At 69.0% G+C, this 111,131-nt stretch carries 116 protein-coding genes, 1 tRNA gene and 1 pseudogene (2 of these 118 cut by a window edge); 63 read left to right on the top strand and 55 right to left on the bottom strand.

Annotated elements, in window-relative coordinates; all coding sequences use genetic code 11:
- Together BM310_RS11285 and BM310_RS11280 are read left to right on the top strand one after the other, a co-directional pair.
- On the top strand, positions 1–643 hold the 3' portion of the coding sequence (locus BM310_RS11285) for a sensor histidine kinase (RefSeq protein ID WP_089807751.1). 1,172 nt of this gene lie to the left of the window's left edge; 643 of the gene's 1,815 nt are visible here — the last part of the coding sequence; its start codon lies beyond the left edge, outside the window; it ends in the stop codon at positions 641–643.
- A 60-nt stretch (positions 644–703) separates the two neighbouring features.
- Complete coding sequence (locus tag BM310_RS11280; RefSeq protein WP_089807749.1) at positions 704–2,089, top strand: NAD(P)/FAD-dependent oxidoreductase; 1,386 nt, start codon at positions 704–706, stop codon at positions 2,087–2,089.
- Between the two features lie 475 nt (positions 2,090–2,564).
- Here BM310_RS11280 and BM310_RS11275 read toward each other — a convergent pair whose 3' ends face one another.
- Positions 2,565–2,882: a nickel-binding protein gene (locus BM310_RS11275; RefSeq protein WP_089807747.1), complete on the bottom strand. Its 318-nt coding sequence runs from the start codon at positions 2,880–2,882 to the stop codon at positions 2,565–2,567.
- A gap of 266 nt (positions 2,883–3,148) precedes the next feature.
- Between BM310_RS11275 and BM310_RS11270 the strand changes: the two genes are divergently transcribed.
- On the top strand, positions 3,149–3,448 hold the full coding sequence (locus tag BM310_RS11270; RefSeq protein WP_089807745.1) for a DUF7526 family protein: 300 nt from the start codon (positions 3,149–3,151) through the stop codon (positions 3,446–3,448).
- Between the two features lie 19 nt (positions 3,449–3,467).
- Here BM310_RS11270 and BM310_RS11265 read toward each other — a convergent pair whose 3' ends face one another.
- The 7 genes from BM310_RS11265 to BM310_RS11235 all read right to left on the bottom strand — a co-directional run bounded on the left by BM310_RS11265 (position 3,468) and on the right by BM310_RS11235 (position 12,257).
- A complete protein-coding gene (locus BM310_RS11265; RefSeq protein ID WP_089807743.1) occupies positions 3,468–5,033 on the bottom strand; it encodes a lipopolysaccharide biosynthesis protein in 1,566 nt (521 codons plus the stop codon).
- A gap of 79 nt (positions 5,034–5,112) precedes the next feature.
- Positions 5,113–5,763, bottom strand: coding sequence for a type 1 glutamine amidotransferase (locus tag BM310_RS11260; protein WP_245778480.1), 651 nt, complete (start codon positions 5,761–5,763; stop codon positions 5,113–5,115).
- 105 nt (positions 5,764–5,868) lie between these two features.
- The gene (locus BM310_RS11255) at positions 5,869–6,276 is read right to left on the bottom strand and encodes a CBS domain-containing protein (protein WP_089807741.1); all 408 of its coding nucleotides are present in this window, start codon (positions 6,274–6,276) and stop codon (positions 5,869–5,871) included.
- 143 nt (positions 6,277–6,419) lie between these two features.
- The gene (locus BM310_RS11250; RefSeq protein WP_089807739.1) at positions 6,420–6,809 is read right to left on the bottom strand and encodes a hypothetical protein; all 390 of its coding nucleotides are present in this window, start codon (positions 6,807–6,809) and stop codon (positions 6,420–6,422) included.
- A gap of 52 nt (positions 6,810–6,861) precedes the next feature.
- Positions 6,862–7,974: a pyridoxal-phosphate-dependent aminotransferase family protein gene (locus BM310_RS11245; RefSeq protein ID WP_089809182.1), complete on the bottom strand. Its 1,113-nt coding sequence runs from the start codon at positions 7,972–7,974 to the stop codon at positions 6,862–6,864.
- A 115-nt stretch (positions 7,975–8,089) separates the two neighbouring features.
- Complete coding sequence (locus BM310_RS11240; protein ID WP_089807736.1) at positions 8,090–10,255, bottom strand: hybrid sensor histidine kinase/response regulator; 2,166 nt, start codon at positions 10,253–10,255, stop codon at positions 8,090–8,092.
- Positions 10,256–10,358: 103 nt separating this feature from the next.
- Positions 10,359–12,257, bottom strand: a complete 1,899-nt coding sequence (locus tag BM310_RS11235) for a bacterio-opsin activator domain-containing protein (protein ID WP_245778479.1) — start codon at positions 12,255–12,257, stop codon at positions 10,359–10,361.
- A gap of 342 nt (positions 12,258–12,599) precedes the next feature.
- Between BM310_RS11235 and BM310_RS11230 the strand changes: the two genes are divergently transcribed.
- The 5 genes from BM310_RS11230 (at position 12,600) to BM310_RS11210 (ending at position 20,167) form a co-directional block, all read left to right on the top strand.
- Entirely contained in the window at positions 12,600–13,616 is a 1,017-nt protein-coding gene (locus tag BM310_RS11230; protein WP_089807734.1) for a 4Fe-4S dicluster domain-containing protein, read from the top strand.
- Between the two features lie 4 nt (positions 13,617–13,620).
- Positions 13,621–14,949: an NrfD/PsrC family molybdoenzyme membrane anchor subunit gene (gene nrfD / locus BM310_RS11225; protein ID WP_089807731.1), complete on the top strand. Its 1,329-nt coding sequence runs from the start codon at positions 13,621–13,623 to the stop codon at positions 14,947–14,949.
- Complete coding sequence (locus BM310_RS11220) at positions 14,946–18,230, top strand: molybdopterin-dependent oxidoreductase (RefSeq protein WP_089807729.1); 3,285 nt, start codon at positions 14,946–14,948, stop codon at positions 18,228–18,230. The genes nrfD and BM310_RS11220 overlap by 4 nt, the downstream gene beginning before the upstream one ends.
- The gene (locus BM310_RS11215; protein WP_177232597.1) at positions 18,227–19,006 is read left to right on the top strand and encodes a TorD/DmsD family molecular chaperone; all 780 of its coding nucleotides are present in this window, start codon (positions 18,227–18,229) and stop codon (positions 19,004–19,006) included. Before BM310_RS11220 ends, BM310_RS11215 begins: the two co-directional genes overlap by 4 nt.
- 75 nt (positions 19,007–19,081) lie before the next feature.
- Positions 19,082–20,167: an Mrp/NBP35 family ATP-binding protein gene (locus BM310_RS11210; protein WP_089807728.1), complete on the top strand. Its 1,086-nt coding sequence runs from the start codon at positions 19,082–19,084 to the stop codon at positions 20,165–20,167.
- A 95-nt stretch (positions 20,168–20,262) separates the two neighbouring features.
- Here the strand turns inward: BM310_RS11210 and BM310_RS11205 are convergent, their stop codons facing one another.
- Positions 20,263–21,381, bottom strand: a complete 1,119-nt coding sequence (locus tag BM310_RS11205) for an FAD-dependent oxidoreductase (RefSeq protein ID WP_245778478.1) — start codon at positions 21,379–21,381, stop codon at positions 20,263–20,265.
- A 51-nt stretch (positions 21,382–21,432) separates the two neighbouring features.
- Complete coding sequence (locus BM310_RS11200; RefSeq protein WP_089807725.1) at positions 21,433–22,095, bottom strand: helix-turn-helix domain-containing protein; 663 nt, start codon at positions 22,093–22,095, stop codon at positions 21,433–21,435.
- Between the two features lie 82 nt (positions 22,096–22,177).
- On the opposite strand from BM310_RS11200, the gene BM310_RS11195 reads away from it, so the two are divergent.
- Positions 22,178–23,125: an alpha/beta fold hydrolase gene (locus BM310_RS11195; protein WP_089807723.1), complete on the top strand. Its 948-nt coding sequence runs from the start codon at positions 22,178–22,180 to the stop codon at positions 23,123–23,125.
- A gap of 94 nt (positions 23,126–23,219) precedes the next feature.
- Here the strand turns inward: BM310_RS11195 and BM310_RS11190 are convergent, their stop codons facing one another.
- Together BM310_RS11190 and BM310_RS11185 are read right to left on the bottom strand one after the other, a co-directional pair.
- Complete coding sequence (locus BM310_RS11190; RefSeq protein WP_089807721.1) at positions 23,220–23,924, bottom strand: YqjF family protein; 705 nt, start codon at positions 23,922–23,924, stop codon at positions 23,220–23,222.
- Between the two features lie 104 nt (positions 23,925–24,028).
- Positions 24,029–24,688: an HAD family hydrolase gene (locus tag BM310_RS11185; protein WP_218156432.1), complete on the bottom strand. Its 660-nt coding sequence runs from the start codon at positions 24,686–24,688 to the stop codon at positions 24,029–24,031.
- A gap of 132 nt (positions 24,689–24,820) precedes the next feature.
- On the opposite strand from BM310_RS11185, the gene BM310_RS11180 reads away from it, so the two are divergent.
- The 4 genes from BM310_RS11180 (at position 24,821) to BM310_RS11165 (ending at position 27,586) form a co-directional block, all read left to right on the top strand.
- Entirely contained in the window at positions 24,821–25,531 is a 711-nt protein-coding gene (locus BM310_RS11180) for a ferredoxin--NADP reductase (RefSeq protein WP_089807717.1), read from the top strand.
- Positions 25,532–25,769: 238 nt separating this feature from the next.
- Complete coding sequence (locus BM310_RS11175) at positions 25,770–25,964, top strand: cold-shock protein (RefSeq protein ID WP_089807715.1); 195 nt, start codon at positions 25,770–25,772, stop codon at positions 25,962–25,964.
- A gap of 106 nt (positions 25,965–26,070) precedes the next feature.
- Positions 26,071–26,499, top strand: coding sequence for a DUF6069 family protein (locus BM310_RS11170; protein ID WP_089807713.1), 429 nt, complete (start codon positions 26,071–26,073; stop codon positions 26,497–26,499).
- 127 nt (positions 26,500–26,626) lie between these two features.
- On the top strand, positions 26,627–27,586 hold the full coding sequence (locus BM310_RS11165) for a Gfo/Idh/MocA family protein (RefSeq protein WP_089807711.1): 960 nt from the start codon (positions 26,627–26,629) through the stop codon (positions 27,584–27,586).
- Positions 27,587–27,613: 27 nt separating this feature from the next.
- On the opposite strand, the gene BM310_RS11160 is transcribed toward BM310_RS11165, so the two are convergent.
- Positions 27,614–28,030, bottom strand: coding sequence for a hypothetical protein (locus tag BM310_RS11160; RefSeq protein WP_143105149.1), 417 nt, complete (start codon positions 28,028–28,030; stop codon positions 27,614–27,616).
- Between the two features lie 113 nt (positions 28,031–28,143).
- Here BM310_RS11160 and BM310_RS11155 point away from each other — a divergent pair, with 113 nt between their 5' ends.
- Positions 28,144–29,394 carry an NAD(P)/FAD-dependent oxidoreductase gene (locus BM310_RS11155; RefSeq protein WP_089807707.1) on the top strand — a complete coding sequence of 417 codons (1,251 nt, stop codon included), beginning with the start codon at positions 28,144–28,146 and terminating at the stop codon, positions 29,392–29,394.
- 388 nt (positions 29,395–29,782) lie between these two features.
- On the opposite strand, the gene BM310_RS11150 is transcribed toward BM310_RS11155, so the two are convergent.
- Positions 29,783–30,562: an endonuclease/exonuclease/phosphatase family protein gene (locus tag BM310_RS11150; protein ID WP_089807705.1), complete on the bottom strand. Its 780-nt coding sequence runs from the start codon at positions 30,560–30,562 to the stop codon at positions 29,783–29,785.
- Positions 30,563–30,759: 197 nt separating this feature from the next.
- Here BM310_RS11150 and hisD point away from each other — a divergent pair, with 197 nt between their 5' ends.
- The 3 genes from hisD (at position 30,760) to BM310_RS11135 (ending at position 33,282) form a co-directional block, all read left to right on the top strand.
- Positions 30,760–32,076, top strand: a complete 1,317-nt coding sequence (gene hisD / locus BM310_RS11145) for a histidinol dehydrogenase (protein WP_089807703.1) — start codon at positions 30,760–30,762, stop codon at positions 32,074–32,076.
- Positions 32,077–32,853, top strand: a complete 777-nt coding sequence (locus tag BM310_RS11140) for a class I SAM-dependent DNA methyltransferase (protein ID WP_089807701.1) — start codon at positions 32,077–32,079, stop codon at positions 32,851–32,853.
- A 63-nt stretch (positions 32,854–32,916) separates the two neighbouring features.
- Complete coding sequence (locus BM310_RS11135) at positions 32,917–33,282, top strand: HesB/IscA family protein (protein WP_089807699.1); 366 nt, start codon at positions 32,917–32,919, stop codon at positions 33,280–33,282.
- 53 nt (positions 33,283–33,335) lie between these two features.
- On the opposite strand, the gene BM310_RS11130 is transcribed toward BM310_RS11135, so the two are convergent.
- Positions 33,336–33,626, bottom strand: a complete 291-nt coding sequence (locus BM310_RS11130; RefSeq protein WP_143105148.1) for a hypothetical protein — start codon at positions 33,624–33,626, stop codon at positions 33,336–33,338.
- Between the two features lie 181 nt (positions 33,627–33,807).
- Here BM310_RS11130 and BM310_RS11125 point away from each other — a divergent pair, with 181 nt between their 5' ends.
- The 7 genes from BM310_RS11125 (at position 33,808) to BM310_RS11095 (ending at position 38,202) form a co-directional block, all read left to right on the top strand.
- On the top strand, positions 33,808–34,059 hold the full coding sequence (locus BM310_RS11125; RefSeq protein WP_089807695.1) for a DUF5816 domain-containing protein: 252 nt from the start codon (positions 33,808–33,810) through the stop codon (positions 34,057–34,059).
- Positions 34,060–34,191: 132 nt separating this feature from the next.
- The gene (locus BM310_RS11120; RefSeq protein ID WP_231751639.1) at positions 34,192–34,536 is read left to right on the top strand and encodes a DUF7116 family protein; all 345 of its coding nucleotides are present in this window, start codon (positions 34,192–34,194) and stop codon (positions 34,534–34,536) included.
- Positions 34,537–34,614: 78 nt separating this feature from the next.
- Positions 34,615–35,295, top strand: coding sequence for a hypothetical protein (locus tag BM310_RS11115; RefSeq protein WP_089807691.1), 681 nt, complete (start codon positions 34,615–34,617; stop codon positions 35,293–35,295).
- Positions 35,292–35,948 carry a hypothetical protein gene (locus BM310_RS11110; RefSeq protein ID WP_089807689.1) on the top strand — a complete coding sequence of 219 codons (657 nt, stop codon included), beginning with the start codon at positions 35,292–35,294 and terminating at the stop codon, positions 35,946–35,948. Before BM310_RS11115 ends, BM310_RS11110 begins: the two co-directional genes overlap by 4 nt.
- 64 nt (positions 35,949–36,012) lie before the next feature.
- Positions 36,013–36,225 carry a dodecin gene (locus BM310_RS11105; RefSeq protein ID WP_089807686.1) on the top strand — a complete coding sequence of 71 codons (213 nt, stop codon included), beginning with the start codon at positions 36,013–36,015 and terminating at the stop codon, positions 36,223–36,225.
- Positions 36,226–36,288: 63 nt separating this feature from the next.
- The gene (locus BM310_RS11100) at positions 36,289–37,677 is read left to right on the top strand and encodes a bifunctional metallophosphatase/5'-nucleotidase (RefSeq protein WP_089807683.1); all 1,389 of its coding nucleotides are present in this window, start codon (positions 36,289–36,291) and stop codon (positions 37,675–37,677) included.
- A 105-nt stretch (positions 37,678–37,782) separates the two neighbouring features.
- Positions 37,783–38,202 (top strand): universal stress protein, encoded by a 420-nt coding sequence (locus tag BM310_RS11095; RefSeq protein ID WP_089807681.1) that lies wholly within the window; start codon positions 37,783–37,785, stop codon positions 38,200–38,202.
- Positions 38,203–38,275: 73 nt separating this feature from the next.
- On the opposite strand, the gene BM310_RS11090 is transcribed toward BM310_RS11095, so the two are convergent.
- Positions 38,276–39,418: a mechanosensitive ion channel family protein gene (locus BM310_RS11090; RefSeq protein WP_089807679.1), complete on the bottom strand. Its 1,143-nt coding sequence runs from the start codon at positions 39,416–39,418 to the stop codon at positions 38,276–38,278.
- A 106-nt stretch (positions 39,419–39,524) separates the two neighbouring features.
- On the opposite strand from BM310_RS11090, the gene BM310_RS11085 reads away from it, so the two are divergent.
- Positions 39,525–40,265 (top strand): proteasome assembly chaperone family protein, encoded by a 741-nt coding sequence (locus tag BM310_RS11085; protein ID WP_089807677.1) that lies wholly within the window; start codon positions 39,525–39,527, stop codon positions 40,263–40,265.
- A 146-nt stretch (positions 40,266–40,411) separates the two neighbouring features.
- On the top strand, positions 40,412–41,473 hold the full coding sequence (gene trmB, locus BM310_RS11080; protein WP_089807675.1) for an HTH-type sugar sensing transcriptional regulator TrmB: 1,062 nt from the start codon (positions 40,412–40,414) through the stop codon (positions 41,471–41,473).
- A gap of 141 nt (positions 41,474–41,614) precedes the next feature.
- Here trmB and BM310_RS11075 read toward each other — a convergent pair whose 3' ends face one another.
- From BM310_RS11075 to BM310_RS11045, 7 genes are all read right to left on the bottom strand, one after another.
- Entirely contained in the window at positions 41,615–42,439 is an 825-nt protein-coding gene (locus BM310_RS11075; RefSeq protein WP_089807673.1) for a hypothetical protein, read from the bottom strand.
- A 65-nt stretch (positions 42,440–42,504) separates the two neighbouring features.
- Positions 42,505–43,608 carry a Gfo/Idh/MocA family protein gene (locus BM310_RS11070; RefSeq protein WP_089807671.1) on the bottom strand — a complete coding sequence of 368 codons (1,104 nt, stop codon included), beginning with the start codon at positions 43,606–43,608 and terminating at the stop codon, positions 42,505–42,507.
- A gap of 73 nt (positions 43,609–43,681) precedes the next feature.
- Positions 43,682–43,885 (bottom strand): hypothetical protein, encoded by a 204-nt coding sequence (locus BM310_RS11065; protein ID WP_089807669.1) that lies wholly within the window; start codon positions 43,883–43,885, stop codon positions 43,682–43,684.
- A gap of 56 nt (positions 43,886–43,941) precedes the next feature.
- Positions 43,942–45,132: an ABC transporter ATP-binding protein gene (locus BM310_RS11060; protein ID WP_089807667.1), complete on the bottom strand. Its 1,191-nt coding sequence runs from the start codon at positions 45,130–45,132 to the stop codon at positions 43,942–43,944.
- 4 nt (positions 45,133–45,136) lie between these two features.
- Entirely contained in the window at positions 45,137–46,093 is a 957-nt protein-coding gene (locus BM310_RS11055) for a carbohydrate ABC transporter permease (protein WP_089807665.1), read from the bottom strand.
- A gap of 1 nt (position 46,094) precedes the next feature.
- Entirely contained in the window at positions 46,095–47,045 is a 951-nt protein-coding gene (locus BM310_RS11050; RefSeq protein ID WP_177232650.1) for a carbohydrate ABC transporter permease, read from the bottom strand.
- A 124-nt stretch (positions 47,046–47,169) separates the two neighbouring features.
- Complete coding sequence (locus tag BM310_RS11045) at positions 47,170–48,717, bottom strand: substrate-binding domain-containing protein (protein WP_143105147.1); 1,548 nt, start codon at positions 48,715–48,717, stop codon at positions 47,170–47,172.
- 265 nt (positions 48,718–48,982) lie between these two features.
- Between BM310_RS11045 and priS the strand changes: the two genes are divergently transcribed.
- The 3 genes from priS (at position 48,983) to bcp (ending at position 51,628) form a co-directional block, all read left to right on the top strand.
- Positions 48,983–50,140: a DNA primase small subunit PriS gene (gene priS / locus BM310_RS11040; protein ID WP_089807661.1), complete on the top strand. Its 1,158-nt coding sequence runs from the start codon at positions 48,983–48,985 to the stop codon at positions 50,138–50,140.
- Positions 50,137–51,096 carry a DNA replication complex subunit Gins51 gene (locus tag BM310_RS11035; RefSeq protein WP_089807659.1) on the top strand — a complete coding sequence of 320 codons (960 nt, stop codon included), beginning with the start codon at positions 50,137–50,139 and terminating at the stop codon, positions 51,094–51,096. Before priS ends, BM310_RS11035 begins: the two co-directional genes overlap by 4 nt.
- A 64-nt stretch (positions 51,097–51,160) precedes the next feature.
- Positions 51,161–51,628, top strand: a complete 468-nt coding sequence (bcp, locus tag BM310_RS11030; protein WP_089807657.1) for a thioredoxin-dependent thiol peroxidase — start codon at positions 51,161–51,163, stop codon at positions 51,626–51,628.
- A 271-nt stretch (positions 51,629–51,899) separates the two neighbouring features.
- Here the strand turns inward: bcp and BM310_RS11025 are convergent, their stop codons facing one another.
- Both BM310_RS11025 and BM310_RS11020 read right to left on the bottom strand, forming a co-directional pair.
- A complete protein-coding gene (locus BM310_RS11025) occupies positions 51,900–54,164 on the bottom strand; it encodes a CDC48 family AAA ATPase (RefSeq protein WP_089807656.1) in 2,265 nt (754 codons plus the stop codon).
- The gene (locus BM310_RS11020; RefSeq protein WP_089807653.1) at positions 54,161–54,409 is read right to left on the bottom strand and encodes an Hsp20/alpha crystallin family protein; all 249 of its coding nucleotides are present in this window, start codon (positions 54,407–54,409) and stop codon (positions 54,161–54,163) included. Before BM310_RS11020 ends, BM310_RS11025 begins: the two co-directional genes overlap by 4 nt.
- A gap of 187 nt (positions 54,410–54,596) precedes the next feature.
- Between BM310_RS11020 and BM310_RS11015 the strand changes: the two genes are divergently transcribed.
- The gene (locus BM310_RS11015; RefSeq protein WP_089807651.1) at positions 54,597–55,376 is read left to right on the top strand and encodes an alpha/beta fold hydrolase; all 780 of its coding nucleotides are present in this window, start codon (positions 54,597–54,599) and stop codon (positions 55,374–55,376) included.
- 33 nt (positions 55,377–55,409) lie between these two features.
- Here BM310_RS11015 and panB read toward each other — a convergent pair whose 3' ends face one another.
- Positions 55,410–56,219 (bottom strand): 3-methyl-2-oxobutanoate hydroxymethyltransferase, encoded by an 810-nt coding sequence (gene panB, locus BM310_RS11010; protein WP_089809175.1) that lies wholly within the window; start codon positions 56,217–56,219, stop codon positions 55,410–55,412.
- Positions 56,220–56,437: 218 nt separating this feature from the next.
- Between panB and BM310_RS11005 the strand changes: the two genes are divergently transcribed.
- The 3 genes from BM310_RS11005 to BM310_RS10995 all read left to right on the top strand — a co-directional run bounded on the left by BM310_RS11005 (position 56,438) and on the right by BM310_RS10995 (position 58,423).
- On the top strand, positions 56,438–56,713 hold the full coding sequence (locus BM310_RS11005; protein WP_089807649.1) for a DUF5822 domain-containing protein: 276 nt from the start codon (positions 56,438–56,440) through the stop codon (positions 56,711–56,713).
- Positions 56,714–56,800: 87 nt separating this feature from the next.
- Positions 56,801–57,655 carry a translation initiation factor eIF-2B gene (locus BM310_RS11000; RefSeq protein ID WP_089807647.1) on the top strand — a complete coding sequence of 285 codons (855 nt, stop codon included), beginning with the start codon at positions 56,801–56,803 and terminating at the stop codon, positions 57,653–57,655.
- Positions 57,656–58,036: 381 nt separating this feature from the next.
- Entirely contained in the window at positions 58,037–58,423 is a 387-nt protein-coding gene (locus tag BM310_RS10995) for a hypothetical protein (protein WP_089807645.1), read from the top strand.
- Between the two features lie 40 nt (positions 58,424–58,463).
- Here BM310_RS10995 and BM310_RS10990 read toward each other — a convergent pair whose 3' ends face one another.
- The gene (locus tag BM310_RS10990) at positions 58,464–59,573 is read right to left on the bottom strand and encodes a Gfo/Idh/MocA family protein (protein ID WP_089807643.1); all 1,110 of its coding nucleotides are present in this window, start codon (positions 59,571–59,573) and stop codon (positions 58,464–58,466) included.
- Positions 59,574–59,630: 57 nt separating this feature from the next.
- A complete protein-coding gene (locus BM310_RS10985) occupies positions 59,631–60,599 on the bottom strand; it encodes a sugar phosphate isomerase/epimerase family protein (protein WP_089807641.1) in 969 nt (322 codons plus the stop codon).
- A gap of 122 nt (positions 60,600–60,721) precedes the next feature.
- Between BM310_RS10985 and BM310_RS10980 the strand changes: the two genes are divergently transcribed.
- The gene (locus tag BM310_RS10980; protein ID WP_089807639.1) at positions 60,722–61,009 is read left to right on the top strand and encodes a GYD domain-containing protein; all 288 of its coding nucleotides are present in this window, start codon (positions 60,722–60,724) and stop codon (positions 61,007–61,009) included.
- Positions 61,010–61,025: 16 nt separating this feature from the next.
- On the opposite strand, the gene BM310_RS10975 is transcribed toward BM310_RS10980, so the two are convergent.
- Positions 61,026–61,502: a GNAT family N-acetyltransferase gene (locus tag BM310_RS10975; protein ID WP_089807636.1), complete on the bottom strand. Its 477-nt coding sequence runs from the start codon at positions 61,500–61,502 to the stop codon at positions 61,026–61,028.
- A 230-nt stretch (positions 61,503–61,732) separates the two neighbouring features.
- On the opposite strand from BM310_RS10975, the gene BM310_RS10970 reads away from it, so the two are divergent.
- From BM310_RS10970 to BM310_RS10955, 4 genes are all read left to right on the top strand, one after another.
- Positions 61,733–62,146 carry an archease gene (locus BM310_RS10970; protein WP_089807634.1) on the top strand — a complete coding sequence of 138 codons (414 nt, stop codon included), beginning with the start codon at positions 61,733–61,735 and terminating at the stop codon, positions 62,144–62,146.
- A gap of 105 nt (positions 62,147–62,251) precedes the next feature.
- A complete protein-coding gene (locus BM310_RS10965) occupies positions 62,252–63,358 on the top strand; it encodes a DoxX family protein (RefSeq protein WP_089807632.1) in 1,107 nt (368 codons plus the stop codon).
- Between the two features lie 133 nt (positions 63,359–63,491).
- Positions 63,492–63,707, top strand: a complete 216-nt coding sequence (locus BM310_RS21990; protein ID WP_089807630.1) for a DUF7835 family putative zinc beta-ribbon protein — start codon at positions 63,492–63,494, stop codon at positions 63,705–63,707.
- 143 nt (positions 63,708–63,850) lie between these two features.
- Positions 63,851–65,320 carry an RtcB family protein gene (locus BM310_RS10955; protein ID WP_089807628.1) on the top strand — a complete coding sequence of 490 codons (1,470 nt, stop codon included), beginning with the start codon at positions 63,851–63,853 and terminating at the stop codon, positions 65,318–65,320.
- A 27-nt stretch (positions 65,321–65,347) separates the two neighbouring features.
- Here the strand turns inward: BM310_RS10955 and BM310_RS10950 are convergent, their stop codons facing one another.
- The 4 genes from BM310_RS10950 to BM310_RS10935 form a co-directional block, all read right to left on the bottom strand.
- Positions 65,348–65,704 carry a hypothetical protein gene (locus BM310_RS10950; RefSeq protein WP_177232649.1) on the bottom strand — a complete coding sequence of 119 codons (357 nt, stop codon included), beginning with the start codon at positions 65,702–65,704 and terminating at the stop codon, positions 65,348–65,350.
- Positions 65,705–65,790: 86 nt separating this feature from the next.
- Positions 65,791–66,138: a hypothetical protein gene (locus BM310_RS10945; protein WP_089807626.1), complete on the bottom strand. Its 348-nt coding sequence runs from the start codon at positions 66,136–66,138 to the stop codon at positions 65,791–65,793.
- A 10-nt stretch (positions 66,139–66,148) separates the two neighbouring features.
- Positions 66,149–67,129, bottom strand: a complete 981-nt coding sequence (locus tag BM310_RS10940; protein ID WP_089807624.1) for a M48 family metallopeptidase — start codon at positions 67,127–67,129, stop codon at positions 66,149–66,151.
- Positions 67,130–67,172: 43 nt separating this feature from the next.
- Positions 67,173–67,742, bottom strand: a complete 570-nt coding sequence (locus BM310_RS10935) for an HAD family hydrolase (protein WP_089807622.1) — start codon at positions 67,740–67,742, stop codon at positions 67,173–67,175.
- Between the two features lie 290 nt (positions 67,743–68,032).
- Between BM310_RS10935 and cysE the strand changes: the two are divergent.
- Positions 68,033–68,548 (top strand): annotated as a pseudogene (gene cysE, locus BM310_RS10925) (serine O-acetyltransferase); the annotation flags it as partial.
- A 243-nt stretch (positions 68,549–68,791) separates the two neighbouring features.
- Here cysE and BM310_RS10920 read toward each other — a convergent pair.
- Positions 68,792–69,937 carry an acyl-CoA dehydrogenase family protein gene (locus BM310_RS10920; protein ID WP_089807617.1) on the bottom strand — a complete coding sequence of 382 codons (1,146 nt, stop codon included), beginning with the start codon at positions 69,935–69,937 and terminating at the stop codon, positions 68,792–68,794.
- A 151-nt stretch (positions 69,938–70,088) separates the two neighbouring features.
- Between BM310_RS10920 and BM310_RS10915 the strand changes: the two genes are divergently transcribed.
- Entirely contained in the window at positions 70,089–71,327 is a 1,239-nt protein-coding gene (locus BM310_RS10915) for a carboxypeptidase-like regulatory domain-containing protein (RefSeq protein ID WP_089809169.1), read from the top strand.
- A 24-nt stretch (positions 71,328–71,351) separates the two neighbouring features.
- On the opposite strand, the gene BM310_RS10910 is transcribed toward BM310_RS10915, so the two are convergent.
- Positions 71,352–72,554 carry an alanyl-tRNA editing protein gene (locus tag BM310_RS10910; RefSeq protein ID WP_089807615.1) on the bottom strand — a complete coding sequence of 401 codons (1,203 nt, stop codon included), beginning with the start codon at positions 72,552–72,554 and terminating at the stop codon, positions 71,352–71,354.
- Positions 72,555–72,627: 73 nt separating this feature from the next.
- Positions 72,628–73,146 carry a helix-turn-helix domain-containing protein gene (locus tag BM310_RS10905; protein ID WP_089807613.1) on the bottom strand — a complete coding sequence of 173 codons (519 nt, stop codon included), beginning with the start codon at positions 73,144–73,146 and terminating at the stop codon, positions 72,628–72,630.
- Positions 73,147–73,312: 166 nt separating this feature from the next.
- On the opposite strand from BM310_RS10905, the gene BM310_RS10900 reads away from it, so the two are divergent.
- Positions 73,313–74,341, top strand: coding sequence for an LLM class flavin-dependent oxidoreductase (locus BM310_RS10900; protein WP_089807611.1), 1,029 nt, complete (start codon positions 73,313–73,315; stop codon positions 74,339–74,341).
- Between the two features lie 247 nt (positions 74,342–74,588).
- Here the strand turns inward: BM310_RS10900 and BM310_RS10895 are convergent.
- A tRNA-Leu gene (locus BM310_RS10895) sits at positions 74,589–74,673 on the bottom strand.
- 122 nt (positions 74,674–74,795) lie between these two features.
- On the opposite strand from BM310_RS10895, the gene BM310_RS10890 reads away from it, so the two are divergent.
- The gene (locus tag BM310_RS10890) at positions 74,796–75,356 is read left to right on the top strand and encodes a DUF420 domain-containing protein (RefSeq protein WP_089807610.1); all 561 of its coding nucleotides are present in this window, start codon (positions 74,796–74,798) and stop codon (positions 75,354–75,356) included.
- A 60-nt stretch (positions 75,357–75,416) separates the two neighbouring features.
- Here the strand turns inward: BM310_RS10890 and purF are convergent, their stop codons facing one another.
- The 4 genes from purF to BM310_RS10870 form a co-directional block, all read right to left on the bottom strand.
- Positions 75,417–76,970 (bottom strand): amidophosphoribosyltransferase, encoded by a 1,554-nt coding sequence (gene purF / locus BM310_RS10885; RefSeq protein WP_089807608.1) that lies wholly within the window; start codon positions 76,968–76,970, stop codon positions 75,417–75,419.
- A gap of 278 nt (positions 76,971–77,248) precedes the next feature.
- Positions 77,249–77,425: a 50S ribosomal protein L37e gene (locus tag BM310_RS10880; protein ID WP_089807606.1), complete on the bottom strand. Its 177-nt coding sequence runs from the start codon at positions 77,423–77,425 to the stop codon at positions 77,249–77,251.
- Positions 77,422–77,655: an LSM domain-containing protein gene (locus BM310_RS10875; protein ID WP_089807604.1), complete on the bottom strand. Its 234-nt coding sequence runs from the start codon at positions 77,653–77,655 to the stop codon at positions 77,422–77,424. Before BM310_RS10875 ends, BM310_RS10880 begins: the two co-directional genes overlap by 4 nt.
- Positions 77,656–77,712: 57 nt before the next feature.
- On the bottom strand, positions 77,713–78,762 hold the full coding sequence (locus BM310_RS10870; protein ID WP_089807602.1) for a sensor histidine kinase: 1,050 nt from the start codon (positions 78,760–78,762) through the stop codon (positions 77,713–77,715).
- 342 nt (positions 78,763–79,104) lie between these two features.
- Here BM310_RS10870 and BM310_RS10865 point away from each other — a divergent pair, with 342 nt between their 5' ends.
- From BM310_RS10865 to BM310_RS10845, 5 genes are all read left to right on the top strand, one after another.
- Positions 79,105–80,457, top strand: coding sequence for a ribonuclease J (locus BM310_RS10865; RefSeq protein ID WP_089807600.1), 1,353 nt, complete (start codon positions 79,105–79,107; stop codon positions 80,455–80,457).
- Between the two features lies 1 nt (position 80,458).
- A complete protein-coding gene (idsA3, locus tag BM310_RS10860) occupies positions 80,459–81,505 on the top strand; it encodes a geranylfarnesyl diphosphate synthase (RefSeq protein ID WP_089807598.1) in 1,047 nt (348 codons plus the stop codon).
- A gap of 214 nt (positions 81,506–81,719) precedes the next feature.
- Positions 81,720–83,504: a glutamate--tRNA ligase gene (locus BM310_RS10855; RefSeq protein ID WP_245778476.1), complete on the top strand. Its 1,785-nt coding sequence runs from the start codon at positions 81,720–81,722 to the stop codon at positions 83,502–83,504.
- Positions 83,505–83,579: 75 nt separating this feature from the next.
- The gene (locus BM310_RS10850) at positions 83,580–85,037 is read left to right on the top strand and encodes a CoA-acylating methylmalonate-semialdehyde dehydrogenase (RefSeq protein ID WP_089807596.1); all 1,458 of its coding nucleotides are present in this window, start codon (positions 83,580–83,582) and stop codon (positions 85,035–85,037) included.
- 20 nt (positions 85,038–85,057) lie between these two features.
- Positions 85,058–85,648, top strand: a complete 591-nt coding sequence (locus tag BM310_RS10845) for a cyclase family protein (protein WP_177232648.1) — start codon at positions 85,058–85,060, stop codon at positions 85,646–85,648.
- A gap of 64 nt (positions 85,649–85,712) precedes the next feature.
- Here the strand turns inward: BM310_RS10845 and BM310_RS10840 are convergent, their stop codons facing one another.
- Positions 85,713–86,117, bottom strand: coding sequence for a hypothetical protein (locus BM310_RS10840; protein WP_143105146.1), 405 nt, complete (start codon positions 86,115–86,117; stop codon positions 85,713–85,715).
- Positions 86,118–86,183: 66 nt separating this feature from the next.
- Complete coding sequence (locus BM310_RS10835; RefSeq protein ID WP_089807592.1) at positions 86,184–86,663, bottom strand: DUF456 domain-containing protein; 480 nt, start codon at positions 86,661–86,663, stop codon at positions 86,184–86,186.
- A gap of 127 nt (positions 86,664–86,790) precedes the next feature.
- Here BM310_RS10835 and BM310_RS10830 point away from each other — a divergent pair, with 127 nt between their 5' ends.
- The 7 genes from BM310_RS10830 to BM310_RS10800 all read left to right on the top strand — a co-directional run bounded on the left by BM310_RS10830 (position 86,791) and on the right by BM310_RS10800 (position 94,275).
- Positions 86,791–88,221, top strand: a complete 1,431-nt coding sequence (locus BM310_RS10830; protein WP_245778475.1) for a sensor histidine kinase — start codon at positions 86,791–86,793, stop codon at positions 88,219–88,221.
- A gap of 82 nt (positions 88,222–88,303) precedes the next feature.
- Positions 88,304–88,633 carry a 4Fe-4S dicluster domain-containing protein gene (locus tag BM310_RS10825; RefSeq protein ID WP_089807590.1) on the top strand — a complete coding sequence of 110 codons (330 nt, stop codon included), beginning with the start codon at positions 88,304–88,306 and terminating at the stop codon, positions 88,631–88,633.
- A 128-nt stretch (positions 88,634–88,761) separates the two neighbouring features.
- Positions 88,762–89,631: an electron transfer flavoprotein subunit beta/FixA family protein gene (locus BM310_RS10820; RefSeq protein ID WP_089807588.1), complete on the top strand. Its 870-nt coding sequence runs from the start codon at positions 88,762–88,764 to the stop codon at positions 89,629–89,631.
- Between the two features lie 2 nt (positions 89,632–89,633).
- The gene (locus tag BM310_RS10815) at positions 89,634–91,325 is read left to right on the top strand and encodes an electron transfer flavoprotein subunit alpha/FixB family protein (protein WP_089807585.1); all 1,692 of its coding nucleotides are present in this window, start codon (positions 89,634–89,636) and stop codon (positions 91,323–91,325) included.
- Positions 91,322–92,992, top strand: a complete 1,671-nt coding sequence (locus BM310_RS10810) for an FAD-dependent monooxygenase (protein ID WP_089807583.1) — start codon at positions 91,322–91,324, stop codon at positions 92,990–92,992. The genes BM310_RS10815 and BM310_RS10810 overlap by 4 nt, the downstream gene beginning before the upstream one ends.
- Entirely contained in the window at positions 92,989–93,453 is a 465-nt protein-coding gene (locus tag BM310_RS10805) for a hypothetical protein (protein ID WP_089807581.1), read from the top strand. Before BM310_RS10810 ends, BM310_RS10805 begins: the two co-directional genes overlap by 4 nt.
- A gap of 84 nt (positions 93,454–93,537) precedes the next feature.
- Entirely contained in the window at positions 93,538–94,275 is a 738-nt protein-coding gene (locus BM310_RS10800) for a GNAT family N-acetyltransferase (RefSeq protein WP_089807579.1), read from the top strand.
- A gap of 27 nt (positions 94,276–94,302) precedes the next feature.
- Here BM310_RS10800 and BM310_RS21395 read toward each other — a convergent pair whose 3' ends face one another.
- The gene (locus BM310_RS21395; protein ID WP_177232596.1) at positions 94,303–94,467 is read right to left on the bottom strand and encodes a hypothetical protein; all 165 of its coding nucleotides are present in this window, start codon (positions 94,465–94,467) and stop codon (positions 94,303–94,305) included.
- Positions 94,468–94,531: 64 nt separating this feature from the next.
- Positions 94,532–96,784 (bottom strand): tRNA(Met) cytidine acetyltransferase TmcA, encoded by a 2,253-nt coding sequence (tmcA, locus tag BM310_RS10795; protein WP_089807577.1) that lies wholly within the window; start codon positions 96,782–96,784, stop codon positions 94,532–94,534.
- Between the two features lie 263 nt (positions 96,785–97,047).
- Between tmcA and rpl7ae the strand changes: the two genes are divergently transcribed.
- The 6 genes from rpl7ae (at position 97,048) to BM310_RS10765 (ending at position 100,867) form a co-directional block, all read left to right on the top strand.
- Positions 97,048–97,410, top strand: a complete 363-nt coding sequence (rpl7ae, locus tag BM310_RS10790; RefSeq protein WP_089807575.1) for a 50S ribosomal protein L7Ae — start codon at positions 97,048–97,050, stop codon at positions 97,408–97,410.
- Between the two features lie 6 nt (positions 97,411–97,416).
- Positions 97,417–97,641, top strand: a complete 225-nt coding sequence (locus BM310_RS10785) for a 30S ribosomal protein S28e (RefSeq protein WP_006054022.1) — start codon at positions 97,417–97,419, stop codon at positions 97,639–97,641.
- 3 nt (positions 97,642–97,644) lie between these two features.
- A complete protein-coding gene (locus BM310_RS10780; protein WP_089807573.1) occupies positions 97,645–97,851 on the top strand; it encodes a 50S ribosomal protein L24e in 207 nt (68 codons plus the stop codon).
- The gene (gene ndk, locus BM310_RS10775; RefSeq protein WP_089807571.1) at positions 97,848–98,327 is read left to right on the top strand and encodes a nucleoside-diphosphate kinase; all 480 of its coding nucleotides are present in this window, start codon (positions 97,848–97,850) and stop codon (positions 98,325–98,327) included. Before BM310_RS10780 ends, ndk begins: the two co-directional genes overlap by 4 nt.
- Positions 98,328–98,444: 117 nt before the next feature.
- Positions 98,445–100,208: an alkaline phosphatase D family protein gene (locus tag BM310_RS10770; protein WP_089807569.1), complete on the top strand. Its 1,764-nt coding sequence runs from the start codon at positions 98,445–98,447 to the stop codon at positions 100,206–100,208.
- 95 nt (positions 100,209–100,303) lie between these two features.
- Complete coding sequence (locus BM310_RS10765; RefSeq protein WP_089807567.1) at positions 100,304–100,867, top strand: hypothetical protein; 564 nt, start codon at positions 100,304–100,306, stop codon at positions 100,865–100,867.
- Positions 100,868–100,954: 87 nt separating this feature from the next.
- On the opposite strand, the gene BM310_RS10760 is transcribed toward BM310_RS10765, so the two are convergent.
- Both BM310_RS10760 and BM310_RS10755 read right to left on the bottom strand, forming a co-directional pair.
- Entirely contained in the window at positions 100,955–101,995 is a 1,041-nt protein-coding gene (locus BM310_RS10760) for a cupredoxin domain-containing protein (protein ID WP_089807566.1), read from the bottom strand.
- Positions 101,996–102,168: 173 nt separating this feature from the next.
- The gene (locus BM310_RS10755) at positions 102,169–102,591 is read right to left on the bottom strand and encodes a dCTP deaminase/dUTPase family protein (RefSeq protein WP_089807564.1); all 423 of its coding nucleotides are present in this window, start codon (positions 102,589–102,591) and stop codon (positions 102,169–102,171) included.
- A gap of 79 nt (positions 102,592–102,670) precedes the next feature.
- On the opposite strand from BM310_RS10755, the gene BM310_RS10750 reads away from it, so the two are divergent.
- Positions 102,671–103,132, top strand: coding sequence for a hypothetical protein (locus BM310_RS10750; protein ID WP_089807562.1), 462 nt, complete (start codon positions 102,671–102,673; stop codon positions 103,130–103,132).
- An 18-nt stretch (positions 103,133–103,150) separates the two neighbouring features.
- On the opposite strand, the gene BM310_RS10745 is transcribed toward BM310_RS10750, so the two are convergent.
- The 8 genes from BM310_RS10745 to BM310_RS10710 are packed head-to-tail and all read right to left on the bottom strand — an operon-like array spanning position 103,151 to position 109,514.
- A complete protein-coding gene (locus BM310_RS10745) occupies positions 103,151–104,224 on the bottom strand; it encodes a methionine synthase (protein WP_089807560.1) in 1,074 nt (357 codons plus the stop codon).
- Positions 104,224–105,231, bottom strand: a complete 1,008-nt coding sequence (locus BM310_RS10740) for a 5-methyltetrahydropteroyltriglutamate--homocysteine methyltransferase (protein WP_089807559.1) — start codon at positions 105,229–105,231, stop codon at positions 104,224–104,226. Before BM310_RS10740 ends, BM310_RS10745 begins: the two co-directional genes overlap by 1 nt.
- A gap of 59 nt (positions 105,232–105,290) precedes the next feature.
- Positions 105,291–105,926 (bottom strand): HemK2/MTQ2 family protein methyltransferase, encoded by a 636-nt coding sequence (locus BM310_RS10735; protein ID WP_281246522.1) that lies wholly within the window; start codon positions 105,924–105,926, stop codon positions 105,291–105,293.
- Positions 105,923–107,254: a mechanosensitive ion channel family protein gene (locus tag BM310_RS10730; RefSeq protein WP_177232647.1), complete on the bottom strand. Its 1,332-nt coding sequence runs from the start codon at positions 107,252–107,254 to the stop codon at positions 105,923–105,925. Before BM310_RS10730 ends, BM310_RS10735 begins: the two co-directional genes overlap by 4 nt.
- 5 nt (positions 107,255–107,259) lie before the next feature.
- The gene (locus tag BM310_RS10725; RefSeq protein ID WP_089807557.1) at positions 107,260–108,129 is read right to left on the bottom strand and encodes a 16S ribosomal RNA methyltransferase A; all 870 of its coding nucleotides are present in this window, start codon (positions 108,127–108,129) and stop codon (positions 107,260–107,262) included.
- 51 nt (positions 108,130–108,180) lie between these two features.
- Positions 108,181–108,813 carry a DUF655 domain-containing protein gene (locus BM310_RS10720; RefSeq protein ID WP_089807555.1) on the bottom strand — a complete coding sequence of 211 codons (633 nt, stop codon included), beginning with the start codon at positions 108,811–108,813 and terminating at the stop codon, positions 108,181–108,183.
- Between the two features lie 41 nt (positions 108,814–108,854).
- Entirely contained in the window at positions 108,855–109,211 is a 357-nt protein-coding gene (locus tag BM310_RS10715; protein ID WP_089807553.1) for an RNA polymerase Rpb4 family protein, read from the bottom strand.
- 12 nt (positions 109,212–109,223) lie between these two features.
- A complete protein-coding gene (locus BM310_RS10710) occupies positions 109,224–109,514 on the bottom strand; it encodes a 50S ribosomal protein L21e (protein ID WP_089807551.1) in 291 nt (96 codons plus the stop codon).
- A gap of 125 nt (positions 109,515–109,639) precedes the next feature.
- Between BM310_RS10710 and BM310_RS10705 the strand changes: the two genes are divergently transcribed.
- Entirely contained in the window at positions 109,640–110,803 is a 1,164-nt protein-coding gene (locus tag BM310_RS10705; protein ID WP_089807549.1) for a cystathionine gamma-synthase, read from the top strand.
- A 63-nt stretch (positions 110,804–110,866) separates the two neighbouring features.
- Positions 110,867–111,131: the 5' portion of a hypothetical protein gene (locus tag BM310_RS10700; protein WP_089807547.1), read on the top strand. Its footprint extends 17 nt past the window's final position; the window shows 265 of its 282 coding nt (coding positions 1–265); its start codon is at positions 110,867–110,869; the stop codon falls past the right edge of the window.

Here is a 111,131-nt window from a genome sequence, read left to right as displayed (position 1 = left end):
CGAGACCGTCAGGGAGCGATTTCGGGCGGTCACGAACGCCCACGCTCGGATGCAGGAGATAGTCGAGGACCTCCAGATGCTCGCGCGGAAGGGCAAGTCGGTCGAGGAGACCGAGCGACTCCGGTTCGGCGAGGTGGCCGAGGCGGCGTGGGCCACCGTCCGGACCGACGACGCGACGCTCACGGTCGCTCGCGACGGGGACGTGGTCGCCGACCGGTCTCGCCTCCTCAGCATCTTCGAGAACCTGTTCGGCAACAGCGTCCTCCACGCCGGTCGGGGGGTGACCGTCGAGGTGGCGGTGGCCGACGGCGGGTTTCGCGTCGCCGACGACGGCCCCGGCATCCCGAGCAAGGAACGCGACGTGGTGTTCGAGTACGGCTACACGACCTCTCGCCGCGGGAACGGGCTGGGACTCTCCGTCGTCAGGACGATGGCCGAGTCGCACGGGTGGACGGTGTCCATCGCCGACGCCGACGCCGGCGCGCGGTTCGTCTTCGACGGCGCACTCACGGTACCCGACACGGTGGGCGACGGCGGACCCGGCGCGGCCGAGGGGGTCGGCAACGCCGAGTTCGTCGCGGGCGACGCGTCCGCGTCCGACGACGAATCCGACCCCGACGACGCCTCGGCCACGGGGCCGTGACAGTCCGGCCCCGATGCCAGTTCAGGGGGTTTAATAGCGAACCGGCGAACGAGTAGCGATATGGAGCGATTCGACGTTGCAGTCGTCGGCGGCGGCCCCGCCGGGTCGGCCGCCGCACACGCCGCCGCGGAGTCGGGCGCGTCGGCAGTGGTGTTGGAGAAGGGGGTTCCGCGGGCGGACCGCCCCGACCGCCTCGGTCCCGACTCGACGGACGCCGCGGGGATTCTCGACTACTGGGTGGACATCATGGGCATCCACCCCGACGAGATGCCGGACGACGTGGTCGTCTCGACGCTGGACCGCGCGGAGTTCATCGGCCCGAACGAGTCGCTGGTCCTCCACAAGACCGGGTTCGACACCTCCTACGACCACTTCGGGTTCTGCATGCACCGCGCGCGGTTCGACGACTTCCTCCGCGACCGCGCGGAGTCCGCTGGCGCGGAGTACCGCGTGAAGGCCTCCGTCCGCGACGTGGTGACGGACATCGAGGGGTCGCCGCGACACACCGTCCGCCTCGCGAACGGGGAGGACGTCGCCGCCGACTTCGTCGTCCTCGCCGACGGCCCCCAGCGACAGATTACGAACAAGGTGCTCGACCGGTTCCTCTCGTTCGACGTGACGGACCGACTGGCGACGACGAAGGTGAACCACATCGCCTACCAGGAACACCGTCGCCTCCCCGAGGACGTCGCCCGGGAGGTGGAGGGCGCCATCAAGTTCTGGTGGGGGTACATGCCCGGTCACACGGCCTACCCGTGGATATTCCCGAACGACGACAACGTGGCCCGCATCGGCCTGACGATGCCCATCGGGATGGACCTCTCCGCGGTGGAGGCCCGCGAGAAGTACAAACTCCTCCGCGACTCCGACGAGCGAATCCCGCAGGGCAGAGAGTACGTCCGGCGCTTGCTCGAACAGGAGTACGGCGACGAGTACGACGTCGAGACGGACTTCCCCGTCGTCGAGGACCGCGGGAAGTCGAAGGGGACGGAGACGTACGCCATCTCCTCGACCCGTCCCATCGACTCGCCGACTGCGGCGGGCATCGCCGTGGTCGGCGGCGCGATGGGCGCAACCTCGGCGTTCCACGAGGGCGGCGACCACACCGCCGTCCGCACGGGCGCCATCGCGGGCGAACTGGCGGGCGCGGGCGACCTCTCGGCGTACAACGACCGCTGGAAGGAGGCCATCGGCGACGAGGTGCGCCGCAACGTCGCGTTCGCGGACATCGTCTGCGACTACGGTCCCGACGACTGGGACCGGTCGTTCGCCGCCGCGCGGAAGATGATGGAGGCGAGTTCGTCGGACAAACTGTTCAATCTCGACGTCGGTACCGTCCGGGCGGGCCTGTCTGTGGGCCGACTGGCGACGCGGTTCAAGAAGGCGAAGTACAAGTTCCGCGGCGACCGGTACGTCCAGTTGTTCGCGGACGAGTACACGGTCTGACCGGCCGTCCGCCGCAGACGGTGCCGAGTCGGAACCCCCTTTATCGTCGGCCGTCTATCTTCGACCGCACACCACTAGTCCCCGCCCGAGTTGTCCCACTACGGGAGCGATGAACAGGCGGAGAACCCAGGTGTGCGACAGTACGGACGTCCGCGCCGAAAAGACGGACCGCCTGACACGAGGGTTTCCCGGCCGACGCGGCACGCCGCCTCGGGATGACGCCGGCCGTTAGTGTCTCGGGCGACACTTCCTTCCATCGCGGAGATGCGTCTGCGATCGTATCGATATCGCCAGCGATGCGTCCGAAGAAACGACGTTTCCGAACGGTGGTTCGGAACAGTTCCGAATACGGCGCACGCGGTCAGCATCCACCGACGCGCACACTCTCAACCAAGGAATCGTCGCGTACCGAACAGGGGTCTTTCGCCCTGTCTCTGTCAGAAAGTGCTCCGTTCTCTCTCGTGCGAACGGCGCTTCAGGCCGCCTTCGGCGCGACGCCGGTCTTCGGGGCGATCCCGTCGTGCGGGGGGCCGACCACGAAGATCTCGCTCACAGCAAGTCCAGCCCGCTCACTGTGCGTGCGAAGCGTCGCTTCGGAGTCTGCGTCGTACCGGCACATCGTTGCGCCGATCAATCCGTCCCCGTTGAGGAACGTCTGAGAGCCGAGATACGATATCGGGACGCCCTCGGTTCGCAGTTGCTCGATAGCGTCGCCCGAACTGTCAACCGCCTGCTCCAACTGCTCGCTCGTTATTCCCGCTTCGAACTCGCGCAACACGTCGTAGTTAGTCATAGTACGTTCTGAGAAGGTACGATCAGCGCTCGTGTTCTCGCATACTAATATGTCATCTAAGGTATTAAAGGTTGGTTATATTTATTCGGAGATTCATTATATTCATCCGAGTGTCGTACGGAGCACGACCGAGGAGATGCCGTTCGGAATCGCTCTGAGAGAGTGGTCCCTTGCGACGCGGAGCCCGTTCGTCACGACAGACCCGTTCGCTTCCACTGCTCGCCCGAGAGCGCACCATTCATCCTTTCGGCCCTCGTCTCGGCAGTGTGACCGAGACGATTCGAGGTGACGTGCTGCACGTCGTCCCCCCGGACGAACTGGACGACCAGGACTTGGAGCCGGGGCTCCGAGAGTTGGCCGAGTCCCGGTACGTGCTCGTGCTCCGGCGCGGCGGTCACCCCTCGATACTGGACCTCATCTGGGCGTTCCTCCGTCGCAACCCCATCGAGGCGGTGACCGTCGTGACCGACCAACGCGTCGAGGAGGGCGAGGAAGTCACGCTGGCCGTCGAGGAGACGGCGATGCCGGGCGTCTACGTCACCGCGGCCGCCGAGGGAGACGCGTAAGCGCGGCCGGCGTCGGCGCTTAGTCCCCGCGGGACCGCCGGGAGCGACGGGCGCGGACGGTCGCGGTTATCGCCCGCCGATACCGGGCGGCCAGCGTCCCCACCACGAGGCGGTCGCGGTCGTTGACGCCGAGCGACACGAGAGTACCGACGTACGTCGCGGCGCCCAGCAGGAGTCCGACGGCGACGCCGGCGTGTCCGGGCAGCGTCTCGCGGAGGAGGAGCATCACCGCTCCCGCCGCGACGCCGGCGCCGAGCGGTTTGAGGAACGTCGCGTCGAACGGCCACAGCCCCTCGAAGCGCCGCAGGAGGACGACCTGAACGCCGTTCTGGACGGCGATGGCGACGGCCGTGCCGAGCGCCGCCCCCGGCAGGCCGAACGCCTCGACGAACGCGAACGTGAGAAGCGTGTTCAGCACGGCCAACAGCCAGTCCAGCGCCATCCGGGCGTACTGGTGGTCGGTCATCATCAGCAGCCAGCCCGTCGCACCGACGGCGCTCCCGACCAGCACGCCGCCGAGGTAGACCACGAGCGGCACGTACCCGGCCGTGAAGTTCGGGCCGAACGCGGCCAGAACCGCCCGCCCGTAGACGACCAGCACGGCGAGAATCGGGACGACGCAGGTGACGATGAGGCGCGTCACCGCCGTGTACACCGCGTCGAGCGTGTCCATCTCGTCGTCGGCGTACAGCCTCGACGCGACCGGCGGCAGGAGCATGTTGAACGAGAGGAGCGGAATCCACGCCAGCGACACCAAGACGAGCACGACGTTGTAGACGCCCGCCGCGCTCGCGGTCAGCAGGAACCCCACCAGCATCACGTCCACGCGGTTCTGGAACACCTTGCCGAGGCTGCTCAGCGCGATGGGTCCCGAGTGGTTGTAGAACCGCCGCGCCTCCGCGCGCAGGCCGCCCAGCGCGGGTCGGATGCCGGTCGCCGAGACGACTATCGGGAACCCCGCGAGCGCGAGGGCGGCCATCCCGACGACGAACGCGCCGGCGACGCCGACGACCGAGTAGCCGACGACCACCGCGCCCGCGGCGCCCGCCAGTCTGACTGCCGGGCGGAGGACGCGGTTGAACAGCACCTCGCCGCGGGCCGACCGCACCGCCCTGAGGACGCCGGCGTGAACCCTGACCACCCCGACGAGGACCACCAGCACCGCGAACAGACCGACCGTCGGCGGGAAGTCCGGATGCGAGACCGTCGCGTCGTTGAGCCACCCGCTACCGAGAATCAACCCGCCGGCGAGTCCGACGCCGACGACGAGCGTCGTCAGATACGCCAGTCCGACCACCCGCCCTCGTCGGTCCGAATCCTCGCCGTCGGCCGAGAGGTACCGCTGGAGCGTCTGGACCGACCCGAAGTTCACGAGCCGAAACAGCAGTTGCGTGATTCGCCACGCGAACGCGTAGACGCCGTAGACGACCGGCCCGAACCCCTGCGCGAGCACGTACTCGGTCGCCGTCGTCACCGCTCGTTGGAGGGACTGGCCGCCGGAGGTGACGACCGCGCCGTGACCGATAGTCAGCAACGCCTCGCGTTCGTCGTCTGGGATTCCGTCCTCGGGTGTCTCGGTCGCCACTGTCGCGTCCGCGTGTGTTCGTGAGACCCCAGATAAGTCGTCTGATTCCGCTCGCCGGTCCCCTCGGCCGTCGCTCGACTCAGTCGCTCGCCGTCGCCGGTCGCCGACAGAACCGCGCGAAGTTCTCCAGCGTCCGCGTCGCCGTGGAGTCGTCGAACGAGTGCTCGGTCTCCGTCCAGTAGTCGCTGTACTCCGGGCGGATTTCGGGCGTGAACTCGGGGTGGTACTGGACGGTCCAGACGGGGCGCTCGCGGTGACGCGTCGCGAAGTACTCGTTGTAGTCGGCGGTCCCCACGACGTCCATCCCCTCGCCCGGTTCGGTCACGACGTCGGAGTGGAGGACCGGAACGACGGGCTCGACGCCCTCGAACAGGGGGACGTCCGCCAGCGACGCTTCGACGAGGCGGCCCCGGGACTCTCCGCTGTCGACGACGGTACCCCCGAGAACCTCGTTCACCAGTTGGTGGCCGAAGCAGATTCCGAGCAGGGGAATCCCCTCGTCGAGAGCGCGCTCGACGTACGCCTTCTGGCGCGTGATCCACGGCTGGTCGGGTTCGTCGTAGACGCCGGCCCCGCTTCCGCCGACGACCACGCCGTCGACGCCCTCGAACGACGGGTCGGCCTCGCCGTTCGGATAGTTGTACGTCTCCACGTCCTCTCCGGGCAACAGACGGGCGACTTCGCCGGCCATGTACCCGCCTTCGACCGCGTTGTCCAGTACCAGTATCACGTCGTCCCTCGTTCGAGGCCCGGCACCATCATTCGTCCGGTCCGGGCGAACGAGGGGACGCCGGCCGGTGGACGGCCGGCGGCGACCGACCCCCACGCGTCGGACTCAGACCATGTCGCTCCCGCCCGTGTACGAGAAGTGGGCGGTGAGGTCCATCGTCGACAGCATCCCGACGACGCCGTCGTCGTCGGTGACCGGGAGGTGGTGGATGCCGTTGCCGAGCATCCGGGCGGCGGCGTCCGACAGCGAGTCGCGAACGCTGATGGTGACGACCCGTTCGGTCATGTACTTCGAGACTGTCACGTCGTCGCCCGCCGCGGTGTCGGCCGCGAACTCGGCGAGGTCGGTGGTCGTGAACATCCCGACCGGTTGGTCGTCCCCGTCGACGACGACGAGCGAGCCGACGCCCTGCTCCAGCAGCCTCGTTGCGGCGTCCGCCACCGTCTCGTCGGCCGTGACGGTGTGGACGCCGGACGTCATCAGCCGCGCGACCGGAGTTCGTTTCTGTTCCATGTCAACACGGATGTCGGAGAGCCGCTAATAACTGTCGGGGGAGTGAGGGGACCTCCCGGCGTCGGTCGCCCGGCGACGCCGCGCGGGGGCGTCCGTATCCGGCCGACGCGACCGGAGGGCACCCGTCGCCGACGCCGACGGACTCAGTACCCCGCCGCGGTCGGGCTGAAGTCGAGGAGTTCGACCGCGCCCAGCGTCAGCGCGTCGGGGCGGTAGTCACCGCTCGGCGGGTGGTAGCCCGAGGCCTCCAGCACGGCGGCGACCACCGCCTGTCGCTCGGCGCGAACCGCCATCGCCGCCTCGACGGACTCGACGCCGTGGGCAGCGCAGTAGACGCCGGTTATCTCCCAGCTGTGGTCCTCGTAACACGACAGCCCCACGGTCACCCGGTCGCCCGACCGAAGCGTCGTCTCGGGACAGCGCCGGCAGTCGACGGTGGCGCTCGCGTAGTCCTGCTCGACGGCGAGGCTCTCGACGACGAGTCCGGTGAACCGCCGGCGGAGGTCCCCGCCCGCGTCGGCGTCCCCTGCCATGCGGGGTGGTAGGGGGGCCGGAGAGATATAGCGACGTGGTCGCGGGGCGGTGTTACAGTCCGGCGACGTCTTCGATGGCGTCGGTCAGCCGCCGTATCGACTCGACGTCGTGTTCGCCCATGTGACCGATGCGGAACGTCTTCTCGCCGAGCGTCGACCCGTAGCCGTTCGAGAACGCCATGTCGTACCGCTCGGAGACCTCTTCGATGGTCGCTGCGACGTCGATGCCCTGCGTATTCTCGATGCAGGCCACCGTCTGGGACTCGTACCCCTCCTCGGGGAACATGGCGAAGTGTTCGCGGGCCCACTCGCGGGTGTACTCGGCCATCTCGCGGTGCCGCCGGTCGCGCCCCTCGTGGCCCTCCTCCAGCATGTGCTTCATCTGCTTGCGGTAGGCGAGCATGATGGGGATGGCCGGCGTGGAGTGCGTCTGGCCCTTCCGGTCGTAGTAGTCGAGCGAGCGCTGGAAGCCGCCGTACCACGACGCGGACTCTTTCTCCAGTTCGCGGTCGTAGGCGTCGTCGCTGACGACGCAGACGGCGAGACCCGGCGGCATCGCGAACGCCTTCTGCGTCGACGCGAAGATGACGTCGATGCCGTGTTCGTCGATGTCGACGTAGTCGCCGCCGAGCGACGACACCGCGTCGACGACGAAGTAGGTGTCGGGGTACTCGGCGACGACGTCGCCGATCTCCTCTATGGGGTTCCGGACGCCGGTGGAACTCTCGTTCATCACGCAGGCGACGACGTCGTACTCCCCGTCGCTCCGTTCGAGGGCGTCGCGCACGTCCTCGGGCTTGACGGCCTGCCCCCAGTCGTACTCCAATCGGTCGACGTTTTTGCCCAACCGCTCGGCCACGTTGGCGTGTCGCTCGCTGAAGCTCCCGCAGGTCGCCACGAGGATGTTCTCGTCGACGAGGTTGAGCGTCGACGCCTCCCAGAACTCCGTTCCCGACGCCGTCAGGACGACGACGTCGTTGTCGGTGCCGAGGAACTCCTTGGTGTCCTCGACGATGGTCGTGTAGAGGTCCGTCATCCGGTCCATCCGGTGTCCGAACATCGGTTGGCACATCTCCTCGACGACGTCCTCGCGCACCTCAGTCGGACCCGGGATGTACAGCGTCTTGTCGGGGTAGTCGTCCGTGTATTCGCGTTTCTCGGTCACGTAGTCCACCTGATACGGGTCTCTGCGTCGCGTGGTTGCATGGTACTTTTGATTCGGGCCAGAACGGCGCTCTCGACGGGCGAACTCGCTGCGCGCTTTCGGGGGCGGCCGAACCTCACCGTGTCCCGGAGACGCCGGTGATCTCGAACCGCGCGCCCCCCTCGGCGCTCTCGGTCACGGCGATGCGCCACCCGTGCGCCTCGGCGACCTGTTGAACGATGCTCAGTCCGAAGCCCGTCCCCTCCCTGGAGGTGGAGAAGCCGGCGTCGAACACCGAGTCGCGGTCCTCGGGCGGGATGCCCGCCCCGTCGTCCTCGACGTAGAACCCGTCGTCGAGGTCGCCGACGGTGACGGTCACGTCGTCGCCGCCGTGTTCCACCGCGTTCCGGACGAGGTTCTCCACCAACTGCTGGAGGCGGCTCCGGTCGGCGCGAACCGTCCGCGCCGCTTCGACCGAGAGCGTCGCGCCTGCCGTGTCGACGTTCTGCCAGCAGCGGTCGGCGAGGTCCGCGAGGTCCACCGACGACAGGTCGCCGACGGCGTCGCCCTCGCGGGCGAGCGTCAGCAGGTCGTCGATGAGGGTGAGACTCCGGTCCAGCGCGTTCGCGGCCGGGTCGAGGTGCTCCGTGTCACACTCCTCGCGTGCCAGTTCGACGCGGCCCTGCACCACGTTGAGCGGATTCCGGAGGTCGTGTGAGACCACGCTCGCGAACTCGTTCAGCCGCTCGTTCTGTCGCTGTAGTTGTTCCTCCCGCTCCTTCTGCTCGGAGACGTCCCGGTACGTCCACAGGTGCCCCGTCCCGTCGGCGAGTTCGATGGGCTCGTAGCTCCGGGCGTACGTCCGCCCGTCCGCGAGCGTCAACTCCTCGTCGTGGACCGGTTCGCACGCCGCGATTATCTCGTCGATTCGCTCGGTGAACCGGGACGCGTCGGCGAACAGGTCGCTCACGTCTCCCGCGACCCGCGCGCAGTCTTCGCCGAGAACTTCGTCCGGCGAGCGGTCCATCTCGAACAACTCGAACAGGCGCTGGTTGGCCGCGAGGACGCGTCGGGAGGCGTCCTCCGCGATGACGCCGACGGGGAGGGTCTCGACGAGCGTCGACAGCAACGCGTTCGTCCGTTCGAGGTCCGACTCGCGCCGCTTCCGTTCGGAGATGTCTCGGCTGATGACCACGAACCGGACGGAACCGGACAGGTCGAGCCGTCTGACGTGTACCTCGACGGGGAACGTCGACCCGTCCTTCCGCCGGTAGACACCTTCCAACTTCCGGCGCTCGCCGCGTTCCATCTCCTCCCACAGCGAGTGCGCCTCCTCGGGGTCGATGGTCTGATCGAGGTCCCAGACTTTCATCCCGGAGAGTTCCGACTCGTCGTAGCCCGTCTCCGCGCACAGGTGGGGATTCGGGTCGGTGATGTTCCCCTCGGTGTCGTGGATGTTTATCATGTCGGGCGACTCCTCGAACAGGGCCTTGAGGCGGGCGGTGGTCTCTCGGAGCCGTTTCTCGCGCCGTTCGCGCTCGGTGATGTCCTGAAACAGCGAGAAGACGGCGACGACTGCGCCGTCCTCGTCGGTGACGACGCGGTTGTGGTACTCGCAGATTATCCGTTCGCCGTCCTTCCGGACGTTCTCGTCGACGCTGTGGTACCCGCCGCTGGCCGCCGCCAGTTCGTCGGTCACCGTGTCGACGTTCTCGTAGCTCTCTTCGGCCACTATCTCCTCCCAGGAGTGACCCCGCAACTCCTCCTCGGAGTAGCCCAGAATCTCCTCTGCCTTGGGATTCAGGCGGACGATTTCGAAGTGCTCGTCGTACTCGATGACGCCGAGCGGGGACTGTTCGATGAACAGCGAGAGACGGCGCTGGCTGGCTTCGAGCGCGGACCGGGAGCGGTACTGCTCGACGGCGTTCTCGATGCGGTTCGCGAGGACGGCGTACTGCCCGGTGCCGCCCTCCTTCTGCAGGTAGTCGGTGACGCCCGCGGAGATGGCCTCGCTGGCGACTTCCTCGCTTCCCTTCCCCGTGTAGAGGATGAAGGGGAGGTCGCTGTACTCCTCTCGGACCGCTTCGAGGAGTTCGATGCCGTTCTGACCCGGCATCTCGTAGTCGGAGACGACGCAGTCGAACGCCTCGGCCGCGAGTCGGTCCAACCCCTCGGTCGCGCTGGTCACCGCCTCGACGCTGAACCGGTCGTTCTCGCGTTCGAGGAAGGTCGCTGCCAGGTCCGCGAAGTTCGGTTCGTCGTCCACGTGGAGGACGCGGATCGTCTCGCCTGTCTCGTTCATCTTATCTGATATTGGTAGCGTCTCACGCGGCCCCGAGTTAAGCGTTGATGACGGCTCGCCGACGTTCGACGGCGTTCGACTACGGCTCGGGTCCACGCGTCTGTCAGCGTTTCGCCGCGAGGCGGCCGGCCGTCGCACGGGTCCCCGCGTCGCTCTCCTCGTCGAACAGCCGTTCGCCGAGTTTCCGCTCCGCGGCCCGGAGGTGCTGCAGGAACGTCGACTGGGAGATGTCCATCAGGGCCGCGGCGTCCTCGCCGCTGGTCTCGCGCGGCCAGTCGAAGTAGCCCGCGAAGTGGGCCGTCTGGAGCGCTTCCAGTTGCCGCTCCGTGAGTCGGTCCTCGAGGGCGGCGCGGAACTCGCCTCGGGTCTCGGTCGAGCGCTCGCGTTCGCGCTGTGCGATCAGGTCGGCGTCGGGGTGGCGGGCGCGCACCGCCTCGACGACGCTGCCGACGGACGCGCTCTGCGGCATCTCGGCGGTGACGCGGCCGCCGGCGGCGTCCGCCGAGAGCGAGTCGACCACGCAGTTGCGGTCGGCCAGCGTGGTCACGACCGACGCGTCGGAGACGGCGAATCGGACGACTGCGGCCTCGTCGCCGTCCGACAGGACCTGCGCGGACTCGAACCGCGGGTCCGCGGCGGCGGCGTCGCAGACGGCGTCTGCGTCCGCGCCCCGGACGGTGACGTACTCGACGGGAGCGCCGTCGGCGGCGACCGAGAGCCGGTCGAGTTCGAGTTCGCAGTCGAGGCCGGCCGCGAGTTCGAACAGCGGACCGGCGTCGGGCGGGAGTCTGAACGTGAGTTCGGTCACCCGGTCGGCGACCAGCGACTGCTTGCTCTCGGCCGCGTCGACGGCGTAGCCGATGGTCTCGCCGAGTTCGTCGAGGACGGACGGGTCGACGGCGTCGAGGGCGTCGGCGTCGGCCGCGTGGACGACGAGCGCGCCGTAGGAGACGTCCCGATAGGTGAGCGGGATGGCGAGCGTCGCCGCCGACCCCGCCGGGGCGAACCCGTCGTCGCCGTCGCCCGTTCGAGCGACGGCGGTCACGCCCTCGGTCAGCGCTCGGTCCACGGGCGTCTCCCCGTCGGCGTCGTTCAGGGCCGCGACGACGGCGTCGAGGCTCTCGGCGTCGATGCCGGCGTGCGTGCGCTCCCGGACGGCGTCGTTGACCATGTTCCGGGTCGCGACCCACGCGGCGTCGTAGGGGTCGGTCGCGGCGAACTGCTCGCAGGCCGCGCGCTCGACGTCGTCTCGGTCGTCCGCCTGAACGAGGCGGCGGTTGACCTCCCGGAGCACCTCGTTCGTGTCGTTGAGGTGTTCGAGTCGCTCTTTCTGCTCGCGGATGCGGAGTTCGCGCTCCTTGCGTTCGGTCACGTCGGTGTCGACGGCGACGAACCGGTCCACCTCGCCCGCGTCGTCGGTGATGGGGGCGACGGTCATGTCCACCCAGCAGAACTCCCCGTCGCGTCGCTCGTTGATTATCTCGCCGTCCCAGACCTCCCCGTCGGTTATCGTCGCCCAGAGGTCCTCGTAGAAGTCGTCGTCGTGTTCGCCCGACTTCCAGAGGCTGGGGTCCTCGCCGACGACGCCCTCGGGGGCGTAGCCGGTCACCGTCTCGACGGCGGGGTTGGCGTACTCGATGGTGCCGTCGGTGTCGGTGAGGAAGATGGCGTGGCCGGCGTGTTCGACCGCCTTCCGGAAGCTTCGAAGCTCCTCGTTGGTCTCTCGGAGTCGCGCCTTGATGCGGTCCTCCTCGGAGACGTACCGCGAGAGGTAGTGGACCGTCGCGACGGCGAGGACGCTGACCAGGAGTCCCGGCAGTTCCGCGAGTCCGGTGGCCGTCGTCGCCATCGCGGTCCAGACCTGCCGCGCCGCCATCAGCGCGAGCATGCACGTGAGGAACGCGAACCGGCGGTCACGGCTCCGAGAGAGGAGCGCGAGCGAGTAGCCGACGCCGCCGAGACGGAGTGCGATCGAGGCCGCCAGCAGCGGGTTCACGGCCATCGCGTCCACCTCCCCGTCGGCGTCGAGCGAGTGCGCTGCATACCGTAGCGTCGCGACGCCACCGGCTAAAACCCGATACGGGATTTTCACGCCGTTGGAATCGGGTTCCTGAACCCGTCTCGCCGCTCGCGACGCCCGATACGCTCTCTCGGGGAGGCCGTTCCCGCTGATTCGGGTCACCCCCGGCCCAAACAGTATGGGTACCCGAAGGTGGGGGGTCTCGCCCCGTCTCGACGCACCCAACAGTATCGGTAGTACGCTCAGCCCCCTGGGGCGTCTCCGTCTACACGTGATGAACTCGAACCAGACGCGGCGCGAACGCCCGCCGGGAGGTGGCGGCCGATGAGCGGAGTCGACGAGTCGGCCGAACCGACCCGCACGCCCTCGGTGCCGGACACGGCCACGCTCGACCGGATGGTCGACGCGGAGGCGGCCGACCCCGAGGCGGAACTCGCGAAGACCGAGTACAGCACCGACCTCGGCGTCGCGATGGCCGAGGACGCGAAACGCGTCGCCCGCGGGGAACTCTCGGGCGACGACTACTGGGAGAAGTACGACCGGGCCGCGGAAGCCGAATTCGGGGACGACTACCGCGAGACGCCGAACCCGGCCATCGACGGCGACGGCCAGACCGTCTCCCGGGAGACGGCCGAGGGACTGGGCTGTGCCGTCGGGTCGATGGACTCCGTCGCGGCGTCCGTCGAGAGCGAGGACGGCCCGGACGGCGACGAGAAGTGGGGCATGGTCATCGACCTGCAGAAGTGCGTCGGCTGCGACTCCTGTACGGTCGCGTGCAAGGCCGAGAACCGGACGCCGCCGGGCGTCTCCTACAACGTCGTGATGGAGGAGGAACACGGCGAGTTCCCGAACGTCACGCGGACGAACGTTCCGCGCCCGTGCATGCAGTGTGAGAACCCGCCGTGCGTGCAGGTTTGCCCGGTGTCGGCGACGTACAAGATGGACAACGGCGTCGTCAACGTGGACTACGACCGCTGTATCGGCTGTCGGTACTGCATGATCGCCTGCCCGTACGGCGCGCGCTACTTCGACTTCGGCGAGAACTACGACGACGAGGTGACGGGAAGCGGCGAGGTGACCAGTCCGGAGTACGGCGTGGACCGCGGCCCCCGCGAGGGCGGCGAGTCCCCGGTCGGCAACGTCCGGAAGTGCAGCATGTGCATGCACCGGTTGAACCGCGGCGAGGAACCAGCCTGCGTCGAGACGTGCGTGGGCGACGCCCGCAACGCGGGCGACCTGAACGACCCCGACAGCGACGTGTCGGAGATGGCCGACTCCACCCGGTCGTTCCAACTCAAGGAGTCCGAGGGGACCGACCCCAACGTCTACTACCTCAAATAGGACCATGGCGACGACCGAACTCGACTACGACTCCGGCTTCCGGAACGGACGGTTCCGCGTCGCGTGGTACGCCCTGCTGGCCGTCTTGCTGGCGGTGGGCGGGTGGGCCACGTGGCGTCGCATCAGCCTCGGGATGGCGAGTACCAACCTCACGAGCGTCGCGCCGTGGGGGGCGTGGGTCGCCTTCTACATCTACTTCGTCGGCCTCTCGGCGGGGGCGTTCCTCGTCAGCACGCTGGCGAACGTCTTCGAGGTGGAGGGCTTAGAGAAGATAGACCGCGACGCCCTGTTCGCGGCCATCGTCAGCATGGTCGTGGCGCTACTGTTCGTCTGGACCGACCTCGGCCGGATGGACCGGATGTACCACCCGTTCATCTGGCGACAGCTCACGTCGGCGCTGTCGTGGGAGGTCCACGCCTACGTCGCCTACATCGGCGTCCTCGTGACGGAGCTGTACTTCTCGATGCGCGTCGACCTCGCCCGCGTGGCCGCGCACGCCGAGGGCTGGCGGGCGAGGCTCTGCGGCCTGCTCACCCTCGGTCGGCGCGACACGTCCGCCGCCTCGGCGGAGACGGACGAGCGCTGGCTGAAGCGGGCCGGGCTGGTCGGCATCCCCCTTGCCATATTCATGGTCCACGGCGGTACCGGCGTACTGTTCGCCGTCGCGAAGGCCCGGCCGTACTGGAACAGCGGGCTGTTCCCGGTCATCTTCGTCGTCTCGGCGGTGGTGTCGGGGACGGCGCTCGTCGCCGCGCTGTACGTCCTGCGGTCGAAGCTCCTGACGGGCGAGACGCTGGACCGCGACCTGATGGACCGCCTCGGTCAGTTGCTCGCCGCGTTCGTCCTCGCGGACGCGGCGTTCACGACCATCGACGCGCTCATCGCGCTCAACAGCCTGCACCCCCACGAGGTGGAGACGTGGCTCGTCGTCCTGTTCGGCGAGATGTCGTGGTCGTTCTGGGTGTTCATGGTCGGCCTCGGCTGGGTCCTCCCGCTGGTCGTGCTGAGCAACCGCTCCTGGCGGCGCTCCGCGGTGCCGCTGACGCTGGCGGGCCTGAGCGTCGTCGTCGGCATCGTCGCGGTGCGGTTCAACATCGTCGTCCCGCCGCAGATACTGCCCGTGATGGAGGGCCTGCCGCACGGCGAGTACTTCCCGAGCGCGGTGGAGTGGCTGACCTCGGCGGGGATGATTGCCGTCGGACTGCTGCTCTACTCGCTCGGCGCCGAGGTGCTGCCGCTCCGACCGCTGGACGCGCGGGACGAATCGCACGCAGACCGACCGAGCGCCGCCACCGACGGCGGCGTCTCCGACCACGGAGGTGACGACCGATGAGTTCCACCGACGACCCGGACACAGACCCGAACAGCGACCCGGACGCATCGCTCTCGCGGCGCGACTTCGTGAAAGTCGCCGCCGGCATCGGCGCCGTCGCGGCCGGTTCGACGGCGTCGGTGAACCTCGACACGACCGACCTCTGGACCGACGACGAAGCGCACTACGTCGGCGACGACGACGGCGACTACGGCGCCGAGGACGTCCTCTACACGACCTGCGGGCAGTGCAACACGTTCTGCCCCATCAAGGTTCGGCTGGCCGACGGCAGCGACGCCGGCGAGTACAGTTCGCTCGTCCGCAAACTCGCGGGCAACCCGTACTCGTTCCTCAACACCCAGCCGTTCGCGCAGGTTCCCTACGACAGCGACCCCGAGTCGGTCGCCACCGGCGACCTGGCGGGCACCGGCGACGTGGACACCGACCGCTGGTCGGTGTCGGGCGGCCGGATGTGCCTGAAGGGGCAGGCGGGCATCCAGACGGCGTTCGACGCCTACCGCGTCCGCAAGCCGATGAAGCGCGTCGGCCCGCGAGGCTCCGGCGAGTGGAAGACCGTCTCGTGGGAGCAGGCCATCACGGAAATCGTCGAGGGCGACGACGAACTCGGCCACCCCGGCCTCCGGGAGATGTGGGCGCACGCGCCGAAAGACGAGGTGATGGCAGACTGGGAGGCCGTCCAGGACGGCGAGATGGCCAAGGCCGACTTCGACGAGAAGTGGGACGACGCGCTCATCGACACCGACCACCCGGACCTCGGCCCGAAGGCGAACCAGATAGTGGACGTCGGCGGCTTCAGGCGTAACTTCGTCCGCGCGCGCCTCTGGAAGCAGGGCCTCGGCTCGATAAACAGCGTCCACCACGCGGGGACCTGCGGGTTCTCCAGCGTGATGGGCAACGTCCGGTCGTTCGCGGGCAAGAAGAAGCGGCAGTACGCCGACGTGGAGAACTGCGAGTATCTGCTCGTCTGGGGCACCAACCCGATGGTGGCCAACAAGGGGCCGACGTGGCTGGCGCCGAAGCTGACGAACGCCATCCAGGACGGCATGCGGATGGACGTGGTTGACCCGCGCCTGTCGAAGACTGCCGAGAAGGCCGACACGTGGATTCCGGTCGAACCCGGTGCCGACGGCGCCCTCGCGATGGGCATGGCTCGGTGGATACTCGAACACGACCGGCACGACGTCGACTACCTCCGGAACCCGTCGAAGGCGGCGGCCGCCGGCGACGACGAACCGACGTGGAGCGACGCCACCCACCTCGTCCGCGTGGACGCCGACGCCGGGCCGAAGGCGCGCGCGGCCGACCTCGGACTGGTCGACGCCGACGCGGCCGACGAGTTCGTCGTCGTGGACGCGGAGACGGGCGAACCGGTCCCGGCGAGCGAGGCGGAGGCGGCCGTCCTCGACGTGGACCTCACCGTCGACGGCGAACGCGTCCGGAGCGCGTGGTCGCTGTACCGGGAGCGCGTGTTCGAGCACACCGTCGAGGAGTACGCCGAGATGGCGAGCGTCGACCCCGACACCGTCGCCGAGGTGGCCGACGAGTTCACCAGCCACGGCAAGCGGGCGGCCATCATGGCGTATCGCGGGCCCGCCAAGCACAGCAACGGCTTCCACAACCAGCGCGCCATCGCCACCCTCCAGCACCTCGTCGGCAACTACGACTGGAAGGGCGGCCAGATGACGCCGTACGCCGGCTACAGCACGATGAGCGGTCGTTACCAACTCGGGAACGTCCCCGACGGCCACAGCCCGTGGGGTATCCCGCTACTCCGCGGCGGCGTCAACTACGAGGACACGTCGCTGTTCGAACGCGACGACGGCTACCCGGCGAAGCGGCCGTGGTTCCCCGTCGCGCCGCCGTACGCCGCGCAGGAACTGTACGGCAGCGCGAAGGACGAGTACCCCTACGGCGTCGAGGCCCTGTTCATCCGGCCGTACTCGAACAACCACGTGATGTCCGTCGCCGGCGGCGACGAGATACCGCCGGTACTGAAGGACACCGACGCCATCCCGCTGGTGGTCGCGAGCGACACCGTCGTCGGCGAGACCAGCAAGTACGCCGACTACGTCCTGCCGGAGCCGACGTACCTCGAACGCTGGGAGAACTTCGGCACCTACCCGAACAAGCGCCTCGCCGACGAGAAGGTGAGCCAGCCGACGGTGAAGGTGGTGCCCGACGCCCGGCCGTTCGAGGACGTGCTCGTGGACCTCTGGAAGGAGATGGACCTGCCCGGCGTCGGCGAGGACGCCATCCCGGACGCCGACGGGAACCTGTGGCCCCTCCACCAGGCGGAGGACTTCTACCTCAAACTCGTCGCGAACATAGCCTACGACCGCGACCCGGTCGCCGACGCGACGGACGACGAACTGGAGACGTTCCGGCGGGCGCACGAGAAGGGACTCGGCGAACACTTCGACCTCGACCGCTGGAAGGCGGCCGTCGGGGACGAGGAGTGGCGCAAGGTCGTCACCGTCCTCAACCGCGGCGGTCGGTTCGAGGAACCCGTCGAGGACTACGCCGAGGCGTTCGCCGAACACGGCGTCGACTACGACTACGCCGGTCGCTACGGCGACCGCTCGAACGCCTACGACGGCGACCACATGCGGTACAAACTCGGCGCGCGGGCGAACTTCTACAGCGAAGTCGTCCCGAAGGGCAAGCACGCCTACACCGGCGAGCGGTTCGACCCCCTGCCCCGGGTCGAGGACGTGCGCCACTACGACGGCACCGTGCAGGCGGGCGTCGTCTCCGACGACGACCCCGAGCGACCGCTCCGACTCATCAACTGGAAGCCCCGGACGCAGGGGATGCACCGGACGCAGAACAGCCCGTGGCTCCGCGAGACCCGTCCGGAGAACCCGCTGTGGCTGAACCCCGCGGACGCCGAGGAGCGGGGCATCGAGAACGGCGACCGGGTCGAGATAGACGCCGGCCGCCGCACCGTCGAGGGCGTGGCGATGGTCACGGGCGGCATCCGCCCCGGCGTCGTCGGCGCGATGTGGGGCTGGGGCCGCGACGGCGACGGCGCGAGCGAGGAGACCGTCGACGGGGAGACGCGCACGCCGCCGGGACGGGACGGCACCACGCCGTACCGGTTCGACGAACCGATGCGCGAGGAGGCCGGCTACGCGAAGGGCCGCGACGCCGGGTTCGCCATCAACCACCTGCAACCGCTCGACGCGGAACTCGGCGACACGGGGCTGAGCGACCTCGTCGGGGGGAGCAACGCGCAGTACGACGCGTTCGTCGAGGTGACGAAGCGAGGTGGGGGCCGATGAGCGCCGCCGCCCCGAGCGACGACCTGCCGGCGACCGACCCGGCGGTGTGCCGGACGCGAGCGCGGGTCTACGACCTGCTCGCGGCCTGCCTCGACGGCGACGTCGACGCGTTCGTCGCGGCCGCGGAGCGCGGCGACTTCGCCCGCCTCTCGTCGTCGCTTCCGGTTGACCTCGACGCGGAGTTCGCCGACGACTACGACCGCGAGGCGCTCTCGGTCGGCTACGACAACCTGTTCGTCGTGCCCGGCGCGCACTATGTCCCGCCGTTCGCCTCCGCGCACGCGACGGAGCCGTCGACCGATTACGAGTCCGACTCGGCGTACCACGCGGCTGCGGCGGGCGGCGAGTTGCTCGGCGAACCCGCGGCGGCCGTCGCGCGGCTCTACGGCGTCGCCGGCTTCGAGCCGACCCGCGGCGACGGCATCCCCGACCACGTCGCGGCGACGTTCGAGTTCCTCGGTACACTCGCCGCCGCCGAGGCGGACCGCAGAGAGGCCGGCGCTCGCGAGGCGGCCGACGCCCTGCGCGAACTGCAGCGACGCGCGCTGGCGCGACTCGGGTGGCTCGACGCCTTCCACGAACGCGTCCGCGACGAGGACCGCGTCGAGGGGGCGTTCGCCGCACTCGTCGGCGTCGCGCGGACGTTCGCCGCGTGGGACGCCCGCGCGGGCGTCGGCCCGTCCGGGGCGGACGACGGCACGGCGGCGTCGAACGGTACCGAGGAGCCGCCGGAGACGGCGGACGGGCCGCCGGAGGTGACCGACGACGCGCCGTAGCGTCGCGACCCCGTCCTCGACCGACCAGCCGCCGCCCGCGACGGGCGCGAACTCACCGGAGACCGATTCACCACCATGACCCACTCCATCGACACCGCAGCCGACCTGCGCGACAGCCTCCGTCGCGTCGAGGACGCCGACCTCGGCGACGACGTCGTATCGACCGGCCTCGTCCGCGAGGTGACACTCGAGGGCGACACCGCCCGCGTGGACCTCGCGCTCGGGGCCGTCCACGCGCCGACCGACGAACGACTCGCGAGCGACGTCCGGGAGGTGGTTCGCGAGGCGGGCTTCGACCCCGAACTCACCGCGACGCCCGAGCGCACGCCCGGCGCGGAGTCGGTGCTACCGAACGTGGACGCCGTCGTCGCCGTCGCGTCCGGGAAGGGCGGCGTCGGGAAGTCGACCGTCGCCTCGAACGTCGCGGCCGGGCTGGCCGACCGCGGCGCGTCGGTCGGGCTGTTCGACGCCGACGTGTACGGGCCGAACGCGCCGCGGATGCTGGGGGCGAACGCGACCCCCGACGTCGAGACGGTCGACGGCGAGAAGCGGCTGGTCCCCCCGGAGAACCACGGCGTGACGGTGGCGAGCGTCGGGTCGCTCGTCGGCGACGACGACCCGGTCGTCTGGCGCGGCCCGATGGCCCACAGCGCCCTGACCGACCTGTTCGAGGACGTGGCGTGGGGGAGCCTCGACTACCTCGTCGTGGACCTCCCGCCGGGGACCGGCGACGCGCAACTGTCGGTCCTGCAGACCCTGCCGGTGACGGGCGCCGTCGTCGTGACGACGCCGCAGGCCGTCGCGACGGACGACACCCGCCGGAGCATGCGGGCGTTCGGCGAGTTCGACACGCCCGTCCTCGGCGTGGTCGAGAACATGCGCACGTTCGTCTGCCCGGACTGCGGGTCGGCCCACGACGTGTTCGGCGCGGGCGGCGGCGAGTCGCTGGCCGAGGAGACGGGCCTGCCGTACCTCGGGTCGCTCCCGCTGGACCCGCAGGTCCGCGCGGGCGGCGACGAGGGGCGGCCGGCCGTCCTCGGCGACGGGGAGACGGCCGAGACGCTCCGGACGCTGGCGGGCCGCGTCGCCGACCAGGTGGGCCTGCTCCGCCGCCACCGCCGCATGAAGAACGTCGCGCCGCCGACGGAGTCCGCGCCGTGACGCCGGTACGGCATCGTCCGTGACGGACGGCGGCAGGGACAGACTCGCTCCGAGATGCGCTACCGGGGGCGGTCCGAGGGGCGCGGACGAGAAGGTCAGTCGCGGGCCCGCCGCTTCACGAACGTCTCGAACAGCGGCGTGTGAGCGACCGCCCAGTCGCGCAGTCGCCGGAGGTGGGGGGACTCGACGAACGTCAGCGCCGCCTCGAAGCGCGCCTCGCGTCGCGCGCGGCGCGCGTCCTCGCGGCGACGGCGCTCGAACCGGGCCAGTGCGGACGACGGGTCGTCGGGGGGTGCGGTGGCGAGTTCCTGCGCGAGGACGCGCGCGTCCCGGAGGGCCAACGACGCCCCCATCCCGGAGATGGGGTGGACGGCGTGGGCGGCGTCGCCGACGAGGACGACGCGGTCGGTGTGCCACCGCGCGCAGGTGACCTCTCGGACGCGGTCGAAGAACGGGTCGTCGTCGGCCGCGTCGAGGAGGCCGGGCAGTCGCCAGCCGATTCGCTCCGCCTGCGTCCGCAGTCGCTCGCGCGCCGGCGGGTCCGGCGGCGCGTCCAGTCGGGCGGCGAGGTTGAACCCGACCCGGTCGCCGACGCGGGCGAGGAACCCCTCGCTTCCCGGACCCCAGAGGCTCACCATCTCGGCGTCGAGGCTCGGACGCCCGTCGGTCCACAGCGACCAGACGTAGGTGTCGAACGCCCGCTTCGTCCAGTCGTCGAAGCACTCGGCGCGAACGGTCGAGTGGACGCCGTCCGCGCCGACGACGAGGTCGAACGTCTCGGCGGTCCCGTCCTCGAAGGTGACGACCACGCCGTCGTCCCGTTCGTCGATGCGTTCGGGGGCGGTGCCCATCCGTATCCACTCGTCGGGGACCGTCTCGCGGAGGGCGGCGTGCAGGTCCGCCCGATGGACGACGAGCAAGAGCGTCTGCCCCGCGGGGAGGGACGCCCGGGAGAGGACCCGCCCTCCGGCGGCGCGAACCTCGAACGCGTCCGGGTCCGTCGCCGCGCGTCGCGTCGCCGCGAGGCGGTCGAGTTCGTCGAGGACCGAGATGCCGTCGTGCCAGAGACCGATGCCGTACCCCGTCTCGCGCCAGTCGGCGGCTCGTTCGACGACGGTCGGTTCGCGGCCCTGGCGTCGCAGGTAGTTCGCGACGGTTAGCCCGGCCAGTCCGCCGCCGACGACGAGGACGTCCGGCTGTCTGGACGTTCCCATGGTTCGGCTGACACGTTCGGCCGTGAAAACTGTCGGTGGACGGTCGGCGGGTCACCCGTCCGCGGCGGGCGACCCGTCCGCCACGAACGCGGAGACGACGGCGGACTCGGCTTTCCGCAGGAGTTCGCCCGCCGTGCTGGACGCGCAGTCGAGTTCGTCGGCCACGTCGGCAACCGTGCCGGTCCGCGGGACGTCGTAGTAGCCGACGCCCACCGCCGCCTCCAGCGCCGCCGCCTGCCTCGCCGTGAGGTTCCCCGCGGGCGGGCCGCGCCGGAAGTCGTGGACGCGCCGGATTCGCGTCTTCAGCAGGTCCCCCAGTCGGCGGTAGAACTCGCTCAGGGCCGCCGTCTCGCCGACGGCGTCGAACGTCGCGGTGCCGTCCGCGAAGAACGTCACCGGCGGGAGAAACACCACGCTCGCCGCCGCGAGGAGGTCGAGGAGGGCGTCGTCGAACTCGAACCCCGTCTGGTGGACGAAGGCGTACGTGCCCCCGTCGTCGGCGACCAGACTCGCCGACGACAGAGAGCCGACGGCGGTGAGCACCTTCCGTACGGTCGCCGGATCCGCGTCGAACCACGAGAGCGTCGTCACGTTCGTCGTCGGCCCCCACATCAGCAGTTCCATGCGCGAGACGCCCTCTTCCTCGGCGAGTCGCCGGTGAAGCGGGTGGACCAACGCCGCCGGGTAGGACACCTCGAACGTGACGCGTCGCATACCGGACGACTCTCGCGGGCATATAAAAAACCGCATCAGTCCGGCGATTTCCTCTCCCGCGGGGAGCGCCAACGACCGGTCGATGACAGCAGAACTCCGAGCGAGCGACGACGCCGACGCGCCCGAGGCCGGGGTCAGCACCGTCACCGTGGGCGACGGTCGGCACGTCGCGTACGCCGAGTACGGCGACCCCGAAGGCGTGCCGGTCGTGTTCCTCCACGGGACGCCGGGGTCGCGCCGCCTCGCGGCCCTGTTCGACGACGCGGCGCGGCGCGCGGGCGTCCGCGTTCTCGCCATCGACCGGCCGGGCTACGGGCGTTCGAGTCCGTGGCCGGGGCGGACGCTGCGGGACACCGGCGCGTTCGTCACGGCCGTGCTGGACGACGCGGGCGTCACGCGCGCCGGCGTCGTCGGCTTCTCCGGCGGCGGCCCGCACGCCCTCGCCGTCGCCGCCACGCACGGCGAACGCGTCCGGCGCGTGGACGTCGTCGCCGGCGCGGTACCCCCGTCGCTGGCGTCGTCGAAACCGGCCGCGCTCCGCGCCTTCGAGGTGCTGGCCGCGGCGACGCCGACGCTGGCGCGGGGACTGGCGCGCGTCCAGTCGTGGGTGGCCGCGCGGGCGTCGCCGTCGGCCGTCGTCTCGCAGTACACCGCGGACGGCGCGGACGTGCCCGACGACGTTGCCGAACTCGTCAGGCGCGACTTCGTAGAGGCGTTCGCGCGACACCGGAGCGGGTTCGTCGCCGAGACGCGACTGCTCTCGTCGGAGTGGGACGTCGCCGTCGAGTCGGTGACGGTGCCGGTCCGCTTCTGGCACGGCGACAGGGACACGAACGTGCCCGTCGCGGGCGCGCGGCGACTCGCGGACCGACTGCCGAACGCGACGCTGACTACGTTCGAAGACGCGGACCACCTGCGCACCCTGCTTCGCGCGCGAGAGGCGGTCTTCGACCGGGACGGCGCGACGGCCGACGAGTCGGCGGCCGACGCCGACGCCGTGGCGGCCGCCGATTCGTCGTCTCGGTCGTAACCGACGGCGCTCTCCGTCGGAATCGCGCGGGCTCTCCGGGCGTGGAAGTCGGTTCGCCACCGTTTGTCGGGCCGTACCGGTGCGGAGGGGGCCGTCACAGCGTCTCCGGCGGGTAGACGGCCACCTCCGAACCCTTCGCGAAGAGCGTGTGAACCGGCTCCGCGTCGTTCAGGAACGCCCACTCGTCGCCGTACAGGGCGGCGTAGTCCACGTCGATTCGAACCGAGTCGAGGTCGTACACGGCCCACGTCGGGTGTTCGACCCGGTAGCGAAGCGTCCGGCCGCGCCGGTTCGTACCGAAGCCCCACGTGTGCTCCTTGAAGAAGTGGGCGTCGGTGTCCTCGGCCGGGACGGACGGCGACCGGTTCGCCGTCGAGACGCGCACCGTGTGCCGACGCCCGCCGTAGGTGACCCCGAGCGAGTAGGTCAGACGGTCCGACTCGACCCGCCGGTCGCTGGCCATCGGCGCGCGTCGGTACGGTTCGTCGTACAGCGTCCGGGCCATCCACGCGACGAGTCGCTTCGGGACGAACTCCCGGACGAAGACGACGCCGCGTTCGCCCTCGTGCCGGACGTAAAACCGGAGGTTGAGTTCGGGGAACGCGCGATAGCCGGGCCACGGGACGCCCAGCACCCGGGTGTCGTCGAAGTCGAAGCCGACGAGGCTGACGTAGCTCTCGCCGTCGCGGACCTCCAAGTCGACGCCCGCCGGGCAGAGCGGTTCCAGTCGCTCCGGCGGGACGGCGTACGTGAGGTTGCAGAGGTTTCGCCAGTGAGCGGTGAGGAACGGACGTGACATGCGGACGTGGGACGTGCGCGGCGACGACGGATAACCGTTGTCGGGGCGAGCGACGGACGCCGACGGCGTTCTCGGTCGGCGGCCTGCTCAGGTCGGCGGCCTACTCAGACGACGATGTCCGGCAGGTCGGCGAGCGTGTCGACTTCGTACGTCGGCGTCACCGAGAGGGCCGCGTCGCGGGTGTGGTCGCGGCGGACGAACGCCGAGTCCGCGCCGGCGCGGTGGGCCGCCACCACGTCGCTCTCGCTGTCGCCGACGTACAGCGGGTTCTCGGCGTTCAGGTCGGCTATCGCCCGGTCGAGGTAGTGGGTGTTCGGCTTCTTCAGGGTGAGGCTCTCGACGGTCATCTCGCGGCCGTAGAACGTGTCGAACAGCGGTTCTAACTCGAAGAAGTCGAGTTTGAAGGCGACCGTCGAGTGGTGGTTGTTGCTCACGACGCCGCGGTTCGGCGGCAGGTCGGCGATGGCCGTCACGTCGTCGTAGCGCTGTCGGGACCCCGCTCTGAACGCCTCGAACTGCGACTGCTCGTCGCACCGTTCGCGCGCGGTCCAGAGCGTCGCGGCGTCGAGTCCGTGGTGGTCGGCTATCGCGTCGAGACGGTCGGGGCGCACGTCGTGCGAGAGGTCGCGGACGTGGTCCGCCGGCGGACTCTCGACGCCGAGTTCCCGAAACGCCGAGCGAATCGCTCCGAGTTGCGTCTCGCGGGCCGGCGGTTCGACGAGGACGCCGTCGCTGTCGAACACCACCGCGTCGTATCGTGTCACGGTTCCCGCAGTCTCCCGGCGGGACGGTAGCCCTTTCGGTCGTGTGCGACCGGGTGACGACCCCGGGACGGCAGACCGGAAACCACCCGCGCCGCCAGCACGCATTTCGGCGTCGCCTCCCAACGCCGGCACATGACGCTCAGCGTCACCGTCGCCGACGTGCATCGGATGACGCCGGACGTGAAGCAGTTCCGACTCGTCGCCGACGACCACACGTTCGAGTACGAACCGGGACAGCACACGATGGTCCACTTCGAGAGCGACGGCGAGGAGGAGGCCCGTCCGTACACGGCGGCGAACCTCCCCGGAACGGACCAACTCGTCCTCGCCATCAAGCGCTACGAGGACGGCAACGGTTCCGTGTTCATGCACGAACGGACGCCGGGCGACGAAATCGAGGTAGAGGAAGTCGACGGCAACCTCCGCGTCCGCGACTTCGACCGGGACGCCGTCTTCTGCGCCACCGGGACGGGTATCACACCCCTGTATCCGATGGTCAAGCAGTACGCCCGGGAGGGGTCGGGCGACGCTCACCTCCTGTTCGGCGAACGCGACCAGGAACACCTCATCTTCCGCGAGAGCCTCGACCAACTCCGCGCGGAGAACGAGAACCTCAGCGTCGACTACGTCCTCTCGGACGCCGAGGACGACGCGTGGAACGGGCGAACCGGCCACGTGCAGGACCACCTGCCCGACGCCGTCGGCGACGTGGAAGGGACGGACTGCTACGTCTGCGGCGTCCCGGAGATGGTCGTCGAGGCCCGCGACGTCCTCGAGTCCGCGGGCGTCGACGAGTCGAACGTCTACACCGAGGGCTGGGAGTCGGACGCGGCCGAGGAGTAGTCGACGACGCCGGCGCCGGGGACGCGACCCGACCGCGAACGAACGGCCGTTCGAACCGACGATTCCACAGAAGCAACGCCCAGAGAAGCGGACCCCGACGACGATACCGCGCCGAACCGACGAAGTAGCACAATTTCACCTATTGTCGGCGTTTTCAGAACAAATATCTAAAAATATCTCGGCTGCTAAGACGTATCTCGGAACTCTTATCCGTATGGTGGCATTGTGTTCAATCGCAATGGCGAAAGGAAACGTTGATTTCTTCAACGACACTGGCGGCTACGGTTTCATCTCGACGGACGACTCGGACGACGACGTGTTCTTCCACATGGAAGACATCGGCGGCGAGGACCTCGAAGAGGGTACGGACGTAGAGTTTAGCATCGAAGACGCCCCCAAGGGCCCGCGCGCGACCAACCTCACGCGCCTGTAATTCGGTTTCAGACGCCGCGTCACCGCGGCCGACGAAGCGAACCATTTTCTGAGAACTCACCCGCCGCGAGCTACTGGTTTATCCCCTCGGCGAGCGTACAGGAGGGATGCAATTCACGACCACTCGAACGGCGGCACCGACGACGGCGAGCGACCTCGCCCGACGGGCGACGTTCGGCGTCGTGACCGCTCTCGTCCTCGCGTTCGCGGTCCGACTCCTCGTCGGCGTCCTCGACGTGAACCTCGGCGTCGCGGGGCCGACCACGCCGTTCGCCGCGGCCCCGATACTGGGTAGCACCGTCGTCGCCGGCATCGGCGCGGCCGTGGTCTACGCGGCCCTCGCCCGGTTCACGGCGCGGCCGACCCGGAACTTCGTCGCCGCCGCCGCCGTCGTGTTCGCGGTCATGCTCGTCCCGGTGTTCGCGTTCACGCCGTCGCTGGGCGTCACCGCCGCGGGACAGGCCGTCCTCGTCGTCCTCCACGCCGTCGTCGCGGCCCCTCTGGTCGCGTTCGTCGTCGGCGCGGTGCGCGTCTGAGCGACTCGCCTCGCGCGATTCGTGTCGCTTCATTTTCGTCTCCTCCGCTTCGTCGCCGACCGACGGCGGGCGACTGCCGACGACCCGACATCCGAACCGACATTATCCCCGACGGGAACGTCTCCGCATGTACAACGCCGCTATCGTCGGCTGCGGAGTCGTCGGCGGGCGCCTCGCGGAGTCGTTCGACGAACACCCGGAGACGACCGTCTGGGGGGCCTGCGACCTCGTCGCCTCGAAGGCCGAGGCGTTCGCCGAGACGTACGACTGTGCCGCGTTCACCGACTACCGCGAGATGATACGTGACGACGCGGTGGACGTCGTCTACGTGGGCGTCCCGCCCGCGGTCCACCGGGACGTCGTCGCGTTCGCCCTCGACCACGACAGACACGTGGTCTGCGAGAAACCCCTCGCCGAGGACGCCGAGGAGGGAGAGCGGATGGTCGAACGCGAACGCGCGACCGACCGGCAGACGGCGGTCAACCTCCCGTTCCGCTACACGCCGGGGTTCGTGGAGATGCGCGAACGCGTCGCCGCGGGCGCGGTGGGGACGCCGAAGCGAGTCTCCCTCGACTTCCGATTCCCGCAGTGGCCGCGCGAGTGGCAGGACGTCGAGTGGCTCAGAAGCCGCGAACAGGGGGGTCCCCTCCGCGAGGTGGGGACGCACTTCCTGTTCGGCGTCCACGAACTGTTCGGACCGGTCGAACGGGTCAACGCCGCCGTCGCGTACGCCGGTCCCGACGCCTGCGAGGAGTCCGTCGTCGGCCACTTCGAGGTGGACGGCGTCCACGGCAGCATCGACCTGCTGTGCGACCACGACGGCGCGGAGGAGAACTCGATAACCGTCGTCGGGTCGGCGTCGTCGCTCACGCTGGTCGAGTGGTACCGACTGCTGGAGAACCGCGGACTGCCAGACGAGAGAGTCCTGAACGAGACGCGCGAACGGACGACGCTGACGCTCGTGGACGAGTTCGTGACCGCCGTCGAGGGCGGCGACGCCGACCTGGTGTCGTTCGCCGAGGCCAACCGGGTGCAACGCGTCGTCGACGCCGTCTTCGCCTCGGACTGGGAGACGGTCGAACCGTAGCGGCCTCGCACCGGCCGATTGGACCGGTCACCGCCGCGTTCGGAGGACGCGGACCAGACCGACGACGACGACGGCGACGCCGGCGGCCGACAGCGCCGTCTCCGAGAGGCCCGTCGCCGCCGTGAGCGGTTCGAACGTCGCCGCGGCGAACAGGACGACGCCGAACGCGACGAGGCCCCACGTCGTCAGCAGGCCCGCCTCGTCGGGGTTCCCCGCGGGTTCGAGCGAGGCGTACGCCGGCCGCGAGACGACGGCGAGTTCGCCGGCGTTGACGCGCCGGCCGGCCGGGTCTGCGACGCGGAGGAGCGTCACCGCCTCCGGGCCGACGCCGACGACGCGGTAGGTGCCCTCGGCGAGGGCGTCGCCGTCGCCGCGAACGTGGTCGTAGGGGGCGGGCGCGGGAGCATCGGCGCCACCGGCGTCGGTGCGGGCGTCGTCGGTCATCGCCGGTCGTACGGGGCGGAGGCGGGAGTCAGTTCCGCCCGTCGCCGCGCCGAGGTGCCGGAACCCCGCCACCGTCTCAGAGTCTTTTTGCCGCGCCGCGCCAACGAATACCCATGACACATTCCGACGAGTCGGACCCGTTCGCCGCCCGACTCGACCCTGCGACGCGCCGCGCGGCCCGGGACCGCGGCGGGTCCGCCGTCGTCGTCGGCGGAGCGATGGCGGGACTCGCCGCCGCGCACGCCCTGCAGAGCCTCGACTGGGACGTCGTGCTGTACGAACGCCAGCCGTACGCCGAGAAGCGCGTCAACTGCGGCGAGGCGATGACCGACGCCGAGTCAATCCCCCTGCCCAAGACGCCCGAGTACGGCTTCGCCCACAGTCCGCCCGCGTTCGAGGTGGACGTGTACACCGGCGACAGCGACTCGCGGACGCTCGCCGGGCGAGGGGTCTTCCCCTCCTCGAACGCCTACGTCACCGACCGGAACGTGGTCGAACAGCGGTGGGCCGAACTGCTGGGACAGAAGGGCGTCGACGTCCGCGAGTCCACCGGCGTCACGAAGGCGGAGTTCCGCGACTTCTCGGACCGGTTCGACCTCGTGGTGGACGCGACGGGTCAACCGTCGATGGCGAGCAAGGTGGACGGCACGACGGGCGAGTACGCCGGGCGGATGACCGCGCTGAACGCCGAGGTGGCGGGGGACTTCTCGGCGCTGTATCCGAACTCGCGCATCCTCTTCGAGAACTACCTCGGGTACGCGTGGGCGTTCCCCAAGTCGGAGTCGCGCGCGAACGTCGGCATCGGGTGGGCGCAGGACAACCTCCCCGACGACTACTACCAGTCGTTCGTCGCGGCGTGCGAGCGCAACGGCTGGCCGGTTCCGGACCGGTCGGCGACGAACGTCTACACCATCCCGCGCGGGCCGAGTCTCGACCCCGAGCGAACGTGGGACGCCGACCGACGCGTCGCCCGCGTCGGCGACGCCGCCGGCGTCGCCAACCGCTTCACGGGAAAGGGTATCTCGCAGGCCGTCGAGTCCTCGTACCTCCTCGCGGAACTCGCCGCGGCGGACCGCCTCGACGACTACCCCGACGAACTGTACGGCCGGATGAAGAACGAGTATCGCCTCGCGTACATCGTCCGCGGCGCGTTGGAGGACGGCCGCCCGGACATCCTCGGCGGCGTGATGGACGCCGTCTCCGGCATCGACGTGGAGGCGGTGGACCGAGAGCCGAAGCACGCGTTCTCCCGCCTCGTTCGCCACCCCATCCTTCTCGCCAAACTCGCCGCGAACCCGACGATGCTCTCGCGCCTCCTCGACGCCTACACCGACGACTGGGAGTTCAGAGCGGCCAGCGCCTGAGTCGAGCGGAGCGGTCGGCGGTGTCAGTATTCGGGTGAACGCCCCTCTCCCGAAACGTCCGTCTTTCGGAAAACACGGGTTGCCGGAGACAGAGAGCGCATTCGGCGAGCCACCCTCTCCGAACCGATTCCCCTCGGTTCCCTGTCGAACGGTCGCGAAGCGGTCGGGGTTCGGGTCGGTGTGCGCGAGGTCACTCGAAGACCGCCGTTCTCCGAAGGAACTCCGACCACTCCAGCCACAGAGTCCGTTTGAACGTCGCCGTCGTGTTCGCGTTTTCGACGTCCACGCGGTTCTGTCGGCGGTCGAAAGGTATCTTGACGGGGACGCCACCGATATCGTCGGCGGCGACCCCGTGACGTTCCAGCGTGTCCAGCGGATACGCCCGGTCCTACCGCGGCACCACGTCCGCCGCGACGGGGAAGTGGTCGGAGGGGTACGACCCCTCGTCGGTCCGGTCGGTCAGCGTCGCGGAGAGTCGCACGTCGCAGTCGCGGACGAACACGTAGTCGATGCGGTCAGTCGGGTCGCCGGTGAACCGGTGCATCGTCTTCGTCGGCCCGTGGTGGCCGTACTCGGCGACCGCCATCGCGTCGGCGAACGTCTCCGTCAGCGCCTCGTACGGGTCGGAATCGGGCGTCGCGTTGCAGTCGCCCGCGAGGACGACCGGGCCGTCGAGCGCGGCGAGTCGGTCCCGGGCGACTCTCGCGCCTTCGAGTCGCGCCCGCGGTCCCTTGTTGTCGAGGTGGACGCTGCCGACGTGGAGCGTCTCCCCGTCCCCGTCTTCGAGCGTCGCCCGCGTGAGGATGCGCGGCAGGTCGGCGTCCCAGCCGACGCTGCCGGGCGTCTCGGGCGTCTCCGAGAGCCAGAACGTCTCCGCGTCCGCCAAGGAGAAACGGTCGGCGTCGTAGCCGACGGGGACGTGTTCGTCCGTCACGCCGGGGTTGTCGTCACCGGTTCTCGTCTCGGCGACCCACTCGTAGCCGTCCAGTTCGTCGCGGAACGCGTCGAGTTGGTGTTCGAGGGGTTCCTGCAGGCAGACCACGTCCGGGCGGTGATAGCGGACGAGGCGGACGGCGTCGTCGCGGCGGTGCGGCCACGCGTCCGGGCCGTCGTCGTCGGTGTCGTAGCGGACGTTGAAGCTCAGCACGCGAACCGGTTCGGCGGTCATCGTCGGACGCATCGCGCGCCCGACACAAGAGGGCCACGGCGGACGGGCCGGCGGAGACGCCCCGACCCGGGACGCAGCGCTCTCCGACCGGGCGACCCGCACGCGCCGAATCGCGCCGTTCCGGAACGTCCTTACCCGCACGCGCCGAATCGCGCCGTTCCGGAACGTCCTTACCCGCACGCGCCGAATCGCGCGACATGCAACTCACCGTTCGGGAGGTGGCCGAACTCTCGCCGGACGAACGCGCGGCGTTCTTCGAACGGGACGCCGGCGTCGCGGAGGTACGGTCGGACGTGCGCGACATCGTCTCGCGCGTCCGCGAGGAGGGCGACGTGGCGGTCCGGAACTTCTGCCGCGAGTTCGACGGCGTCGAAGTCGGTAACCTCGACGTGACCGACGACGCCGAACGCGCCGCCGAGGAGATAGCCGACGACGTGCGCGAGGCCATCGAGACGGCCGCCGCGAACGTCCGCGAGTTCCACGAACGGCAGGTGCCCGACGACTGGCGCGATTCGTTCGACGCGGGGGAACTCGGGCGTCGCTTCCGACCGCTGGACCGCGTCGGCGTCTACGCCCCCGGCGGGACGGCGGCGTACCCCTCCAGCGTCCTCATGGGTGTCGTCCCCGCGAAGGTGGCCGGCGTCGAACACGTGGCCGTCGTCACGCCGCCCGGCGACCCCGTCAACCCAATCACGCTGGCCGCGGCGCACGTCGCCGGCGCGGACCGCATCTACAGCGTCGGGGGCGCGCAGGGCGTCGCCGCCCTCGCCTACGGGACGGAGACGGTGAAGGCGGTCCAGAAGGTGGTCGGCCCGGGCAACAAGTGGGTGACGGCGGCGAAGGCCGAGGTGCGCGGCGACGTGGACATCGACTTCCTCGCCGGCCCCTCCGAGGTGCTGGTCGTCGCCGACGAGACCTGCGACCCCGAGTTCGTCGCCGCCGACCTGGTGGCGCAGGCCGAACACGACCCGAACGCCTCCGTCGTCGCCGTGACGGACGACCGGGCGGTGGCCGACGCGGTTCGCGACGCCGTCGAACGGCAGACCGAGGGTCGCGCGCGCGAGGACACCATCCGCGCCGCGTTGGAGAACGACGCCTCCGGCGTCCTCGTCGCCCGGTCGATGTCCGAGGCCGTCCTGTTCGCCGAGGAGTACGCCGCCGAACACCTGTCGATTCAGGCCGACGACGACGAGGCGCTGCTGGACCGAATCTCGAACGCCGGGAGCGTCTTCCTCGGCCCGTACACGCCCGTCGCGGCCGGCGACTACGCCTCCGGGACGAACCACGTCCTGCCCACCTCCGGCGGCGCGAAGCGCTACGGTGGCCTCTCCGTCGAGACGTTCCTCCGGTCGACGACGGTCCAGCGTCTCGACGAGGGCGCGCTGTCGGGTCTCTCGGACACCATCACGACGCTGGCCGAGGCCGAAGGACTGGAGGCTCACGCCGAGAGCGTCCGGGCCCGCTTCGGCGACGAGACGCCGGACGGGAGCGACGACGCGGGCGACGCGGCGTAGATGTCCCCCCGACCCCGCCCCCCGTCGTTCGCCGACGCCTGCGCCCGGGTGGTGACCGACCCGGACGCCGAGCACTCGCTCTCGACGACGCTGGCACCCGTGCAGGCGCGCATCGCCGTCTCCGAGGACCGGGCGGCCCGCGGGGCGGCGCGGGCCGAACTGCTCCGGGCGCGCCTGCCGCCCGACGTCGACCGCGTCCTCGAACTCGGTTGCGGGACGGGGACGCTGCTTGAGCGACTCTCGACCACGTACGACGCCGTCGGCGTCGACAGCCACGCCGCCCTCCTGTCGTTCGCCGCCGCGCGGGGGGAGTCGGTGGTCCGCGGCGACCCGACGGACCCGCCGTTCAGGCCGGCGTTCGACGCGGTCTGCGCGTTCGACCACCTCACGGCGCGCCGGTCCCTCGCGGCGGTGTGCGCGGGCGCGTACGCGTCGCTCCGACCCGGCGGCATCGTCGCCTTCGACGCCCTCGCGGACGTTCGCGCGGCCGCCTCGTCCGGCGTCGAGACGTTCCGCGGCGCGCGGTACGTCCTCGAACGCTCCGTGGACGTGGCGCGCAGTCCGCCCGTGGTCAACGCCGACTACCGCGTGACCGACCTGCGGACCGGCGAGGTTGGCGTCACCTCCGAACGGACCGCGCTCCGCGTGACGGACGCGGCGGCGGTCCGGAGCGCACTCGAAGCGGCCGGATTCGACGACGTGGACGTTCTGGACGACGCGGGCGACGACGGCGAACTGCTCGTGACGGCGGTGCGACCGGTCGAGACGGCGGGGTGACCGGTCGAGACGGCGGGGTGACCCGGCGTCAAGGTTAACACGGTGTATCTGGTACGTTCTCCCATGAGTACCGAGACGGTCGATGGTGGAACCGAGACGACCGTGACCGTGACCGAGTCGGCGGCGTCAGAGGCCCTGCAGTTGATGGAGTCCGAAGGGATGGACACCGACATCGCCGGTTTGCGCCTGTTCGTCCAGCAGGGCGGCTGTGCGGGCCTGTCGTACGGGATGCGGTTCGACCACGAACCCGAGGACGACGACGCCATCGTCGAGCAAAAGGGGCTCCGCGTGTTCGTGGACCCGGCGAGCCAGAACTACATCGGCGGGTCGACCCTCCAGTTCGAGGGCGGCCTGCAGGGGGCGGGCTTCCACGTCGAGAACCCGAACGTCGTCTCCGAGTGCGGGTGCGGCGAGTCGTTCCGGACCTGAGTCCGGTCACGCCGAATCGGTTCTCGCGCGGTCACGTCGCGCCGTGACGGCAGTCACGCCGGGTCGTCGGCGCGCGGTCGACTGATTGTGACGCGGACGCTTCCTCCGAGGTCGAACGCGAAGCCGCCGCACTCGTAGAAACAGCGCCGCAGCGCCGCACCCCGTCGGGCGACAGCGAACGCGCCGACGACGGCGGCGACGGCCGTCACTCGCAGTAGCGGTCGGCCGGCGACCCACAGTAACAGTGGGACGGCGGCCATCATCGCGTAACTCACGAGGATACTCCGCCACGTCAGTCGTTCGTCGAGCGGTCGGGTCGGTGCTTCCGGTGGTAGTCTTCTCATGGGTGGGGTGTGGGGTTCGGTCGTCTCCGTCTCGCGACGCCAGTCTCGGTCGTTCGCACGATACTTTAGCAACTGTTCATATGAACAGTTAGTAAAATAAGTGTTCGGGTCGGTTCGCGGCGGCGGGGACGAGCGCACCCCGAGGCGACAGGGTAAACCGCCGGGGGGTCGAACGACGCCCATGGCCGCCGAACTCGAAGGAGTGCAGACCGACGACGGACGCACCGTGTACGTCGACCACGGACTGGTCGAACGCGGCGCACAGGGTCCGTTCTTCGTCGTCTTCGTCACGGAGGACCGCGACACGCGCTGGGGTTACTTCTGCGGGAACTGCGACTCGCTCGACACCGCGATGGACACGATGGGGCGCGTCGAGTGCAACGTCTGCGGGAACATCCGCAAACCCGACGAGTGGGACGCCGCCCACGAGTGAGTCGGGGCGGCACGGTGATTCGGGCCGCACGATTCGACCGGAGACGCCGGAGATACGTCGTTCGGCAGACATTCTCGGCGTGTGGTAAGGTGTGACAATCTTTATGCCACGAGGCGTGGTATCGTCCCCTACATGCCCCCTGTCAGCATGCCACCGGCGGAGGAGGCCCGGTCGATATTCAGTCGACTCGGGTACGACGTCTCGGGCGACGGACAGGAGTTCGTCGCAGAGCGCAAGTGGCGGACCGTTCAGGTGACCGTACTCGACGCCGACTCGAACTTGCGTGGCCGACGCGCGGTCACAGACGGCGGCGAGGCGCGCGAGTATCCGCTTCGATGCTTCGTCACCTGGAAGGAGGCAGCAGGGGACCTTCGCGGACAACTCACCGCCGCCGACCCGTCCTACGAGTGGGCGGTCATCGGCGTCGACGGTGACGACAGAGACGACTACGACGTGGTGCTCCCCGAAGCACGCTGAGAACCGACCGCGCGGGTTCTCGCCCGCGGGAACTCGATTTCGCGAACCGTTTTTATTCCGCCAGTCGTACGGGTCCGTATGTCACAGACAGGGCTCCGTGGGGTCGTCGAGAGCAGACGCATCAACACCGCGCTCGCGTGGCTTCTCGTCTGCTTTCTCGTCGTCACCGCCGTCGGGCAGTTCGTCGAGGGCGAACTGCAGTGGGCGGGCTTCACCGCCGCCGTCGCCGTCTTCGCGGTCATCCCGGCGGTGGCCCTCCGTGACCCCACGTCGATGCTCCCGTGGGAGGTGCTGTTCGTCGCCGCCCTCCCCATCATCGGCCGCGCCCTCGTCGCCGGGGAGACGGTGGGCGGGATGACGTTCACCGGTCGCGTCACCACCTACCTCGCCGTCGCCGCCGTCGCCCTCATCGTCGCCGTCGAACTCGACGTGTTCACCACGGTCCGGATGAACCACTCGTTCGCCATCGCGTTCGTCGTCGTCACCACGATGGCCGCCGCGGGCGTGTGGGCCGTCGTCCGGTGGGCGTCCGACGTCCTCGTCGGAACGTCGTTCCTGTTCGACGGACGGCCGGAGGCCGTCATCGAGGAGGCGTTGATGTGGGACTTCGTCGCCGCCACCGTCGCGGGCGTGTTCGCGGGCGTCCTGTTCGAGTACTACTTCCGCCGCCGCGCCCGCCTCCGTCGCCGCATCCCGGAGGGCGACGCCGGGTCGCGGCCCGTCGTGGCGAGCGACGACGAGGAGGTGTCCTCGCGGTGAAGGTCCGGGACGCCCTCCGCATCTCGGTCCGACGCCAGCGACAGGCGACGCGACTGATGCAGATTCTGCTCGGGGTGATGGTCGTCGTCGGCCTCCTGAGCCGAAACAGCGGCGTGTTCGTCAACGCACTCGTCGGGTTCGGCGTCACCTTCCTGCCGGAGACGCTCGAACGCGACCACGGCATCCCGATGGACGCCGGGTTGACGCTGTGGATCACGTCGGCCGTCTTCCTGCACGGTCTCGGCACCGTCGCGCTTCCCGTCGTCGGTACGCCGTACGCCGACGTCTGGTGGTGGGACCACCTCACGCACGCCCTCTCGGCCAGCATCGTCGCCGCCGTCGGCTACTCCACGGCCCGGGCGTTCGACCTGCACAGCGAAGCCGTCTCCCTCCCCCCGCGGTTCATGTTCGTCTTCATCCTCACGTTCACCCTCGCCTTCGGCGTCTTCTGGGAAGTCCTCGAGTTCGCGATATCGCTCGTCGCCGCGTCGTTCGGGTTCGGGAGCGTCCTCACGCAGTACGGACTGGAGGACACCATGATGGACCTCCTGTTCGACACCGCGGGCGCGATAGTCGTCGCCACGTGGGGGAGCGGACAACTCAGCGAGGTGGTGACGGCGTTGACGGCTCGGTTCGACGGGTCGCGAGCGTGAGCGCCCGACGGCGGCCGTCCGGCCCCGCTCTTTATCATGTCAGCGGGTGTAGCTATGCCCTGCGATGGTCTACAAGAAGATAACTCTGATCGGACGGAGCGACGAGAGTTTCGACGCGGCGGTAGACGACGCCGTCGACAGAGCGAACGAGACGCTCGACAACGTTCACTGGGTCGAAGTGAAGGAGATGGGCGTCGAGATAGCGAGCGTCGAGGACCGAGAGTACCAGGCCGAAGTGGAAGTGGCGTTCCAGTTGGAGTCCGGCCAGCAGGCGTGACCTGACGCCGGCCCCGAGCAGCGACCGACGACTTCAACTTCTTCGCGGCGTCACCGCAGGTGAATGCCGCGTCTCCTCCACTATTCGGACATCGAGAACGTCTACGACGACCCCGTCCGCGCCGGGCGCTTCGCGGGGTGCGTGCGCGCGCTGGACGGCCCGGACGCCCTCGTCTGCGGGACGGGCGACACCACCTCGCCGGGCGTCCTCGCCCTCGTCGAACGCGGGCGGCAGTCGCTGGACCTGTTCGACGCCGTCGACGCCGACTTCGACACGTTCGGCAACCACGACTTCGACTACGGGCCGGACGCGACGCGCGGCGTCGTCGCCGACTCGCCGCAGACGTGGGTGTCGGCGAACGTCCGCGACGAGGACGGCGGCCCGTTCGCCCCCGACCACGTGGTCCCCCACGCGGTCCGCGAGGTGGACGGCGCGCGAGTCGGCCTCGTCGGCGTGACCGACCCCGCGACGCCCTCGCTGAACCCGATGGCCGCGACGCTGACGTTCGCCGACCCGTACGAGGCCGCCGCCGACGCCGTCGACCGTCTCCGCGCGGCGGGCGTCGACCACGTCGTCGTCCTCTCGCACCTCGGCGGCGGCGACGACGAACTCGCGAGACGCGTCGAGGCCGACGTGATTCTCGGCGGCCACGTCCACTCGGAGCGTCACGAGTACGTCCACGACACGCTGGTCCTCCGCCCCGGCGCGAACGGCCACGTCGTCTTCGAGGTGGCACTGGGCGACCCGCAGTCGGGCGACGGACCGACGGCGACGCGCCACGAGACGGCCGACGCGCCCGTCCACGAGGACCTGACCGAAGCGCTTCGCGGCCGCGTCGAGGCGGCCGAGTTGGACGAGGTGGTCGCCGTCGCCGACGCTCCCCTCGACCGGTCCGAGGAGACGGTGTTCGGCGGGGAGTGCGCCGTCGGGAACTTCGTCGCCGACGCCTACCGCTGGTCGATGGACGCCGACGTGGGCCTGCAGAACAGCGGGGGCATTCGGAACGGACCGCCGCTTCACGGCGAGGTGACCGTCGCGGACCTCGTGAGCGTCATCCCCTTCGAGGAGCACGTCGTCGTCGCCGAACTCACCGGCGCGGAACTGCTGGCCGTCCTCGGCGAGTGCGCCGCGGCGACGGTGGACTTCGGAGAGTCCCACTGGTGGCAGGGCCACCTCAGCGGCGTCGAACTCGTCTGGGACGACGACGCCCGCGAGGTGGTGTCCGCGCGCGTCGGCGGCGACTCGGTGGACCCCGACGCGACGTACACCGTCGCCACCTCCGACTACGTCCTGCACACCGACCACGAGTTCCCGACCATCGAGGCGCGACACCGGGCGGCCGAGGGCGACATCCAGTACGAAGTGCTCGCCGCCTACGCCCGCGATTTCGGCGTCGAGAGCGGGACCGACGGCCGAATCGAACGGCGGCCGGGCGCCGCGGCGGACGACTGACGCGGCCGGACCGGGGGCACGACGGACGGACCGCCGACGCCCGTCAGACGACCGGCCGTGCCGAAGGGGAAACGTTCAGGGACGCGGGAACCGTCTGCCCCGACGATGACGCGAGTGGTGGTCCCCGTCAGGTATCCGCTGACGAAGCACTCCAAAGCGACGCTCTCGGAAGCAATCCGCATCGCCGAGGAGCGCGAAGCGGAACTCACCGTCCTGCACGTGGACCTCTATCAAGAGAACCGCGGCGTGACGCGAGCGGAGTTGAAACGCGCGATAGAGCGCGAGTTCGGTGCCCTCGAACGGACGCGGTACGTCATCCGTCGCGGGTTCCTCGTCGAGGAGACGATTCTGGAGGAGGTGGCGGCCGAGGGCGCCGACATCGTCGTCATCGGCTCGAAACAGGCCAGCCGCTGGCGGCGGATGCTCCGGCGGTTCCTCGACGACCCGGACATCGAGACGTACCTGCGACAGAAGCTCGACTGTACGGTCATCACCGTCCGCGCCGACGGGACGAACGACGGCTGACGGACCGCGCCGACGGTCGGAGCGGCAGTCGACGGACCGCGCCGGCCGTCGGAGGCGAGGGCCGACGCCGGACTCAGTTCTCGTCGCCGTCGCGGGGCGGCCGGTCCATCTCCACCCGCGACCCCGCATCCGTCCACGCCGCGTCGCCGCCCTCGGCCACCTCCGCGCGGAGCGACCCGCTGGTGTCGTCGAACACGTGGTGGGTGTGCGGGTACGCCGCCTCCACGTCCGGTTCGTCGTCGAGGAGTTCGTACAGGTTCGTCTGGACGCGCGAGCGAACGGCGAGCAGTTTGTACGGCTTCTTCGCCCAGAAGCGGAGGGTGACGAGGATGCCGCTGTCGGCGTACTCCTCGAGGTAGGCGGTGGGCTTCGCCGGGTAACGTGCGCTCCCGATGCGGATGTCCGGGCCGCCCTCGATGACCATCTCGGTGTCGCTGGCGGCGCGTTCGAGCAGTTCCCGCGTCTTCGGGATGTCGGACTCGTACGTGGCGAGGAAGCCGATTCGGAGGCGGATGCGCTCGTCCTCGGCGGAGTAGTTCGTCACCAGTCGGTCGCGGATAGTGTCGTTGGGGATGACGAGGAAGGTGTTGTCGAGCGTGAACATCTTCGTGTAGCGGATGGTTATCTCGTCGACGAACCCCTTCCGTCCGTTGTCGAGTTCGATCATGTCGCCGACTTCGTACGGCTGGTCGGCGAGGATGAACAGGCCGTTGATGGTGCTCCCGACGAGGGGCGCGAGGACGATACCGACCACGGCGGAGAACACCCCGACGGAGATGGCGACGTCGCCGAATCGGAGGCCGGCGACGGCGGCGGCGACGCCCAGCGAGAGGATGAAGATGCTGAGGCGCACGAGTCGGAGCATCACCTGCGCGACGCTCTGTCGGCGGAAGCGACGGGCGATGGGTCGCCCGACGACGCGGACGACGTACCCCGAGAGGACGTAGCCGAGGGCGACGACGAGGGCGGCCGCGACGTAGTTCGCGCCCGGGAAGAACAGGAAGTCCGGGAGGAGTTCGCGGACGGCCTGTTCTCCCTCGGTGGGCGTCGGCACCGGGGTCGGCGGACCGGCACCGCTCCCGCCCGCGCCCGCAGTCGCCGTCCCGCCGGCGTCGCCCACCGTCGTCCCCGTTTCGGACGCCGGTGTCGCCCCCGGTTCGGACGCCGACGCCGTTTGTGGGCCGGACGCCGGTTCCGTCCCTGTCCCCGTCTGCATACGCCCGACCACGGCGGGGCCGTTGAAAAAGGGTCGCAACTCTCCCCACTCGCGTCGGACGAGGGCGGGGTGAACGGATAAGTCGCCGCCGAACGTTGCTCTCCACATGTTCGATAACCTCACGCAGACGCCGGACTTCACCATCACCACCGACGGCACGCCCGGAAAGACGCTCCTCGCGGGGTTCTCGTCGTTCGGCCTCGCCGGCCTCACCGCCGTCGACTTCGTCGTGGACCAACTCGAACTCGAGCAGACGGGCCACCTCTCCGTCGAGGGACTGCCGGCCATCACGCCGTTTCAGGACGGCCGGCCGCGACACCACACGCGCCTGTTCTCGCGCGACGACCTCGACGTGACTGTTCTCGTCGGGGAACTGTTCGTCCCGGCGGTGGCGGGCGGCGCGTTCGCCGACGCCGTCCTGGAGTGGACCGCGCGCAACGACGTCGGCGAGATAGCCGTCCTCTCGGGCGTCCCGATTCCGCACGCCCCGGACGAACACCTGACGTACTACGTCGCCACCGACGACTACCGGGAGCGCAGACTGACCGACGCGGAGATTCTGCCGATGGGCCGGGGCTTCTTCGACGGGACCAACGGCGCCCTCGTCGAACGCGGCATCGACTCCTCGCTCGGCGTCTGCGTCTACGTCACGCCGGTCCACGCGCAGGTGCCCGACGTGGACGCGGCCGTCCGTCTGGTCGAGACGGCCGAACGCGTCTACGGACTGGGCGTCGACGCCGACCCGTTGGAGGCGTTCGCCGCCGAGGTGCGCCAACACTACGCGGAACTCGCCCAACGACTGCAGGAACGCGAGGCCGAGATGCCCGAAGACCGGATGTACATGTGAGCGCCGGGCGGCCCGTGAGGGTCGGTCGACTCGTCGGGACGTTCCGCCGTCAGCCACGTTCGTCCGTGATATACCATCGCTTTCTGAAAACCGGTGCTACTCGGAGTATAGTAAACACCAAGGGGTTCGGGTTCGACCGGGGAGATATGGCAGACGAACTCCGGACGACGATGGAGACTGTCGGGGACCGGTTCAACCTCGGCGAGTACGAGATAGACGCGTACCTCGCGGTCCTCGAACACGGCGAACTCACCGCCTCGGAGATAGCCGACCGGACGGACATCCCGCAACCGCGGGTGTACGACACCGTCCGGAGTCTCTCGGACCGTGGCCTCGTCGAACTCCGGGAGTCGCGACCGATGAAGATCGTCGCCGTGGACCCCGACGACGCGTTCGCGAACGTGCAGACGTCGCTGGAGGAACTCATCTCCGAGTTGGAGGCGCGCTACACGGCCCCCGCCCGCGACACCGAGGCCGTCTCCCTCGTCAAGTCACGGTCGACCATCCTGCGCTACATCGAGGAGATAATCGCGGACGCCGAGTACGAACTCGTCCTCTCGGTGGCGGCGGACCTCCTCCGTCGCTTCCGCGACGACCTGGCGGCGGCCATCGACGACGGGGTGAGCGTCGACCTCCTCGTGACGCCGGCCTCGCGCGCCCCGGACCCGGTGGAGTTCGACTACCTCGAAGTCGCCACGCGGGCGCGCGGTCGCCGCGGCATCACGACCCCCGTCCTCGCCGTCGCCGACGGCGAGTACTCCGTCTACGCCACGCAGGACGCCCTCCGAGACGACAGAGACCGCTACGGCGTCATCTTCAACCGCTCGGCGCTCGGGTTCCTCGTCAGCGGTTTCTTCGGGACCGTCCTCTGGACGACGGCCGAGACGCTGGCGGCCAACGGGAAGCGCCGGCCGTTCCCCCGCCGCTACGCCTCCATCCGCCGCGCCGTGAAGGACATGCGCGAACTCGACGGCGAGTTCTACGCCTCCGTCTCCGGTCGGCACGTCGAGTCCGGCGACCCCATCGTCGTCGAGGGGCGCGTCGTCACGACGACGTTCGAGGAGTCCGAAGAGGTCGCCTCCTTCGAGATGGAGACCGAAGAGAGCGTCCTCGAAGTCGGGGGTCTCGTCTCGGCCCTCGAAGACGTGGAGGCACAGGAGATAATCCTCGGTCGCGACGAAGTGCCGGACCGAACGCGGTTCGTCTGAGTTCGTCCGCTACCCGACCGTCGGTTCTCGCGACCGGCGTTATTTCTCGCGACCGGCGTTGTTTCTCGCGACCGGCGTTGTTTCTCACGGGCCGCCGCCGGTTCCCGTGACCGGCAGCCACCACCGCCCGCGACGGACCGCCTACGCCGTTCCGTCCTCGGCCTCGTCCTCGAAGACGTACAGCACCTCGCCGCAGTCCGCGCAGGCCAGCACTTCGCTCTCGGGCGTGTCGAACGCGCCCACCGTGCCGGAGCCACAGCAGCCGAGTTTCCGTTCGGTCTCTTCGGTGTCGCCGCCGCAGAGCGGACAGCGTTCGAGGAACATCCGAAGCGGCGTCGTCGCGGGCGCGCGGACCGGTTCGGGCACGTCGAACTCCGCCATCGCCCGCACGGCGGCGGCGTCGGCGACGGCGTGCGCCCGCGAGAGCCAGATGGACTGGGTCTCGCCGGTGACGGCGATGCCGTCGTACTCGGCGGCGGCCGCCGCCTCGAACGGGGCCGCCTCCGCGACGGCCGCCGCGAGTTCGTCGTCGTCACCCTCGCGGAGCGACGCCATCTCCGCGGCCCACGCCGACCAGAACGCGTCCGAGAGGAACAGCGCGCCCTCGGCGTCCTCTTCCAGAACGCCCGTCTCGAACAGGGCGAACAGCACGTCCTCACCGCTCGTCTCCTCGCTCAACTCGTCGGACTGCCGAACCTCACCGCCGTCCGGCACGTGTTCGAAGAGCGGCGACAGGCCGAGTCGGGAGACGAGTCTCGGCGCGAACTCGGGCGTGCCGGGGACGACGTACCCGCGGAGATAGACGAGTGCGACGCCGACGGCGGCGACGCCGACGGCCAACGGGAACGAGACGACGGTGACGGCGGCGGCGACGACGACGAGGAGTGCGACGTTGACGACGGTACACGGCCAACAGCGCCGGTCGCCGGTGTAGGACGGCCGCCGAATCGAGTCGAGGAGTGACATACCGTACCGAGTGCCGAGCGGGACTTATGGCTTTCTCGACGCGGGCGAGAGAGAGAGAGAACGAGTCAGTCGTCCGAGGAGGCGCCGGCGGCCTCCACGGAGACGTTCGCCAGCGAGACGGCGTTGCCCTCCTCGGAGGACCGGTAGATGGCGTCGATGACGCGTTGGACCTGCAGGCCCTCCTCGACGGTGTTCAGCCCCGGATGTTCGCCGGTGCGGACGGCATCGAGGAACAGTTTCTGTTCGGACTTGTGCGTGTCGTTGGCCTGCGTCTCCACGTCCGTGTCGGTGAGGTGGTTGCCGCCGCCGACGCCGGATTCGAAGAACGTCAAGTCGTGGCTCGCTCGGTCGAACAGCGCGCCGGCGTCGGTTCCGAGCACGTAGAACTCGTCGTTCGTCGGTCGGTTGGCCGCCCACGCGACTTCCAGCGAGATGGTCCGCCCGTCGGCACACCGGATGAACGCGGAGGCGGAGTCGTCCACGTCGAACCCCTCGGGGCCGACGTCGTCGCCCCACATCTCGACGTAGGCGTAGTCGTCGCGGTTGCCGAAGTCCGAGCGCGTGATGGCCGACACCTCTTCGACTTCGGGGTAGTCGAGGAAGTAGAGCGAGAGGTCGATGGCGTGGACGCCGATGTCGATGACCGACCCGCCGCCCGCGACGTCCTCCGAGGTGAACCACGACCCGCGGCCGGGGATGCCGCGGCGCCGGACGTAGTTCGCCTCGACGTGGTGGACGTCGCCGAAGCGCCCCTCGGCCTGGTAGTTCTTCAGGACGCGGACCGGGTTGCCGAAGCGGTTGTTGAAGCCGACCATGCAGACGCCGTCGGCGTCCTTCGCCGCCGCGGCGATTCGCTCCGCCGACTCCAGCGAGTGCGCGAGGGGCTTCTCGAGGAGGACGTGCAGGCCGGCGTCGAGTGCGGCGACGGCGTACTCCTCGTGGAACCGGTTCGGCGTCGTGATGATGACGGCGTCCACCGCCTCGAACATCGCCTCCTTCTCCTCGTACGTGTCGACGCCGTACTTGTCGCCGAACCGACTTCGCGCATCGGGCTGAATGTCCAGACCGCCCCCCAGCGTCGCACCGAGTTCGACGAGTCTGTCCGCGTGGTAGTGGCCGATGTTGCCGAGGCCGACGATTCCGACGCTTGGTGGCGTGTCTGCGTTCATACTTCTGTGATTTACTATCGCGGTTGTTAAGTTTCTCGTTGCATCCTCGAACTGCGCCGTCGAACTGTCACTCTCAGTACAGTTGGCGTTCGCGTTCTTCGCGTTCTTCCTCCTCCTTCTTCTCCTCTTTCAACCGGCGTCGACCCCGAATGTACTGCCGCGTCTTCGGGATGATGACGTTCTTCAGGTCGAGGACGAACGAGACGATACCGTACGCCCAGAAGAGGAACAGGACCGTCATCCCGCCGATGTAGAACCAGCCGAATTCGGTGACCATGACGTTGGGTGGAGCGGACGACACTTAGGTCCGGTGCAAGAGCGACGGTCGCGCGGCTAGTCGTCGCTCTCTGCGGGCGTGCTGCTGTCGGTGCTGGCCGTCGTCGTCGGTGCGAGTCCGTGCATGAGCGCTTGCCCCGTCTCGGTGTCGAACAGGTGGACCTTCGTTCGGTCCAGCACCACCGTCACGTCCTCGTCCTCCGTGATGTCGGAGTCGGGGTCGACGCTCATCAGCAGTTGGTCGGACATCGCGCCGCGCGCCTCCTCGTCGAGGCTCACCTCGGCGTCCTCGCTGAGCAGCAGGTAGACGAATATCTCGTCGCCCATCGGCTCCAGCACGTCCGTGACCGCGTCAATCTGCTTCGTCGGGTTGGCGAGCGACGTGGCGTCGTTCAGCGTGTACACGTCCTCCGGGCGGATGCCGAGCGTCACGTCGTCTCCGACGCTCGCGTCGACCACGTCGGGGTCGAAGTCGACTTCGACCTTATCGCCCGTAAAGCCCGTCTCCGTCAGTCGCCCGTCCACGAAGTTCATCGCCGGACTGCCGATGAAGCCGGCGACGAACAGGTTCTCGGGCTCGTTGTAGCAGGTCAGCGGCGGGTCTATCTGCTGGAGTTGCCCCGAGTCGATGACCGCGATGCGGTCGGACATCGTCATCGCCTCCGCCTGGTCGTGCGTGACGTAGACGATGGTGGTGTCCAGTTCCTTGTGCAGGCGCTGGAGTTCGGTCCGCATGTGGACGCGGAGTTTGGCGTCGAGGTTCGCCAGCGGTTCGTCCATCAGGAACACCTCCGGGTTCCGGACGATGGCGCGGGCGATGGCGACGCGCTGACGCTGTCCGCCGGACATCTCGTCGGGCATCCGGTCGAGCATGCCCTCCAGTTGGACGATGTCGGAGGCGCGCTCGACGCGTCGGTCTATCTCCTCCTTGTCGTACTTCCGGAGGCGGAGTCCGAACGAGATGTTGTCGTACACGTCCATGTGCGGGAACAGCGCGATGTTCTGGAACACCATCGCCACCCCGCGGTCCTTCGGCGGGAGGTTCGTCACCTCGCGCCCGCCGATGAACACCTGCCCCTCCGTGGGCATCGTCAGGCCGGCAATCATCTCCATCGTCGTCGACTTGCCGCACCCCGAGGGGCCGACGAGACAGACGAACTCGCCGTCCCGAATCTCGAGGTCCATGTCTTCGACGGCCGTTACGTCGTCGTAGCGCTTCGTCACGTCTTCCAGTGTAACTTCTCCCATTGTCTTACTCCTTGAGTGCGCCCGCAGTCAGTCCGCTCACGATACGCTCCTGTGCGATGATGACGAGAATCGCCACGGGGAGCACCCCGACGATGCTCGCCGCCGCCATCAGATTGTACGGGGTGTCGAATTGCCCCTGATACTTGAGGATGCCCGCGACGATGGGCGCCCACGAGGACGCCTCGCCGTTGTTCATCAGGAACGAGAAGAAGAACTCGTTGTAGACGCTGATGAACGTCAGGACGCCCGCCGTCGCCACGCCGGGCGCCGACAGTGGGATGATGACGCGGAACAACGCGCCGAGACGCGTCGTCCCCTCGACGCGCGCCGCGTCCTCCAACCCGTCCGGAATCTGTCCGTAGAAGGTCGTGAGGATGAAGATGGACAGCGGCATGAACAGCGCGCTGAACGGTAGCACCATGGGTGCCGGCGTGTTGAACAGGTCCGGCGACGAGACGGTTATCGGTCCGAGGACGATGCTCGTCCCGCCCGTGAACAGTTGGAACAGCGGCAGGAAGAACGCCGCCGGCGGGAAGTACGAGATGGCCAGGATGGCGAGCATCAGTAGGCTCCGGCCCGGGAACCGAAGGCGGCCGAACACGTAGCCCGCCAGGCTCGCCAGCAGCAGCACGATGATGGTCGTCGACAGTCCCAGCACGAAGCTGTTGAACATGTAGAGGTGGAACGGCACCCGCTCGAACATGGTGACGAACACGCCGGGGTTGAACCCCTTCGGCAGCAGCCCCATGTTCGAGATAAGCTCGTTCGGCGTCAGCGAGAGCACCAGCAGCCAGTAGAACGGGAACAGCGTGGTGATGAGGAAGAACACCGTCGCCACGTAGAACATCGCTCTGTACGCGCGCTTCGGGTTCTTGATGACCGTACTCACCCACCGCTCGAGTGGGCCGCGCTTGATCTCTGCGTCACCGTCTTTCTCGAACGTACCCTGTTCTGTCGCCATCTCAGAATCCTCCCTCCGCGTCAGCGAACTTGGAGATGTACACGGAGACGACGATGCCGATGAGGCCCGCCGTCACGAACGCCACCGTGGCGGACGTGGCGTACATCGAGTTGTTGAACGTCGTCACGACGAGACACGACAGCGACGGCACCGTCGTGCACCCGGCCATCGTCTCGATGATACCGTACACGCGCATCGCGCCGATGGTGCGGAACAGCATCGCCACCAGCACCGTGGGGAGGATGAGCGGGAACGTTATCATCTTGAACTGCTGCCACTTGGTCGCGCCGGACACCTTCGCCACGTCGTACAGCGAGCGGTCGATGCTCTGGAGTCCCGCGAGGATGAGCAGGGCCATGAACGCCGTCGTCTTCCACACGTCGCCGACGATGATGAGGAACAGCGAGTCCGCCGTGTTACGGAGCGGCGTGTAACTGAGCCCCAGCAAGTTGAGGAACGCCGGGTCGTCCGCGGAACCGACGAGGAAGCCGATGTTCGGCTGGAACATCAGGTACCAGATCATCCCCTGGATGACGATGGGCACCGCCCACGGGATGATGATGGCGACCCGGACCCAGCGCCGGCCGCGGAAGTCCTGGTCGAGGACGAGCGCCTGCACGAAGCCCAAAAGCGTCTCGAACAGCACGCTCACGAAGGTGAAGATGAGCGTCACCATCAGCGCGCTGGAGTAGATACCCGTCACGAACGGGAACGACGTCGTGAACGTCGGCAGGAACGCCGACGGCAGCGCGAAGTCCCTCGCCCCCGTGAACAGGTCGATGTAGTTCTGCAGGCCGACGAACTGACCCAACCGCGCCGAACCCGTCAGCTGGTCGGCGTACAGCGAGTAGCCGAACGTCTGAATGAGCGGGTACAGTGCGATCACCAGCAGAATCAGCAGCGCTGGTGCGAGCAAAAAGTACGCGAACTGAGTCTCCGTCAGCGACTCCATCCACCGGACCGCGGAGACGTACGGCCCACTCCTGGAGCTATCCCGAATTGTGTCTCCCGAGTCTTGTTCTGTTGCCATGATAAATGATAACGTTTCGCGGTTGCCTTATGTCTATCCGATAGCCTTATTGGCTCTGCTCGATCTGCTCGAGCGTCGATTTCAGATCAGACATCGCCTGTTGGGGGGCTTTCTCGCCCGCGTAGGCCGCGTTGACCGCCGACGCTATCTGGCTGGACTGCTGCGGCCAGACGACCGTCACGGGGCGCGGGATAGCGTTCTCGCCGGCCACCTTCAGCTGCGGCAGGTAGCGGCCGATGACGTCGACTTCGGCCGCGCGGTCGGAGTCGAGCAGTTCCGGACGCGGCGGAATCCAGCCCTGGAGGCCGAAGTTCGCGAGGGCCGCTTCCGGCTGCATGAAGGCGCGGAGCACCTGCACCGCGGCCTGCTTCTTCCGGTCCGGCGCGCTCGGGTTCATCGCCATGTGCCAGCCGCCGAGTGCGGCGACGGGGCCGCCAGTCATCGGGTACTCGGCTTCCTCGGCCGGGATGCCGTACGGAATCGGCATGACGCCGAGGTCCTCGCCGAAGGCGTCTTCGGCGCCGTTGATGTTGATGGAGTACGGCCAGTTGCGGTGCATGATGGCGTCGCCGCCCGTGAACGGCTTGCGCGAGGGCTCCTCGGTCCACTGGAGCACCGCCTCGGGGGCGATGTTGCCGGTGATGCCGTCGAGAGCGTGTTCGTCGTCCTCGCCGTTGAGGAGCGTCCGGACCATCTTGATGGAGTCGATGACCTGCTGTTCGTCCACCGTGATGGGTCGGTCGCCGATGGGCCCGAACAGGTTCTCCTCGGGGTTGCCGAAGTAGGCGCCGCCGTAGGAGGTCATGAACTCGTTGAAGTCACAGCACGACAGGCCCTCGTAGGCCGACGCCTGGAACGTGAACCCGTACTGGATGTCGGAGTTGGCCTCCATCGCCTCCTTCGTTATCTTGGAGAACTGCTCCCACGACATGGACTCGGTCGCCCACTTCTCGAAGTCCGAGTCGCCGTAGCCCGCGTTCCGGAGAAGGTCCTTGCGGTACTGCATCGTCGGGAAGTCCGGGAACATCGGAATCGCGTACAGGTCCCCGTTCTCGCCCTGCGCCGTGCCGACGCTGGCCTGGAAGTACTCCTCCTCGACGGTCGAGACCATGTCGCTCGGCAGCGTCTGCGAGAGGTTCTGAATCTGGTTCCGCGCGATGAACGGAATCGTCCACCCGCTGTCCATGAGGAGGAGCGTCGGCTCCTCGCGACCCGAGCCCAGCCACTGCTGGTACTGGTTCTGCCGGTTGTTCGTCACCTGCGACCCGGCGATGATGTCGATCGAGATGTTGTCCGCGAGGCCGCCCTCGTTGTGGAGAATATCGCGAATGCCGTCGATGTTGTCCGACATGCGCGAGTCGCCGGCGATCTGAATCGTGATGTCCTCGGTCACTTCCTCGGTGTCGATCGCCGTCCCGGTCTCCGTGTCGTCGGAGCCGCCGCCACCGCCGTCGCCGTTTCCGTTGCCACCGCTGCTGCTGATACAGCCCGCCAGACCGACAGCAACACCGGACGCACCCGCCGCTTTCACGAAGCGACGCCGCGAGACGCCGCTGAGTTTGCGTTTACCGTCACGTGAGTCAGTATCAACCATTACAGTCCGTATTGTTTGAATCAGGATTATTTATAGTTTTGGTAGTAGTAACTACAGCAGTTGTAGTAATCTTTGTGTCACTAACTACTCGCAAGAACAGGCGCTACAGACGCTGGTTCCTCGACTCTCGGTCCCCGACGATACTGTGTCACACAGTACGGGGGCGGCGAGTATAACGCTTGTCCGCCGAGTTCTCGCATCGGCGGGAGACGGTTCGGCGGAGACAAAACGGCTTTACCCCCGCCTTCGTTATCACCGCAGAGATATGGAGGCGCGAACACGGGACTATCTGGAGGGGCGGTTCGGCGACTACTACCGGAGCGCCGACGTCGCCCTGCCGCCCGCCCCGGAGCGACGCGAGTGGGGGTACATCCCGTGGAGTGCCGGCGGAACGACGATGGTGCGACACCAGTCGCTCCTCGACGTCGGCGACCTCGGGGACTTCCTGTCGCGGACGGCACCGCGGCACGTCTACTTCTCCTCCGCGCGGTTCGACGACCCCGGGGCGGGGACGATGGACGAGAAGGGCTGGCAGTCCGCGGACCTCGTGTTCGACCTGGACGCCGACCACCTGCCGGGCGTGGACCCCGAGACGACGTCCTACGCCGACATGCTCGCGGCGTGCAAGGACGACCTGTTGAACCTCCTCGACATCCTCGAAGACGACTTCGCGTTCGCCGACACGCAGGTGGTCTTCTCCGGCGGCCGGGGCTACCACGTCCACGTCCGCGACGAGGGCGTCCGCGAACTGGACAGCGAGGCCCGACGCGAGATAGTCGACTACGTCCGCGCCATCGACCTGGACGTCGAGGGCCTCGTCGGCACGGAGTCGAACCGCGGGACGACCCGCCGCGTCCTCCGGCGGCGGGGCGGGTGGGGCGCGCGCGTCCACGACCGACTCATCGAACTCGCGGAGAACCTGCGCGAGATGGACGAGGCGTCGGCGCTGGAACGACTGCAGGAACTTCAGGGCATCGGCGAGGGGCGCGCGAAGACCATCCTCGGACAGGTGCACAACAACTTCGACGCCCTCCGCGAGGGGAACGTCGAGGCGGGCGGCCCCGGCACGCGCATCCTCGTGGACGCCCTCGCACGGGAGGCGACGGCGGCGGAGACGGCCCCCATCGACGAACCGGTGACGACCGACACGAAGCGTCTCATCCGCCTGCCCGGCAGTCTCCACGGCGGGTCGTCGCTCCGCGTGAAGTCCCTCGAACGCGACGAGGTGGCGGACTTCGAACCGCTCGAAGACGCCATCCCCGACCGCTTCCGCGGCCGGGACATCGAGGTGCGCGTGACCGACCCCGGGCCGGTCGAGTTCGACGGCGATAGTTTTACACTCAGCCACGGTGACCAGTCTCTGGAAGAGTGCCTCGGCGTCTTTCTGATGGCCCGCGGGCGTGCTGAGAAGGTGACAGAATGAACTTAGACGAGTTACGGAGTGTCCGGCGGACAGAGCGACAGAAGGACAGCCTCCAGCATCTCCGCGACTCGTTCTACGAGGACGTCGCGGACTACATCGCGGCGCAGAAGGCCGAACGGCAACGCGCCGCCGACGCCGCGGACGACCCGTTCTCGGACCCCGAGGTGGGTCGTCTCACCGACGAGATAGAGACGGCCGAAGACGTGGTCGAGGCCATCTACGAACGCCGCGTCGGCAAAGTCGTCAAACTCGCCTCCTTCGCCGCCGCGGACATGAGTGCGGACACGAACGGACTCACCGCCGAGGAACGCGACCTGTTCGACGACCTGGTGAGTCGCATCAAGCAGAACCGCGACACCGTCCTCGATGTCCTCGCGGGCAAGCGGGCCGGGTCCGAGACGACGACGAACGTCGGCGGGGCGTCGGACGCGGACCCCGACGTCCCCGACTCGGGGTCCACGGCGGCGACACCGCGCGAGGATTCGGCCGCGGACGCGCCGCCGTCGACTGCGGGCGACGACACGCCACCGCCGCCGCCGGACGTGGACCCCGACGCTCCGGCGGACGACCCCGGTGACGTCCTCGCCGACGCGATGGGCGGCGACGGCGCGACGGGTTCGACGGACGACCGCGCGGGCGAGCAGTCGTCGGCGTCGGACGCGGCCGCGTCGACGGCCGACCAGTCGGACGCCGACCGCCCGACCACGGAGGCGACTGCCGTCGCCGGCGGCGAGTCGCCCGTCGACGGCGGGTCCGACGGCGAGAGCCCCGACGACGGGACGACCGGCACGGCGGACGACACAGAGCGCGTCACGCTCCGAATCACGCAGGACGTCGGGCAGATTCTCGGCGTGGACGAACGCGAGTACGACCTCGAGACGGAGGACGTGGTGACGCTCCCGACGACGAACGCGGACCCACTCGTCGAACGCGGCGCCGCCGAACGCCTCGACTGAGCGCTCCCGTCCCCGGCGGCCCGCGACCGGCGACGTTTTCATGCGCCCGTGCGACGCACGAGCCATGCTCAGCGTCGGCGACGAAGCCCCGGATTTCGAGTTACCGGACCAGAACGGACGGACGGTGTCGCTCTCGGACTTCGAGGGCGAGTACGTAGTCGTCTACTTCTACCCCCGCGCGAACACGCCCGGGTGTACGACCGAGGCCTGCGAGTTCCGCGACGACTACGACGAGTTCGAGGCGCGCGGCGTGACGGTCCTCGGCGTCAGCGACGACCCAATCTCCGACCTCGAGGCGTTCGAGGACGAACACGACCTGCCGTTCCCCCTCCTCTCGGACGAGGACGGGGCCGTGGCGTCGGCGTACGACTCCTACGGCGAGAAGAACATGTTCGGAAACACCTTCGACGGCGTGTTCAGAAACACGTACGTCGTCGCCCCCGACGGGACCGTCGCGTTCGCGTACGAGAACGTCTCGCCCGAGGGCCACGCCGAGCAGATTCTCACCGACCTCGACGACCACGGCGCCTGAGGCGGCGTCGGGTCTCGCCGCACCCCGACGGCCAGCGTCGCCACTCCGCGGTGCACACCGGGTTTCCGATGAAAGAAACTCTCAACTGGTGGATTGCGGCGTCGTCGGAAGGAACGTACCTCTACATAGCCGAACAGAGTGATATAACTCCGTCGGTCGGCGGCGTTCCGCGCCGCGATTCCGACGCTCGGCTCGTCGTCGCGAAGTCGCCGGGAAAAAGGCCGCAAACCGCGTCACACGTCGGCGCTGTGCGTCGTGCGCCGGTGTGCGCTCACTGGAACGTGCGCCCGACTTCGGCTTCGGGTTCGCGTTCCACGTCGCTCTTCTGGAACCGCTCTTCGATCTCCTCGTAGCGGCGGCGCGTCTCCTGCGTGACGCTGGGGTTGACCTCTTCGAGGGCCGCCTCGAAGTGGTCCATCGTGACGCGAACGTTGCCGATGGACTCGTCGACTTCCTCGGGACTCACGCTGCGGATGAACTCCCGACTGGCGGCCATCGACGCCTCGCGGCAGACCGCCTCGATGTCGGCGCCGACGTATCCCTCGGTCTTGCGCGCGAGTTGGTCGAGGTCGACGTCGTCGGCCAGCGGTTTGTGCTCGGTGTGGACCGCGAAGATGGCGCGGCGAGCGTCCTCGTCGGGCACCGGCACGTGGACGTGCCTGTCCAGACGGCCCGGGCGGAGCAGCGCCGAGTCGATGAGGTCCGGCCGGTTCGTCGTGGCGACGACGACGACGTCCTCGAGCGATTCGAGGCCGTCGAGTTCCGTCAGCAGTTGCGAGACGACGCGTTCGGAGACGCCCGAGTCGCCGGTGTTGCGCCCGCGTTCGGTCGCGATGGAGTCTATCTCGTCGAAGAACACCACCGTCGGCGCGTTCTCGCGAGCCTTCTTGAATATCTCGCGGACGCCCTTCTCGGACTCGCCGACGAACTTGTTGAGCAGTTCCGGCCCCTTCACCGAGATGAAGTTGGACTCGGACTCGTTGGCGACGGCCTTCGCCAGCAGGGTCTTCCCCGTGCCCGGCGGGCCGTAGAGCATGACGCCCTTGGCGGACTGCATGTCCATCTGCTCGAACACCTCGGGATACTCCAGCGGCCACTGGATGGTCTCGCGGAGTCGCTCCTTGGTGTCTTCGAGTCCGCCCACGTCTTCCCACGTCACGTCGGGGACTTCGACGAACACCTCGCGGAGCGCGGAGGGTTCGATGCCCTTCAGCGCGTCCTTGAAGTCGTCCTCGGTGACCTCCAGCGACTCGAGGAGGTCGGTGTCGATCTCCTCCTCTTCGAGGTCCAACTGCGGGCGGATGCGCCGGAGCGCGTTCATCGCGGCCTCTTTGGCGAGGTTCTCGATGTCCGCGCCGACGAAGCCGTGGGTGATGTCCGCGTACTCGTCGAGGTCGACGCCCTCGGCGGTCGGCATGCTGCGCGTGTGGACCTGGAGGATCTCTTTGCGGCCCTCGCGGTCCGGGACGCCGATTTCGATCTCGCGGTCGAACCGACCGCCGCGGCGGAGCGCGGGGTCGATGGCGTCCACGCGGTTGGTCGCGCCGATGACGACGACTTCGCCGCGTTCGTCCAGCCCGTCCATCAGGCTGAGCAGTTGGGCGACGACGCGGCGTTCCACGTCACCGCCGGCCTCGCCGCGCTTGGGCGCGATGGAGTCTATCTCGTCGATGAAGACGATGGCGGGGGCGTCCTCCTCGGCTTCCTCGAATATCTCGCGGAGTTGCTCTTCGGACTCCCCGTAGTACTTCGACATGATCTCCGGGCCGGAGATGGTGTGGAAGCCGGCGTCTATCTCGTTGGCGACGGCCTTCGCGATGAGCGTCTTCCCGGTGCCCGGCGGGCCGTGCAGGAGCACGCCCTTCGGCGGTTCGATGCCGAGGCGCTTGAACAGTTCCGGGTGCCGCATCGGGAGTTCGATCATCTCCCGGACCTGCTCTAGCTCGCGGTCGAGGCCGCCGATGTCCTCGTACGTCACGGAGGGGCCTTCGCCGGTGTCGCCCTCGGCCCCGCCCTGAATCTCCTCGGCGGGCTTCTGGCTGATCTGGACGTCCGTCGAGTCGGTGATGACGACGGTTCCGCTCGGCTGCGTGGAGGCTATCTTGACGGGGACCGACTGGTTCGAGGAGGTCATGAAGCCGAACCCGAGGGGGAGCTGGATGCTCTGCCCTTTGGTGACGGGCTGGCCGGAGAGCTTGTCCCGGATGTAGGTGCCCACGTTGCCGCCGATGCGGAGGTTCTGCGGCAGGGCGATGGAGACGGTCTTGGCCGGCTTCACGTCCGCGCGCTCGACCTGCACGCGGTCGTCGATGCCGACGTTCGCCTGCTGGCGGAGTCGGCCGTCGATACGGATGACGCCGGTGCCGCGGTCTTCGGGGTAACCGGGCCACACGCGGGCGATGGCGGTGCCGCCGTCGCCTTCGATGCGGATGTAGTCGCCGCCTTCGAGACCGAGTTCTTCGGCGGCGTCGCGGTCGATAGCTGCGAGTCCTCGACCGGCGTCTTTCTGCTTCAGGGGTTTGACGATGAGCTTCATTTCTGGACGGTGATGGTGAGTACGCCGTTGTTCGTCGTGACCGATGCGTCCTCACCCGGAAGTTCGAATTCCGTTTCGGTAACTCTGTCGCCCGTCTCGGTGACGACGATGGCGGTCGTGCCCACGATGTCCACGTCCACCTCGTCGCCGAACGAATCGAGGTCGGCGGCGACGACCCAGCTGTCTTCGTACTCGTAGCGGCGGAGGAATCGCTCGTTACCGCCGACGAACTGTTGGGTACTCATGATGCTTCCTAACCACAGGTAATTCACTTAAGTATTTAAATCTATCGCTGGTTGACCGCTGTACGGGGGAGCGTCTAGACTGCAACGGTTGAATTGCGGTTCACACCGAACGGCGGCGACCGACGCATCCCCGCCACCGTCCGCACCGCCGTGTGAGATTTATCACCGAACGACGTGAACGTGAGCTATGGACACCGTCACACACCACGGCCGCGAGACGGCGTATCGTTTCTCCGACCGCGGCGCGGCGGGACCGACGCTCCTGTTCGTCCACGGGAGCGGTGGGTCCCACACAGTCTGGAAGTCGCAGTTCCGCCTCGCCGACGAGTTTCCCGTCGCCACGCTCGACTTGAGCGGGCACGGCGAGAGCGACGACGTCGACGCCGAACCGGGGTACGAGGCGCGTTCGGCCTACGTGGACGACGTCGTCGCCGTCGCCGAGGCGGTGGACGCGTCCGTGTTGGTCGGAAATTCGCTCGGCGGTGCCGTAACGCTCACGGCCGTCCTCGAACGCGAACTCGACGTGTCGGGACTCGTCCTCGCGGGCACGGGCGCGAAACTGGCCGTCCTCGACGACCTCTTGGCGTGGCTGGCCGACGACTTCCCGCGCGCCGTGGAGTTTCTCCACCAGCCGGACCGCCTGTTTCACGACCCCGAGGGCGACTTCGCGACGTTCTCCGCGGAGGCGATGTACGACGTGGGACGCGCGGTGACCGAACGCGACTTCCGCACCTGCCACGCGTTCGACGTTCGCGGCGAACTCGACGAGATAGCCGTCCCGACGCTCGCCCTCGTCGGCGAACACGACCGACTCACGCCCCGGTCGTACCACGAGTACCTCTGCGAGGAGATACCCGACTGCGAACTCGGAGAGGTGGAGGGCGCCGCCCACCTCGCGATGCTGGAGCGACCCGAGGCGTTCAACGGCGCGATTCGGGACTTCGTGGACCGGCGGGTCGCCGAGTAGCCGGGGGGCCGCGTCGAGAACAGTCGGTCGGACTCAGTACAGGTCGTCCAGTTCGTCGGCGACGTGGCTGTGTTCCTCGGCGGGGAACGCGCCGGACTCGACCTCCTCGCGGTAGGCCGCCATCGCGCCCCGCATCTGTTCGCGGAGGTCGCCGTACTGCTTGGCGAACGGCGGCGCGGACGGGGAGAGACCGAGCACGTCGTCCACCACCAGCACCTGCCCGTCGCAGTCCGGCCCCGCCCCGATGCCGATGGTCGGGACGGAGACGGCGTCCGTGACCTGCGCCGCGAGGTTCGCGGGGACGTGTTCGAGGACGAGACAGAACGCGCCGGCGTCCTCGTGCTTTCTCGCCAGGTCGAGGATGCGGTGGCCCTCGTCGCGCGTCGTCCCCTGCCGGGCGTAGCCCGTCTCCTTCATCCGCTGGGGGGTGAGGCCGAGGTGAGCCATGACGGGAATCCCGAGTTGGACGAGGCGTTCGGTGAGTTCGACCGTGTGGTCGCCCGACTCCAACTTGACGGCGTCCGCGTCCGCCTCCTTCAGCATGCGGCCGCAGTTCTCGATGCTCTCGGCCTCTTCCACGCCGACGGAGAGGAACGGCATGTCGGCGACGACGAGGGCCTCGTCTGCGCCGCGCGCGACGGCGGCCGTGCGCGACGCCACGTCGTCCACCGTGACCGGGAGCGTCGTGTCGTATCCGAGGTCGGTGTTACCCATGCTGTCGCCGACGAGGAGCACGTCGATGCCCGCCTCGTCGGCCACCGCCGCGGTCGTGGCGTCGTAAGCGGTCAGCATCGTAATCGGCGTCGTCCCCGCCTTCTCGCGCACGTCGCGTACCGTGGTCATACCAATCGCTGCCCTCCCCACCGCGTTAAATCGCTCGTTGTCGGCCGTCCACGCGGCGCAGTCGTTCTCCCGTCGTGCCGGTCCTCGGTCGCCCGTCCGCACGTCGAACCCCCGCGCGCCGAACTCCCGCACGTCGAACTCCCGCACGGCGACCGCCCGGACGCCGGCGCGCGCCGGAAAACCGGCACGCATTAGCCCCTACCGACCAACGTTCGGGCGTGTCACGCGTGGAACGAACGAATCCCGAGGGCGTCGACTACGGCTGGGTGATGCAGACGACGTTCGTCGTCACCATCCTCGTCGGGTCGCCCACCGTCGCCGCGCTCTCGCTCGTCTACACCCTCCCGACGTGGGCGGCGCGCGCCTCCTTCGCCATCCGCGTCGGCGCCGTGGTCTGGATACTCACCGCCGTCGCCGTCTTCGTCTACGCCAAGCGGACGGACGCGGGGGACGGCGGCACTTCGTCCGAGGCGGGCGTCGAGACGGACGACTGAGCGCGCGGCGGTCCGGCCGGACCCGGTGCGGAACCGGCGCGAGACGCTTCCCGGAAGCTCTTTGTCCCGACTCCGTGACCTGCGGGTATGATAGACGACACGATAGAGGAGATACGGGAGATGCAGACACACAGTTCCTCCGTCGTCGCCGTCAAGGCCACCCGGGCGCTGACGGAACTGCTCGACCGCGACCACGCGACGGTCGAGGAGTACGAGCGTGACCTGGAGCGGAACGTCGGCGCGCTGAAGCGTGCGAACCCATCGCACGCGTCGCTCCACAACGCGATGGAGGCGGTCGTGGAGGGCGTCGTGGGGGAGGCGTCCACGGTGGACGAGGCGAAGGCACTCACCGAGGAGACCATCGAACGCGTCGTCGCGGACGTGGAGAACGGGAAGTCGCAGGCGGCCGCCCACGCCGCGGAGACGTTCGAGGACGGCGAGACGTTCCTCACTCACGACTACTCCTCGACGGTGCTGGAGGCCGTCGAAGCCGCCGCCGCCGCCGGCACGCACCTGACCGCCTACGTGACCGAGGCGCGCCCGCGCTACCTCGGTCGGAAGACGGCGCGGACGCTCTCGGGCGTGGACCGCGTCGAACCCCACCTGATGGTCGACGGCGCGGCCGGCATCTTCCTCGAGGACTGCGACCGGGTGGTCGTCGGCATGGACTGCATCGTCGGCGACACCCTCTACAACCGCGTCGGCACGTTCCCCATCGCCGCCACCGCCGCGCAATTGGACGTGCCCGTCACCGTCGTCGGGTCGGGCGCGAAGGTGGTCGAGGGCGGGTTCGTCTTCGAGAACGAGATTCGCTCCTCGGCGGAGGTGTCGCTCGAACCCGTCGAGGACGTGTTCATCGAGAACCCCGCCTACGACGCCACCCCGATGACCCTCGTCGACCAGGTCATCACCGACGACGGCATCCTCCACTTCGACGTGTAGTTCGGCCGCGGGTGCGACGACGCCGGACGCGGCGGGTGCGGCGACGTGTTCTCCCGGTGTTGCCGCCGCCCGCGTCGTCGCTGCCCGCGCCATCGTCTCTCTCTCGTCCGACGGTCCTCGCGCGAACCCGGTTTTGTCTCGGCGGATAGCGAACGTGACCGTGCTCGAATCACGCGCCTCGCCGGCGGACCGTTCGGCGTCCGTCGCGTCCTCGAGGCCGTCGTCGCCGCCGGTCCGCCGTTACCGGCAGCGATAGCCACATTCTCGGCACCGTCGTCGCCGGTCACGTCGCCGCCCCGTCGGTTCGGGCAGACGGTTCCGGTTCTCGGGACTGATACTCGGGACCGAGGGTTATTTTGGCATGGTACCGTCGGGGGCGCTATGGGAATCGCACATCTGGTCGAGCACCTCCGGTCAGAACTCCACGAGGACCTGCGTCTGTGCGTGGAGTACGCGGACGAGGAGGTCCAACCGCACTATCTCCGGTCCGACGTGGACCCCGCCGCGGCGCGCGAACACGCGCATCTCATTCGACGGTTCTACATCGGTCAGGAGTCGGTCCGGCGTCACGAGAAACAGCCGTCGGGCCCGGGCAGTCTCCGCGGGTCGGTCCACTACTTCGAGGAACTGGTCGCCGTCGTCGTCCCGTTGCCCACCGACGCCACCATCGGCGTGTTCCTCGACGGCGACTCGGCGGCGATTCCCGAACCGCGCCTCTCGCGGTGGTCGAACGAGTGGGCGCAGAAGGCGACGGACTGCGTTCGCTGACCGCCCGCGGGAGCGAAGTCGCTTCGGCCGTTCCGGCCGCCTACAGCGACACCCACTCGCCGCCGTCGTCGGAGCGTTCGACGGCGTCCAGAATCCGCTGGACCGCGTAGCCGTCCTCGAACGACGGGGCGAACGACTCGCCGTCGCGGACGGCCGAGAGGAACTCGTAGTTCTCGTGGACGAACGTGTGCTCCCAGCCGAGGACGTGCCCCGGCGGCCACCAGTGGTCGAGGTACGGGTCGTCGCCGTCGGTGACGAGAATCGTCTCGTACCCCCGGTGGTCGGCCGCCTTGTACTCCAGTTCGTTCAGCCGTTCCAGCGAGAACTTCAGGCTGCCCTCGGTGCCGTGGATGCGGATGGTGTGGTCGTTCTTGTGCCCGTCGGCGACGCGCGACGCCTCGAACGTCCCCATCGCGCCGTTCTCGAACGTCGCCTGCGCGGAGTAGGCGTCGTCCACCGTCACCGGGCGCGTCCCCTCGCCGCCCTCGACCGGTCGCTCGTCGACGAACGTCTGGAGGTTGCCGGAGACGCGTTCGAAGTCGCCGGCGGCGTCGCCGACGAGGAAGCGCGCCAGGTCGATGGTGTGCGCGCCGAGGTCACCCAGCGCGCCGCTTCCGGCCATCTCCTCGTCGTTGCGCCACGACCACGGCGCGTCGGCGTCGGTCAGCCAGTCCTGCATGTAACTCCCGCGGACGTGCCGAATCTCGCCGAGTTCGCCGTCGTCGATGAGCCCCTTCGCGTAGCGAATCGCCGGCACGAAGCGGTAGTTGAACGCGCACCCCGCTATCGCCTCGGAGTCGGCGGCGGCGGCGCGCATCTCCTCGGCTTCGTCCAGCGTCGGCGCGAGCGGTTTCTCGCAGAAGACGGGCGTGTCGGCTTCCAGCGCGGCTATCGACGGTTCCGAGTGGACGTGGTTCGGCCCGAGGTTGTAGAAGGCGTCCACCTCGTCGACGACGGACTCCCAGTCGGTCGCGGTGTGTTCGAACCCCAACTCGTCGGCGGCGTCGGCGAGGGCTTCCTCGTCGCGCCCGATGAGCGTGTGGCGGTGCACGTCGGGGGCGTCCGGGAAGAACATCGGGAGACGCGCCAGCGCGTTCGAGTGGGCTTTGCCCATGAACCGGTAGCCGAGTACGGCGACGTCGAGCGTCATGGGCGGCGGTTCTCCGCCGACCGACTTAGGGGTTCGTGGTCCGCCTCGACGGCCGCGTTACTCCGCCCAGTAGGCGTCGCCGGGCGTCGTGTCGAAGACGGCGCGTCCGAGGACGTCCACGGCCTTCTCCAGTCCCTCGCGCGAGGAGGTGAGCGAGTCCTCGTGTTCGATGGAGAGGGCGCCCTCGTAGCCGACCATCCGGAGCGTCGAGACGACGTCCTTCCAGTGGCTCTCGCCGTGGCCGTAGCCGATGGAGCGGAACAGCCACGAGCGGTTCGCCTCGTCGGTGTAGTCCGTGGTGTCGAGGACGCCCTTGACGCGTGACTCGGGTTCGTACACCTTCGTGTCCTTCGCGTGGAAGTGGTGGATGGCGTCCTCCTCGCCGAGGAAGCGGATGGCGTCCGTGACTTCGATGCCCTGCCAGTAGAGGTGCGAGGGGTCGAAGTTCGCGCCGACCCGTTCGTTCGTCGCCTCGCGCAGTTTCAGCATCCCCGTCGGCTCGTAGACGAGCATGTTCGGGTGCATCTCGATGGCGATGTCGACGCCGTGCTCGTCGGCGAACTCGGCCACGTCGGACCAGTACTCCGTCGCCACCTCCCACTGGTACTCGTGGGCGTCGGCGTGTTCGGACGGCCACGGCGCGGTGATCCAGTTCGGCACCTCGTCGTCGGGGCCGCCCGCCGGGAGCCCCGAGAAGCAGGTGACCGTGTTCACGTCCAACTGCGCGGCGAGTTCGATGGCCTCGCGGAGTTCGGTGTCGGCCGTCTCGGCCTCCTCGTCGTCCGGGTGCAGCGGGTTGTTGTGCGTCGCCAGCGCGCTCACCTGCATGTCGTGTTCGGCCAACAGGTCGTGCAACTCCTCCTGCTTCGACTCGTCGTCGAGGTAGGCGGTCCGGTCGAGGTGGTCGTCGCCGGGGAAGCCGCCGACGCCGAGTTCGACGCCCTGCACGCCGATGTCGTCCAGATACGAGAGCGCGTCGGCGAGCGATTCGCCTCCGAGCGGAACGGTAAGTACGCCGATGTACATAGTGGGAGCCACAGGCGGCGTTCGATTAAATCTTGAGGATGCGTCTCCGCCCGCCCCCGAGGAGCGTTCCCGACGACGGAACGGTATACAGCCTTTTATCCTTCAGGAACAGAGTTGGAAATATGCCGACGTACATCGCGCACGTCGACGTCGACGAGGCCGAGTACCAGAACCCGCAGGAACTCGTCTCCATCTGGGGGACCGTCCGCGAGGACGTCCAGCAACTCGGCGGCGAGATGCTCGACACCCACGCGGTCCTCGGTCCCTACGACTTCGACGTCCGCTTCCGAGTCGAGGACGACGACGCCGCGTTCCGCGTGACGCAGACCATCGAGCGTCACGGACTCGACACGGAGACGCTCCAGGCGCTTCCGGTGGAACGACTGGGAGAGTTGGTCGACGACGTCTGAGGCGCGTTCGCGTTCGCTACCGTCGGAACAGGTCGGAGAACTTCTCGCGGATGCTCGCTTTCTCGCCGAGGCGGAGGTAGTAGGCGTCGCCGCCGTCCTCGTAGTAGTTGCCTATCTTGCGCTGTATCTCGAAGCCGATGTGCTCGTAGAACGAGAGGGCGTCCTCGTTCGTCGTCCGGGCGTGACAGGAGACCGAGCGGTGGTCGCGGGCGACTTCGGCGACGAGTCGCTTGCCGTAGCCCTTCCCGCGGGCCTCGGGGGCGACGGCGAGAAACAGGATGTAGCCGTCGCGTCGCGTGGAGGCGAACCCCATGAGCGTGTCGTCCTCGAAGAACAGGTGCGTCGTCGCGCGGCGGTAGGCGTCCATGAAGAAGCCGCGTCGCTGCTTCAGCACGCCCTCGGACGTCCGGATGCGCTCTTTGAGTTCCCACGCCTCCTCGGCGTGTTCGGCGGACCCGGGTTCGTCCACTCGCTTCTCCACGTTGACGCTCACACCGACCGGTAGAGTGGTCACAAATATAACTCCACCGTCGTCGTCAGCGAGTCACGAAGGTTCGTCGGGGCGGGAAGTCGGGCCGTCGTGGCCGGCGGCGGCGCCGTCTCTTTCCGTCTCCATTCCCGCCGTCGTCCCCTTCTGTCGCCGGCCCCATCGCCCTCACCGAGGGCGGCGAACCGGCGCGCCGACCGGAAGAGAGAGGGCGGCGGCGACAAAGACCACACGGCATGAGCTTCGAACTCCGCGACCACACCGCCGACGTGGCCGTCGCCGCGTCCGCGCCGACGCTCGATGCGCTGTTCGCCGCCGTCGCCGACGGACTCGCGGCGGCCGGGTGCGACGCGATTCCCGAGGCGGGTGGGGACCGCTTCGCGGTCGACGTCGACGCCGAGAGCGTCGAGGCCCTCCTGTTCGACTACCTCGACGAACTCATCTTCGAACGCGACGTTCGCGCCGTACTCCCGGTGGACAACGAGGCGTCTGTACGCCGAAGCGACGGCGCGTGGACGCTCTCGGGGTCCGCCCGCGGCGTCCCCCTCGACGCCGTGGACGCCCGGGAGGTGAAGGCCGTCACGTACTCCGAGATGCGCGTCGAGGAGACCGACGACGGCTGGGAGGCGTACGTCGTCTTCGACGTCTGAACCGGCGGCCGGATTCGTCTGTATCGTCCGTTATCTACATTTTTACGGCCGCTGCGTCCGGAATTCCTCCGACGAGCTTACCCGTCGTCGGTCGAAGCTCCGAACATGGAGCAACGCCAGTTCGCGGCCCGAGTCGGGTCGCTCGCAGCGGTGCTGACGCTCGCCATCGTCCTCACGACGGGACGGGTGAGCGCGCACGTGAAGTACGTGACGCCGGGGAGCGACCCCGTCGAAGTCGTGGCGTTCCTGGTGACGGCGCTGTCGGACCCGTTCACGCTCGCCGTCCTCGCGGCCGGCGGCGTCGCCGTCGCCGCCGGCGCGACGCTCTACCTCCGCCTCCGACCCGCCCGCCGCGACGTGGCCGTGTTCCGCGAGACGATGACCAGCTATCGCGACCTCCTGCCGTGGCTGCTGCGTCTGAGCATCGGGCTTCCGCTGGTCGGGGCTGGCTTCTCCGGCTACTTCTTCAGCCCCGTCGTCCAGACGACGGTTCCGACGTTCACCCGCCTGTTCGGCATCGGCGTCGGCTTCCTCCTCCTGTTCGGCTTCGGCACGCGCCTCGTCGCGGCCGCCGGACTCCTCGCGTACCTCGTCGGCCTCGCCTTCGAACCGGCGCTGTTCCTCGCGTTCGAGTACGTCCCCGGCCTCCTCGCCATCGCCCTCCTCGGCGGCGGGCGGCCGAGCGCCGACCACCTCGTGTCCCGTCTCGCCGCCGCCGACACCGTCTACTCGCGCATCGACCCCTTCTATCGCGTCGTCGCCGTCCCGTTCGTCCGCCGGGTCCAGCCGTACACCTCGCTCGTCCCCGTCGTCCTGCGCGTCGGTCTCGGCGTCTCGTTCGTCTACCTCGGCGTCGGACAGAAACTGATGAACCCTGGGGAAGCGCTCGCCGTCGTCGCGAAGTACGACCTCACCGGCGTCGTCCCCGTCGCGCCCGAACTGTGGGTCGTCGGCGCCGGACTCACGGAGGTTCTCGTCGGCGTCGCCCTCCTGTTCGGCGCGTTCACGCGCGGGGCCGCCGCCGTCTCCTTCCTCCTGTTCACGACCACCCTCTTCGGCCTCCCGGACGACCCGGTACTCGCGCACGTCTCGCTGTTCGGTCTGGTCTCGGCGCTCCTGATTACGGGCGCCGGCAGGTTCTCCGTCGACGCGCGACTCCGCGACGCCGCGGCGGAGTCGGGCCGCGAAGACCCGCCCGTGTCTGCCGACTGAGAAGTGAAGAGAGCGCCTTCGGCCCGGAAGGGAGCGACCGAGAACGTCTCCGACGGAATATATTGTCGAAATGCTGAGAAGAGTATATGAGGGCCGACGGTGACCCCCCGACTGGCGGGGACGGAGCAACCCAATGAGAGACCGACAGGGCGAGACTACCCACAGGACCGCCGAGGTCAGACGATGTGCACGGTGTGGCGAGACGACGGCACACCGAACGTCGATTCGCATCGAAGAGAACGCGAGCCGAGAGGACGTTCAGGCAGAGAACGAGAAGTTCTCCCGACAGCCGTACGTCGTGTACTGCTGTTCGGACTGCGGTCGTTCGGTCACGGAACAGGTGTCGTAGCGGTCCCCGTCCGAGCCGACGGGAGCGTCTGCCCCGCGCAGACGTCGGCCTTTTTTCGCCGTTCCCCGTCGTGCCGACACCCACCCCGGAGACGAGCGTGCAGGGACGGAATCCTATTGAGTCAGCCCGCCGAACCGTCTCACATGAGCGACGACGACGTGAAAGAGTTCGGAGACGTTCGCCTCGAACGCGTCCGCGAGTACGTCTGGGAGATGCCGCGCGAGGGGGAGATGCGCGTGCCCGCCCGCGTCCTCGCCAGCGAGGAACTCCTCGAACAGATTCGACAGGACAAGACGCTCGAACAGTTGCGGAACGCCACCCACCTGCCGGGGATGACCAAGCACGCCATCTGCATGCCCGACGGCCACCAGGGGTACGGCTTCCCCGTCGGCGGGGTGGGGGCGACGGACACCGAAGACGGCTGTATCTCCCCCGGGAGCGTGGGATACGACATCAATTGCGGCGTCAGGATGATGCGAACGAACCTGACGTACGACGAACTGCAGGGCAACGAGGAGGAGTTGGTCGAAGCGCTGTTCGCCAACGTCCCCTCCGGACTGGGCGGCGGCGGCATCGTCGAGAGCGACGTGGACACCGTCGAGTCGGTTCTCTCGCGCGGCATGGACTGGGCGCTCGAACACGGCCACGCCGTCGAGGCGGACCTGGCCCACTGCGAGGACGAGGGCTACCGCCCGGACGCCGACCCGAGCGCCGTCTCGCAGAAGGCAAAGGACAGGGGGAAGAACCAACTCGGGAGCCTCGGGTCCGGCAACCACTTCCTCGAAGTTCAGCGCGTGACCGACGTGTTCCGCGAGGGCGTGGCCGGCGAGTTCGGCCTCGAAGAGGACCAGGTGGTCGTCCTCATCCACTGCGGGTCGCGCGGACTGGGCCACCAGGTGTGTTCGGACTACCTCCGGGAGATAGAGAAACGGCACGGTGACCTGCTGGCGTCGCTGCCCGACAAGGAACTGGCCGCCGCGCCCGCGGGGTCGGACCTCGCCGAGGAGTACTACGGCGCGATGTGCGCCGCCATCAACTTCGCGTGGGTGAACCGCCAACTCATCATGCACCGGACGCGCCGCGTGTTCGAACGGGTGTTCGGCCGCGACTGGGAGGCGATGGAGATGGACCTGCTGTACGACGTGGCGCACAACATCGCGAAGAAAGAGGTCCACGAAGTAGAGGGCGAAGAGCGCGAACTGTACGTCCACCGGAAGGGTGCGACGCGCGCGTTCCCCGCCGGGCGCCCCGAACTGCCGGACGCCTACCGCGACGTGGGACAGCCCATCATCATCCCCGGTAGCATGGGCGCAGGCAGTTACGTCCTCCGCGGCGGGGAGAACTCGCTGGACCTCACGTTCGGGTCCACCGCCCACGGCGCGGGGCGGACGATGAGTCGGACGCAGGCCAAGAAGGATTACTGGGGCGAGACGGTCCAGGAGGAACTGCGCGACCAAGAGAAGATATACGTCAAGGCGCAGTCCGGCGCGACGATAGCCGAGGAGGCACCGGGCGTCTACAAGGACGTCGACGAAGTCGTCCGCGTCTCCGACGCCCTCGGCATCGGCGACAAGGTGGCGCGGACGTTCCCCGTCTGCAACATCAAGGGCTGAGCGGTCGCCCCCGCGAACCCGTCCATCTCAGGTCAGCGTCGCCCTCGCCGCGTCGACGCGGTCCTCGCGGCGCTTGTAGAAGTAGTACCCGAGGGCCGCGAGGCCGACGAACGAGGCGGCGACGCCCTCCTGCGGGACGCCGCCCGCGAGGAGCGTCGTCGTCACGTCGGCGAGGCCGAGAGCGACGACGAGCAGACCGCCGCCGAGTATCCACGCGCGGCTATCGGTTCGGAGTCGGTCGTAGTGGCCCGCCTCGATGAGGGCCATCTCCTTCTCGTGTTCGAGTCGGGCGAGGTACACCACGAGGGCGAACGCTCCGAGGAGGAACAGGGCGAACGGAACGAAGAACAACGCGTCTCCGAGTAGCGACTGGATGGGGATTATCATCGTACCTCCCTTTTCGCGCGCCGAGGAGATATAGGCCGCCGTGAGGGGTGTTCGTCCCCGGCGTGGGCGACGCCGTCACGCCGCTACAGGCCGATGTCCACGTACTCCGTCTCGGGGACGGGTTCGACTTCCTCGCCCGCTTCGAACCGAACGAACGAGAGGTAGAAGTCGCCCCCGCACGGCGACTCACGCGTCGGGTGTTCCACGTCGTCGGCGTCGCTTCGGTCGCCCGTCCAGCGCAGGCCCGCCGCGTCGCTCTCGCCGCAGACGAGGTGGACGCCGTCGGCGTCCTCGAACGCCCCCGTCGGGTCGGCGTACTCCCACCCGACCAGCGGGTAGGGGGTGACGGACTTGTCGGCGAGGTAGCCCTCTCGCTGGAGTTCGACGACGGCGCCGCAGTGCGGGCAGTAGTAACTGACCGGATAGCTCATCGAACGGAGGTTAGGGCGTGGCGGACTTAACGCTCGCGTCGTCCGGCGTTCCGAACCGCCGTTCGAGCGCGTGGATACGGGCGGCCGTCGGCGGGTGACTCGCGAACAGGCCGGCGAGTCGACTCCGGACGGACCCGCGGATGCAGAGTGCGGCGGTGGCCGAGTCGGTCGCGGGTTCCCCGCGTCGCCGGGCCGCCGTCTCGATGGTTTTCAGCGCGCTGACGAGGCCGCGATGGTCGCCGACGGCGCGGGCCGCCGCCGCGTCGGCCGCGAACTCGCGGTGCCGCGACAGCGCCATCGTCAACAGGAGGTAGACGTTCGTCGTCGCCACCAGGGCGCCCCCGACGAGGAGCGCCGACGTTCGCTCCCAGTCGACGCCGGAGCGCCCTCGGTCGTTCGACCCCTCGACGAGGACGGCCGCGAGGAGGACGGCGAACGCGGCGGCCGCTGTCACCAGCGTGACGACGACCCGTCGGATGGTCGTCGCGGCCGTCATCAGCACACTGTCGCGGTGTCGCAGGTGCGCGAGTTCGTGCGCGGCGACGCCGACCACCTCGTCGGCGTCGAGTTCGCGGAGCAGTTCCGACGAGAGGACGACGGCGCCCGACCCTCGTCGGCCGACGGCGAAGGCGTTCGGGCCGCCCAGAGAGGCGACATACAGCGTCGGCGTCGCGATGTCCATCTCGTCGGCCAACCGTTCGACGCGCGCGACGAGGCCCGGCGCGTCCGCCGCGTCTATCGCCGCGGCGTCCACGCCGTCGAGCGTCGAGCGGACTCCGAACGCGTACTGGACGCCGCCGAGGGCGACGGTGCCGACCACGACGGCACCCGCGACGCCGACCGGGTTAGTCACGTCGTGGGTGCCGAACAGGAGGTACAGTATCGCGCCGACGGGAGCGCCGAGAAGCAGTGCGACGACCGCGCCCATCCGCAGGTAGAGACCGACGGAGACGGCGCGATCGCGACCGACGTGCCGAGCCGACTGTGACATCGGTCGGAGGTACAGACAGTATGGATATCAAACTGTTCGTCGCTCACACGCCGGACGGCCCGTCGCCGACGTAGCGGAAGGCGACGCCCGCGCGTTCGGCCGTCAGTTCGTCGCGCCGCGAGTCGCCGACGAATACGGCCTCCTCGGGCGCGGCGTCCATGCGGCGGAGCGTCTCCAGCAGGGGTTCGGGGTCGGGCTTCCGCGTCGCCACGGAGTCGCGGCCGACGACGGCGTCCGCGTGCGAGGTCAGGTCGTGCGCGTCGAGGGCGACGCGACAGGCCGCCTCGCAGTTGAGCGAGCAGACCCCCTCGGCGTCGAACGCCCCCATCCGGTCGGCGCAGGCGAGTCGCGTCGAGCGTCGGGCCCCCTCTCGTTCGTGGTCGGCGATGACGGCTTCGACGTCGTCGCGCATCCCCTCGGCATCCGCGAGGTCCAGCATCGCCCACAGGTCCATGCCGTCGGCGTCGACGCCGGCCGACCGGAACGTCGCTTCGGCGTCTGTGGCGACGGCCTCCCAGTCCACCGCCAGGTGGACGAGCGTTCCGTCGAGGTCCCACACCACCGCGTCGAACGCCGCGGCGTCGAGTCCGTCTGGTCGGTCTGCGTTCGGCATCACCGGGCGCTTCGGTCCCTGCGCGAAAGACCGCTTCGGTCGAACTTTTCAGTCTGGACGCCCGAGTGGAGCTATGACCGAACTCGCCGGTCACCACCGACGGACCGCGTTCGACCGCCTCGGCCGCCAGCGACGGCGTCGGTGCCGGGGAGACGAGGGCGCGACGAGTTCGGGTAGCCGACGCGCGTTCCGGCGCGGCGCACGAACCGGCGAGACGCGAACCGACGCGGTTGTCCGACGGGTGAACGACCGTGTCCGAGCGTAGTGGCTCTCGGGGCGTCCTCGGCCGCCTGCGCGACGCGGTGTGCCGCGTCCGCGAGGACGTGGCCGCGATACGGGACCGCGACCCGGCGGCGGGCGGGACGCTCGACGTCCTCCTGTTCTACCCGGGGATGACCGCGGTGTGGGCCCACCGGGTCGCACACGCGCTCTGGCGGCGGAACCACCGCTTCGGCGCGCGCGCCCTCTCGCACCTCGTCCGACTGCTCACCGCCGTCGAGATTCACCCCGGCGCGGAACTGGGCCGCCGCGTCACCATCGACCACGGCGCGGGCGTCGTCGTCGGCGAGACGGCCGAACTCGGCGACGACGTGCACCTGTACCACGGCGTGACCCTCGGCGCGAACCGGCCGCAACCGGGGAAGCGACACCCGACGGTCGAGGCGAACGTCGTCCTCGGGGCGAATTCGACCGTCGTCGGGCCCGTCACCGTCGGCGAACGAGCGGTCGTCGGTGCGGGCGCCGTCGTCACCGACGACGTCCCCGCGAGCGCGACGATGGTCGGCAACCCGGCGGAACGCGTCGACGGCGTGCGAGCGGTGGCCGACGACGACGAGGGCGGTGCCGTCGGAGGGGCCGCCACCGCGGACGCGGACGGTACGGATGTGGGCGGCGCGGACGCTGACGGCGCGGGCGTCGACGACGACGCGGATAGCGCGTCCCGCGCGCCGTTCCGATGCTCCTGAGCGGGTCTCGACCGCGCGTTCGCCCGCGACCCGCCGGACGAACGGTATCGGACCGGGCCGACCGGGTCGGTCCGAACCTGACACTCAGTCGAGGACGCCGCGTGCGATGACCTCCTTCTGTATCTCGCTCGTTCCCTCGTAGATGGTCGTTATCTTCGAGTCGCGGTACATCCGCTCGACTTCGAAGTCCGTAGTGTAGCCGTACCCGCCGTGAATCTGGACCGCCTCGTTCGTCACGTCCACGGCCGCCTCGCTGGCGAAGTACTTCGCCATCGCCGCCGCGGTGCGGGGGTCCTCGCCCGCGTCCTCCTGTCTGGCCGCCTCGCGGACCAGCAGGCGCGCGGCGTGAATCTGCGTCGCCATCTCGGAGAACTTGTGGCGGACCGACTGGATGTCCGAGATGGGGCCGCCGAACTGCTCCCTGTCGTGGGCGTAGTCGCGCGCCTCGTCGAACGCCGACTGCGCGAGTCCGACCGCCTGCGCGGCGATGCCGATGCGGCCGCCGGTGAGGATGCGGAACGCCGCGGAGAGGCCTTTCCCTTCCTCCGTGAGTCGGTTCTCGGCCGGGACGCGAACGCCGTCGAAGCGGAGGGCCGTCGTGTCCGAGGCGCGCAGGCCGAGTTTGTGCTCCTTCTTGCCGACTTCGACGCCCGCGTCTTTCGGGACGAGAAACTGCGTGACAGACCCCGGGTCGTCGGGGTCGGTCTTCGCGAACAGGATGCAGACGTCGCCGCGTTGGCCGTTCGTTATCCACTGCTTCTTGCCGTCTATCACGTACTCGTCGCCCTCCCGCCGGGCGACGGTCGACATCTCCGCCGGGTTCGACCCGGCGTCGGGTTCCGACAGCGCGAACATCCCGACGGGGCGCCCGCGGGCCATCTCGGGTAACCACCGTTCCCGCTGGTCGTCGGTGCCGAACTCGGCGATGCAGGAGGTGGCCAGACTGTGGACCGACAGCGCCGTCGCCACGGCGAGTTGGCCGTAGGCCACCTGTTCGTTGACGAGGGCGTACGTCGTCCGGTCGGCGTCGAACCCGCCGTACTCCTCGGGGACCGTCAGCCCGGTCAGGTCGAGTTCGGCGAGTCCGTCCCAGACGTCCTCGGGGAACGTCTCCGTCTCGTCGGCCTCCCGCGCCGTCGGGCGAACCTCCTCGACGGCGAACTCCCGAACCACGTCGCGGATGGCCCGTTGCTCGTCGGTGAGCGCCGACCCGGCGTCTGCGATTTCCATACTCCACGGTCGCATCTGTGATGGAAAAAGGTGATCGAATCGCGGCGGGGCGAAGTCGAGACGGCGCCCGAGCGACGACTGCGCTCCGGTCGATTCTCAGGAACTGCGATACACGAATCCTTGATGGTTTGTCAAACCGTAACGTGAGAGTATGTCGCACACTGGCGGAGTGGGTCGCCTCGTCGTCGTCGCGTTTCTCGTCGTCGCCGCCGTCACGGGGACGGTTTCGGCGACGAACCAAGCGGAGACAGTCACGCTGACCGTCTCGGTGGTGACCGCGGACGGGAACCCGGTCGGGTCGGCGGACGTCGCGGCCACGTGGGACGACGGGACGAGGAACGTGACGACGGCGTCGAACGGGAAGGCGTTCGTCGACGTGCCCGCCAACGCGACGGTCAGACTCGACGTTTCGCACCCCCAGTACGTCCGCAACGAACCGTACGTCGTGTCGAACGCGAGCGAACGGTCCGTCGAGGTGCCGATGTTCCCGCGCGGGCGAATCGTCGCCACCGTCCGCGACTCGAACGGCCCGGTCGCCGGCGCGAGCGTCGTCGTCCGCCAGTCGGGCGCTATCGTCGCGTCCGGGCAGACCGACGCCGACGGGCAGTTCGACACCGGTGCCGTCGAGCAGGACGAGTACGGCGTCGCCGTGGGCGAACGGGGATACTACCGGAACGTGACCGCGGTGACCGTCGACGGCACCGAGCGGGTCGACATCGCGCTTCAGAGCGGGTCGGTGACGCTCGAAATCCGCGTGGTCGACCCGCACTTCTCGCCGCCCGAACCCGTCGGTAACGCGACGATACAGATCGATTCGGTCGGCGAGGTGCGAAGCCTCGCGAGCGGCGAGACCACGGTTCGCGTGCCGGTCAACGCCGACCTCGCGCTGACCGTCACCAAACCGGCGTACGAGACGAACGAGACGACGGTCCGGATTCGGGAGTCGGACGCCGACGTGAACCTCACTCTCAGTCGGACGCCCGCGCTGAACCTCACGTCCGTTTCCAACCGCGTCGTCGCCGGCGAACGGGTCGCCGTCGAAGTGGTCGACGAGTACGGCGACCCGGCGGCGGACGCGACGGTCCTCCGCAACGGGTCGGAGGCGGCGACGACGAACGCCGAGGGGCGCGCGACGTTCCGCATCGAGAACCCGGGGCAGCACGAACTGCGCGCCCGTCGGGACGGCGTCGAGTCGGACCCGGTGACGATAGACGCCCTGGCGGGCGAACAGACGGCGCCGCCCGAGACGACGACTGCCGCGCCGACGACGACGACGGACACGGCGGCGGCCACCGAAACGGGCTCCCCCGGGTTCGGACCGCTCGCCGCGCTGGCGGCGGTGTTCGCGGCCGCCGCGTTGCTCGCTCGGCGGCGGCGACGGAACGAGTGAATCCCCCGCGTCGCGAACGCCCGGTCAGGCGTCTCTGACGAACGCCGTCACGTCCGCGGGGTCGGCGTCGAGGCCGCCGCCCTGCGCGAACGACCCGCCGCCGCCGCCGCCGCCGCCGAACTCGTCCGTCGCGCGGGCCACCACGTCGCCGGCGTCCACGTCGCTCTCGTCGCCGGCGGCGACGACGAGGTACGGCCGACTGTCCGCGCCGACGACGGCCACCACGTCCGTCCCGTCGCCGTCGCCGACGGCCGCCTTCGCCGCCTCGCCGGCGTCGTTGCTGTCGAAGCCGTCGAGGACGCCCACGTGCCACCGCGCGCCGTCCTTCCCGACGGTGTCGAACTCGGCGATGCGGCCGGCGAGCAGTTCGGACTCCAGTTCCCTGACCTCGTCTTCGAGCGATTCCTTCTCCGCGCGGAGCGACGCCGCCGACTCACCGACGTCCGCCGCGCCCGTCTCCAGTTCGCGGGCGGCGTCGAGGGCGGCGCGGTGGACCGTCGCGCGGCGGTCGACGCCCGTCGGGCCGACGGCGAACTCGACGCGGGTGAGTCCCTCGCCGGGGTTCGAGCGGCCGAGGACGGTCACGGGGCCGATTTCGAGCGTGTTGGAGACGTGCGTCCCGCCGCAGGCGGCCACGTCCCAGTCCTCGACGGTCACGAGGCGGACGGTGTCGGCGTCGCCCATCACGCCCTCCTCGGTCTTCGTGTTGAACGCCACCTCGTCCCTGTTTCGGGCCTCCTCGGTCGGCACCTCCTCCCACGAGACGGGGCGAGCGTCCCACACCGCGCGGTTGACCAGCCGTTCGAGTTCGACCAGCACCTCGTCGTCGATGTCCGTCGAGGTGGCGAAGTCCACCCGGACCTTCTCCGGCGAGATGTCGAAGCCGCCGTAGCCGAGGTCAGAGAGCAGGTGCCGCCCCGCGCCGTACAGGACGTGGCTGGCGGTGTGCGCCCGCATGCAGTAGGTTCGGAAGTCGTCGTCCACGACGCCCGTCACCGTCTCGTCGGCGGCGAAGTCGGGGTCGGAGTCGAGCGTGTGGACCACGTCGTCGCCGACCGTCTGCACGTCGGCGACGGGTATCCCGCCGAGCGTCCCCCTGTCTGCGGGTTGGCCGCCGCTCTCGGCGTAGAAGTAGGTGCGGTCGAGGCGCACGTCGCGGCCGTCGACGGCCGTCACCCTGGCTTCGAACTCGCGGACTGTCGGCTCCTCCGGGGCGCGTGTCAACATGCACGGTGGTGCGCCGCCGTCGGACAAAAAGGGTGTCGTCGCGGCCAGCCGTTCGGCTACCGTCCGCCCGCCGCTACTCGTCGACGAGCGTCACGCCGAGTCGCTCCTCGATGGCGCGAACGAGCGAGCCCCCGACACCCGCCCGCGTGGCGCGGCCCTGTTCGACCGCCTCGACGTCGGACTCGTCGGCGTCGAGTTCGGCCGCGAGTTCCTCGACGGTGAGGCCCGCGTCCTGCCGCGCCGCCGCGACCACGTCGCCGTAGTCGGAGACGAGGTAGGGGAGGCGGTCCTTCTCGTAGTTCGTCCCCTTCCGCTCCCAGTGCTTGGAGTCGCCCTTCGCCTGGTCGTACATCTTCGCCTGACGCTGGGCGGCCCGCTTCTTCCGGTTGGGTTCGCCGTCGGAGCCCCCGCCGCCGGACGAGTCACCGGTCCCCTCGTGCTTTGAGTCGTCGTGCGGTGCGCAGTCGGGACAGACGAGCAAGTCCGCGCCGGAGACGTTGGCTCGACGGAGCTTCGTCGACGAACGACCGCAGAGTTCGCAGCTATCGCCGTCTCCCCCACCGCCCCCGCGTCCGGTCGAGTATTTGGCCATACCCCATGGTACCGGTTCTACCCTTTTAAAATCGCGGCACAGACCGCCGACGCGGCGGGAACGCGGCCACTCGCGGCGTCCCGGCCGGACGGTCCGCCCGCACCCGAACCCCACAAGCGCGGCCGCCAGCCGAACGGTTATTCCTCGCAGTCTCCGACGGTCGCACGTGAACCTCTCCGTCGTAGACCTCTCTCCCGTTCCGGACGGCGGCACCGCGGCCGACGCCTACGCGAACACCGTCGAGGCCGCTCGACAGGCCGAGCGACTCGGGTACGAGCGATTCTGGGTCGCCGAACACCACGGCATCCCCGACTCGCTGGCCGGCACGACGCCCGAGGTGTTGCTCGGCCACCTCGCGGCCGAGACGGAGTCGATTCGGCTCGGCTCCGGCGCGGTGCTTCTCAACCACTACAGCCCGTTCAAGGTCGCCGAGGTGTTCGGCGCGCTGGACGGACTGGCCCCGGGGCGCATCGACGCCGGACTCGGGCGGGCGAACGGGTCGCCCGCCGTGGACCGAGCGCTGGGCACCGAGCGACACGTGGAGAACCCGGACGAAGACCACGCCGAACGGGTCGAGGCCGTCGTCAACCACCTGTACGACGACTACCCCGAGGACCACGACTACGGCGACATCGACGTGCCGCGCTCCGGCGCGGAGACGCCCGTGCCGTGGGTGCTCGGGTCGAGTCCGTCGAGCGCGGCCATCGCGGGCGAACTCGGCCTCCCCTACTGCTTCGCGGCGTTCATCCGACCGCAGTTCGCCGCGCACTCCTTCGAGGAGTACCGCGAGCGATTCCGCCCCTCCCGGTTGGCCGGCGGCGTCGACGAACCGCGCGGGATGGTGGCGGTGAACGCCATCTGCGCCGAGACGGACCGCGAGGCGGCGCGACGCCGGGCGGTGGCAGAGGCGTCGTACCGGCGGATGCGGCGGGGAGAAGTCGGCTCCGCTCCGTCGGTCGAGGAGGCCGTCGACGAACTCGGCGGCGTCCCGGACCCGACGCCCGCGACGTTGGACGACGACGAGTGGCCGCGGGCCGTCTCGGGGAGTCCCGAGACGCTCGCGGACCTGCTGGCGCAACTCGCCGACCGCGTCGGCGTCGACGAGGTGATGATTCAGCACGTCGTCGCCGACCACGACCACGGGCTTCGCTCCCACGAGTTGCTGGCCGACGCCGTCGGCCTCGCGCCGCGGTGAGTCACGCCTCGGGCACTCACCCGTCGGGAGGTCACGCCTCAGAGACTCACCCGTCGGTCGGTCGTCGCAGACGCGACGCTCGCGGTTCGAGACCGTTCGAAAGCGACGACCCCACGGAGCGGTCGCTCAGTGGGTAGCGTCTGAAGGATTGTGCGTGGGTGATGTCCCGAACGGGAGATCACCTGCATCGTGTTGCCGCGGCGGTGTGGCCGCCCCGGTACGGTGGTCCGTCGGACCACCCTTGCGATGCGTGGGACCGGATTTGAACCGGCGGACTCCTACGAGACAGCGCCCTCAACGCTGCGCCGTTGGCCTGGCTTGGCTACCCACGCTCGCTGTGTCTTGTTGCACTCCATCGTTATCCGGGGTAATTTAAATGAGTTTCCTTTCGCGGGTGTCGTGTCGGCCGTTCGCAGACGGCACCGTTTTGCTCGTTCGGCCGTCCTCTTTCGATATGGAACTTCGCGTACGAGACCACGTCCCGGGTGCGACGGCCGCACTCAGCGTCGTCTCCCTCGCACTCGTGTTCGGTGCCGTCCTCGGCTACATCCCGCAGTCGCTCCTGCCGCGCGCCTCCGACGGCTTCGTCGCCGCCATCCCGCACGTCAACGCCGTCCTCAGCACGACGGCCATCGTCACCATCGTCCTCGGCGTGCGCGCCATCCGGCGCGGCGACGTGACGCGACACCGCGCGTTCATGCTCGCGACGCTCGGCCTGTTCGTCGCGTTCCTCGTCCTCTACCTGTATCGGGTCGTCCTCGAGGGGCCGTCCGACTTCCCGGGTCCGGCGACGGTGTACCAGTTCGTCTACCTGCCGACGCTGGCCGTCCACATCCTGCTGGCCATCGTCTGCATCCCGCTGCTGTACTACGTCCTGCTGCTGGCCGTCTCGCGGCCCGTCGAGGACATCTACGGGACGCGACACCGGACGGTCGGCCGGGTGGCGGCGTCGCTGTGGCTGATATCGTTCTTCCTCGGCGACGTGGTGTACGCCCTGCTGTACGTCGTCTACTGACGGCGGGACGGGAAACGCGGCTTCTGGGTCGGTCGGTCTCGGGTCGCCCCGGACCGTCGCTCAGTCGTCGGCCGGCAGCGTGTCGCCGGCGATGGTCGGTCGTTCGACCGTCCGGTCGGTCGGTTCGCCCTCGATGTCGTACGGATACTCGCCGGTGACGCAACCGAGACAGAGGTCCGCGCGGGACTCGCCGAGTACCTCGCCGATGGCGTCGATGGAGAGGTACGAGAGGCTGTCCGCGCCGATGTCGTCGCGTATCTCCTCCGTGGTCTTGTCGGAGGCGATGAGTTCCTCCCGCGTCGCCATGTCGATGCCCATGTAGCAGGGGGCGACGATGGGCGGCGCGCCGATGCGGACGTGGACCTCTTCGGCCCCGGCGTCGCGGACGAGTTGGACGAGTTGGCGCGAGGTGGTGCCGCGGACGATGCTGTCGTCGATGATGGTGACCGACCGCCCCTCGATGGTGCTCTTTATCGGGTTGAGTTTCAGGCGAACGGCGCGTTCGCGTTCGTCCTGCGTCGGCATGATGAACGTCCGACCGACGTAGCGGTTCTTCATCAGACCCTCGGCGAACTCGACGCTCTCCTCGCTCTCGCGGGGGTCGCCGTCGGGCGTCGTCTCGTTGGCCGCCTCGGCGTATCCGGAGGCGAACGCGCGGCCGGAGTCGGGGACGGGCATCACCACGTCGGACTCGACGCCGGACTCCGCCCACAGTTTCCGGCCGAGGTTCCGCCGCACCTCGTAGACGAGGTTGTCGTCGATGACGGAGTCCGGGCGGGCGAAGTAGACGTGTTCGAAGAAGCAGTGGGCGGTGTTCTCCCGTTCGACCAGTTGGTAGGAGTCGAAACCGGAGCCGTCGGCTTCGAGGACGACGAGTTCGCCCGGCCGCACGTCGCGGACGAGTTCGCCGTCGAGGGTGTCGATGGCGGCCGACTCCGAGGCGACGACGTAGCCGTCCTCGAGTTCGCCGATGCAGAGCGGTCGGTTCCCCTGGGGGTCGCGGACCGCCAGCACCGTCTCGTCGTGCATGATGGTGAGCGAGTACGACCCGTGGATGCGCTGCATCGTGTGCTTGACCGCGCGGACGAGGTCCTCCTCGAGGAGGTTTCGGGCGAGGTCGTGGGCGATGACCTCCGTGTCGCCGGTGGAGGTGAAGGCGTGACCCAACCCTTCGAGTTCGTCGCGTATCTCGTCGGCGTTCACGAGGTTGCCGTTGTGCGCGAGACCGAGCGACCCCGACTTGAACGACACCGAGAACGGCTGGGCGCAGCAGGAACCGAGGCCCCCGGAGGTGGGGTAGCGGACGTGGCCGATGCCCGTCGTCCCGGCCAGCGAATCGAGGTCGCCCTCGTCGAACACGTCGCCGACGAGGCCCGTCTCGACGTGACTGTGCTGTTGGAAGCCGTCGTGCGTGACGATGCCCGCCGACTCCTGCCCCCGGTGCTGGAGGGCGTACAGAGAGTAGTACAGGGGCCGCGCCGCCGCGCGGTCCGCGAGGGCGACGCCGACGACGCCGCACTTCTCGGTCGGGCCCGAGAGGTCCGCGGCGGTCGGTTGCTGTCGGCCCGCGTCTCGTCCGGGTGTGGGGGTCTGAGCGTCCCGCCCGTCTGACATACTCGTTGCTACGGATTCCGAGGGCTAAAAAACCCGTCCTTGTGTGTTCTTTGCCGCTCCTCGGACCCAATTATATACACAGGCGTGCATATGTCGTCGCGGTCGTGCGAGTCAGTCGCCTGCGCCGGTGTCGTGGGAGTCTCGCGAGTGGAACGGAGAGACGAGCGTGGGGCGGACTGCCGGAGCGTGAACGCAGACGGTTGGTGTCGTCGCTGGGAGACGGTGAACGTCGTCGCTGGAGAACGAGAGAGTGAGAGGAGAGTCGGCCGCGGTGCGCCTCAGTTGTCGCCCGACTTCGACTGCCACTCGTAGCCGCGGCGCTTGGCGGACTTGCCGAACCCGCACGACGAGCACTGCTTCTTCTTCACGTGGTAGGACTTCTCTCCGCAGCGACGGCACTTCACGTGCGTCGTCTTGTTCTTCTTTCCTTGGCTCGGGGTTCCTGCTCCCGTCATGCTTTGATTGTGACGACGTTATCGCCGCGTATAATCGTTGTGTCTTCAACCGGCGTGACCTCGATTTCGCCGAGGATCTGCTCGTCCTCCTCCGGCGGCGCTTCGAGAACCACGTTCATGTGCTGGTCGTAGCCCGCCAGAGTGCCGTGGTACGAACTCCCGTCTTTCAGGTTGACGGTCACGGTTTCTTCCAGCGAAGCCTCGAGTACGTCGAGGGGTCGTCCGCTCATGGCAAAGACGCATCGGGTTTCGGTATTAAATGTGCCGAACAGCGGGTCGTTCGCGTGTCAACCGTCCGCACCGTCGGGGTCGACGACGGGCACGGAGACGACGACGGTGCTCCCGGACCCGTCCGGTGCGTCTCGCACCCGGAGGCGGCCACCGATTCGTCGGACGACGGTTCGCACCAGCCACAGGCCCATCCCGCTCCCGTGGACCAGCGCCGTCTCCTCGCCGTTGCGCAGGACGGTCCGCTCGTGGTCGGGGATGCCCGGCCCCTCGTCGGTGACCCGCAGTTCGACCCACTCCTCCTCGACGCGCGCGGCGTCCACCCGGACGGCCGGTCTCTCGACGTCGGCGTGCTTGACGCCGTTCTCGCAGAGTTCTTCGAGGACGACGGCCAGTCGCTCGGAGACGTGGACGTCCTCGCTCGGCGGTTCGACGCCGACCGTCGCGGCGGGCCACCCGAGTTCGACCGCCGTCTGCGTCTCGCGGAGGAGGTCACGGAGCGACGCCGACCGGTCGGGCGTCTCCTCGAACAGTCGCTCTATCTCCGTCGCCTTCTCCGTCAGCGAAAGCCACCGCTCGACGGTTCGACCGACCACTCGCGCGGATTCGACGACGTCGTCGTCGTCGTGTTCCGCGAGCATCTCCGCGTGTCCGTGGAGGACGTTCAGGTCGTTGCGGATGTTGTGGCGCATCACGCGGTTGAGGACGTTCACGTGCTGTTCGCGGAGTTTCTGTCTGGTCACGTCGACGAACACGCCGACGGTGCCGACGGCCTCGCCGTCCACGCGCCGCGGCGTCGCGCGGACGACGGTGGAGACGACGCTGCCGTCGTCGGTGACGAGGTCCCGTTCCTCCCTGTCGTAGTCGCCGTCTCGCGCGCGTTCGTACGCGCCGTCCAGATGCTCGGCCGCGGACTCAGCGGTGTAGAACTCGGCAACGCGCGTTCCGACGACGGCCTCGCGGTCGTAGCCGAGTCGCTCGACGAACCGGTCGTTGCAGTCCTCTATCACCGGGACGCCGTCCTCGTCGGGGCGGCTCACGACCACCATCACCGGGAGGTACGCGAACGGGTCGTCTTCCACCTCCTGTATCAACCGTCCCGTGTCCATCCGTGTCACTCACAAGATACGTCCGGTAATCAATCTTTTCGATATTCCGACGGGTCACCGAGCGCGCGTGACGGTGACACGTCGCGCGCCGTCCGGAGCCGGCGTGAGCAACCCACGTAGTTTTTAATACCCCGGTGTGTAGCTCCAGTTACCGATACACCCGCGGGTAAGTGCGGGGGCCACCGGGGCCGCCGCACGCGGGGCCGACGACCGACGCGCTGTAAGATGCCGGGGCCGTTCAGTCCCGTGACGAAACCCGTCGATTGGAGGCGGGTTCGACACCGGCGGGGCGTTTCAGTGAGCACCTTCGCCACGATTGTGGCTTTCAATGCTCGGAAAACCATGGAAATCGAAATTGCAACCATCGGCGGTTACGAAGAAGTCGGTCGACAGATGACGGCGGTCCGCGCAGGAAACGACGTCGTCGTCTTCGACATGGGCCTGAACCTGAGTCAGGTCCTCATCCACGACAACGTGGAGACCGAGAAGATGCACAGCCTCGACCTCATCGACATGGGCGCCATCCCGGACGACCGGGTGATGTCCGACCTCGAGGGCGACGTGCAGGCCATCGTGCCGACGCACGGCCACCTCGACCACATCGGCGCCATCTCGAAACTGGCCCACCGCTACGACGCTCCCGTCGTCGCGTCGCCGTTCACCATCGAACTGGTGAAACAGCAGGTCGAAGGGGAGAACAAGTTCAACGTCGGCAACGACCTCGTGAAGATGGAGGCCGGCGAGACGATGTCCATCGGGGACTCCGGCAACGTCGAACTCGAGTTCGTCCACGTCACCCACTCCATCATCGACGCCATCAACCCCGTCCTCCACACGCCCGAGGGGGCCGTCGTCTACGGCCTCGACAAGCGCATGGACCACTCGCCGGTCATCCAGGACCCCATCGACATGGAGCGGTTCCGCGAGATCGGTCGCGAGGGCAACGGCGTCCTCTGTTACATCGAGGACTGCACGAACGCGGGTCGGAAGGGCCGAACGCCCTCCGAGTCCGTCGCGCGCAAGCACCTCGAAGACACCATCCGCTCCATCGAGGACTACGACGGCGGCATCGTCGCCACGACGTTCTCCTCGCACGTCTCCCGGGTCTCCTCCATCGTCGAGTTCGCCAAGGACATCGGCCGTCAGCCCGTCCTGCTCGGCCGGTCGATGGAGAAGTACTCCGGCACCGCCGAGCGCCTCGGCTTCGTCGACTTCCCCGACGACGTGGGGATGTACGGACACCGCAAGTCCGTCGACCGGACGTTCAAGCGCATCATGAAGGAGGGCAAGGAGAAGTACCTCCCCATCGTCACCGGTCACCAGGGCGAACCGCGCGCGATGCTCACGCGGATGGGCCGCGGCGAGACGCCGTACGAACTGGAGGACGGCGACAAGGTGCTGTTCTCGGCGCGGGTCATCCCCGAACCGACGAACGAGGGCCAGCGCTACCAGTCCGAGCGACTCCTGAAGATGCAGGGAGCGCGCATCTACGACGAGATTCACGTCTCGGGGCACCTCCGCGAGGAGGGCCACTACCAGATGCTCGACGCCCTGCAGCCCCAGCACGTCATCCCCGCCCACCAGAACCTCAAGGGCTTCTCGCCGTACGTGGACCTGTGTGAGTCGCAGGGGTACGCGCTGGGACGCGACCTCCACGTCACCCGTAACGGCAACATGATCCAACTGGTGGAGTGAGATGAGTTCGGAAGCGACGGAGGAGCGAGTGCTCGACGCGGTACGGGCACGGCGGGAACTCGTCAACGAGGCTCTCGACGAGGACGTCCCGATGTCGGAACCGGAGCGCCTCTACGAGGCGACGCGCTACCTGCTCCAGGCGGGCGGGAAGCGCCTCCGGCCGACGGTCACGCTCCTCACCGCCGAGGCGCTCGCGGACGTCGAACCGCTCTCGGAGGAGTACCGGTCGTTCCCCGCGCTCGACGGTTCGGACCTCGACGTGATGGCCGCCGCCGCGAGCATCGAGGTCATCCAGTCGTTCACACTCATCCACGACGACATCATGGACGACGACGACCTCCGTCGCGGCGTCCCCGCGGTCCACAAGGAGTACGACACCGAGACGGCCATCCTCGCGGGCGACACGCTCTACGCGAAGGCGTTCGAGCTGATGACGCAGACGGGCGCGGACCCGCAGGACGGCCTCGAGGCCGTCCGCCTCCTCGCGACGACCTGTACGAAGATATGCGAGGGGCAGGCGTTCGACATCGAGTTCGAGAACCGGACCGAGGTGCTGCCCGACGAGTACCTCGACATGATCGAACTGAAGACGGCCGTCCTCTACGGCGCGGCGGCGTCGACGGCCGCGGTGCTGATGGGCGCCGACGACGAGACGGTGGAGGCGCTCTACCGCTACGGCATCGACTCCGGCTGCGCGTTCCAGATTCAGGACGACGTGCTCGACCTGACCGTCCCCTCCGAGAAACTCGGCAAGCAGCGCGGGTCCGACCTCGTCGAGAACAAGGAGACGCTCATCACCCTGCACGCGAGACAGCAGGGCGTCGACGTGGACGGCCTCGTCACCGCCGACACCGTCGACGGGGTCACCGAAGACGCCGTCGACGCCGCCGTCGGCGAACTGAACGACGCCGGCTCCATCGACTACGCCCGCGACAAGGCGCAGGAACTCACCGACCGGGCCAAGAGCCACCTCGAGGTCCTCCCGGACAACGAGGCGCGGTCGCTGCTGGAAGACATCGCGGACTACCTCATCACCCGCGGCTACTGAGCGCCAGTCGCACCCGGCGGGGTTCCTTCGACGCCGCGGACCGCGCTCTCCTCGCTGCGACGACTCCTCGCCACAGACGCGTCGCCGCGAAAGGGCTATACGTCTGACGTGGTAAGTGTTGTCGCACCCCTACCCGCGCGCCCGTGCGGCGGGCAGACGTCGGTGTGCCCCCAATCCGGGCCTGTTTTTAGGCGGGACGAGGAAGCAGACGGTAATGGACGACGAGTTACGAGAGCGCGTCGAGCGAGCGGCGGAGAAGCACGCCCTCCTCAACGCGGTCAAGTACGACAGCGACGCCGACGTGGGGGCGGTCATGGGACCGCTGATGGGCGAGAACCCCGACTTCAGGCCGCACGGCGACGAGATTCCGGGCGTCGTGGGCGGCGTCGTCGCCCGCGTGAACGACCTCCCGCCCGCGGAGAAGCGCGAGCGACTGGAGGAGTTGGCCCCCGAGGAACTGGCGGAGATGGAGGCCGAAGACGAGGGGGACGACCGGGTGCTCCCCGACCTGCCGAACGTCGATGCGTACGACGAGGTGCGGATGCGCGCCGCGCCGAACCCGAACGGGCCGTGGCACATCGGCCACGCCCGGATGCCCGCCGTCATCGGGACGTACAAGGAGATATACGACGGGTCGTTCGTCGTCCGCTTCGACGACACCGACCCCGAGACGAAGCGCCCCGACCTGGACGCCTACGACGCCATCTTGGAGGACGTCGACTACCTCGGCTTCGAACCGGACGAGGTCATCACGGCGTCCGACCGCATGGAGACGTACTACGACCACGCCCGCGAGGTCATCGAGATGGGCGGGGCGTACACCTGTTCGTGTTCGGGCGAGGCGTTCTCGGAACTGAAGAACGCGGCCGAACCCTGTCCCCACCGCAACAAGGACGTGGAGACGACCCGCGAGGAGTTCGAGGCGATGGTCGCCGGCGAGTACTCCTCCGGCGAGATGGTCCTCCGCGTCAAGACCGACATCGAGCACAAGAACCCCGCCCTGCGCGACTGGGTGGCGTTCCGGATGGTGGACACGCCGCACCCGCGCCCGGAGGCCGAAGACTACCGCTGCTGGCCGATGCTCGACTTCCAGTCGGCCGTCGACGACCACCTCACCGGCGTCACGCACATCATCCGCGGCATCGACCTGCAGGACTCCGCGAAGCGACAGGGGTTCCTCTACGACTACTTCGGCTGGGAGTACCCCGAAGTCGTCCACTGGGGGCACGTGCAGGTGGACGCCTACGACGTGAAGATGTCCACCTCGACCATCAAACGGAAGATAGAGGCGGGCGAACTCGACGGCTGGGACGACCCGCGCGCGCCGACCATCAAGAGCCTCCGCCGCCGCGGCATCCGCGGGTCGGCCATCGTGGACGCGATGCTCGAACTCGGCACGTCCACCTCCGACGTCGACCTGTCGATGACGGCCATCTACGCGAACAACCGCGACGTGGTGGACGACGAGGCGAACCGCTACTTCCTCGTCCGCGAGGGCGAGGAGTTCGCCGTCGAGGGCGGCCCGGACGCGGGCCACCCCGCGCTCCACCCGGACCACGAGGACCGCGGCGACCGGACCGTCCCCGCCGCGGGCGGCGTCGTCGTCGAACCGGCTGACGTGCCCGCGGACGGCGAACGCGTCTGGCTGAAGGGCTACGGGTGCGTCCGCCGCGAGGACGACGCCCTCGTCCACACCGACGACGGCATCGACGTGGTCCGTTCGGGCGACGTGGACGTGGTTCACTGGGCGCCCGCCGCGGACAACGTCCCCGTCCGGATGCGGACGATGGAGGGCGACGTGACGGGCGTCGCCGAACCGGACTTCGCGGAGACCGAGGTGGACGACGTGGTGCAGTTCGAGCGAATCGGGTTCGTTCGGGTAGACAGCGTGGCGCGGGCCACGGAACAGTCGAGCGACGGGCAGTCGCGAGACGGCCACGGTGACAACTCGCCCGACGCGGCGGACGAGGAGTCCGTCGTCTACTGGGCGCACGAGTAACGACCCGCTGTCGGACCCTCTCTGTCGGTCGCTCCCTGCGGTACCTCTTTTACGCGGCACTCGCCACCACACGGCATGGAACGAGAGTTGCAGGCGGCGCGGAACCGCGTCGGCGGCGAATGGGTCGACCCCTCGCGCGACGGACAGTCCGTCGAGAACCCGGCGACGGCGGAGGCCATCGGTCGCGTCGGCTTCAGCGACGAGGCGGACGTGGACGACGCGGTGACGGCCGCCGTCGAGGCGTTCGAGTCGTGGCGCGAGACGCCCGTCGAGGACCGAGTCCAGCCGCTGTTTCGCCTGAAGTCGCTGCTGGAGGACGAACAGGACGAACTCGCGGAACTGCTGGTGCGCGAACACGGCAAGACGCTGGCGGAGGCGCGCGGCGAGATACGGCGCGGCATCGAGAACGTCGAAGTCGCCTGCGGCGTGCCGACGACGATGCAGGCGGGCCACCTCGCGAACGCCGCGCCGGGCATCGACGAGACGGCGGTGCGGGAACCGCTGGGCGTGTTCGCCGCCGTCACACCGTTCAACTTCCCGGCGATGATTCCGCTGTGGTTCCTCCCGTACGCCGTCGCCACCGGCAACGCGTTCGTCCTGAAGCCGAGCGAACGCGACCCGTACACCCCCACGCGAATCGTCGAACTGGCCGCGGAGGCGGGCTTCCCCGACGGCGTCGTCAACCTCGTCCACGGCGACGCGACGGCGGTGGACGCGCTCTGCGAACACCCCGACGTCGAGGGCGTCTCGTTCGTCGGCAGTACGCCCGTGGCGAAGCACGTCTACGAGACGGCCGCCGCGAACGGCAAGCGCGTGCAGGCGCAGGGCGGCGCGAAGAACCACGTCGTCGTCTCCGCGACGGCGGACCTCGAAACCGCCGTCGAGGGGACGCTCGGGTCGGCGTTCGCCAACTCCGGGCAGCGCTGTCTGGCGAACCCCGTCGCCGTCGTCGTCGACTCGGTGTACGACGAGTTCGCCGCGCGCCTCGCCGACCGCGCCCGGTCGATGGTCGTCGGCGACGGACTGGACGAGGCGACGGAGATGGGACCGCTGACCACCGCCGCCCACCGCGACAGGGTCGCGGACTACGTCGAGACGGGCGTCGAAGACGGGGCAGAACTCCTCGTGGACGGCCGCGAGGCCGAGACGCCCGCGACGGGTCACTACCTCGGACCCACCGTGTTCGGCGACGTGCCGACGGACTCCGCGCTGGTCGGCGAGGAGATATTCGGGCCGATACTGGCGCTGGTCCGCGTGCCGGACTTCGAGACGGCGATAGCGACGGTGAACGAGTCGCGGTACGGCAACGCGGCGAGTCTGTTCACCACGTCGGGCGCGGAGGCCAAGCGCTTCCGGCACGAGGCCGACCCCGGCAACCTCGGCGTCAACGTCGGCACCGCCGCGCCGATGGCGTTCTTCCACTTCGGGGGCGCCAAGGAGTCGTTCTTCGGCGACTTGCACGCGCAGGGCGACGACGCGATTCGCTTCTACACGGACGAGACGGTGTACATCGAACGGTGGCCGGACCGGTGAGCCGACTCGTCGACCTGACGATGCCGGTGGAGGCGTCGATGCCGACGTACCCCGGCGACCCCCCGGTGTCGGTGACGCCGCACGCGACGCACGAGTCGGACGGCTACCGCGTCTCGCGACTCGAACTCGGCACGCACGCGGGGACGCACGTCGACGCTCCGGCCCACACCGAACGCGACGGGGCGACGCTCGGGTCGGTCCCGGTCGACCGGTTCCGCTTCGACGCCCGCCTCGTGGACTGCCGCGACGTGGGCGCGAACGGGACTATCGGCCCCGACAGACTGCCCGAGACGGACGCGGAGATGCTCGTCTTCCGGACGGGGTGGGACGCCGAGTGGGGGACCGACCGGATGGTCGACCACCCCGCCCTCGCGCCCGAGACGGCTGACCGGTGCGCCGAACGCGGCCACCACGTCGGCATCGACGCGCTCAGTCCCGACCCGACGGGCGGCGAGGGCGTCCCCGCCCACCGCGCGCTCCTCGGCGCGGGACTGCTGATAGTCGAGAACCTCACCGAACTCGGCGACGTGCCCGACCGGTTCGAGTTGCTGGCGTTCCCGCTGAAGGTGGACGCCGACGGCGCGCCGGTCCGGGCCGTCGCGCGGGTGTGAGTCGTCGGTCGGTGAGCGTCGTCGTACTATCGCGGTCGGTGAGCGTCGTCGCCGCGTCCACCGCTCACCGGTCCGGCGTGTACGTCGGCGCGCGCAGGTCGAACGCCACGGCGTCCGGTTTCACCGTGACCACGAGCGTCTCGCGCCCGACGTTCCACTCGTACGTGTCGGCGGGGCCGTCGCCCGTCGTCACTTCCAGCGCGCACGCCCCGGAGTTCGCGACGACTTCGTTCGCGGAGTACGCGTGGGTGCCCGCTTCGACGCCGATGGAGTGCTGTTCGCGGCCCACCTGTTCGCAGTCGAGGTAGTGAAGGGTCACCCGGAGTTCGGCGCCCGTCTCGTTGAAGAGGTAGAGGTCGACGGCGTCCGCGCCGCCGCCACCGAGCGCGGAGCACCCGGACAGTCCGGCGACGGTGGCCGCAGTCGCGGTTCGGAGGAGGGAGCGACGGGTCGAGGGCGCGTCTCGCACGGCGGGACGGTCACGGTCCGCGACCGAAAAGTTGGCCATCGGACCCCGAGCGGCGACGATGGCCGCTCAGAACAGGACGGCGAGGACGAGGACGACGAGCATCGCGGAGGTGAGTAGCACCTGCACCACCGTCGAGGCGAGAACGCCCACCGTGGCGTAGAGGGCGACGCGGACGCTCGCTTCGGCGTCCTCGTTGCGGTAGAACTCGACGGCGAACACCGTCGCGGCGATGCCGAGGAGGAAGCCGACGGGTCCCGTCACGACGAGGAGGACGAGGCCGACGACGACGGCGGCGCCCGTCGTGAGCGACGACGCGCCGCCCGCCCGCGCCGCGATGGCCCCGCCGAAGTAGTCGAGCACCACGGTCAGGACCCCGACGAACACGAGGGCGGCGAGCACCGGGAGCGAGGGGTCGGTGTAGCCCGTCGACCACCAGTAGAGGAGGGCGCCCGCGACGGAGAGGAGGGCGCCCGGGAGGAGGGGGACGACGACGCCGACGACGCCGACGACGGCGAGTGCGATGGCGACGAGTGCGTAGATGTCCACGGGTCGCGTTCGTCGCGGAGAGGCAAATACCGTCGGGCCGTCGGTCCGGAGCGAACCGCGTTCGCCGGGGAACAGGTCGCTCGGAGAACAAGTCAGATTTAACCAACGGTGGTTCGTAGTTCGGTCAATGAGCGACCGCGGGATGGGGGACGGTGGAGCCGACCCTCACCCTCCCGAACTGTACCGGACACTCGTCGAAGACTCGAACGACGTCGCCACGATAATCGACTCGGACGGCAGGATGACGTACGTGAGTCCCGCCGTGCGGCGGGTCCTCGGCTTCGACCCCGAGGAACTGATCGGCGAAGTCGGCTTCGAGTACCAGCATCCGGACGACAGAGAAGCCGTCGCGGAGAAGATGGCAGCGCTTCGTGCCGACCCCGACGAACCGCAGACCGTCGAGGTTCGCTTCGAGCGAGCCGACGGCTCGTGGTGCTGGATCGAGTCGACGATGCGGAATCGACTCGACGACGACGCCGTCGGCGGCTTCCTCGTGAACAGTCGAGACATCACCGCGCGCAAAGAACGCGAGAGGCGGCGGAAGAAGCTCGCCGAGGAGTACAACGCCCTGCTGGAGAACTCCGACGACGCGATTTTCCTCCTCGACGCGGACTCGTCGGGAGACGACGTCGAGTTTCGCTTCAGCCGTCTCAGCCCCGGGTACGTGGCGCAGACGGGGCTGACGACGGACGAGGTCCGGGACAAGACGCCGCGGGAGGTGTTCGGCGACGAACGCGGCGCCGAACTCGAAACGAACTACCGCCGGTGCGTGGAGGCCGGCGGACCCATCTCTTATCAGGAGGAACTCTCGCTGGCCGAGGGTGCGCGGTTCTGGCAGACGAGCATCGCTCCCGTCGTCGTCGAGGGAACAGTCGTCCGCGTCGTCGGTATCGCTCGAAACATCACCGAACGGGTCGAGCGAGAGCAGGAGATCAGACGGAAGAACGACCGTCTCGACGAGTTCGCCAGCGTCATCTCCCACGACGTCCGGAACCCGTTGAACGTCGCGCAAGGACGGACCGCGTTGCTACGGGAGGAGTCGGAGAGCGAGCACCTCGAACCGCTCGCGAACTCACTGGACCGCATCGAGTCGATAATCGGAGACACGCTGATCCTCGCCAGAGAGGGGAACACGGTCGGCGAACAGTCGGCGTTCGGGCTGACGGACCTGGTCACTCACTGCTGGGAGATGGTGGACGCCGGCGACGCGACGCTCGAAATCGAAGACGAACTCTCGATTCGAGGCGACCGGAACCGCCTGCAACACGTCTTCGAGAACCTGTTTCGGAACGCCGTCGAGCACGGCGGTGCCGGTGTGACGGTCACGGTCGGACGGGCCGGGACGGACGGCTTCTCCGTCGCGGACGACGGGCCGGGCATCCCCGCCGAGGAACGCGACACAATCTTCGGCCCCGGACAGAAGCTGTCGTCCGGCGGAACCGGGTTCGGCCTGACCATCGTGAAGCGCATCGCCGAGGCACACGGGTGGCAGGTCGCCGTGACAGAGGGGCGACAGGGCGGCGCCAGATTCGAATTCAGCGGCGTGGAGTTAGTCTGAGACCGTCACGACGGTTCCGGCGGACTGCCGACGGAAGCCGAGTGCCGTAGGTTTAAGCGCGCAGAAAATGTTATCACACATCATGCCGATTGACCCGAACTTCGAGACGAACCGCGAGAAGGTGGACGAAGAGGACGGCGTGGCGGTGTGGGGACCGGTGGACCCGCCGGAGAAACTGGGTATTCACGGCACACACGTCGCCGTGGACTTCGACATCTGCATCGGCGACGGCGCCTGTCTCGAAGACTGCCCGGTGGACGTGTTCTCGTGGGTCGATACGCCCGACCACCCCGAGTCCGACGTGAAGGTCCAACCCGCCCGCGAGGACCAGTGTATCGACTGCATGCTCTGCGTCGACGTCTGTCCGGTCGACGCGATAGACGTGGACCCCGGCCGCGCGGGCCGCGTCTGACCCCGACGCGCCCTCACCGGCGCACCGTCGCAGGCGGGCCGTACCGCGGGTGAACGCCGCACGCTCATTTTATCGAGAATAATTGTTAAGGAATGGGAAACTCATCCTCGGGTAGTGGTGAGTCAACAATGGACACACTCGTGTTGACGAAAGGCGTCCCCGACTTCCGAGAGGGGAAAGTCTCGTTCGACGAGGACGGACACCTCGAACGCGGGAAGACGCCGACGGTGATGAATCCGAACGACGAACACGCGCTTCGGGCGGCGTTGCAGACGCGCGTCCGCCACGGCGGCACCGTCTCGGTGATGAGCATGGGGCCGCCGGGGTACAAGGAGGTGCTGCAGGAGGCGATGGAGTCGGCGTACGCGGACGACCTCTACCTCGTCTCCGACCGCGAGATGGCCGCCGCCGACACGTGGGCGACGGCGATTACGCTCAGCGCCGCCATCGAGAAGATGGGCGTCCCGGACCTCGTCTTCGCGGGGTTCAAGACGGCCGACGGGGAGACAGGCCACACCGGCCCGCAGACGTGCTGGTGCCTCGACATGCCCCTCGTCACCCACGTCGTCGCCCTCGACGTGGACGAGGAGGCGGGGCGACTCCGCGCGAAACGACTCGTGGAGGGCGACATCGCGGAGATGGAAACGGTGGAGACGGACCTGCCGGCGTTCGTCGTCGCCGACCCGGAGTTCGAACCCTCCTACCGGACCGCCGGCGACCGACTCACGCTGAAGGACCTGCGAGAGACGGCGCGCGAACGCGCCGCCGACTACGAGGACGCACTGACCGTCTGGGACCACGCCGACATCAACGTGGACCCCGACTACATCGGCCTCGACGGGTCGCCGACCATCGTCTCCTCGGTGGACCCCATCCCGAAACCGCCCGCCGAACGCGAGGCGACGATGGTAGCGCCCGACGACGCCGAGGGGATGGAGTCCGTTCTGGACGAGATGCGACCGTTCGCGGGCGACGCCGCGGCCGCGGGGGGTGACTGACCGTGGCCGAACTCGACCCGACCGAGTACGACATCTCCGAACTCGGCCCGGCGATAAAGGACGTCGAGGACCCCGACGAACTCCGCGAGATTCTGCAGGCCGAGCGAGACGGCGAGGACCGCCCCGGTGCGGTCGCTCTCATCGAGAGTCGCATCGAGAAGTTCGAGGGGGACGGCGACGAGGACGTCGGCGAGATAGACCTCTCGTCGATGTCGGCCGCCGAGGTGGGCAACGCTCTCCAGAGCATAGAGGAGGTGGACGAACTGGAGCGACTCCTGCAGGAGGAGACGGAGGGAGAGGACCGCGACGCGGTGACGCGACTGATACAGCGCCGACTCGACGCCGTACAGGGGTCCGAGGAGGGCGAGGAGTCGGAAGTGGACGACCGACCGCCGGAGGAACGGCACCCGGACCTCTCGCACCCGACGCGGGACAAGCGACACGTCCGCGCCCTCCGCGGCGGGACGTACCGCGACACGTGGGTCTACTGCGAGACGCAGGCGGGCGAACTCGTCTCCGTGTCGAAGGAGATGCTCGGCAAGGCCCGCCAACTGATGGACGACTACAACGCCGAGTACCCCGACGAGGACGACGAACGCGTCGTCGCGGTCCTCGTCGGCGACGACGTGGAGACGCACGCCGAGGACGTGATAGCGCACGGCGCGGACGTCGTCGTCGTCCACGAGGACGAACGCCTCGCGCGCTTCCAGCACAAGCCGTACACCGAAATCGTCTGCGACATGGCCCGCGCGGGGGCGACCCACGAGGGCGGCGAGGTGAAGGACGGCCGCGACGAGGCGTGGCGCGACTACGACAAGCCGCGGTACGTCCTCTTCCCGGCGACGAACAACGGCCGCGACCTCTCGGCCCTCGTGCAGGCGGAGTTGGACTCCGGCCTCGCCAGCGACTGCTCGGGGCTCTACATCGACGAGGAGGTCATCTCGAACCCGGTGAAGACCGGTGCGGCCGGCGAGAAGCGGACGTTCGAACGCGTCCTGCACATGAAGCGGCCGGACTTCTCGGGGTTCGAGTACTCGACCATCCTCTGTCTGGACAACCCGCGCCGGGAGTTCCACCCGCAGGGCGCGTCGGTCATCCCCGGCAGTTTCGAGGTGCCCGACCCGGACCCCGAACGCGAGGGCATCGTCGTCGACCACGAACTCGAACTCGACGACGACTGGTTCCGTGTCACGGTCAGCGACTTCGACCGACTGGACGAGGGCGTCGACCTGACGGGCCACGACGTGGTGATCGCCGTCGGACGCGGCATCGGCGACGACCCGACGCGGGGGATGGAGTTGGGCCTCGAACTGGCCGACGCGTTCGAGGACGCCGCCCTCGGCGTCTCCCGCGGCATCGTCACCGGGTCGTACTCGTTCGACGCCCACGTCGAGCAGTACACCCACGAGGAAAGACAGATCGGCGAGACCGGACAGGTCGTCGCGCCGAAACTCTACGTCGCGGCGGGCATCTCCGGCGCGGTGCAGCACAAGGTCGGCATGGACGAGTCCGAGACCATCGTGGCGGTCAACACCGACCCCGACGCGCGCATCCGCGACTTCTCGGACTACTTCATCGAGGGCGACCTGTTCGAGGTGCTGCCGCGACTGACCGAGGCCGTCGAGCGGGGGTCCTTCGACTTCGGCGCGGCCGCCGAGGACGCGGCGGCGACCGACGGAGGTGAGCCGCGATGACGGAACACGAACACTACGAGGCGGTGGTCGTCGGCGCGGGTCCCGGCGGGGCCGCGGCGGCGGCGACGCTCGCCCGGTACGGCGTCGAGACGCTGGTGCTGGAACGCGGCGTCGAGGCCGGGTCGAAGAACGTCTCCGGCGGCATCATCTACGGCGAGGAGTCCGCGCCGGTGACCATCGACGACCTGTTCCCCGACTTCCGCGAGGCGGCCGCGGAGCGCCCGGTGACCCGCTACTACATCCACAACGTCGCGGGCGACCGGGTGGAGACGATGGACCTGACGAGCCTGCACGACCACGACACCGAGTGGGCCGACGCCGTCCTCCGACGGAAGATGGACTCGTGGCTCGAGGACCGCGTCCACGAGGTGACGCGCGAGACGGGCGGCGGCCTGCTGACCGAGGTGCGCGCGAACGGGTTGCTGCGCGACGACGACGGCGAGATAATCGGCGTCACGATGGACGAACTCGACCCCATCGAGGCGGACGTGATAATCGCCGCCGACGGCGTCAACTCCGAGTTGGCCCGCGACGCCGGCCTGATGGACTGGGAGGAGCCCGACGAGTGGTTCCAGGGCGTCAAAGCGGTGGTGGACCTGCCGCCGGAGGAGGTGAACGACCGGTTCGCCCTCGCCGACGACGAGGGGGTCGCGCACCTGTTCTCCGGCGACCTGTTCAGCGACGTCCGCGGCGGCGGCTTCCTCTACACGAACCGCGACTCGCTGTCCATCGGGACGGTGTTCCACCTCGACAGCCTCGTCGCCGAACGCGCGGAACCGCACGAACTGCTCGACGCCCTGCTGACCCACCCGCTCCTCGCGCAGTGGTTGGGCGACGACTACCACGAACGCGAGTACGCGGCGAAACTCGTCCCCGACTCGAAGAAGGTGGCCCTGCGGGACCCACACGAGGGGCGACTGCTCCTCGTCGGCGACGCCGCCGGGCAGATGCAGGCGCAGGGGCCCATCATCAAGGGGATGAACCACGCCGTCACCGCCGGCGCACTCGCCGCCGAGGCGTTCGCGCAGTCGACGGCGCGCGGCAAGCCAGAGCAGGTGGGCGAGCGGTACGCGGAGAAACTCCGCGAGGAGGGCGTCATGGAGAAACTCCGGCCGCGAGGCTACGACCTCACTCGGACCGTCGCCGAACGCGACGACGTGACCGACGCCCTCGACTCGCTTCTGACCTCGCGGCTCGGCCGCCTCGGCGTCCGCGCTCTCGGGAGCGGGACGCTCGAACGTCTCTACGGGTCGCCGCTGCTCCTGTCCATCGCGCCGGACACGCGGACGCCGTACGTGACGCTCCCGACGGTCGTCGCCGAGGAACTCGGGACGCGCGTCACGGACACGAACCGCGTCGAACCGCCGAGTCTGGAGGAGCGCATCGGCGAGTTGACGTACGACACCGACGTGGGCAACCCGCACATCGTCCTGCAGGACGACTCCTACGAGGCCAGCGGAGCGGCCGTCGCCGCCTGTCCGGTCAGCGCCGAGGGCTTCGGCGGCGGCTGTTACCGCGACGAGTTCGTGCGGACGAACGGCGACGAGCGACACGTCGTGAGCCTCGACACTCAGCCCTGCGTCGAGTGCGGGACGTGCGCCGTCGTCGCCGACACCGAGTGGACCCACCCGCGCGGCGGCAAGGGCGTCTCCTACGACGACGGATGACCGAGGAGGCGTCGGCCCGGTCCGCGCGTGCGGACGGGGGCTACACCGATGACGGTCGCGCGGCCGGGGGCGAACGGACGGCCGAGGACGGCCGCCACTCGGGACACGTCGAGGAGATTCGGTCGCTCGCGGCGTCGGCGCGGGCGGAGCGACGGCGGTTCGAGGCGCCGCCGGACGGCGGGGCCGACGAGCGAGCCCTGTCGTACGTCCGCGAGGGCGTCGCGCCGGTGACGGGCGTCTACGTGGAGGCGCACACCGGCGGGGACCACGCCCGGTTCTCCCAGACGGAACTGGACCTGCTCCACCGGGCCCTGAACGACTGGCTATCGCTGTACGCCCGGTGTTACGGCGTCGACGTGGACCCGGACGCCACGGTGCGAACGGCGGCGGAGATACTGCTCCAGACGCACGACGCCCGCGAGGTGGCGCGACTGCTCACCGACGTGCCGCCGCGCCGGTGAGTCCTCTCTCGCGGGCGCGCCGGCGGCCGAACGTGTCGGAGTTCACGAAAAAACGTTAACTTTTGGTGGGTGGTAGCACGGGTCATGGACGTAACGGAGACGCTGGCGTTCGACAACGCGGACCGCAAAGACATCTACGACTACGTCGAGAGCCACGGCATCGTCCGCGAGGACGAGGTCCGGCGAGCGCTCAACTTCGAACCGGCCGCGCTGGGGGCGCACCTGACCGTTCTCCGTCGGGAGGGCTACATCCGGAAGGTGGGCGACAAGGTGCAGGTCGCCTACGACGAGGACGACGCGCAGGTGTTCGAGGCGGACGACGGCGAGGGGTTCACCATCCGGACCGCCCAGCAGGTGGACCTGGACGCCCTCGTGGACGCGATTCAGGAGGTCGCCGAGGAGGGGACGTACATCGAGGCCGAGACGGTCGGCGAGATGATAGACCACGAGGAGGTCGTCCTCCGGCACAACGAGGTGCAGTCGCGGATGGTGTTCGTCGCCACCGTCGACGACGAACTCGCCGGGTGGTGTCACCTCGACCTCCCCGAGACGGGGAAACTCCGCCACACCGCCGTCCTCACCGTCGGGACGCGCTCGGAGTTCCGCGGGAAGGGCATCGGCAGTCGCCTCCTCGAACGGGGCGTCGACTGGGCCGACGACCACGGCTTCGAGAAACTGTACAACTCCGTCCCCGCGACGAACGAGGCGGCCATCGCGTTCCTCGAAGACCACGGCTGGGAGACGGAGGCGGTCCGCGAGGACCACTACAAGATCGGCGACGACTACGTCGACGAGGTGATGATGGCCGTCGGCATCCGCTGACCGCGACGCCCGAACGTCCGAGCGTCGTCACCGCCAGTCGTCGCCGGTCCCTTCGAGCGGTTCGGCGACGACGCCGTCCTTCTGGGCCAGCACCCGCGCGTGACCCGTGCAGACGTCTCTGTCCTCGTCCCACGGCACGTAGACGCGGACGGCCGCCGGGTCCTCGCAACCGTCCTCCGCGCACGTCTCCATACGTCGAGCGAGGGCGCCGAGCGACTTCGGCGTGTCGCCCGTCTCCGCGGCCCGCCCCGTCGCGTCACTCCTCGAACCGCGCGCGTTCCGTCGCCACGGCGTCCACGTCCGCGCCGTATCGCTTCACGACGTCGGCGTAGGCGTCACCGAGCGCCTTCATCGCGTTGCGCGGCGAGTGGTAGCCGAGTTCGTCGGCGACGGCGGGCCACGGCCGACCCTGCAACACTTTCCCGACGAGCAGTCGCTCCGCCCGCGGCGAGCAGGGCGGGTCGTCGTCGTTCAGCGCGCGGCGCGCCAGCGTCCGGAAGGCGTCCGGAGCGGTGGTGTACATCCCCGGACCGAACGACGCGCCGACGACGACGCGCCACTCGCGGTCCGCGAGTTCGAGGGGCGGCGCGGCGTCGCAGGCGCGGACCGCCGCCCGCACCACGTCGGGGTCGGCGTCGCGCAGGGGGTCCGACAGCACGCCGGGCAGTCTGTCGAGGAACCAGTCGGCGTGCCTGTCGTGGAGGCGGCGGCCCGCCGGCGTGAGGGGGTCGAGCATCAGCGCGGAGTACTCGCCGCTGGTGTCGTTGCGCGTCGTCGAGAGGTGGACGGTGGAGTAGCCGTTGTCGTCCCAGAAGGAGAGCAACTCCGGCGTCGCGCCGTAGCCGACGCCGAGGTAGTCCACCGCCTCCGCGCCGTCGGCCTTCTCCGCACGAATCTCCGACAGCAGGCGAGAGCCGAGTCCCGACGACCGGACGGCGTGGTGCGTGGCGATGCGCATGACGCGGTAGCCGACCGGGACCGCGGCGTCCTCGTCGCGGAGTTGGCTCGTGAACACGTCGGGGAGCATGTTCCCCTTGACGCGTGCGCCCTCGTACATCGCCCGGCGCGTCTCGCGGTCGAGTCCCCCCTCGCGGGCGAGGAGGGCGACGCTGACGACGTGGCCCTCGTGCGTCAGCGCCCGGCACTCGAGGTTCGGCGCGTCCAGCAGGCGTCCCAGGTCGTCCGGTTCGGTCCGGTAGTGCGCGAGGACGAGCAGTCCGAACACCTCGCGCAGGAGGTGATCGTCGTCGGCCAACTCGTCCTGCGAGAGGACGCGGTACGCGGCCGACTCGGGCGTCGCGTCGGCGACGAGGGGGTCCACGGCGGGTCGCGCGTCGAGGAGGAGCGCTCGGAACGCCCACGTCTCCACCGGGTCGCCCCGGGCGTAGCGGATGGGTTCGTCCATCCGCACGTCAGTCACCGACAGGTCGCTCTCGTCGAGGCGGTCCCGGAAGCGCACGGCGAACCCCCGACCGGTCCCCTCGTAGCCGTGGACGGTGGTGAAGAAGCCGGCCGCCGGGGCGTCGGCGAACGCGGCGAGGAGGCGGACCGGAATCGCCGCCGCCTCGTCCACGAGGACCACGTCCGGGTCGTCCGGGAGGGTCGCCGCCGTCGGCGGGTCGGCGAAGCGGACGCGCCCCCCGCCCGAGGCGCGGACGACGTGCGCCGCCTCGTCGTGGTCCGCCAGCGACCCCGTCTCGGCCAGGAGGTCGGTCGCGCGGGCGAACACCTCGCGGGCGTTGCCGTACGACGGTGCGGTGACGAGGACGTCGCGTTCCCCGGCGGCGAGACACCCCGCGGCGAGTCCGGCGGCGCTGGACTTCCCCCGTCCGCGGTCGGCCTCCACGACCACCGCCGCGCCCGGGTCGCGGAGGCGTTCGAGGGCGGCCAGCGTCCGCGACTGGTCGGCCGTGAGGCAGGCGTCGTAGGCGGCGCGCGGGAAGTCGTGCCGCCGCGGCGGGGACGGCGACCGGTCGCCCCGGGCCGGCGGCGCGTCCGTCGCCCCGTCGCGTTCGACGGTGCCAGCGTCCACGTCGACGACGGCGACGCCGGGGTGCGTCCGGAGCGTCGCCGCGAGGTGCGTCCGGAAGCGACCCCCCACGTCGGCGGCGTCGAACGGTGGGACGGCCAGCGACGCCTCGAACGCGCCGTCGCGTTCGGGCCACTCGTCGAGGGGCGGCGCGAGGAGGACGAACAGGCCGCCGCCCGCGACGACGCCCGCGAGGCGGCCGAGGACGTTCGGCGAGAACGCCTCGTGGGCGTCGCAGACGACGGCCGTTCGGGTGGTGCCGAGGAGGGTGCCCGCGTGCGTGGGGTGGACGCGTTCGAAGCGGAACCCCTCGCGGGCGGTTACGAACGTCGCCTCGTCGTCGGGGACGTCTGCGCCGTCGAGAACGTCGAACGCGGCGTCGATACCGGCGTCTCGGCCGCCGGCGAGGACGAGGAGTCGTCGCTGGTTCGAGTCCCGTGCCGCCGCCCGGAGGTCGGCGGCGAGCGACCGGAGGTGCATGGTCGGCGTTCGGGAGGGGGTCGTAAGGCACTTTCCGCTCGGATTCGGTGACCGTCGAGGAGGCGTGAACGTCCCGCAAACCGCCGTGCGGACCGGTGCCACGGCAGGGCGGCATTGAAAGCGTTTTTATGGGGTCCTGAGCTATCAGAGGGTACAGCCTGCCCGGGGTTGATGAATGCTCCTCGCCGAGAGGGAACGACCGCGACCAGCAGTGGTCCGCCGGCGAGGATGTCGAGCCCGCGAGCAGGAAATAGGTGAACAACATGGCAGTATACGTAGAATTCGACGTCCCAGCCGACCTCGCAGAAGACGCCCTCGAGGCGCTCGAGGTCGCACGAGACACAGGCACGGTAAAGAAAGGTACGAACGAGACGACCAAAGCGGTCGAGCGCGGTAACGCCGAGCTCGTCCTGGTCGCCGAAGACGTCTCCCCCGAAGAGATCGTGATGCACCTGCCGGAACTGGCAGACGAGAAGGGCATCCCGTACATCTTCATCGAGACGCAGGACGAAGTCGGTCACGCCGCGGGTCTCGAAGTCGGCTCCGCCGCCGCCGCCATCGTCGACGCCGGCGAAGCGCAGGAGCAGGTCGAAGACATCGCCGCGAAGGTCGAGGAACTTCAGTAATCGACCATGAGCGCAGAAGAGACCGCCAGCGACTCGACGTCCGCAGAGGTCATCGAGATCGTTGGCAAGACCGGGATGCATGGCGAGGCCATGCAGGTCAAATGCCGCATCCGCGAAGGCTCGAATCAGGGCCGCATCATCACGCGGAACGTGCTGGGCCCCGTCCGCGAGGGCGACATCCTCCAGTTGCGCGAGACCCAGCGCGACGCCGACTCCATCGGAGGTCAGTAACCAATGGTAGAGAAGCGCACGTGCGACTACTCTGGTGAAGAGATCGAGCCCGGCACGGGCACGATGTACGTAAAGAACGACGGCACCATCCTCCACTTCAAGGACTCGAAGGCCGAGAAGAACTACTTCCTCGGCCGCGAGGCGCGCGACCTGGAGTGGACGGCCGAAGGACAGGCCGCCGGCGGTCCCTCCGAGGAGGGCTCCGAATGAGCCACCACGACGAGCGCACGTTCGTGATGGTCAAGCCCGACGGCGTCCAGCGCGGACTCGTCGGCGACGTCGTCTCCCGCTTCGAAGAGCGCGGGCTGAAACTGGTCGCCGGCAAGTTCATGCAGATCGACCAGGACCTCGCCCACGAACACTACGGCGAGCACGAGGACAAGCCGTTCTTCGACGACCTCGTGGACTTCATCACGTCCGGTCCCGTCTTCGCGATGGTCTGGCAGGGCGCCGACGCGACCCGGCAGGTTCGCTCGATGGTCGGCGAGACCGACCCCGCCGAGTCCGCCCCCGGCACCATCCGCGGCGACTACGGACTGGACCTCGGCCGCAACGTCATCCACGCCTCGGACCACGAGGACGAGGGTGCGAACGAGCGCGAGATAGCCCTCTTCTTCGACGACGACGAACTCGTCGACTACGAGCGCGTCGACGAGACGTGGCTCTACGAAGAAGAGGACCACTGAGGCCGTAGCCGGTACGTTTCGCTTTTCGTTCTTTCGACACCTCTCAGCTCGGCGGACAGTCAGCGCCGCCGCCGACAACAGCTTAGTGCGCGCCGGCCGCGGGTTCCAGCCGAACGAATGCCGAGAGACGAGCACGCGGACGACGGTGCGGACGAGGGGGGAGCGCGGGGGACGGCGGCCGAGGGGACGGCGGACGAGTCGGACCCGACGAGGCGTGACGTCCTCGCCCGGACCGGCGGGTCCGTCGCCGCGGGCGTCGCCGCGACGCTGGCCGGCCGCGGCCTCGTCGGGACGGTGGAGGCGGCGACGAACCGGACCGACCGGCGGCCCGAGGCGGCCGCCGAGAACCCCGAGGCGACGTTCCCGCAGTCGGTGGCGAGCGGCGACCCGACGCCCGACGGCGTCGTCCTGTGGACGCGCCTCGCGCCGGACCGCTATCGGGACGGCGAGTCGGTGACGGCGACGGTGGCCCGCGACGAGGCGTTCGACGACGTGGTGGGCACGTACGAGGTACCGGGCGGCGTCGTCGGCCCGGGGACGGACTACACCGTCAGGCTGACGCTCGACGGCGAACTCGACCCGGGGACGGCGTACCACTACCGATTCGCGTACCGCGGCGTCGCCAGCCGAACGGGTCGCTGTCGGACGCTCCCGGCGCCGGACGCCTCGCCCGACTCCGTCTCCTTCGCGCTCTGTACGTGTCAGGACTACCGGAACGGCTACTACGGCGCCTACGGCCACGTCGCCAGGGCGGACGTGGACTTCCTCGTCCACCTCGGCGACTTCGTCTACGAGTCCGCCGGGCCGTCCGCGTACGACGGCCGCGACGTCGAACTTCCGAGCGGCGCGTCGCAGGCGATGGACCTCGAGGACTTCCGGCACCTGCACCGGACGTACCGCACGGACCGGTTCCTCCGACGCGCGCTCGGACGGCACACCCTGATAGCGACGTGGGACGACCACGAGATAGTGAACAACCGCTACTGGGACTACGAGGCGGACGCGCCGGGCTGTTGGCCCGCGGACCACCCGGCGGCGAACGACGCCGAACGCCTCCGGGACCTGTTCGCCGACGGCATCCGGGCGTGGTGGGAGTACCTCCCCGCGCGGGTGCGCTACGACGAGGACGCGCCCCTCCGCGAGCGGATTCGGCTGAACCGCGAGTTCGCCTTCGGCGACCTGGTGGACCTCGTCGTGACCGACGAACGCCTCCACCGCTCCGAGCAGGCGGGGACCCAGCGCGCCCGACAGCTCTCCTTCCAGTCCGACGACGAGAGCGGGTCCAGTCGGACCATCCTCGGCGAGCGTCAGCGCGAGTGGTTCCTCGACAGCCTCGACGCCTCCGAGGCGACGTGGACGGCGTGGGCGAACGAGGTGCTGAACATGGCGTTCAGCCTCCGCGAGGACGGTAACCGCGTCTACAACGCCGACGCGTGGGACGGCTACGAGGCCGAACGCGCGACCATCACGGACGCGCTGGCGGACGTGGCCAACGCCGTCGCCCTCACCGGCGACATGCACACCGCACTCGCGGGCTACGTCCAGCAGTCGTACCCCGACGACGACGAGGCGTCGCCGTCCCGCGTCGGCGTCGAGTTCATGACGCCCGCGGTGACCAGCGTCAACCTCGGCGAACTGCTGGAACTGCCGGACGGCGAGTTCGGCCGGCGACTCGCCAGCGAACTCGTCGCGGAGACGAACCCGCACGTGGAGTTCTTCGACAGCCACCATTGGGGGTACGCGACGGTGACGTTCACGCCCGACAACTGCACCTACTCGGCGTGGGCCGTCGACAAGGACAGCGACGAGATGGGCGACCGGGAGCGACTGGCGACCCTCCGCGTCCGGGCGGGCGAGATGGAGATACGCGACGTGCGGTAGCGCCGCGGCCCGCGTCGTTCCGCCCGGGCATCGTCGCGACAGACAGTCACGTCGGTCTGCGAAACGGCTACACTCCCGGGCGTCCCACGGGAGGCATGGAACTCGACCTCCTCGTGTGGCTCCTGGGTGCGTTCTTCCTCGCGGCGGCGGTGTTCGGCGTCGGCGCCGTCGCCGTCGCCGCGTGGACGGCCACCCGGACGCTGGACAGACTGTTCACGGCCGTCTCCCCCGTCCGCACCGGGTCGGCGTCGGGGATTCGCGACGTGGAGGCGCACCTCGCGACGCTGGCTTCCGCCCCGCACGTCGATTCGGGCGTCGTCCGCGCCGTCGTCCCCGAGGCGCGCCGCGGCCACGGGCGACTCCTCGCCCGCGTACGGCGAACGCCCGGCGTCCGGTTCGACGTGGTACTTCCGGTCGAGGGCCACGAGACGACGCTCCCGGTGTGGACCCCCCTCCCCGACCGACTGACCGGCCGGACGGAGTTCGAACGCGTCGCCGCCGCCTGCGGCGTCGCCCCCGAGCGAATCTCCGACGCCGTCGGCGAGGAGGTGGCGGTCAAGCGACTCGACGACCGGTGGGTGGTCGGCGCGCCGCGCGTCGGCACGCCGGCGCGCGACGATTCGGCCCGGTCGTGGGTGACCGAGACCGACCGGCGCTGAGTCCCGGGTCGTCACCCCGTGGCCGGCGTCGCCTCCGCGGCGAGTCGCTTCGGAACGGAGCGACCGCCCGGCGACCCGAACGCCCGTTCAGGCGTCGCTCCGGTGCGACGCGACGACGTCCGCCCACGCGACGCGTCCCGCCTCGACCACGTTCGCGGGCGAGAGGGCGTCGGTGTTCAGCGCCGCCATCGAACTCGGGAGGTTGGGGTCGAGTCCGCCGAGGACGCCCGCGATGTCGTTGTGCGCCGGCGGCGGCCGCCCGACGTTCTCTATCGACGGATCCGGCACGTCGCCCGCCGTGACGACGACGCGGCAGACCATCCCGAACGGGTCGTGCGGCGGGCAGTAGCAGTCGTAGACGCCCGGCGTCTCGAACCGGTAGAGCCAGTAGCCGCCGACGGGGACGAGTGGGGACGAGAACGGCCCCACGCCGTCGGGGACCCGGTTCTGGCGCCCGTGCCGTTCGTGGTAGGGCGCGACGGCGTGGTCCGGCGACTCCGCGCTGAACAGGACCACGTCGCCGGGTTCGACGCGGAGTCCGGCCGGGCCGAAGTGGAAACCGAGAGTGTCGGCGACCATCCGGGCTATCGCCTCCACCGTCAGCGTCTGCGTCCCCTCCGGCGTCTCGAAGTCGACCGCCGCGTCCGGGCGGTGGAGCGTCTCCCGTTCGACCGTCCCGTCGGCGACGGACTCGTTGATGCTCTGCGTCGTCACGTCCGAGAGCGCCCCCTGTTCGCCGATGGCCAACAGCGCACCCGGCAGGTCGATGTTCATCTCCACCTCGTGGGACGGCCGAATCGGCGGCGCGAACGCCTCGAAGCACTCCGCTCCGGCCTCGCCCCCGCAGGGGTTCGGGTCCGCCGACGCGTAGCCGAACAGCGGGTCGAGTTCCGCGGGCATCCCGCCGTCGCCGCCCTCGCCGTCGTCCGCCCCGCCACCGCCCTCACCGTCGTCGGCCCCCGGTCCGTCGTCCGTCCCGGTGTGTTCGTCCGCCGACGCGGTGGTCGCACCGAGACCGAGCGCCGTCGTCGCGCCCGCCGCGCGGAGGACGGTCCGCCGCGCGACGGCCAGTCGCGTCGCTGTCTGTTCGTCGGTTCCAGCCTCGCTCCCCTCGTCTGTGCTATTCATTGGCACACCCGCTGGACAGTGCGACGAGCGGACGAATAAAACCGCGGAACTAGTCTCTCAGTCGACACTCTCCGAAATCGAGAGAAGCGACGCACCGGTCGCCCCGTGACGGCGGGGCGCGCCACCGGCACGCATCCTCGGTGAATCGCCCCGTCCCGACGCGTTCGACCGCGCTACGGCGACGGCAGGAGCGTCGAGACGCGCGCGTTCTCCTTCAGGCGGATGCCGCCGGTGGGCATCGACAGCGGGACGGTTCCGAGCGAGTCGGTGAACAGCGTCGGGTGCGAGGCGCCGCGTTCGCGCAGTTCGGTCCGAGGTTGGAGTACGGCGGTATCCTCGCCCGTGAGCGTCTCGTTGTACGACAGGAGGTACTGACCGCCGTCGAGGTTCCACCAGCCGTAGTCGTCGTCGGGGTCTCGCTTCTCCGTCTCGACGGGCGCGGACTCGGCGGCGGTCAGTTCGCCGCCGCCGAAGTCCACGCGCCCGGGATCCTCGACGACGCGTATCTCCGCGGCGGTCAGGTCGACGCCCCCGTCGTGGACCTGCGTCTCCGCGTGGACGATGCCGTCGAGTCGGTCGGCGAGCGTGTCGCTCATGGGTCGGCGTTGCGTCGCGCCCCGCAAAAACCCCCGGCCGGACCCGGCGTTTTATCCACGGGCGCGAGACTGTCGGTTCATGTCGTCTCGGAAGACGGTCGCCGCCGTCCTCGCGGGCGCGGCGACCACCGCGGTGCTGGGCGTCCTGACGGTGGTGCTGGTTCCGGTCCTCGGATTCGTGACGGCCGAAGTCGTCGGGACGTGGGTCCCGAGGTGGGCGTTCGCGGCCCCGCCGATGCTGAGCGTCGTCGCGGGCGGTTCGACCGCCGGGTTCCTCGCGCGGACCGACCGGCGGGCGTGCGCGTTGCTCGGGGGCCTGGCCGGAGCGCTCGGCGCGACGGGAGTCGGCGTCGGCGTCGGACTCGTCGGTCTGGTGGTCGCCCTCGGATTCACGCCGGCGCACGCCGGAGACCCGACCCTCTCGGGCGGCGCACTCGCGGCCGCGACGGTCGGCGGCGGCGCGGGATTCGCCGTCGGCGCGACGGTCGGTGCCCTCGGCGGTGTCGTCGGCCACGCCGGGCGGCGGGGACGCCGCCGGTGACCGCGAGCGAAGGCCGCCTCAGTCGGCGTTCGGCGTCGGCGCGGTGACGTCTATCTCGCCGGCGTCGAGTTCGGCCTCGACCTCGCGGGCGGCCGTCACCATGTTCTCCATCTTCTGGTAGGCCACCTCGCGCGGGAGGAGTTTCACGCCGCAGTCGGGCGACACGGTGAGTCGCTCCGGCGGGACGACTTTGAGGCCCTCGAGGATGTTCTCCTTTATCTCCTCGACGGACTCGACTTCGGCGGTGTGGACGTCGACGACGCCGAGTGCGAGGTCGGGTTCGAACTCGGGGTCGGTGAACACGTCTATCTGCTCGTAGCCGCCGTTGCACAGTTCCACGTCGAACTCGTCGATGGGGAAGTCGTTTATCTCGGGGTAGATGCGCGAGTAGTCGCCGTAGCAGACGTGCAGGCCGATGCGCACGTCGTCGGGGATGCCCGCGACGATGCGTTCGAGACACTCGCCGACGATGGCGTGGTCGTCCGGCGTCGTCGCCAGCGCGGGTTCGTCTATCTGGACGTACTTCGCGCCCGCCTCGACCAGTTTCTCGACCTCCTTGTTCACGAGGTCCGCGAGGTCGTAGGCGAGGTCCGCCTCGGTGTCGTACGCCTCGTTGAACGACCAGCGCGCGAGCGTGTACGGCCCCGTGATGGGGACTTTGACGGGCTTCTCGGCGACGTTCGAGGTGAACTCGAACTCGTCGACCAGCCACGGTTCGTCGTACTCGACTTCGCTCGCGACGGAGGGCTTGTCGAAGTAGTTGTGCCCCCACACCTTGACGGGGCCGTTGAACTCGTAGCCCGGGATGCGGTGGGCGAAGTACTCGACCATCTCCTCGCGGCGCATCTCACCGTCCACGACGGTGTCGAGTCCGGCGTCCTCGTGTTCGTGCGTGATGACGCAGGCGGCGTCGTCGTACGCCTCCGTCAGGTCGTCGTCGTCGAACTTCGAGGCGTCGTCCTCGGCGAGTTCCTTCGACCGGTTCAGCCACTTCGGCTTGGGATAGCTCCCGACGACGGTGGTGAGCAGGAAGTGCTCGGCGTCGTGGTCGTTCGGGCGGAACTGCTCGCGGTTCTCGGCGTTTCGGGACATTACGCCTCCACCTCCGATTCGAGGTCGGCGGCCGTCGCCAACGCGCAGAGTTTCTCCTGATGCTTGTTCACGGGGAGGTAGAACGGTTCGGTGTTCGTCGTCACGTAGGCGGTGTCGAAGTCGTCGCCCTGAATCTGGCCGTTCACCCAGTCGACGCGTTCGCGGATGGTCTCGGGGTCCTCGACGAGGGTGTTCTGCCCGTCGGCGAGTCCGAGGGCCACGTCGTCCTTCGCGCCGTACTCGTTGACGTTGTAGAGCGTCGTCTCGCGGTCGCCGGCGACGAAGTCGAAGCCGATGGCCTCCACGTCGGCGTCCATCAGGTGCGCGTACGTCTTCTCGTCGATGGCGCCCCAGTAGGTGTGGACGACCACGTCGGCGTCAGTCGCGTCCGCGACGGCGTCGATGGCCTCGGGGACTCGCTCCGCGACGTCGTCGTCGGGCGCGTCCGTCACCAGCGAGGGGTCGAGCAGGAACAGCGTCTCGTGTTCGGGGAACGCCTCGACTTCGCCGGCGAGGAAGTCGCCGACGGCGGCGAGGAAGTCGGCGTCGTCGCCGTAGTGGTCGTCCGTGGCGAGTTCGGCCAGCGAGTACGGGCCGGGGAGGACGGCCTGCAGGGGCGCCTCGCCCGCGAACTCGGCCGCCGCCTCCAACTCCGCGGCCACGTCGCCGGAGAACGTCAGGTCGCCGACGACCTGCGGGTCGCGGTAGAAGTTGTTGTTGTCGTAGTACCGGACGATGCCGCCCGTCTCGACGTTGTCGTGAACGGCGAGGGGGTGAGCGAGCATGTCGTCCCAGCGGAGTTGTCCCTCGACGACTCTGTCGAGGCCCGCGTCGCGTTGGTCGCCGACGACTTCCTCGCGCGCCTCGTCGTAGACGGCGACGATTTCGTCCGACTCGTCGCCGGAGATGAGGTCGTCCTTCTGGTGCCCTTTGAGGTCTGAGAGGTCCGACTTCGCCCAGTCCGGGAGGGGGAATAGCCCGGGCGACGTCGCTACCAGTTCGGTCATCACACTCGGCTACGAAATGCCGACGCTTAATATTTGCTGATGCGGTCTATTCGCGTCAGTTATTCCTCGGCCGCCGACTTCGACGCCGACCCCCGCGTCAGTCGGAGCACCGACAGCGTCTCGAACGGGTACGACTCTTGCACGACCGTCTCGTGGTCGAACCCGCGGGCTTCGACGCGCGCGACGACTTCCTCGAAGCCCGTGAGCGAACTGACGAGGAGGAGGACGCGCCCCCCGTCGGCGAGGACGCGCCCCACGTCGTCCACGAACGGGTTCAGGAACTTCCGACCGCTCTCGCCGCCCGAGAGGGCGCTCTCCATCCAGTCGTCCCACTCGTTGTCGGGGTCGGTCGGCAGGTACGGCGGGTTGAACGCCACCGTGTCGAAGGCTCCGTCTCGGAAGGGGTCCACGAGGTTCGCGCGCACGGCTTCGATTCCGAGGTGCCCCTCTGCGCGGAGGGCCGCGCCGCGTTCGCGCGCGCTCTCGCAGGCGTGCGGGTTCACGTCGCTGGCGACGACGCGCGTCACCTCGGCGTCGCGGGCCGCCCGTTCGGCGACCCACCCCGACCCGGTGCCGACTTCGAGGAAGCGACCGCGCGCGTGGTCGACCACCGCCTCCGCGAGGAGGGCGGAGTCCTCGGCCGGTTGGTAGACGTTCGTCTCCATCCCGCGCCGTTCGGCCAGGTCGTCGGTCACGACTCGTCCTCCTCGCCGTCGCCGTCACGGTCGCCGTTCGAAAGCGCCGCGTCGTGGCTCTCGCCGTCGCCGCGGTGTTCGCCGCCGGCGCGGCGGTCGCCGTCGTCCCGGCGCCCGTCGCTCTCCGGGTTCGCGTCGCCGTCGTCCCCCCCGTCGGTCGTCGCCTCCGCCTCCGTCCGCGCGTCCGTCGGTCGTCGACGCCGACCGCTCGCGTCGCCGGCGACGACGAAGCCGTCCTCCTCGGTGCGGGCCATGAGTTCCCGTTGCGGGAAGGGAATCTTGATGTCTGCGGATTCGAAGGCGTCCTTCACCGCGGCGATGACCGACGTCTGCGTGCGCCACTTGCGGCGCGCGCTGGGCCGGTCTATCCAGACGCGGACGCCGAGGACGACGGCCGAGTCGGCGAACCGCTTCAGCACCACCTGCGGCGTCGGGACGTTGAGCGGTTCGTCCAGTCCCTCGACGGCGTCGAGGGCGAGGTCCGCGGCGCGCTTCGGGTCCGCGTCGTAGTCGACGCCCACCTCGACTTCGATGCGAAGCCGCCCCTTCCGGCTCCGGTTGACGAGGCTCTCCGAGGAGACGACGTCGTTCGGAATCATCACGTACTCGCCGTCGAACGTCTGGATGCGCGTGTTGACGACGGTGATGTCGGTGACGATTCCCTCGTGGTCGCCCACCTCTATCCAGTCGCCTATCTCGAACGGTCGGGAGAACATCAGGACGAACCCCGCCAGCAACGCGCCGAGCGTCTGTCTGGCGGCCATCCCGACGACGATGCCGAGGAACCCGGCGCCGACGAGGACGCCGCCGAGGTTCACCTCCCAGATGGCGAGGACGATGGCGACGCCGACGACGTACAGCGACAGTTGCGCGATGCGGTAGGCTATCTCGCGCTGGTGCTGGCTGACCGCCGGTCGGGCCTCCGTCACCTCGTCGACGAGACGCCGCACCAGACTCGTCATCGTGTACGCGCCGACGAGGAGGAGGACGGAGAGTCCGAGTTTGACGAACGACTCGTAGCCGAAGTCGTAGCCCTCGAACACCGACGCGACGGCCTCGGCCTGCCCCCAGACGCCGACGATGAGGGCGGCGGCGCCGATCGCCAGCGTCATCGTCGTCAGCGTCACGAGCAGGCTCCACAGCGCGCTCGGAACGCCCGGCAGGTCGTAGTCGTGGAGTTCGTCGCTCCTGGCGAGGACGACAGTCGTCAGGAAGACGATGGCGCCGGTGACGGCGACGCGCCCGGCGAACGATGGAACCGCCTCCCCCAACTGTTGGAGCGCCGTACCGACCCCCTGCAGCGGTGTCGTCGAGAGCGCCACGAGCATCGGTCTCACCGGCCGTGTTCGTCGGCCAGCGCCGCCAGCGCCGCGAACTCCCGCGGCGTCACGTTCCCCGCGCGCTTTCGCAACAGGTCCTCGTCGGCCGCCTCGACGACGGCCTCGGGGTCGGACAGCCCGGAGATGTGCGCGGTGTTGCGGATGCCGTTGCGGATGGTCTTGCGTCGCTGGGTGAAAAGCGCCTTCACGAAGTCGAGGAAGAACGCCTCGTCGGCCACCTCGTAGTCGGGCGCGCGCGGCGTCACGCGGACGACGACGCTCTCGACGGCCGGGGCGGGGTCGAACGCCTCCTTCGGAACCGTCTCGACGACTTCCACGTCGCCGTAGTGCTGCGCGCTCACCGAGAGGCGGCCGTAGTCGTCGCCGCCCGCCTCGGCGGCCATCCGCTCGCCGAACTCCTTCTGGAACATCAGCACGAGGGGGATTCCGCGGGGGAGCAGGCGGAACGTTATCTCCGAGGAGATGCCGTACGGGAGGTTCGAGACGCAGGCGGTGACGTCCGGCAGGTCGAGTTCGAGCGCGTCGCCCTCCAGCACCGTCAGTCGACCGTCCTCGACGTCCGCGGCGAACTCCTCGCGGAGGAACGAGGCGAGGCGCGTGTCGCGTTCGACGACGGTCACCCGGTCGGCGACGCGGAGCAGTCGGTCGGTCAGCGCGCCCGTCCCCGCGCCGACTTCGAGGACGTGCGAGGCGTCCGCGTCGTCGGGGAGGTAGCCGGGGATACGGTCGAGCACTCGGTCGTCCACGAGGAAGTGCTGGTCCTGGTCGGGGTCGCCGCGCAGGCCCGCGCGTCGGATGAGTCGGTCCGGGTCGCGCGGCGCGTGCGCCGCCGCCTCTGTCGGGTCTGGCTGCGGCTCGGTCATCGGCGGAGAATACGTGCGAACCGGGGTAAACGTCTCGGCTCGGGGGCGCGACTAGCTGTCTCGCCCGACGAACGCCTTGTACTTCAGATCGTCGTCGCGGAGTTCCTCCATGATTCGCTCGACCAGCACGTCGCGGGGGTGGTGGAGGCCCGACACTCGGTCTTCGAGGTCCTCGAAGCTCTCGTACGGGCCGCGTTTGCGCTCGTCGAGGATGTTGTTCCGGAGTTTCTTCCCGATGCCCGGCAGGAGGTTCAACTGGTGGAGGCGCAGCGTGATGGGCTGGGCGTCGTTGTAGAAGTCCACGAAGCGCCGCTCGTTCTCCTCGACGACGTCCTCGACGACGTACTCCAGTTCCGAGTGCGCCGTGTTCGACAGGTCGTCGTAGCCGACTTCGCGGAGTTCCTCGACGGCGTCGCGTTCCTCCGCCGGGAAGAGTACCACCTTGTCACCGATGGAGACGTCCGAGTCGTCGCCGAGTCGAAGCTCGAAGAGGCGGAAGTTCTTCTCACCGAGGGCGTACGCGAGCGGGGATTTCTTGTATCGCGGCCGGTCGTCGTCCGGTCGCCCGTGCGGGAGGTGGTCGAGGACGACGGCGGACGTCACGTCCGTCGCCGCGTCGGCGCCGCTCTCGGTCTCGTCGACCGACGTGTCGGGGTCGGCGTCTCCGCTCTCAGCGCTTGTCATGTCAATGGATACGCCGACGGCGTATTTAAAAAGTTGGCCCCTCAGGCGTACTTCGCGACGACGTCCAGAATCTCGTCGAGTTCGTCGCCGCTGAGCGCGTACCGCTCCTGCGCGTAGACGGCGCGGAGTTCGTCCCGGCTCTGGGGGAGGAGGTCCGCGATTTTGAACGCCGTCGCCTCGTCGACCTTCTCCAGTTCGAGGAGTTCCTCGACGAGTTCGACCGACTCTTCGGGGTCGAGGAAGGCGAAGCGGTTCACGTGTTCGATGGCGCGAGCGAGTTCGTAACGGAGTTCACGCTCCTCGTCCGCGGCGCGTTCGGCTTCGACGTCTTCGAGGAGTTCCTTGACCTCGCTCGTGGTGAGATACTCCTCGTGTACCTTCTCTTTGAAGATGGTCATCGGCGAGAGGAGTTACTGCTGGGCGCGCAGGTGGGCGGGCCGGACGACGAGAATCTTGTCCTTCCCGCCGTCGTTGATCTGGACCTTGAACGCGCGACCCTGCTTGCCGACCACTTCGCCCGTGTGGCCGTTGAAGCGCGCGTGGAAGCGGCCCTTTCGCACGCTGGGGTCGATCTTCAGGTGGACCTTCTGGCCCTCGTCGTACTCCTGAATCGCTCGCTGCGGCGGGGAGGTGCCGCGCTCGCGGGGTTTGTTCGACAGCTTTCCTCTCGTCCCGTGAAGCGGACCGTTGGAACTCGGCATAGTCGTGAGGCAGAATACTGGTGACGCAGTTATAAAACGCACGTTCCTGTCTCGCGCGTGCGGGAGCGTGGCGTGAACTCGGCGAAAGGGCAAGAGTCAGGCCCGTCGCCCGCGACGACGGGTGCATGGACGACGACAGCGACTACTCCATCGAGACGCGTGCCATCCACGCCGGACAGGACCCCGACGAGGAGACGGGCGCGCTGATGACGCCCATCCACGCGAACTCGACGTACGCGCAGGACGCGCCGGGCGACCACCGCGGCTACGAGTACTCCCGGACGGGCAACCCCACGCGCACGGACCTCGAAGCCAACCTCGCCTCCCTCGAGGGCGGCGCTCACGGCCGCGCGTTCTCCTCCGGGATGGGGTCGATAAACACCGTCTTGAACCTGCTCGAAGCGGGCGACCACGTCGTCACGGGCGACGACGTCTACGGCGGCACGCACCGTATCTTCACGCAGGTGTACGAGGAGTACGACCTCTCGTTCGACTTCGTGGACACGACGGACCACGACGCCGTCGCCGACGCGATGCGCGAGGAGACGGCCCTCCTGTGGGTCGAGACGCCGACGAACCCGCTGATGCGCGTCAACGACGTTTCGGCGCTGGCTGACCTCGCTCACGAGTACGACGCGCTCTGCGCCGTGGACAACACGTTCGCCACGCCGTACCTCCAGCGACCGCTCGAACACGGCGCGGACGTCGTCTCGCACTCGCTGACGAAGTACCTCGGCGGCCACTCGGACGTGGTGGCGGGCGCACTCGTCACCGACGACGAGGAACTGGACGAGCGAATCGGCTTCTACCAGAACGCCGTCGGCGCGACGCCGTCGCCGTTCGACTGCTTCCTCGTCCTCCGCGGGACGAAGACGCTCTCGGTCCGCATGGACCGCCACTGCGAGAACGCGAGCGAACTCGCCCGCTGGCTGGACGACCACGAACGCGTCGCCGACGTCTACTACCCGGGACTGGCGTCACACCCCCAGCACGAACTCGCGGCCGAACAGATGGACGACTTCGGCGGGATGCTGTCGTTCGAGGTGGACGGGACGCTCGAACAGGCCTCCACCGTCGTCGAGGAGACGGAAGTGTTCACGCTCGCGGAGAGTCTGGGCGGCGTCGAGAGCCTCATCGAGCAACCGGCGGCGATGACGCACGCGGCCATCCCGCGCGAGGAACGCCTCGCCGCCGGACTGACTGACGGACTCGTCCGCGTGTCGGTCGGTATCGAACACGTCGACGACATGAAGGCGGACCTCGACGCGGCGTTCGACGCCGCGTTCTGACCGGCGTTCACTACCGTCCGAAAACGCGGTAAACCTAACACCGAGGCGGGAGTACGGTAGCGCATGGCTCAAGAACTTACGACTCAGAACGACGCGCCGTCCGGTGAGCAGTCGGTGACAGAGTACGAACCGACCGAATCGCACGCCGTCGGCGGGGTGTCGAGTCACATCGGCGAGAAGTTCGGCGTGGGTGCCTCCGCGGGCATCCTCCTCGGTGCCGTCGTCGGCGTCCTCGTCGCGTGGGCACTCGGGACGAGCACGTCCGTCGCGTTCCTCATCGTCCTCGGAACGGGGTTCATCCTCGCGCCCGTCATCGGCCTCCTCTACA

Source organism: Halogeometricum rufum (assembly GCF_900112175.1).
GTDB lineage: Archaea > Halobacteriota > Halobacteria > Halobacteriales > Haloferacaceae > Halogeometricum > Halogeometricum rufum.
The sequence above is the reverse complement of the archived record's forward strand: the minus strand, read 5'-3'. Positions and strand labels throughout refer to the sequence as shown.

Coding starts and splice junctions, on each gene's coding strand:
- nrfD (WP_089807731.1), top strand. CDS start 13,621: ATGGCGACGACCGAACTCGACTACGACTCCGGCTTCCGGAACGGACGG.
- BM310_RS10970 (WP_089807634.1), top strand. CDS start 61,733: ATGAGCTTCGAACTCCGCGACCACACCGCCGACGTGGCCGTCGCCGCG.
- BM310_RS11135 (WP_089807699.1), top strand. CDS start 32,917: ATGAGTACCGAGACGGTCGATGGTGGAACCGAGACGACCGTGACCGTG.
- BM310_RS10910 (WP_089807615.1), bottom strand. CDS start 72,554: ATGTTGACACGCGCCCCGGAGGAGCCGACAGTCCGCGAGTTCGAAGCC.
- BM310_RS11200 (WP_089807725.1), bottom strand. CDS start 22,095: ATGCGACGCGTCACGTTCGAGGTGTCCTACCCGGCGGCGTTGGTCCAC.
- BM310_RS11105 (WP_089807686.1), top strand. CDS start 36,013: ATGGTCTACAAGAAGATAACTCTGATCGGACGGAGCGACGAGAGTTTC.
- BM310_RS11075 (WP_089807673.1), bottom strand. CDS start 42,439: ATGTCACTCCTCGACTCGATTCGGCGGCCGTCCTACACCGGCGACCGG.
- BM310_RS10945 (WP_089807626.1), bottom strand. CDS start 66,138: ATGAGCTATCCGGTCAGTTACTACTGCCCGCACTGCGGCGCCGTCGTC.
- BM310_RS10940 (WP_089807624.1), bottom strand. CDS start 67,129: ATGTCACAGTCGGCTCGGCACGTCGGTCGCGATCGCGCCGTCTCCGTC.
- BM310_RS10905 (WP_089807613.1), bottom strand. CDS start 73,146: ATGGCCAAATACTCGACCGGACGCGGGGGCGGTGGGGGAGACGGCGAT.
- BM310_RS11180 (WP_089807717.1), top strand. CDS start 24,821: ATGACGCTCAGCGTCACCGTCGCCGACGTGCATCGGATGACGCCGGAC.
- BM310_RS11090 (WP_089807679.1), bottom strand. CDS start 39,418: ATGCAGACGGGGACAGGGACGGAACCGGCGTCCGGCCCACAAACGGCG.
- BM310_RS10870 (WP_089807602.1), bottom strand. CDS start 78,762: ATGGACACGGGACGGTTGATACAGGAGGTGGAAGACGACCCGTTCGCG.
- BM310_RS11150 (WP_089807705.1), bottom strand. CDS start 30,562: ATGACCGCCGAACCGGTTCGCGTGCTGAGCTTCAACGTCCGCTACGAC.
- BM310_RS10965 (WP_089807632.1), top strand. CDS start 62,252: ATGGAGCAACGCCAGTTCGCGGCCCGAGTCGGGTCGCTCGCAGCGGTG.
- trmB (WP_089807675.1), top strand. CDS start 40,412: ATGGCAGACGAACTCCGGACGACGATGGAGACTGTCGGGGACCGGTTC.
- BM310_RS11055 (WP_089807665.1), bottom strand. CDS start 46,093: ATGGCGACAGAACAGGGTACGTTCGAGAAAGACGGTGACGCAGAGATC.
- BM310_RS11235 (WP_245778479.1), bottom strand. CDS start 12,257: ATGGCCGTGAACCCGCTGCTGGCGGCCTCGATCGCACTCCGTCTCGGC.
- BM310_RS10730 (WP_177232647.1), bottom strand. CDS start 107,254: ATGCTCGTGGCGCTCTCGACGACACCGCTGCAGGGGGTCGGTACGGCG.
- BM310_RS11065 (WP_089807669.1), bottom strand. CDS start 43,885: ATGGTCACCGAATTCGGCTGGTTCTACATCGGCGGGATGACGGTCCTG.
- BM310_RS10710 (WP_089807551.1), bottom strand. CDS start 109,514: ATGCCGAGTTCCAACGGTCCGCTTCACGGGACGAGAGGAAAGCTGTCG.
- BM310_RS10765 (WP_089807567.1), top strand. CDS start 100,304: ATGGAACTCGACCTCCTCGTGTGGCTCCTGGGTGCGTTCTTCCTCGCG.
- BM310_RS10740 (WP_089807559.1), bottom strand. CDS start 105,231: ATGACCGAACTGGTAGCGACGTCGCCCGGGCTATTCCCCCTCCCGGAC.
- BM310_RS10705 (WP_089807549.1), top strand. CDS start 109,640: ATGGACGACGACAGCGACTACTCCATCGAGACGCGTGCCATCCACGCC.
- BM310_RS11000 (WP_089807647.1), top strand. CDS start 56,801: ATGATAGACGACACGATAGAGGAGATACGGGAGATGCAGACACACAGT.
- BM310_RS10760 (WP_089807566.1), bottom strand. CDS start 101,995: ATGAATAGCACAGACGAGGGGAGCGAGGCTGGAACCGACGAACAGACA.
- BM310_RS10820 (WP_089807588.1), top strand. CDS start 88,762: ATGGACACACTCGTGTTGACGAAAGGCGTCCCCGACTTCCGAGAGGGG.
- BM310_RS11170 (WP_089807713.1), top strand. CDS start 26,071: ATGCAATTCACGACCACTCGAACGGCGGCACCGACGACGGCGAGCGAC.
- BM310_RS11025 (WP_089807656.1), bottom strand. CDS start 54,164: ATGAAGCTCATCGTCAAACCCCTGAAGCAGAAAGACGCCGGTCGAGGA.
- tmcA (WP_089807577.1), bottom strand. CDS start 96,784: ATGCACCTCCGGTCGCTCGCCGCCGACCTCCGGGCGGCGGCACGGGAC.
- BM310_RS11035 (WP_089807659.1), top strand. CDS start 50,137: ATGAACTTAGACGAGTTACGGAGTGTCCGGCGGACAGAGCGACAGAAG.
- BM310_RS11210 (WP_089807728.1), top strand. CDS start 19,082: ATGACCCACTCCATCGACACCGCAGCCGACCTGCGCGACAGCCTCCGT.
- BM310_RS10985 (WP_089807641.1), bottom strand. CDS start 60,599: ATGTACATCGGCGTACTTACCGTTCCGCTCGGAGGCGAATCGCTCGCC.
- BM310_RS11275 (WP_089807747.1), bottom strand. CDS start 2,882: ATGACTAACTACGACGTGTTGCGCGAGTTCGAAGCGGGAATAACGAGC.
- BM310_RS11060 (WP_089807667.1), bottom strand. CDS start 45,132: ATGGGAGAAGTTACACTGGAAGACGTGACGAAGCGCTACGACGACGTA.
- BM310_RS10745 (WP_089807560.1), bottom strand. CDS start 104,224: ATGTCCCGAAACGCCGAGAACCGCGAGCAGTTCCGCCCGAACGACCAC.
- BM310_RS11115 (WP_089807691.1), top strand. CDS start 34,615: ATGTCACAGACAGGGCTCCGTGGGGTCGTCGAGAGCAGACGCATCAAC.
- BM310_RS10995 (WP_089807645.1), top strand. CDS start 58,037: ATGGGAATCGCACATCTGGTCGAGCACCTCCGGTCAGAACTCCACGAG.
- BM310_RS10825 (WP_089807590.1), top strand. CDS start 88,304: ATGCCGATTGACCCGAACTTCGAGACGAACCGCGAGAAGGTGGACGAA.
- BM310_RS10715 (WP_089807553.1), bottom strand. CDS start 109,211: ATGACCATCTTCAAAGAGAAGGTACACGAGGAGTATCTCACCACGAGC.
- idsA3 (WP_089807598.1), top strand. CDS start 80,459: ATGAGTTCGGAAGCGACGGAGGAGCGAGTGCTCGACGCGGTACGGGCA.
- BM310_RS10880 (WP_089807606.1), bottom strand. CDS start 77,425: ATGACGGGAGCAGGAACCCCGAGCCAAGGAAAGAAGAACAAGACGACG.
- BM310_RS11125 (WP_089807695.1), top strand. CDS start 33,808: ATGGCCGCCGAACTCGAAGGAGTGCAGACCGACGACGGACGCACCGTG.
- BM310_RS11020 (WP_089807653.1), bottom strand. CDS start 54,409: ATGAGTACCCAACAGTTCGTCGGCGGTAACGAGCGATTCCTCCGCCGC.
- BM310_RS11165 (WP_089807711.1), top strand. CDS start 26,627: ATGTACAACGCCGCTATCGTCGGCTGCGGAGTCGTCGGCGGGCGCCTC.
- BM310_RS10920 (WP_089807617.1), bottom strand. CDS start 69,937: ATGGAAATCGCAGACGCCGGGTCGGCGCTCACCGACGAGCAACGGGCC.
- BM310_RS11175 (WP_089807715.1), top strand. CDS start 25,770: ATGGCGAAAGGAAACGTTGATTTCTTCAACGACACTGGCGGCTACGGT.
- bcp (WP_089807657.1), top strand. CDS start 51,161: ATGCTCAGCGTCGGCGACGAAGCCCCGGATTTCGAGTTACCGGACCAG.
- priS (WP_089807661.1), top strand. CDS start 48,983: ATGGAGGCGCGAACACGGGACTATCTGGAGGGGCGGTTCGGCGACTAC.
- BM310_RS10990 (WP_089807643.1), bottom strand. CDS start 59,573: ATGACGCTCGACGTCGCCGTACTCGGCTACCGGTTCATGGGCAAAGCC.
- BM310_RS10750 (WP_089807562.1), top strand. CDS start 102,671: ATGTCGTCTCGGAAGACGGTCGCCGCCGTCCTCGCGGGCGCGGCGACC.
- rpl7ae (WP_089807575.1), top strand. CDS start 97,048: ATGGCAGTATACGTAGAATTCGACGTCCCAGCCGACCTCGCAGAAGAC.
- BM310_RS10855 (WP_245778476.1), top strand. CDS start 81,720: ATGGACGACGAGTTACGAGAGCGCGTCGAGCGAGCGGCGGAGAAGCAC.
- BM310_RS11250 (WP_089807739.1), bottom strand. CDS start 6,809: ATGGCAGGGGACGCCGACGCGGGCGGGGACCTCCGCCGGCGGTTCACC.
- BM310_RS10800 (WP_089807579.1), top strand. CDS start 93,538: ATGGACGTAACGGAGACGCTGGCGTTCGACAACGCGGACCGCAAAGAC.
- hisD (WP_089807703.1), top strand. CDS start 30,760: ATGCAACTCACCGTTCGGGAGGTGGCCGAACTCTCGCCGGACGAACGC.
- BM310_RS10770 (WP_089807569.1), top strand. CDS start 98,445: ATGCCGAGAGACGAGCACGCGGACGACGGTGCGGACGAGGGGGGAGCG.
- BM310_RS11130 (WP_143105148.1), bottom strand. CDS start 33,626: ATGAGAAGACTACCACCGGAAGCACCGACCCGACCGCTCGACGAACGA.
- BM310_RS10865 (WP_089807600.1), top strand. CDS start 79,105: ATGGAAATCGAAATTGCAACCATCGGCGGTTACGAAGAAGTCGGTCGA.
- BM310_RS11015 (WP_089807651.1), top strand. CDS start 54,597: ATGGACACCGTCACACACCACGGCCGCGAGACGGCGTATCGTTTCTCC.
- BM310_RS10830 (WP_245778475.1), top strand. CDS start 86,791: ATGAGCGACCGCGGGATGGGGGACGGTGGAGCCGACCCTCACCCTCCC.
- BM310_RS10780 (WP_089807573.1), top strand. CDS start 97,645: ATGGTAGAGAAGCGCACGTGCGACTACTCTGGTGAAGAGATCGAGCCC.
- BM310_RS10935 (WP_089807622.1), bottom strand. CDS start 67,742: ATGCCGAACGCAGACCGACCAGACGGACTCGACGCCGCGGCGTTCGAC.
- BM310_RS10980 (WP_089807639.1), top strand. CDS start 60,722: ATGCCGACGTACATCGCGCACGTCGACGTCGACGAGGCCGAGTACCAG.
- BM310_RS10890 (WP_089807610.1), top strand. CDS start 74,796: ATGGAACTTCGCGTACGAGACCACGTCCCGGGTGCGACGGCCGCACTC.
- BM310_RS10810 (WP_089807583.1), top strand. CDS start 91,322: ATGACGGAACACGAACACTACGAGGCGGTGGTCGTCGGCGCGGGTCCC.
- BM310_RS11230 (WP_089807734.1), top strand. CDS start 12,600: ATGAGCGGAGTCGACGAGTCGGCCGAACCGACCCGCACGCCCTCGGTG.
- BM310_RS11195 (WP_089807723.1), top strand. CDS start 22,178: ATGACAGCAGAACTCCGAGCGAGCGACGACGCCGACGCGCCCGAGGCC.
- BM310_RS11190 (WP_089807721.1), bottom strand. CDS start 23,924: ATGTCACGTCCGTTCCTCACCGCTCACTGGCGAAACCTCTGCAACCTC.
- BM310_RS11045 (WP_143105147.1), bottom strand. CDS start 48,717: ATGGTTGATACTGACTCACGTGACGGTAAACGCAAACTCAGCGGCGTC.
- BM310_RS11155 (WP_089807707.1), top strand. CDS start 28,144: ATGACACATTCCGACGAGTCGGACCCGTTCGCCGCCCGACTCGACCCT.
- panB (WP_089809175.1), bottom strand. CDS start 56,219: ATGACCACGGTACGCGACGTGCGCGAGAAGGCGGGGACGACGCCGATT.
- BM310_RS11215 (WP_177232597.1), top strand. CDS start 18,227: ATGAGCGCCGCCGCCCCGAGCGACGACCTGCCGGCGACCGACCCGGCG.
- BM310_RS11120 (WP_231751639.1), top strand. CDS start 34,192: ATGCCCCCTGTCAGCATGCCACCGGCGGAGGAGGCCCGGTCGATATTC.
- BM310_RS11160 (WP_143105149.1), bottom strand. CDS start 28,030: ATGACCGACGACGCCCGCACCGACGCCGGTGGCGCCGATGCTCCCGCG.
- BM310_RS11205 (WP_245778478.1), bottom strand. CDS start 21,381: ATGGGAACGTCCAGACAGCCGGACGTCCTCGTCGTCGGCGGCGGACTG.
- BM310_RS21395 (WP_177232596.1), bottom strand. CDS start 94,467: ATGGAGACGTGCGCGGAGGACGGTTGCGAGGACCCGGCGGCCGTCCGC.
- BM310_RS10720 (WP_089807555.1), bottom strand. CDS start 108,813: ATGACAAGCGCTGAGAGCGGAGACGCCGACCCCGACACGTCGGTCGAC.
- BM310_RS10755 (WP_089807564.1), bottom strand. CDS start 102,591: ATGAGCGACACGCTCGCCGACCGACTCGACGGCATCGTCCACGCGGAG.
- BM310_RS10785 (WP_006054022.1), top strand. CDS start 97,417: ATGAGCGCAGAAGAGACCGCCAGCGACTCGACGTCCGCAGAGGTCATC.
- BM310_RS11140 (WP_089807701.1), top strand. CDS start 32,077: ATGTCCCCCCGACCCCGCCCCCCGTCGTTCGCCGACGCCTGCGCCCGG.
- BM310_RS10915 (WP_089809169.1), top strand. CDS start 70,089: ATGTCGCACACTGGCGGAGTGGGTCGCCTCGTCGTCGTCGCGTTTCTC.
- ndk (WP_089807571.1), top strand. CDS start 97,848: ATGAGCCACCACGACGAGCGCACGTTCGTGATGGTCAAGCCCGACGGC.
- BM310_RS10805 (WP_089807581.1), top strand. CDS start 92,989: ATGACCGAGGAGGCGTCGGCCCGGTCCGCGCGTGCGGACGGGGGCTAC.
- BM310_RS11255 (WP_089807741.1), bottom strand. CDS start 6,276: ATGGAACAGAAACGAACTCCGGTCGCGCGGCTGATGACGTCCGGCGTC.
- BM310_RS11070 (WP_089807671.1), bottom strand. CDS start 43,608: ATGAACGCAGACACGCCACCAAGCGTCGGAATCGTCGGCCTCGGCAAC.
- BM310_RS11095 (WP_089807681.1), top strand. CDS start 37,783: ATGACGCGAGTGGTGGTCCCCGTCAGGTATCCGCTGACGAAGCACTCC.
- BM310_RS10850 (WP_089807596.1), top strand. CDS start 83,580: ATGGAACGAGAGTTGCAGGCGGCGCGGAACCGCGTCGGCGGCGAATGG.
- BM310_RS10845 (WP_177232648.1), top strand. CDS start 85,058: ATGCCGGTGGAGGCGTCGATGCCGACGTACCCCGGCGACCCCCCGGTG.
- BM310_RS11280 (WP_089807749.1), top strand. CDS start 704: ATGGAGCGATTCGACGTTGCAGTCGTCGGCGGCGGCCCCGCCGGGTCG.
- BM310_RS21990 (WP_089807630.1), top strand. CDS start 63,492: ATGAGAGACCGACAGGGCGAGACTACCCACAGGACCGCCGAGGTCAGA.
- purF (WP_089807608.1), bottom strand. CDS start 76,970: ATGTCAGACGGGCGGGACGCTCAGACCCCCACACCCGGACGAGACGCG.
- BM310_RS10725 (WP_089807557.1), bottom strand. CDS start 108,129: ATGACCGAGCCGCAGCCAGACCCGACAGAGGCGGCGGCGCACGCGCCG.
- BM310_RS10875 (WP_089807604.1), bottom strand. CDS start 77,655: ATGAGCGGACGACCCCTCGACGTACTCGAGGCTTCGCTGGAAGAAACC.
- BM310_RS11220 (WP_089807729.1), top strand. CDS start 14,946: ATGAGTTCCACCGACGACCCGGACACAGACCCGAACAGCGACCCGGAC.
- BM310_RS10955 (WP_089807628.1), top strand. CDS start 63,851: ATGAGCGACGACGACGTGAAAGAGTTCGGAGACGTTCGCCTCGAACGC.
- BM310_RS11050 (WP_177232650.1), bottom strand. CDS start 47,045: ATGGAGTCGCTGACGGAGACTCAGTTCGCGTACTTTTTGCTCGCACCA.
- BM310_RS11240 (WP_089807736.1), bottom strand. CDS start 10,255: ATGAACGAGACAGGCGAGACGATCCGCGTCCTCCACGTGGACGACGAA.
- BM310_RS11100 (WP_089807683.1), top strand. CDS start 36,289: ATGCCGCGTCTCCTCCACTATTCGGACATCGAGAACGTCTACGACGAC.
- BM310_RS11085 (WP_089807677.1), top strand. CDS start 39,525: ATGTTCGATAACCTCACGCAGACGCCGGACTTCACCATCACCACCGAC.